Raw genomic sequence first — 112,913 nt, 5'->3', positions numbered from 1 at the left:
GTAATACGTATATTTCCAAATGAAAAATCAGCAATAAGATTAATAGGAGCTATATTAATTGATATAAATGAAGAGTGGATATCTACTCAAAGAAGCTATATTAAATTTTAGATAATCATCATTTGCCTTAAAAGATTAACACAATTTGTAAAATAAAAGAAAGTGAAATTTCTTATAAAATAGTCGACTATATTTACACTAATTATAACGAAGATTTAAACTCTAAAGATGTATCAAATAAATTCGGCATAAATGCAATAGAACTAAATTACCATTTAAAATATTTAGTAGAGAAAAACTTTGAATGCTTTTTAAATTATGTCAGAATTACAAAATCTGTTAAACTACTTTTACACACAGAAGATACAATCTCACAAATAGCCTATCAAGTTGGATATAACTCTATAAGAACATTTAACAGAAATTTCAAAAAATTTTATAACACAAACCCCGCAAAATTTAGGACACAAGTTCAAATACAAAAAAATAAACACTGTTATATAGAAAATTATATAGCAGTGTTTTTATATTTAATCTAAAAATATTGATAGTAATCTAGTCATTTAACGTCTTTTTAAATTCTTCCTTAATTTTAGCTACAATTTTCGGATTATCTAAAAGTCTACCGATAAATTCTAATATGATAATTGCTCCTTTATCAATAATATCTTCTGATTCTTTTGATTTCACAAAGTCTGCAACTCTTTTAGTGTGGAATGGAATTTCTTCTTCAGATATTGAAATATATGGATGAAATGCAGGTGCTCTATAACTAATGCTACCGATATCAGAAGAACCATCTGCAAAATCCATCTCTTCGTATTCCAAATTATTATCTTCCATTATTTCTTTTATTAAATTTGTCCCAGTTTGATTATAAACCATATCTCTAAATGTGTATCCAAAAGTTTCAAGTTTATATTCCGTCTGAGTTGCCTTTGCACATCCATCTAAAATATCTTTTACCCAAGGCATGATTTCATCTTTTACTTCTGAATAGTTTCTTGCTCTAAATGCATACTTTGCTTTGGCAAATTCAGGAATCATACCAGGAGCTGATCCACCATTTAATACTATACCCTCGACAATTGCACCAGGTTTTAGTGATTTTCTCATCATGTCAAAAGCATGTATAGATAGCATAAGTCCATCAAGTGCAGAGCGTCCTTGCCAAGGCGAACCAGCACAATGAGCGGGCTTTCCTTTAAAGCTTATCTCATATGTGTCAAGTGCCAAAAATTTTCCATTTGGTTTGTTTTTACCCGATGTCAAGTGAACCATTATTACTGCATCATATTTGTCAAATACACACATGTCTGCCATAGGACTTTTTAATCCTTCATCTTCTTCTCCTGGAGTCCCAATTATGTCTACATTTGCGTCAATTAATTCTTCATTTTCTTTAAGTGCAAGAGCCGACAATATTGAAATTGCAGCACTTGAAGAGTGACCGCAAGCATGGCCGATATCTGGCAATGCATCGTATTCTACAAGTATTGCAAAATTATATTTTGCATTTTCTTTTTTTATTACATTGCCAAAAAAAGCTGTCTCAAAATTACAAAAATTTAGCGTAGTATTTATTCCATAATTATTTAAAATTTCTACAATTTTTCTGGAAGAATTGAATTCTTTTTCCGAAATTTCAGGGTTTTCTGCCAAATAATAATTTAAATTATAGGCTTCTTCTTTAAATTTGGACATTGACTCTATTAATTTTTCTACTGCCATAATAACTCTCCTTTACAATACCTTAGCTAAAAAGTTCTTAGTCCTTTCATTTTGAGGATTCCCAAAAACTTCTTCAGGAGTACCTGATTCCACAACCATTCCCGAATCCATAAAAAGAATTCTGTCACCAACTTCTCTAGCAAAACCCATCTCATGAGTTACTACAACCATAGTCATTCCATCTCTTGCTAAATCTTTCATTATGTCCAACACTTCGCCAACCATCTCTGGGTCAAGTGCCGATGTAGGTTCGTCAAATAACATAACTTCTGGATTCATTGCAAGTGCTCTTGCAATTGCAATTCTCTGTTTTTGTCCTCCTGATAATGAGCTTGGATAGTCTTCTTTTTTATCTGGTAATCCTACTCTATTTAAAAGTTTAATGGCTTTTTCTTCCGCATCTGACTTTGACATTTTCTTTACCAAAATTGGTGCTAGAGTGATATTATCAATAATATTTAAATTATTAAATAAATTAAATGATTGAAAAACCATTCCCATATTTTCACGAATATTGTTAATATTTATTTTTTTGTCAGTTATTTCTTTTTCATCCACGAATATTTTTCCTGATGTTGGGCGTTCAAGCAAATTTAAACAACGTAAAAATGTAGATTTCCCACTTCCACTTGGTCCAATAATAACGACAACTTCGCCATCTTTTATTTCTTCATTTATTCCTTTTAATACTTCTAAATTATCAAAAGATTTTTTGAGGTTTTCCACTTTAATCATTTGCCAGTCTCCTTTCAAGCACACCCATTGCTTGTGATAATGAAAATGTCATTATAAAATAAATTATTGCTGCATATACAAAAGGTCTAGTGGATTCGTATATGCCCGATGATATGCTCTTACCTGCATACATTAACTCTGCCACACCAACTGTATATGTTATTGATGACTCTTTAATTAGCGTGATAAATTCATTTACAAGTGCTGGCAATATATTTTTAATAGCCTGTGGCATGATTACTTTTTTCATCGCAAGTTTATGATTTAAGCCAAGTGATCTTGCTGCTTCCATCTGCCCTTTGTCTACTGAATTAATTCCCGACCTAATAATTTCTGCTACATATGCAGCTGAGTTTAAAGAAATAGATAATGCACATAATAGCATTGGTTCTTTGAGTAGACTCAAATTGTCGGGTATAATTTGCTTCAATCCAAAATATACAATCATTATCTGAACGAGCATCGGCGTACCTCTAACAATTTCAATATATGCTCCCGAAATAATATTTAAAAATTTACTCTTGGATAATTTCATAAGTGCAAGAATAATACCAAGAGTAAGCCCAAGAATAACTCCAACTATTGAAAGCTCTATTGTTGTGAGTGCCCCTCTTAAATATGACGGAAGATATTTACTTAAAAAATCTAGCTGATTAGTTATAAAATTCATAATGTCTCCTTATCTTCTCTAAAAAAAATTCCCCACATATTTGTAGGGAATATTTAATTACTTTCCAGCTTCTTTGTTGGATAATTCAATATACTCATCAAGCCATTTATTAATTGTGCCTGAATCTTTTAATTCTTTGACGATTTTTGAGATTGCCTTTGTTAAATCGTCATTACCTTTTTTAGTCGCTACTGATTGACCTGGTTCTTTTTCTATACCTAAATCTGTAACAATAGCAAGTCCATCAGCAATATTTGCAAATTGCTTTGCAGGTATTTCAGATAAAAATGCCACATCAATTGATTTGTTTTTAAGTTGTTCTATAAGAACATTATTTAAATCAAAACCTTTAACATTATATTTAAATTTTTCTTCTGCTATTTTTTGTTGAATTGTACCAAGCTGTGTACCAATAATTTTGCCGTCCAAATCATCAAATGATTTATATTTATCTTTATTTTCTTCTAGGACTAAAAGTACTTGCTCTCCATCGAGATATGGTTCAGAAAAATCGACTTGTTTTTTTCTTTCTTCATCGGCAGCCATTCCTGCGATAACAAAGTCTACATCCCCTGCTTTTAATGAAGCAATAAGCCCTTCAAAGGCCATATTTTTTATTTCAAGTTCTACACCAAGTGTGTTGGCCACCTCTTTAGCTATTGCTATATCTACTCCTTGATACTCTTCTTTACCATTTTGGAACGAAATCCATTCCATAGGTGGAAAATCTGCCGAAGTACCAAGGACTATTTTACCCTTTTCTTTTATGGCTTTAACCTTTTCGCCTTCTTCGATATCAATTTTTATATTATCTGTATTTTCAGATGTTTCTTCATTTTCCTTATTTTCTGCTACCTCTGTATTTGCAGTATTGTTCGCCTCAGTCGCCTCTTTTTTATTATCCGTTATTTGACAAGCGACAAGTGTCAAACCCAAAAATAAAACTAATAATACATTCAAAAACTTCTTCATCATTTTTTACCTCCCATTGTTTATAAATTATAACTACCTAAACTAATGGGGTCATCTCATATTGCTGGAAAAGTTTGATGTGAAATCAATTTTATTCCATATGCTCTTTAGATTATCATTGATATCCAAGATTAAGGCCTCCTTTGAATAATTTTAAAAACAATTATAACCCAAATAAAATTTAATTTCAATCTTATTTGGGTTAATTTTTTATATTATAGTTGTAAATTAAAGTATTTTTATACCTCTAATCACATACAAAATATTAAATTGTTACTAAAATTCCAATAAATCTGCTGCTGGGAAATCTTGCACAACTTCTACTGGTTTTTCTACAGGCTTCGGTTCTTCTTTTTTAATTCTTGAATATTGGTATACTCCCCAATTTTCAAGTTCATTATCTGTACCTAACCAAACCGGAGCTCCAACTTTCATAGTAGGAAACACATAGTTTTCTATATCATAATTATACATTCTGATGCATCCATTAGAATAATAACCTCCAATTTGATGAGGTTTAATATTTCCATGAATACCATATCCACTTAAACCCGAAATTTTCAGCCCCATCCATCTTTCTCCTAATGGATTGTTTGGATCGTCAGAAGCTACTGGTGTATATTTTCCACCCATTCCACCCCACGCAGGATTTTTGTGTTTATTTACTATAGTTGCCTTTGCACTTGGAGTTGGCGTTAAATTTGTTCCAAGTGTAACAGGATATTTTCCTATTGATTGTCCGCCTCTATATACTGTCAAAATTCTTCTCGATTTATTAACTGTTATCCACACATCACTTGTTGGTGGTTTTACAATCATATCACGCACTTCATAATTTGGAGTATAAAGGGCAGTTTTTGTCTTTTGATCTAAAGCACCAGTCACAGGAAGATTCATTTGAGCCTGCCATTTTTTTAATTCGCTGACTCTTGCAGCGCCGCTCTTGTCCATAAAATTATTCTTTTGCATAAAACCTTCTGCAAAAACATAAGTTGGCAAGAATAAAAATATAGCAAGAGCCAATATTATAAACTTATTTTTCACATTACACCTCTAGTTTATCTTTCAAAAATTTACCTGTATATGATTTTTTACATTTTACAATTTCTTCAGGTGTGCCAGTAGTTATTATTTCTCCACCACCATCGCCACCTTCAGGTCCTAAATCTATTATATAATCTGCACATTTGATTACATCGAGATTGTGTTCAATTGTAATCACAGTATTACCTCTATCTACCAATTCATCTAAAACTTTTATTAATTTATTGATATCCTCTGCATGTAGACCTGTAGTGGGTTCATCTAAAATATATAAAGTCTTACCTGTAGCTCTCTTGGAAAGTTCAGAAGCAAGTTTAATCCTCTGTGCTTCTCCGCCTGATAACTCAGTTGATGATTGCCCAAGCTTAATATAAGAAAGTCCAACATCCCTTAGGGTTTCTAATTTCCTCAAAACTCTTTCATGATTTTGGAAAAAGTCAATGGCCTCATCAACAGTCATGTTTAGAACATCACTTATATTTTTACCTTTATATTTTACATCTAGAGTTTCTCTATTATACCTTTTACCTTTACACACTTCACATGGGACATAAACATCTGGCAAAAAGTGCATCTCTACTTTTAATATTCCATCTCCCTTACAAGCTTCACACCTGCCACCTTTGACATTAAAAGAAAATCTGCCCTTTTTATACCCTCTCATCTTAGCTTCATTGGTATTTGCAAATATATCTCTTATTATATCAAATGCTCCCGTATATGTCGCGGGATTTGAGCGAGGTGTCCTTCCAATTGGAGATTGGTCTATATCTACAATTTTATCAATAAATTCGGTTCCGATTACCTCATCATGTTTGCCTGGTTTTACCTTTGACTTGTTAATTTTTTGTGCCAAAGTTTTATATAAAATTTCATTTATAAGAGATGACTTCCCTGAACCAGATACACCAGTCACACAGACAAATTGACCAAGAGGAAATTCGACATCTATATTTTTTAAATTATTCTCTTTTGCTCCAATAATTTTAATCAATTCTCCTCTTAAAGGTCGTCTCTTTTTAGGAACTTCAATTTTCTTTCTGCCACTAAGGTATGCACCAGTTATAGACTCTGCAACCTCCATTATATCTTCAGCACTGCCTTGAGCAACAATTCTGCCTCCTCCAACTCCTGCAAGAGGTCCAATATCTACTATCTCATCTGCTGCAAACATTGTGTCCTCATCATGCTCAACTACAATTAAAGTATTACCTATATCTGTCAAGTCTCTTAGAGATTTTAATAATTTTTCATTATCTCTCTGATGCAGACCAATGCTCGGTTCATCTAGTACATAAATTACACCTACAAGTTGTGAACCAATTTGAGTAGCTAGTCTAATTCTTTGAGCTTCTCCACCTGAAAGAGTACCTGCCATCCTAGAAAGTGTAAGATAGTCTAGCCCTACATTTACTAAAAATTCAAGTCTCGATTTTATTTCTTTAACTAGTTCTTTTGCAATTATTTTTTCACTCTTCGAAAGCTCTAGATTTTCAAAAAATTCAAGTGATTTATCAATAGAAAGTTGTTGAAGTTCAAATATATTTAGTCCACCAACTTTGACTGCAAGTGAAGTTTCTTTTAATCTGGCACCATGACATTTAGGACATGGTACCTCTTCCATAAACTCATCTATTTTATCTAGCATTCTATCAGAGTTTGACTCAGAGTATCTCCTCTTAAGATTTTTAGAAATACCTTCAAATCCACCCGAATATCTTTTTCTTCCAGAAAAATATGAATCATAATAAAAAGATAGGTTTCCATCATAACCATCAAATATAGCATCCAAAAATTCTTTAGGAGCATTTTTAATTGGCTCCTTGGTACTAAAATTCATCTTGCTGGCAATATGAGAAATTATTTCATAATAATAAGTTCCTTTTGAAGTAGAATAACTTGCAATAGCACCTTCATCAATGGATAATTCTTTATTTGGAATTACCAAATCTCTAGAAACTTCCTTAGAAAATCCAAGACCATTACATTCATCACACGCACCCAAAGGCGAGTTAAATGAAAAAGATCTCGGAGTCACTTCTTCTATGATTATATTACAGTGAGGACAAGCAAGTTTTGTAGAAAAAACTAAATCTTCGCCATCAATTACATTTATTTTTGCAATCCCATCACCCATAGTAGTAGCTATTTCCAAAGAATCCGCAAGTCTAGAACTTATGCCATCTTTTATTATTATTCTGTCCACCACAATATCAATATCATGATACTTATTTTTTTCTAATTCAATCTCGTCTTCAATATTATGCATTTCGCCGTCGACAAATATTCGAAGAAATCCTTCCTTTTTTATTTTTTCAAATACTTTTTTATGTTGTCCTTTCCTGTGTCTGACAATCGGAGATAAGATTTGAATTCTAGTTCTATCCTTCAACTTCAACACTTCATCTACCATTTGGTCAATTGTATATGAAGAAATTTCCTCTCCACATTCTGGGCAAAAAACATGACCCACTCTTGCATATAGAAGTCTCAAATAATCATATATTTCTGTAACTGTACCTACAGTTGAGCGTGGGTTTTTGGACGTAGTCTTTTGGTCAATAGAAATTGAGGGACTCATCCCCTCAATATAATCTACCTCCGGTTTATCCATCTGTCCCAAAAATTGTCTCGCATAAGATGAAAGTGATTCAACATATCTTCTTTGCCCTTCAGCATAAATCGTATCAAAAGCCAAAGATGACTTGCCTGAGCCTGAAAGACCAGTGAAAACTACAAATTTATTTCTCGGAATTTTAAGGTCCACATTTTTTAAATTGTGGGCCCTAGCACCTTTTACAATTATTTCGTCGTTCAAATTATCACCTATACTATCGCTTCTTTTTTCTTCTCTTTAAGTTCATTTATTTTATCTCTAATTTCTGCAGCTTTTTCGAAATCAAGTTCCTCTGCAGCTCTATACATTTCTGGTTTTAGAGCATCAATCATAGCAGAAATTTCTTCTTTTGTAAATTCATTTTCATTAACTTCAAAATCAACATCTTCTTCTGCCGCAATCGAAGTATTGATTACATCACGAATTTCTTTTTTAATAGTTTTTGGAACAATATTATTTTCCTTGTTATACTCATCTTGAATTTCACGTCTACGACGAGTCTCATCAATGGTCACCTGCATAGATTTTGTTATAACATCAGCATACATTATAACTTTTCCCTTGGAATTTCTAGCAGCACGGCCAGCAGTCTGAATTAACGAAGTTTCAGATCTCAAAAACCCTTCTTTGTCTGCATCTAAAATACAAACTCGTGAAACTTCAGGTAAATCTAGTCCCTCTCTCAATAAGTTTATCCCTACTAGAACATCTACCACACCAAGACGCAAATCCCTAATTATCTGCATTCTTTCGAGAGTATCAACATCAGAATGCATATAAGTTACCTTGTAACCAATATCCTTTAAATATCTCGTAAGATCTTCTGCCATTTTCTTGGTCAAAGTCGTGATAAGAACTCTTTCTTTTCTACTGATAATCTCGTCAATTTCATTTAAAATATCATCAATTTGATTTTTAATCGGTCTTACTTCAATAATAGGATCAAGTAGACCTGTAGGTCTAATTAATTGTTCCACTTGCTGCTCAGTATGTTCTAATTCATAAGGCCCTGGAGTCGCCGAAACGTAGACATTTTGATTCATCATACTCTCAAATTCATTAAACCTCAAAGGTCTATTATCGAGAGCTGATGGAAGCCTAAAACCATATTCTACTAGAGTTTCTTTCCTAGACCTATCACCATTAAACATTCCTCTAATTTGAGGAATAGTTTGATGAGATTCATCTATAATTGTCAAAAAGTCTTTTGGAAAATAGTCAATTAGAGTATACGGACGGGAACCAGGATCTCTACCCGATAAATGCCTAGAATAATTCTCTATACCAGAACAAAATCCCATTTCACTTAGCATCTCAAGATCATATCTAGTCCTTTGCTCAAGTCTTTGTGCCTCTAAAAGTTTCTCCTGATCTCTTAAAATTTTAAGTCTTTCTTCAAGCTCTTCTTCAATTGTTACAATTGCCCTTTTGACCTTGGCCTCAGAAGTAGCAAAGTGAGAAGCTGGTGTAATAAAAGCATGATTTAAGTAACTGACAACTTCCCCAGTAAGAGCATTAACTTCCGATATCCTATCAATTTCATCACCAAAAAATTCAACTCTAATTGAGTTTTCAGAAGAAGAAGCAGGAAAAATATCTAAAATATCCCCACGTACTCTAAAAGTACCACGGGAAAAATCAAAATCATTTCTCACATACTGTATACTGACAAGCTTTGACATAATCTCATTTCTATCACGTATCATACCAGGACGCAAAGATATCGCCAAACTTTCATAATCAATAGGATCTCCCAAACCATAGATACACGAAACAGAGGCAACTATTATAACATCTCTTCGCTCAAACAAAGACATAGTCGCAGAGTGTCTCAATTTATCAATTTCATCATTAATAGATGAGTCCTTTTCAATAAAAGTATCCGTACCTGGAACATAAGCCTCAGGTTGATAATAATCATAATAAGAAACGAAATATTCTACAGCATTTTCTGGGAAAAATTCCCTAAGTTCTGAGCATAACTGATAAGCCAATGTCTTATTATGAGCGATAACAAGAGTTGGCTTTTGGACTTTTTCTATAACATTTGCCATAGTAAAAGTTTTACCCGAACCAGTAACACCTAAAAGATTTTGGTGTTTATAACCTTTTTTAATACCTTCAGCAAGTTTTTCAATTGCTTGAGGTTGATCCCCAGTAGGTTTATATTCAGAATGAATCTTAAATTCCATTAAATCACCTTTTTAAGATAAATAAACTATAGCGTTAAATAAAGTATATTTATTCAATACTCTTTTGTAAATAAAATTACTAATCAAATAGGAATTAATATATACCCAACTTTAATGATAACAAACCTTTGTTCAGTTGTAAAATTTTTATACAGTTTTCTCTATTATTTTTTCTGACTAACATTTAATCAAATAATAGACAAATATATTTACTAATTAATATACATCAAATTAGATTGATTTTTATATGTTTTTACCATTATTATATATTTTTTTAAAATAGATTTATGATAACTAAATTAAAAAATAATTCACTCTGTCTAATCGTCAAAGTGAATTATTTTGATTGAAATATTAAGTTTTATTCTGCTTTATTTCCAGCATTTTCTTTTAATATTTGTAATGCTTTTTGTAATTGTGTGTCTGTATCTTGATATTCTATTCCAATTCCTTTTACATCTTTCGGTATCTCTACTTTATAGTCAGGTTCTATGCCCAATTTATGAATTGATTTACCTGATGGTGTAAAGTATTCTGCGGTTGTGAGTTTTATTCCGTCTCCACCAGGCAATTTGCTAACTGTCTGAACAATTCCTTTACCAAAAGTTTTTTGTCCAACTATTGGTGCTCTTTTTAAATCTTTAATGGCACCTGATAATATTTCTGATGCTGATGCTGATCCTTCGTTTACTAACACTACCATATTTATATTATTATATTTTGAATCAAGTTTATATTCTTCTACTATTTCGTCTTTATTATTCTTCAATGTTACAAAAGTTGATTCTGGTAGAATTGCATCACCTATTTGTACTGCTCCATCTATTACTCCTCCAGGATTGCCTCGCAGGTCTAAAATTATGCCTTTCACATTTTCTGAAGTGAGTTTATTTAATGCAGTTTCAAAATCTTTTCCTGTTTCTTCGTCAAACATTATAATACCTATATATCCATATTCTCCAATTTTATCTGAGATTATGGAATCCATTTTAACTTCTTCTCTTTTTACTTTTATTTCTTTTGTTTCGTTGGTATCTTTTTTTAGGATTAGAAGGTTTACTTCTGTTCCTACTTTTCCACGTATTGCTTTGGATGCTTCATTTATTTTTTCGGAACTAAAGTCCTCGCCATCTATTTTTAAAATTTTATCTCCTGCTTCTAGTCCCGCTCGTTCTGCTGGCGAACCTTTTAAAGGCGATATTACTGTTACTGTACCATCTTCTGCAGGCGAGATTAACACGCCAATTCCGTGGAATCTACCACTTGTTTGTTCGTTCAAACTATTTAATTCTTCTTTAGTTAAATACTGTGAATATGGATCATTTAATCCTGCTACAAGTCCTTTTAATTTGCCTGTTTCAAAGTCTTCATCTTTTATATTTTTGTTATATAAAAAATTTTCTCTGACATATTTTTCGAGAAAAACCATCTTTGTATAGTTAGTCCCAGAACCCAATAATGTTTGTACTGTCAAAAATCTTGTAATTAAAGCAGTTGTAATTACAACTAATACAACTGCCAAAATTTTAAATAATTTATTCTTTTTCATTATATATATCCTAATGGATTTACTGTTGAACCATTTACTCTCACTTCAAAATGTAAATGCGGTCCTGTAGAAAGTCCAGTTGAACCTATAAAGCAAACTACATCTCCAGCTGATACTTGTTGTCCTGCGGATACATTAAAAGCTGAATTGTGTGCATAGACTGTGACTGTATCTCCATGGTCAATCATCACTACATTTCCATATCCGCTCATGCAAGTAGCCATTATTACTACACCTGATTTTGCTGCGACTACAGGTGTTCCTGTTGGCGCTGGTATGTCAACTCCTGAATGGAATTTCCTATAACCAAGTATTGGATGAGTCCTATATCCATATGGTGAGGATATTCCATAATATCCTGGAACTGGCCAAGTATAATTTGCTCCGCTTCTTGGTGCTGAATCTACGCTTACATTAGTTCTTTTAGGCATGGAGCGAGCGAGTTCTTTTTGTTTTTGAGTTTGAATTTCTTTTTGAAGTCTTGCAATTTCTTTATCTAGGTTTGCCCAACTTGCTTCAGCTTTTTCATACTCTTTGCTATAAAGGTCTATATTAGATTCTAATTCCTTCATATAGGCATTTTTTGCTTCAACTGCTGCTTCATAACTAGCTTTTTCACTTTCTAGCGAGATTCTATTTGTCTCTACTTTGGCTCTATCTTCTTTTAAGCTGCGTTCCACTTCTTCAATTGTTTTTATTTGCTGTTTTATATATTCTATAAGTTCTCTATCAGCTTCTGCAATCGAGGAAACAACTTGGTTATTTCTAAGTAATTCTTCAATATCTCTTGAATTTAAAATAACTTGAAGGTATTCAACATTGCCTTTTTTGTACATTTCACGAATTCTTAAACGAAACATATCTATGTTTTCTTGTAAATTTAATTTTGCTTCGTTAAGTTTTTGTTCGTTATTGGCAATGTCAACATTTAAGCGATCAATTTCTTTTTCTAATTTTCCAATTTTTGCAGATGTTCCAGCTATTTTGCCATCAAGGGTATCTATTTCTCCAGTCACTGCTTTTTTTTCAGTTTCAGCTCTATTGATATTTTGTTTTTGAGCATTCATTTGAGTATTAAGTTCACTTCGCTCATTCATTTTTTTATTTTTCTCTGCACTCAGTTCTTTGGAACTTTGTGCCAAAGTTGCCGTTGGTATTGACATAGCTAGAGCTAGTGCTAATGCCAATACCCTCTTATTACTGTTCACGAATATCACCTACACATTTAAAAATTTCTTAGTAGAAAATAGACTTCCGAAAAATCCAATTCCTACCCCTATACATAAAAAGATAATAAAAATATCTTCTCTAATTATATTAATTGAAATTAAATCAACATTTGTAATATTAAATAATTGCGGATTAAGTCTCTCATATAATACATCATACAATTTTAAAGTCAAGAATCCAGCTAATAAAGCTCCAACTATTCCAAATATTACACCCTCCAAAAGAAAAGGCCCTCTTATATATGAATTAGTAGCCCCAACATATTTCATGATATTAATTTCATTTTTTCTATTTGACACAGCTATTTTAATAGTATTATGAATTATTAAAATTGAAACTAAAACTAAAATTAGAACCACACCTGCACCTACATATTTGACTCCATTTTGTATTTTCATCATTTGAGTTACAAAATCATAATAGTAGTTGTGATCTTCTATAAAGCTTAGTTTAGAATATTTGTCTTCAATTTCTTTTCCATAAGACAGTTCGTTCATCTCTACAGTTATTGAATCTGGTAGAGGATTGCCGCCAGGTATATTCTCCAAAAGTGTGGCGTCTTCTCCCAAACCTTTTTTAAAGTCTTCCAAAGCTTCATCTCTAGAAACATAACTCACTCTTTTTACTTTTTCATTCTGTGATAGCTCTTCAATAAAACCATTGACATCAGCAGCAGGTGCATCATCTTTTAAGAAAAATACAACTTTATCTAACTTTTCACCTGTTTGATATACAATAGTGTTTAGATTTACAATCATGAGCATTACAACGCCAAATAAAGTCAGCATTGCTGCTATAGAAATAGTAGAAGTTAAAGACATTGTTCTATTTCTCCAAAGGCCTGCACAAGCTTCTTTGAAAATATTAAAGAGTTGTCTAATAATTTTCATAATAATATCCACCCTCTTTAACATCACTGACTATATGTCCGTCTTTTAGAGCTACAACTCGCTTGTTAAATTTATCTACAATATTGGCAGCATGTGTTGCCATAATAACTGTCGTGCCTTCATCATTTATATTCTTAAGTGCCTGCATTATTTCCCATGCTGTATTTTCGTCTAAATTACCAGTGGGCTCGTCACACACAACGCATGGAGCTTTGTTTACAATTGCTCTAGCAATAGATACTCTTTGAGATTCTCCTCCTGAAATTTCATTTGGATAGCATTTCATTTTATCAGCTAAATTCACAAGTTCAAGAGCTTCTTTTACATCTCTTTTTATTGTTCTTTTAGACTCACCTAAAATTTCTAAAGCATATGCCACATTTTCGTATACAGTTTTGCGTGGCAGAAGTCGAAAATCTTGAAATACAACTGAAATATTTCTTCTCAACTTGGGTATCATATATTTAGATATTTTGGTAATGTCATCTCCTTCAATAAGAATCTTACCGCGAGTGACTTTTTCTTCTCTAATTAAAAGTTTAATCATAGAAGATTTGCCTGCCCCAGAGGACCCTACCAAAAATACGAAATCCCCTCTTGGAATTTCAAGATTTATATTTGAAATAGCCATGACACCATTACCATATTCTTTAAATACATTTTCAAATTTTATCATTTCTCTTACCTTTCTAAACATTCATACTTATTATATTACAAAATGGTAACAATTGTACAGTAGATTTGATAAATTTCACAGAATTATCTCATTAATTATAACTAAATAATATTTTTTCAAAATTTTTTAAAAAATATTTTACATTTAGCTCATGTTAATGTATAATCTTGAAGTAAAAAAGTAATTTATATTCATTAGGAGGAAATATGCAAAGATATGTTGGAACTGTCGCACGTGGAATACGTACACCGATAGTTAAAAGTGGAGATAACCTAGTTGATATAGTCGTAGATTCTATTGCAAAAGCTGTAGAGAGCGAAAATATTAATATGCGAGATAGGGATGTTGTAGCAGTTACTGAATCTTTAGTTGCAAGAGCTCAAAACAATTACGTTGAAATCGATCAAATTGCAAAAGATATCAATAATAAATTCGAAAACGAAATTGGAATTGTATTTCCAATACTAAGCCGTAATAGATTTTCAACAATACTTAGAGGTATCGCAAAAAGTGGCAAGAAAATTCATATTTTGTTTTCTTACCCTTCCGATGAAGTAGGCAATTCACTGATGGATCCTAATCTACTTTACGAGACAGGTATTAATCCCTTCACTGATGTGTTAGAGGAAGAAGACTATAGAAAAACATTTGGTGAAGTCGTTAAACACCAATTCACTGGAATTGATTATGTAAAATTATATAAAGACATTTGCAAAGGAAATGCAGATATTCATTTTTCGAACGATCCAAAAACTATTTTAAAATACACAGATGAAATCCTTGTATGTTCAACTCACACAAGATTTGCAATCAAAAGATTATTAAAAGATCAAGGAGCAAAAACTGTTCTCGGTCTTGACGATATATTGAATGAGTCAATTGACGGTAGCGGTTATAACGAAGAATATGGGCTATTGGGCTCAAACTTTGCTTCAGAAACGAGACTTAAACTCTTCCCAAGAGATGGTAAAACTTTTGTAGATAAAGTACAACAAAAACTTATCGATAAATACAATAAACAAATAGAAGTTATGATTTATGGTGATGGAGCATTTAAAGATCCAGTTGGGCAAATTTGGGAACTTGCTGACCCCGTAGTGTCCCCTGCCCATACAGAAGGACTTGCCGGTACACCAAGCGAAATTAAAATAAAATATATAGCAGATAATGACCTTAAGGATTTAGATTCAGAAGCAGCTACAGCTGCCATGAAAGAAAGAATCTCTCACAAAGAACTTGATTTAGTGGGCAAAGATGAAACTCTAGGTACAACGCCAAGAAAAATCACTGATTTATTAGGCTCACTTTGTGACCTTACAAGTGGTTCAGGCGATAAAGGAACTCCGGTAGTTCTAATACAAGGCTACTTTGACAACTTCGCAACAGAATATTAATTTAAACTAAAATTACGCAGCTTTTGCTGCGTTTTTTGTTACCACAATGTAATTTGAATTAGAGACAAACAATGGTTTAAAATAAAAGAGAAAGGAGAGCAAATGAAAAAATTATTAATATTAAGTTCGTTAGCTATTTTAACATTACTTGTTTCATGTAAACAGAGCAACAAAACGATTTTAGAAGAAGAAACTAATAATCTAGTTGAATCTTCAGATATAGAGATGAGCAATATAAGCTCAGCTAAAAGCCGTAAAGAAGTTGACCAAACCCTTAAAAAGTATATAAATTCTGAAAATGTAGAAAATTTTATTTCATATGTAAAAGATTATAATGAAACAATTGAAAATAAATCATTGAATGCAGAATTTCAAAAGAATATTGAACCTAACTATGATTTGAAAAATATAGATGAACTCTGGGCTTCCAAAAAAGGTGATTTCATAGGCACTAATTGCCGCATAAACACTTATTTAATATTGAAAGATGATATTAAAATTAAAAACAAAATTCCTTACGATGACTCATTACTTTTTCTAGATAAAAATTCCATAAACTCCGCTAAAATATTTAATAAAACAGAAGAAGATAATTTTTATAGATTATTTTCAAAAGTTAATACACAACCAACTAAAGAATATCAAATTCATGCTAAGAATATGGAAGAGCACTTATCAAATTTTAAATTTAACAAGAATGTAGATATGGTATCTGTAGTAATACATGATAATTTAGACGATGATTGTCTATTTATTGGCCATGTAGGAGTTCTAGTTTCTCAAGGCTCTAAGTACCTTTGGGTAGAAAAATTATCTTTTCAAGAGCCGTACCAAGCTATAAAATTTAGCACAAAGGATGAATGCTACAACTATCTTTATGATAAATATAAAATATACACAGACGAAACAACGTCTAATCCATTTATTATGAATAATAATAAATTAGTAAAATTAGATGCCTATGAAAACAAATAAAATACATTCAACTTGCTTTTCTAGCTCTACAAGTAGTATAAATAATATAGGGGGTAATTTTTTGAAATTAAATAAATTGTTAATTAAAATATTAATAGTTCTAGTGCTTGCCATCTCTATAATCGCTTGTAACAAAAAATCATCGTACCGTGAAATACCTCCAGGCAATGGAATCATTGGTGGTGCTGATGGTCCAACTAATATTTATGTCAAGACTGATATATAAAAATATAATTTTTAATTAAGTCAATAAAGACGGGGCTTCTTTGCCCCTTAAAATTTTAAAACTTATTTACTTTCACTTAAAACTACTCTAGCAGCTGCCAATGCATTTTCGTAATTGGCCTCATCTTCATCTGTTGCATTTTTGTATTCTTTTGATTTTCTGACTTTATCAGCCCTATCTACTTCTTCTTGAAGCATTACTAGATCTTTAAACCCAAGATTTTTTCTAGCTTCTTTAAGCACAAACAAAGAAATATTTAAATCTTCAGTAGTAGGATTTTCTTGTTCTAGAAGAGATTTAGAATCAGAAAGTGCTTTTACATATTCTGAAGAAAGTTCAATTTTAGCATTTTTGAATTCAGAAGATTCTTTTACTTTTGACTCTTTTGCAACTTCTTCTTCCAAAGATTTCTTGTAATTTGGTTTAATATCCATGTTCTCTCTAGCTTCTTTTAAGTTTATAACTGCATTTTTAATTTGTTCTTCATTAGATTTAGCATAATTTAAAATCAATTTTGAAGCAGCTAATGCATTGTCATAATCAGCGCTTTTTTGGATTTGTGCATTGTTGTATATATCAGATTTTAACACTTCTTCGCTATATTTTATTTCATTTTTTAGAGCTGTTTTATAATCTTTTGTAATTTTAGTCTCAATTTCTCTTAAAGAAAAAAGAGCATATTGCAATTGTTGAGAAGTTGTTCTTTCATCATTCAATAAAACTTTAGCTGCAGCTAGTGCACTCTCATATTCCGAACTCAATTTCGCATCAGCATTTTCATAGTCTTTCGAACCTCTAATAAAAGACTCTCTCTTAATTTCTTCTTTCACAAGTTCTTTATAATTTGTAGTAAGTTGAGACTCCGCTTCTATCATAGAATATAGAGCATTGACAATTTGTTCATCAGTAAATTTTTTCTCACTTTTATCTTTATATACTTCAACTATTTTTTCAATCTTGCTATTTTCTGTATTTGAATTTGCAAAAACTCCTGTCATAGGTACAGATAGCATTAAAGCGGCTAGTGATATTCCAATTATTTTGTTGTTAGTTTTCATAATGACCTCCCTATATTTTGTTAATATAATTATATCTAATCTTTATGTTGAGAACTTGTATAAAAGTTTACAATAAAGTTAAAAACGATTGCATTTTGATTAAAATAGTTACAAAACTATACTCATAAAGTGTCTTGCATGTCGTGGAGAGAATATTTCCCCTCCCATTTCATCCTGAGCGAAAGAAATCTGTAAGATTTCTGAAGTCGAAGGATCTGCATGTAGTGGAGAGAGTCTGTAAGGGTGAAATAAAAAATGTAGTGATATAAGCATAAGAAAAGACGTCTATTTATATCTACAGAGCGGCTACTACACAGGCAGATTCCTCACTCTTCGAGTACACGGCGACTTTCCAAACCCTTCGGGTTTTCCGCTCGGAATGACAGTTGCAGGTGTTGTCGTTGCCCTTTCAACTGTCATCTCGACTAAAAAGCTTAGCGAACGCATAAAGATTCTTGCATATATTGGAGAAAATTTGTAAATATGAAATATAAAAAGAACCTCAAGTTTTAATTTGAGATTCTTTCTAATTTAATCATATAAATGGCAAGCTACAAAATGACCTGGATTTATTTCTCTTAATTCAGGTTCAATTTGTCTGCATTTTTCCATACATTTTTCGCATCTTGATTGGAATTTGCAACCAACTGGTAAATCAATTGGTGACGGTATTTCTCCCTTTAGTGGAGTCCTATTTTTAATTCCTGCATCTGGATCTGGTATTGGAATTACAGAAATGAGTGCTTGAGTATAAGGATGGAGAGGATTTTCATATATATTTTCCTTATCTGCAAGTTCTACTATTGATCCTAAATACATTACTCCGATTCTATCAGATATGTGTTTAACCATTGATAAATCATGAGAAATAAACAGATAAGTCAACCCAAGTTCTTTTTGCAATTTTATCAGTAGGTTTACTACTTGTGCTTGAATTGATACATCAAGGGCAGATATTGGTTCGTCACACACTATAAATTCAGGTTCTACAGCGAGTGCTCTGGCAATTCCTATACGTTGTCTTTGTCCACCTGACAATTCTCTAGGAAATCTAGCTCCATGTTCTGCATTAAGCCCTACCATTTGAAGTAATTCCGATACCCTATTATGAATTTCAGACTCCTTCATTTTTGGGAAATGGACTCTCATTCCTTCTGCTATTATATCTCCTATTGTCATACGAGGGTCTAGTGATGAATAAGGATCTTGAAATATTATCTGTGCTTTTTTCTTAAATTCTTTGATGTCTTTTCTACTTTTAATTTCTGATACTTCTACTCCGTCATAATAAACTTTTCCACCTGTTTTTTGATGTAGGCCTATAATAGTTCTTCCGCAAGTTGTTTTACCACAACCACTTTCTCCAACTAAACCTAGAGTTTCTGTTCTATATATATCAAAAGTTACATCATCAACTGCTGTTAGTTTTTTATTTCTGCCAATGTTAAACTTTTTTTGGAGTTTATCAACTTTAACTAAAACTTCTTTATTTTCCATTTTCTCACTCTCCTACTTCAAGGTCGGCACTTTTTGCATATGGATGATTTCTCCAGCAATATGATCTATGTGTGTCTGAAATCATAGTTTTGTCAGGTTTTTGTTTTCTACAAATTTCCATAGCATATTGACATCTGTCTACAAAAGGACAACCTTTAATTTCAAGAAGCAAGTCTGGAGGTGTACCTCCTAAAGAGTAAAGCTCTTGCTTTGATTCAGTGTCAAGTCTTGGCACAGATTTTAATAGTGCTTCTGTGTATGGATGGTTTGGATTTTTGAATATTTCTCTAACACTACCTTCTTCCATTACCTCGCCTGCATACATTATTAAAATTCTATCAGCAAAGTCTGCGACTACACCTAAATCATGTGTTACTAATACTATTGCAGTATTTCTCTTTTCTTTAAGCTCTGATAACAATTCCAAAATTTGTGCTTGAACTGTCACGTCAAGTGCAGTTGTAGGTTCGTCTGCCAATAAAATTTTTGGATGACAAGCAAGTGCTATCGCTATCATTACACGTTGTCTAAGCCCACCTGAGAGTTCAAAAGGATATTGATTAACTCTCTCTCTTGGATTTGGAATATTTACAAGCTCCAATAATCTTATAGCTTCTTCTTGAGCTTCTTTTTTATTCATATTTGTGTGCATGAGAAGTGATTCTGTTATTTGTTTGCCTACCTTAGTTGTAGGATTTAGAGAAGTCATTGGATCTTGGAATATCATAGACACATCTGATCCTCTATAATCTTTAAGCCTTTCCTTTTTCATCGCCAAAACATCTTCTCCATTAAAATAAATTTTAGACTCTTTTTTTATTTCAGATGCTTGTTTTGGCAAAATTCTCAAAATGGCTTTTGAGCATACAGTTTTACCGCAACCACTTTCACCAACTAATGCTATAGTTTCGCGTTCTTTTAAATTAAAAGAAACACCTCTTACTGCTTTTACTTCTCCAAGATAAGTGTGAAAAGATACATGGAGATTTTCTACTTCTAAAACTTTATTTTCAGTATCAATACTATTCATTACTACCTCCATTAATCTCTCAAACTAGGATCAAGTGCGTCTCTAAGACCATCACCTATTAAAGTGAAACACAACATTGTAAGTGCTATCATAAAACCAGGGAAAAATAGCTGATAAGGATAGAACAAAAATTTAGTTTGTGCAGCTGCTGCCATTGCACCCCAAGAAGTATTTGGAGGTTGTACTCCAAGTCCTAGATAACTCAAAAATGCCTCACTAAAAATATAACCTGGTATATCAAATGAAATTGATACAAGTATTACATTTAGCGTATTTGGCAACAAATGTTTTAAAATAATATCTTTATTAGCTACTCCAAGAGCTTTTGCTGCAAGTACAAAATCTTGCTCCTTTAAAGATAGAATTTGTCCTCTAACAAGCCTAGCAAGTCCACACCATCCTGTTATTGTCATGGCAAGTATCAGAGGTGCATAACCTGTATCTTTTATCGCAAGTCTTATGATGATTACAAGAAGTAGGTAAGGTATAGAATATAAAATTTCTACTATTCTCATCATTATTGTGTCCACTCTTCCACCAAAATACCCCGAAATGGCACCATAAATTCCACCTATTACAGTTCCTATTACAGCACCAACAACTCCAATTACTATAGATACACGTCCACCTTTCCAAAGTCTTGTAAAGATGTCACGACCTATATCATCAGTACCAAACCAAAATTCTGCATTGGGTTTAGTATTACTTGCTCCAACAACTTGATCAAAACCATAGCTATTTATATAAGGTCCAACTATCACAAGAAGTGTAATAATCCCCAATAAAGTTAGCGAGAATAAAGCAAGTTTATTTTTCTTAAATCTTCTCCACGCGTCAGACCAATAAGTAACTACTGGACGTCCTATAAATTCGGAATCTTTTTGATCATTTGAAATTTTTCTAAAGTCATCTCTATTTAATGTATAATTTGTATTTTCCATATCATTACTCCGTAAATTTAATTCGTGGATCTACTAATCCGTATATAATGTCTACTACAAGTTGAATAACTAAAAACAAGAAAGCATAAAAAATTGTATTGCCAATAATCATTGGATAATCTCTATTTTGTATAGAACTTACAAAATAAAAACCAAGTCCAGGAATACTAAACATATTCTCGATAATAAATGAACCTATAAAAATTCCAACAACTTGTGGTCCTATTATTGTAATAACTGGCAAAATTGCGTTTCTTAACACATGTTTTCTTATGATATTAAATCTAGAAACGCCTTTAGCTTGTGCTGTAAGAATATAATCTTGATTTAAAACTTCTAGTACATTACTTCTCATGTATCTTGCATATGTAGCTATTGATCCAAAACACATTGCAACCGATGGGATAACTGTATTTTTAAAACTGCCTCCAGCCCAACCTGAAGTTGGAAACCATCTCAATTTAGCAGCGAAAAAATATTGCAATAGTGCACCCATTATAAATACCGGAATAGTAATACCAAGTATTGCCACAACTCGAATTATACTATCTGGTAATTTAGAACGATTAAGAGCAGCAACAATACCTAAAATAAGACCAATAGTTAGCCCTATTAACATAGCCTGACCACCGATTCTACCTGATACCGGTGCAGTTTCTTTTATTGTTGTAGTTACTTCTCTACCTGGATATTTATAAGATGAACCTAAATCATGATTTACAATTGCATTTTTTAAGAATATTTTGTATTGTTCAGAAGTAGGTTTATCCAAACCATACTTTTTCTTATAATTTTCTCTTGTTTGTTCAGGCAGTGTCCTACCCATTGCAGTAAGTGGATCCCCTTGGATGCTATGCATCATATAAAAAGTCATAGTAGTAATTATAAATAAAGTAATTACCATATATACCAATCTCTTGCCAATATATCTAAACACTTCAATCCTCTCCTTCTAGTGTAATATGGGGGCACTGGGCCCCCTTATATTTAATTTATTTAGTTTCTACCTGAAGTGTAAACATATCTTAAACCTGTAGTATCAAGTTCTGATATTGGAAGGCCTTTAAGATAGTCATATCTAAATTTGTGATGTGTTACATTTGCTATTGGAATAACAGGTGACGCATCAATTAAGATTTTTTCTGCTTGACCATATTTTTCAGCAGCTTCTTTTAAATCAGTTGTTTGAGAAGCTTCTTTAACTAATTTATCATATTCAGGATCAGACCAGTTTGTAACAATTACATCTGCATCTGAAATGAACATACTAAGCATTGCATATGGATCGTCATAATCTGTAGACCATGCAGAATAAGAAATTTGGAATTCTCCATTGTCCATTGCATTAGAAAGAACTGGCCATTCAAGAGTAACAATATCAACATTTACACCTAAAGCTTCTTTAAGATTAGCTTGAATATATTCATTAGTAGCTTTTAAGTCAGATGTATTTGAAACTTTATACTCTAAAGTCACTTTTGTTGGATCAGGATCCATTCCAAGTTCTTTTAATCCTTCGATAAATAATGCCTTAGGATCATCTATAGATTCAATTAAATCATTAAGAGGTTTAATACCAATTTGTTCAGCATATGGCTTTTTGCCCAAGTTAATTGTTGGAGGTACCCAACCTGTACAGTCAGTATTAACACCTGAATAAACTTGTTTATTAAGTCCATCTCTGTCAAGTGCAGCTTGAATTGCTTGACGAATTTTTTGATTTGACATTAATTTGTCTTCAGTATTGATAGTCATAAAATCAAGAGTTGGTCTTACAAATGGATACCAATGCGTTCCTTCTTTGTTGTCAAGCTTATCAGTCCATTCTTTTATAGAAGTCGACATTGAATCTATTTCACCAACATCAAAAGCGTTTCCAGATGTATTAATATCATTTATAATTCTATAATTGATTTTTTCAAGTTTTATATTGTCTTTATTCCAATAAGTATCATTTTTTACTAAGTTTACTTCAGAATTATGAGTCCAATCAGTAACTTTGAAAGGTCCACAACTTAAAATACCATCTGTACTAGAACCAAAAGTATCTCCGTATTGTTCAACCATATCTTTACGTTGTGGATACATTACTCTATAAGGAACTATCTTGATGAAATATTCAGCAGGATTTTCTAAAGTGATTTCTAGAGTTTTATCATCAACAGCTTTTACTCCAAGTTCATCAACAGCCATTTCTCCACTATTTACACCTTTAAAATTTTTAATTGGTTCTAATAAGAATGAAGCTTGTGCAGCAGTGTCAGGATCAGCCGCTCTTTTAATTCCATATTCATAGTCCCCAGCAGTTACAGGTTGTCCATCTTCCCATTCAAAATCTCTTAGGTGGAAAGTATAAACTAAACCATCTTCTGATACATCATAACTTTCAGCACCAGCAGGTTCAATTTCAAGTTTATTTTCTTCAACTTCGTGAATTTGAACAAGTGGTTCATATACATTTTCGATTATATATTTACCATAAGAATCTTGTCCAACTTGAGCATCTAATGTAACTGGTTCTGCAGTAATGTGACCCATATAATATTGGTCTTTGTCAAGTTCAGCCTCTCCAGCTTCAGCTGTCGGTTTAGCATTCTCAGTTGTTTTGTCTTCACCCTTGCCACATGCCGTAAAAGCAAATAAGCATAAAAGTAAAGTTAGCAATAACGTTCTTTTTTTCATAATAATTCCTCCTATCATCAGCAAAGGAAAACATTTGTAGAAAGCATGTTAAATTGCACATAACAAACTCGATAATTCCAAACAAATGCCCTTCACAAAATTGCTATTAACTAGATTATATCAAAATTGTATAGAAATTAAAAGACAGTCTCACCATAAAAAAACTAAACGTTTTATATTTCATGAAATTATTTTCATCAGTATAGTTTTTAATCAATAACGATTGAAAATTTAGCCAAGTAGATGAACGATAACTTGGGGCTTTAGCACAATATCAAAGATTTAAATATAGTAAAAATTACATAATATAATAATAAAATATTTATAAAGTTTTTTATTATTTATTAATAAAGTTTACAATTTTTTTAAAATTTGCTTCTGTTTACTATAAATTCAGGTTTTCATAATATGTAATATTGTTCAATTATGTTTGATTTTTATGCTAAATTAATCGTTGCTAATTCAGTAAATTATTTTTTAAATACATTTCTATAATTTTTTGAAAAATTTTATTAACTATTATTTTATAAATTTCTTTAAAAACATTTTATATGGGAATGCAAATGTTTTTTATTTAATAAGTTTGTCGCGGTTACATTTAAAGTGTTGTCAAATTCATTAACCAATCAAATTCTTAATGAACTATATATTTTTTATATAACTCTAGAATAAATTTTCTAATTATTGTTACAGAAATACTACTATACAGGAAGATTCCTCACTCTTCGAGTACACGGCGACTTTCGCCTTGCTCGCTCGGAATGACAGTAGTAGGAGTTGTCGTTGCCCTTTCTAGTGTCATCTCGACCAAGAAGCGTCAGCGAACGCATAAAGAGTCTACAATTAGTGGAGAGAATATTTCCCCTCCCATGTCATCCTGAGCGAAAGAAATCTGTCAAGATTTCTGTAGTCGAAGGATCTGCATGCCGCGGAGAGAATCTGTAAAGTTTAAAATAAAAAAAGTGGTGAAAAAGTTCAAGAAAAAACTTCCATTTATATCTACAGAACGACTCCTCTACAGGCAGATTCCTCGACTACAAACCCTTCGGGTTTTCCGCTCGGAATGAAAGTAGTAAGAGTTGTCGTTGTCCTTTTCTATGTCATCTCGACTAAAAATGCGTTGCAAACGCATAAGAAGTCTTATCTGTGGTTGGATAATCTATTGAGTTTTATTGAAATAAATATTCGTACACGTCTCTTAAATTCATTTATAATCAAAATTAGAGTTATTAAAAATAAAAAACTTCACACATAACTCAATTCTTTGAGCTATACATGAAGTCTAATTATCTTTAAATTTTAAGATATTAATCGTAAAGATGACATGCAACAAAATGTCCTGGAGATATTTCTTCAAGTTTTGGTGTAACTTCTTTACATATTTCCATACACTTTGAACATCTGCCTGCAAATCTGCAGCCTTCTTTTGGATTTATTGGCGAAGGTACATCGCCTTCTAGGAATATTCTCTCTCTTTCATATCCATATTTTGGTATTGGTATGGCTGACAGTAGTGCTTGTGTATAAGGATGAAGTGGATTTACAAATATTGATTTGTAATCTGTAAGTTCAACTATTTTACCTAAGTACATTACTGCAATTCTATCACTTATATGCCTTACTACAGATAAATCATGAGATATAAATAAATATGTCAAATCAAATTCATCTTGAATTCTGTCCATCAAATTTAATACTTGAGCCTGTATTGATACATCTAGTGCTGAAACTGGCTCATCCATTACTATAAATTCAGGTTTTAGTATTAATGCACGTGCTATTCCTATTCTTTGTCTTCTACCGCCATCAAGCTCGTGTGGATACGAATCTGCTAATCTGTCTTCAAGTCCTACTGTATCCATCATATGATATACTCTATCTTCAAGTTCATGTCCTTTTATATTGTCTCCATTTACTCTTAGAGGCTCTGCAATTAAATCAAAGGTACTCATTCTTGGATTTAGCGATGAGTAAGGGTCTTGAAATACTATTTGCATCTGTTGACGAAGCTTTTTCATTTCTTGTCTCGATTTGTAATCGAGGATAGATTTGCCATTTAATATTATATCACCATCTGTCGGTTCATGAAGTCTTATTATTGCTCTTCCCACAGTAGATTTTCCACATCCTGACTCTCCAACAAGTCCCAATGTCTCTCCCTTTTTAATATCAAAAGATACATCATCAACTGCATGAAGTGTTCCTGATTTGGTATCAAAATATTTTTTTACATTTTTTACTGATATTAGCACATCATTTTGCATTGTTTTTCACCTCACCTACATCATTATAAAGATGACACGCCACAAAGTGATTTGCTGCCACTTCTCTCATTACTGGGAACTCAGTCTTACATATTTCCATGCACTTTTTACATCTAGGATGGAATCTGCATCCTTGTGGTAAATTTGAAGGATCAGGTGTGGCTCCTGGTATGACTGTGAGCCTTTCGACATCTTCATCTAAAGATGGAATTGAATCAAATAGCCCCACTGTATAAGGATGTAGTGGATTTTGATATATATCTTCTACTCTAGAGTCTTCTATTATTGTACCTGCATAAATCACACAAACTTTGTCGCATGTTTCTGCAACTACACCCAAGTCATGGGTTATTAAAATCATTGAAGTATTATATTTTTCTTTTAGCTCTTTCATTAACTCCAATACTTGTGCTTGAATTGTAACATCAAGAGCTGTTGTGGGTTCATCTGCTATTATAAGTTCAGGATTACATGCAAGTGCCATTGCAATGACAACTCTTTGTTTCATCCCTCCAGAAAATTGGTGTGGATAATCATTTATTCTCTCAGGTCTAATACCAACTAGGCTAAGCATTTCTTTAGTTTTAGCATCTAATTCATCTTTAGTTACATTTTGGTGAAGTTCTATTACTTCTTTTATTTGATCTCCAACTGTCATTATTGGATTAAGTGAAGTCATTGGATCTTGGAAAATCATTGAGACTTTGTCTCCTCTGATATTAAACATATCCTTTTCTTTAACTTCAAATAGATTTAAACCATTGAGATAGATTTCTCCACTTCTTATATATCCAGGCGGAGATTGGATAAGCTTCATAATAGCTTTTGCAGTTGTAGTTTTTCCTGCACCAGTTTCTCCAACAAACCCAACTGTTTCTCTAACTCCTACTTTCATATTCAAATGGTTAACCGCTTCTACTTTACCGGAGTCTGTAATATATTCAACAGTTAAATCTTTTATTGTCAATAAATTATCCATATACTACTACCTCCTTATCGTTTAAGTTTAGGGTCAAGAGCATCTCTTAGACCATCACCAAGCACATTGAGTGCAAAAATCGTAATTACAATTGCAAAACCAGGAAAAATTGTCATATGAGGGTAATCTCTTATATAACTTCTACCACCTGAAAGCATTGCTCCCCATTCAGGAGTTGGTGGCTCAAGTCCTAGACCAATAAATGAAAGCCCAGCAGCATTTAATATTGCATATGCTACTCCAAGTGTTGCCTGAACAATAATTGGTGCAAGACAATTTGGTATTATATGCTTAAAAATTATTCTAGCATTTGATGATCCTGCAGCTTTAGCTGCTTCAATGTATTCCATATCTCTAATAGATAATACCGAAGATCTTACTATTCTTGCATATCCTGGTATTGCTGCTATACCTACAGCAATCATTAGATTAGCAAGTCCTGGTCCAAGGGCAGCAAGTATTGCAATAGCTAAAAGCGTATCAGGAATAGATTGTAATATATCAATAAATCTCATCAATATATTGTCAACTTTTCCTCCAAAATAACCAGTAACTGCACCTATTGTAGTTCCTACAACTAATGCGATACCTACAGAAATAAAACCAACTTTCAATGAAATTCTAGAGCCGTAAACAAGTCTTGAAAATATATCGCGTCCTAGTTCATCAGTACCAAAAATATGTTCACTAGATGGTTTGGAAAATTGATTAGCTAAATCCTGTTGTGCAAAACCTTTAGGAGCAATTACATCTGCAAATATTGCAACCAAAAACAAGAACAAAATAATAGCAAGCCCTACCATAGCAAGTTTATTTCTTCTCATTCTAATCCAAACATCTTTTGCGTTTCTAAAACGACCTCTTTTTTTATGTTCGCCTTTTAAAGTTGGGTCAGTAATTTTTACCTCTCCAGCAGGGATTTCTTCTACTTCAGGTTTTTCCTTTGTATTAAAACTTTTCATATCCATAATCCCTCCTTAAACATATTTAGTCTTGATTCTTGGATCAACGAAAGTATAAACAAGGTCTACTATCAAGTTAACTATAGAGAAAGTAATAGCCACGAATAGCACACATCCAAGTACCATTGGAGTATCTCTCATTTTTATAGAGTCAACCATTAATCTTCCAATTCCAGGAATTGAAAATATAACTTCTGTCATTAATGCACCAGCCATAAGTTGACCAAAAGAAAGACCAATAACAGTAATTACTGGTATCAAAGCATTTTTAAGTGCATGATGTAAAATTACAACTTTTTCTCTTTGTCCTTTTGCTCTTGCAGTATTTATGAAATCTTGTCTTATTATTTCAAGCATTGACGATCTCGTCATTCTAGTAATAACAGCCACTTGTTGAAGTCCCAATGCCAAACAAGGAAGCACCATATGTGACGGAGTTGAAAATCCGGAAGACGGCAACCAACCAAGTTTAACTGAAAAGAACATAATAAGTAACAGACCAAGCCAAAAAACTGGCATTGATAAACCAATAAGTGCGAATACCATTGTCACATTATCAAAAATTGAATATTGTTTTACTGCCGATATGATACCAATGGGTATTCCAATAATCACCGCCAATAAAATTGAGAAAAATGCAAGCTTTACAGTAGCAGGAGCTCTACTGAAAATTTCTTTTACAACTGGGTTTCTAGTGATATAAGATTGACCCAAATCTCCTTTTGTAACTATATTTTTAATATATCTGCCATATTGAACAAAGAAAGGATCATTTAGTCCCATATCTTCTCGCAATTCTTGAACAGCTTGTTCAGATGCATTAGGACCTAATGCATTTCTTGCAGGATCCCCTGGAGTCAGAAACAATAGTCCGAAAACTATAAAACTAACTCCTAGCATGATAGGTATTAAAAATAAAAATCTTTTTAAAACATATTTTGCCATATAACCACCTTTAAAATATCAAGCAGTTGCAAGGCAACTCCCCCTACAACCGCTCATATAAAAATTATTTTGCTTCAGCTTCGCCTTTAACTATATCTTTTAATGGATACCAACCCATAGCGTTCATTGGGAATCCAGATATATCAGCTCTCGCACCAACAAGTTTTTCTTCATAATAACTTGGAATCCAATACCATTCATCCATTATAATTTTTTGGATGTCAGCATATGCTTGTTTTCTTTCTTCACCTTCAGGTAGAAGTCTAGCTTTATCAAGTAGAGCATCTAGTTCAGGATTTTCAACAAAAGTATAGTTGCCGCCAGGTCCAACTTGTGAAGAATGGAAGTTTGGATATAACATACCATCTGCATCTGGGGCATCTGCTGTCCAACCTAATTGGAATAAATCAGAATTAGCACTTTCAAGTTTTTTCAAATAAGCAGACCATTCAAGAACTTCAATGTTCATTGTAATATTACATTCAGCAAGTTGTTCTTTCATTGCAGTTGCAATATCAATTCTTTCCTTTTTGTCAGAAGTAGCCATTGAAATTTCAATTCCATCAGGATATCCTGCTTCAGCTAGAAGAGCTTTTGCCTTTTCAACATCCCTTGCAGGAAGTGGGAAAGCCTCAGGAATACCATAATTAATTGTACTTGGCATAGGTCCTGTTGCAGTTTCACCCACGCCCATCCATACAGCCTGGATAATTTGATCTAAATCAATACCATATCTAATTGCTTGTCTAACTTTTAAATTGTTAAGAGGTTCTTTAGAAACATTTATACCAATATAGTGAGTTCCTAAAGAGAAGTCTCTAAATAATTGCAACTCATCATTTTCATCAATCTTCTTTAAATCTGTTGGAATAATATCATAAGCTATATCAACTCCACCACTTTCAAGTTCGATTGTCCTATTAGTACCTTCAGGTATAATTCTGAAAATAATAGTATTCATATTACCAGGTTCGCCCCAATAATCTTCGTTCTTTTCAAGCTTGATATTGTCAGCTTTTGCCCAAGAAACGAATTTATATGGACCAGTTCCAACTGGATTCATTTGATAGTCACTTCCACCTTCAGTAACAGCTTTTTCATTTTGAATGAAAGCTCCAGGGTGACAAAGGTTGTGTAAAATTGGAGTGTATGGAGCAAGAAGTTTAAATTCAACAGAATTGCCGTCAACCACTTTTACAGAATCTTTATCAATGACATTAAATAAGTGTTTGATGTTTGGAGAATCAATACATCTTTTTAATGAAAATACAACATCTTCAGGAGTAAGTTCTTCTCCATTGTGAAACTTTACACCTTCTCTGATTTTAAAACGATAAGTAACATCATCAACTTGTTCATAACTTTCAGCAAGAACAGGCACAATTTCGTTATTGTTATCGTGAGTTATAAGACCTTCGTAAATTTGGAAACTTACGTTACTTGAATAAGTATCGTTAGTTTGAGTAGGGTCAAGAGAAACAGCATCAGATACCATAGCAATAGTTAAAGTATCATCAGCGCCGCTCCCTTTACCACCACAAGCTGTTAGTACAAAAGAAAGCACTAAAGCCATGATAATAAGTGTTCTTTTTTTCAAAATAAATCCTCCTATCTTTGTCTCGTGAAAACATTTGTAATAATAATTGTGACATTTACTACAAAATAAAATTTTAAAATAAAAAATTTAAAACACGAAACATTTATTTCTATTGATTATATCAAAACATAGATAAAATTAAAAGAGAGTAGTACATCAGAAACGCTCAATAACCGATAAAATCATGAAATTATTTTCATGTATATAGCACTTTATCAATAATAAAAAATAAAAAGTATAATTTTAAACGATAACTTGGGACTTTAACGTGATATCAGAGATTCCTATATAGTTAAATATATATGAATGAATTTAAAAATATTTTTGGAAATTTTTTAATATTTTTTATAAAATTTCTAAATTAAATGAATTTAAGTAATAGAACATATCAGAAGAATTATCTATTTATTCCTACAGAACTACTCTTTCACAGGTAGATTCTTCGACTCACTACACTTACTCAAAATGACATTTGACGAGATTTGCTTTTTATTTAGGCCCAATTTCTTTATAGTCTTTCAATAAACCACATTTTATAAATAAAAAAATGATGTTGCAGAGTAGAATCATCTATTCTGCAACATCACCCTTTTATTTACATTTAAACTTGTTCTTCCTTTTTCTTCTTTTTGCTCTTTACTTTTTTAAGCCTGAAGAAATCTTCTCTTTCTTTTTCTGCCAATATATCATCAATTTCACGTATTATTCTTTTATGTTTTGGTATTTGTATTTTATCCAGAGCATTTGCTCTCTTAGATGTTTTTTTTATTTCATTGGCTAATCTAAATACTGATGTTTCTATTTCTGCTAATTTATAAATCAAGGGAAGTATTTCTTCCATATTAATATTTGCCCTGTCAAAGTCCGAGTTAGATTTATGCAGTGAATAATCTACAATAGGTTTTCTTTCTTTATATTTGATTTCAGGAAGCTCTAGTCCCATTACTGAACGTGATAATATTTTATAATCTTCTTCTTTTGCTTTCGACTCAGAAATTTCTCTTACTGAAATTGCACCCATAGATATTGTCGCTTCTACAAGACTTTTATAAGATTCTTGAAATTTGTCTTCAATTTCATCTTGTAAATTCTTGGCATTTTTGTTTAAATCCATCATTTCTTTTATTAGGACTGTTCTTTTTTTGTCTAATAAATCATATCCTTTTTCTGCAAGTTCAAGGGCATTTTTAGATGCTATTAGATTTGCTTTTGTAGGAATAACTTTTTTAGCCATTATTCTTCACCTAAATATTTTTGTTTTAATTTTGGATCAATTCTATCAATCATTGTGCTTGGTAAAATTTTAAGCAATTCCCAACCTAAATTAAGTGTATCTTCTATACTTCTGTTTTCATTTTGTTCTTGAGTCAAAAACTTTTTCTCAAATTCTTCGCCAAATTGAAGTAATAATTTGTCATCATCAGAGATGTCATCTTCACCTATTATCTGTGCCAAGGCTCTAGTTTCTTGAACTTTGGAATAAGATGCAAATAGCTGCGATGATAAGTCTGGATGATCTTCTCTTGTATATCCTTCTCCAATTCCATCTTTCATGAGTCTTGATAGTGAAGGCAGGACATCAATTGGCGGATAAACTCCTTTTGATGATAAATCACGTGATACTACTATTTGCCCTTCAGTTATATAGCCTGTTAAGTCTGGTATGGGGTGAGTTATATCGTCATTTGGCATTGTCAAAATAGGAATTAATGTAACAGATCCATCTATTCCTTTAATCATACCTGCTCTTTCATAAAGTGCTGCTAAATCAGAATATAAATGTCCGGGGTATCCCTTTCTTGATGGCACTTCTTCTCTAGAAGATGATACTTCACGCAGTGCTTCGGCATATGCTGTGATATCAGTCATTATTACTAGCACATGTTTGTTTTCATGATATGCTAAATATTCTGCAGCCGTGAGTGCACATTTAGGTGCAATTAACCTTTCCATGATTGGGTCATCGGCAAAATTAATATACATGGCAACTTTGTCAATTACACCAGAATTTTTAAATGATTCCCTAAAGAAGTCTGCTTCGTCATGTTTTACACCAATTGCTGCAAATACTATTGCAAAGTTATCTCCATTTGTATCGGAAATTTTGGCTTGTCTTACTATTTGAGCGGCTACTTCATTATGAGGCAATCCAGAACCAGAAAAAATCGGAAGTTTTTGGCCTCTAATTAATGTCATCAATGCATCAATTGATGATATTCCAGTTTGTATAAAATTTCTCGGATACTCTCTAGAGGCTGGATTAATAGGTCTTCCATTTACATTATAAACTTCTTTAGAATAAATAGCTCCACCTTTGTCTATGGGACTTCCTGTCCCATTAAAAACTCTTCCTAGTATATCTTTTGAAAGAGGAATCTCGAAAGGATGTGCTGAAAATTCGACTTTTCTATTTCTAGTTGACACACCTAAATTATTTCCAAAGACTTGAACTACTGCTTTATCTTCGTCAATTTTTATTACTTGACCAAGCTCTTCTTGTTTTTCGTCATTTGATTTTATTTTTACAACTTCTCCAAAACTCACTTTATGAAGATTTGAAAGTTCAATGAGTGAGCCTTCGATTCTATCTAATGTCAAATATTCTTTTTTCATAAAGCACCTCAATCCTCATAACTTGAAATTAAATGAATATAAAAATCATTGATTTCGTTATTCAAACTTACAAATTTTTTCATGTTGTCGTTTTCGATATTGTATTTCATATTGATTACTTTGGCATATAATTCATTATTTCTTATTTTTGAAATTGGAATTTTTAATTTTAATGCTTCTTTTCCTCTTTCATATAAATGATCTATTGTTTTTAACATTTCGAATTGTTTTTCTAATGGTACAAAAGTATCTATTTCATTAAAAGCATTTTGTTGCAAGAATCCTACTTTTATAACTCTACATATTTCCAAAATCAATCTTTCATGGTCAGGTAACACATCTTCACCAACTAGCATCACAATCTCGTTTAGTTTTGATTCCTGATGTAGTAAATCTAAATATTTACTTCTCAATGCCGGCAAATCTCCATCAAGTCGCATATCGTAATAGTTTTTTAAAAGTGGTATATAACCTGAATATGAATTTATCCAATTTATAGCAGGATAGTGCCTAGAATACGCTAGTTCTTTGTCAAGTGCTAAAAATACATTGACAAATCGTTTTGTATTTTCTGTAACCGGTTCAGAAAAATCTCCTCCAGCTGGCGATACAGCCCCAATTAAAGTTACAGATCCTTCTTCCCCAGATAGTGATTTAACATAACCAGCTCTTTCATAAAATCCAGCAATTCTAGAAGGTAAATATGCAGGATAACCTTCTTCAGCAGGCATTTCTTCCAAACGTCCTGAAATTTCTCTTAAAGCTTCTGCCCATCTAGATGTTGAATCTCCCATTAATGCCACGTCATAGCCCATGTCTCTAAAGTATTCAGCCATAGTGACACCAGTATAAATGGATGCTTCACGAGCTGCTACTGGCATATTAGATGTGTTTGCAATCAAAATTGTCCTATCCATAAGCGGCTTGCCTGTGTTTGGGTCAATAAGTTTAGGAAAATCTTCCAAAACTTCTGTCATCTCATTGCCACGTTCTCCACAACCAATATATATTATGATATCTGCATCACAGTATTTAGCAATTTGATGTTGAGTCATTGTTTTTCCTGTACCAAATCCTCCTGGTATAGCCGTTGTTCCACCTTTAGCTATTGGAAAAAATACGTCAAACACCCTTTGTCCCGTTACAAGTAGTCTATCAATTGGCAATCTTTCATTTACAGGCCTTGGAATTCTAACAGGCCAATTATGATACATTTTTAGTTCATTAATCTTTCCATTTTCATCCCTCAATTTTAAGAGCACAGTTTCAATATTATATTTACCATCATCAACTTTTTCAATTACTTCACCATTGACATCGGGTGGAACTATTAGCTTGTGAGTGATGACTGGCGTTTCAGGAACAGTACCAAAAATTTCGCCAGCATTTAGTTTATCTCCAACTTTTACTGTAAATGTAACATCCCAAAGTTTTTCTTCATCCAAAGATATAAGTCCTATACCTTCCGGCATAAAAGAACCGTGAGTTTCTTTGATTTTCTCAAGAGGTCTTTGTATACCATCAAAAATATTAGCAATCATTCCTGGCCCAAGTTTTACGGAAAGTGGTGCTCCTGTAGGTATTATTTCTTCATCTCTTTTTAATCCCTCGGTCTCTTCATAAACTTGAATAGTACCTAAATCACCATCTATAGATATAACCTCTCCAATGAGCTTTTTCTCTCCAACAAGTACCATTTCTCTAATTTTTAAATCAGACATATTCTTGCCAATTACAACAGGTCCATCTACTGATTTTATACTTGTATTAGCCATTAATATCACCTGTCTCTCTCAACTTATTGTGAAGCATTGCCCCTATTTCATATTTCATATCTTCGACACGATTTTTAAGAGATAGGTCAATATTATAATTTCTGTTAATATCAGATATTATAAAGCCTCCTATGTGATAATCATATAATTCACCTACGATGAGCTCTACCTTTTTTTCATCTGCCACATTTTGTAATGCTTCTACAAGTCTTGGATTTTCATCATTTTTTATAAATAAATATATCGTTTCTTCTTCAATTTCATCTAATATCTGTTCAAAACTATTTTTCTCAAGATTTACATATTCATCAGTTTTAGTGAAGTCTTCTAATTTTTTTAGAAGAGATGTCAAAAGTTTGTCGAGTAGTTTCTCATCTTCTTGAAGAGCCAAAACTCTCTTTTCTTCATTTGCTTTAGCTATCTGTTCATATCCTTGTTTTTCAGCTAATGCAACTCTTCTTTTAATATAATTTTCTCTATCATTTTCTAAAACTTTAATTTTATCTTGAAGAATTTTTTCTGCCTTTTCTTGTTCTTCTTCAATGAGTGCGTCACATTCTTCTTTTTTCTTTAAAAAGACAATTTTGTTAAAAATAGATATTTTATTTTCAAGTAAAATCATTTAATCACCTAGATTGCCTTAATCCCAACAGATTCTTTTACATATTTCAATATAAAGTCATCTTCCATCTTTCCCCCTAGTTCAGGAATAGTGACAACTAGAGGAGTTTTTTGGTTTAATTTAACTTCTATAACTTCATCTTTTATTTTTTCAAAAGAAGACGCAGTTAAGATAATAATGCCAATTTGAGAATCTCTTTTATATTTATCAAAATTCTTCAAAAGCTCTTTTCTATCTTTACAATATACACCCTCAACTCCTGCAAGCCTAAGTCCATTTATTATGTCACTATCTTTTGTCAAAAGAATTGACTTCATTATAATCTACCTAAAATCATAATTGAGATAATTAAACCATAAATAGCAATACCTTCAGCAAGACCTAAATATATCATGGATTTACCTAAAATATTAGGATCTTCAGATACTGCACCAATAGCTGCAGAACCAACATTAGAAACGGCCACACCTGCACCAAGAGAAGCAAGACCTGTTGAAAGACCAGCTGCTAAAAAACCAAGTCCGTTCCCACTAGTAGCACTTCCCGCTGCATTTGCCATTTGAGGCACTAGAGTAATTAATCCAAAAACAAAAGTCGGTGCAAATATAAATAAATTAAGTTTCATCAAAGCACGAGCAAATTTTCTATTTTTATCTGTACCTTTATAAATAAAATAAAAACCTGTAACTATCATCGAAAATACTGTTAAAATCGCAAAAATAATAATTTTCTCCATCTCAATTCCTCCTAATAAATACTATCAGCTTCAAATAAGTTTCCATCACCAGAATAATACTTGCTAAACATTTCATAATATTCAAGTCTAAGTGATTGAATAAACACAATTAAACCTTCAAGTCCAATAATTATAATATTTCCTATAATCAAAACAATTATATTGCCACCAGTAGAACCCAACATTTCACCCAAAGTCTTAAATGCCAAGAAAAGTCCTACGTGGTTTATCGCAAATGCCCCAACTCTTATAAATGAAATAATGCCACTCATTGTTGATAAAAGAGCCTCTAGAAGTCCAAAAGAAGATTCGATATAATAATCCCCAGCACTTCCTTTAATTTTCTTTTTAAATACCATAGATAAAATCGGCCTTTTAAATAGCATGAGTATCAAAGATATTGCTAATACTCCAAGTGAAATACTCATACTTATTGGAGCAGAACTGCCCATTATATTTAGCCCAATATTTATCATTGAAATAAATATTAAGACTCCCAAAAAGCCTTCTTTCCCAAAAAAAGCTTCTTCATATTCTTTATTTTTTATATTGTTGTAAATTCCCACAATATAAGAAATAGACGATAAAATAACACCAAAAAATATCGCAATAACTAAAGTTTGGTTTATATTCTCAAAAGGTCTAAACCATAAAGCTGGTATTAGGCCTTCACTTCCGAACACAGATCCATACATCAGTCCAAAAAACATTGACGATAATCCCATCCTAATTAGAAGACCACCAAAATCTTTGTTTTTCTTTTTTGACAATAAAATTCCGGCAATCGCAAAAATTGCCCCTTGTCCAAGATCGCCAAACATGGAACCAAATAATATCATATAAGTTATTCCAAAAAGTACTGTTGGATCAAACTCATTGTAATTGGGAGTTCCATACATATTAATTAATAGTTCAAATGGCTTAAAAAAATTTGAATTTTTAAGCTTTGTTGGCGTAGACCTCTTGTCTTCGTCAGCATCTCTAGAATCTATATCAAGCTTTTCATATTTAGAAAGCTTATTTTCAAGAGTTTTTATGTCTCTTTCTCCAACCCATCCAGAAGCGTAAAAATAGTGATTTGACCTCAACATATATTTTTTTGCATTTTCGATTTCTTCAAAAGCTAACATATGAGCTAGAGTTTGATAGAGTTCATCACTGCGAGAATTTAGAATATTCTGCTTGTACTCATCATATTCCCAAATACTTCTGCGTAAATTTTCTTCCTCTTCGGACATGTTTTCGAACATATCTTCTGCAGTACCTATTACATTATCTCCCAAAATATCTACATCATTGAAGTTTAAACTCTTCAAAACTCTGTCTATATCTTTTTCAACTTCCTTAGGATAAATTGCCAAGAAAAGTTCTCTATCATCTATTGTTCCAGTATGATAAATTAATGCCAAGATATTGCCATAATTCTTTTTAAGCCTAAATCTAGCATCTTTATCTAAAAATCCAAATCTTGCATTAAAATATTCAAGTTCTGAAATATCTCTCAAATCAATATCAACATTTTTAAACAAATTATAATTTTCTTTTAGTGTTTCTATGAGCTTAATTTTTTTCTTCATCTCATAATATTCAGATATTTTGGTCTTAAAAGTATCATAAAAAGAGTTAATATCTTCATTTAAATTAATATTTTTAAAATACTTATCATCAATTTTTTTAATGTCGAAGAATTTCATAATTTCTTCGGCTTTTTTTACTTCTTGAAAATGCTCTTCATCTTCTTTGAATGGAGCAATATAGTTGAGCTCAATATTTCTCTCAACATTTTCTTCTTTATCAAGACTAAAGACAAACTCATTATTCTTTATAGTAACCTCGGACGAGATAAATTGCATCACACCCATATTTAAAATATCAAGTATAACAGAGTCCATATCCTCTAGACGACCCATTATATTGACAAGTTTCATTTTCTCAATAGCCAAGTTGTTCACTTCCCTTTGCACTATTTATTAAGTGACTTAATTTATCGCTAGATGACAAATTAAATCTAGTACTCTCAAGCAATATTTCAACATCTTTTATCTCTTTTTCTAATAAAATTAAAAATGCCATTAATTTTCCTATACCTCTTGATTTAGCAAATACTTTTTTAGCATTTAATATTTCAAACCTTTCAGCACGTTTAAACATATCAGACCCATTTTTGCCTTCAAATAAAAAAGAATATTTAGTCTTATTAATTTCAGATACAAAATCATCTTCCCTTAAATAAGTAAGACTCAAAAGCTTCTCAGAATTATAACTTCCACCAAAAATGGTGAAATTAAATATTTCTTCTGGTAAAAGATTAAAATATTTCTTTGCTCTATAAATCCAAATAATATTAAGAATATCAATTTTTATACCAAATGTATCCAAAAATTCTTCTCTATCAATTTTAGAAAAAGATTTAGAAATATCAACTAACTTTTGATAGTAATATTTATCCAAATTCATCTCCATATAAAATAAAGTAGAATCATCATCAGAAATATAGTTTTTCAAAATATCATAATAGTCACTACCTCGTAAATTGTTCACAAATTCACTTAACGAATTATTCTTAAAATCAATAGCTTTACCTTTAATCACAAGATTTTCAACAGTTGGAGTTTTACCTATTTTTATGGCTCGCAAAATATACTTTATATTTCTAATTTCACTTTCCAATAAATAACCCTTTAAAAAATCTCTGTACTTAGAAGACAAAAAATGTTCCATTCTTTTAACTTCCCTAATTTGATACTCAAGCAAGTAGCTCTCAGCTTCGTAAATATCTGATAAAATATCTAAATCTTGAAATTTATTCTCTTTTAAATAGGATAAATTTTCTTTCAAAGTATTCATCTTAGACAAATTATAGAAATCATTGTAATCCAAAAAGTTCGAATAAACTTTCGGCAGTTTAGCATTTAAAGCGATTAAATTACCTTGCATTTTTACCTACCAATAGCTCGAAAGCTTCATCAAGGAGTTCAGCCTCGTGGTTTTTGTAAAACTGTTCAATGCCTTTTAGTTTATTTTCATTCTGTTTCCTTAAATTACTAACTTTTTCATTAAATTCGTCAATAACAGCTTGAGATTTCTCTTGACCTATTTTTTTTGCATGTTCAATAGACTCATTTTCCATATCAGTTAACTTCTCTCTCAAATCTGACCTAATTTTTTCAATTTGTCTATCAGTTTGTTCGACAAGTTCTTTGGTTTTTTTATCTATTGCCAATATACTATCAATACCATCTTTCAAATACATCCCCACCTTTATAAAAAATTCCTTGTGCATTAATTATTATATTACTTTTTTATGTATAATCAAGTAATTATCAAGCTCACAAAAAATTTCACCTTCTTATCACATTTTATATGGTGAAATTACAAAAAATATATTTAAAATTTAAATATAAGTTTTTACCAATATATTAGTATATCTTGAATTTACAGTATTTATATTTAGAGAAATTTTATCACTATAGATTTAATAAATACATTCCATAAAAATTTAATAAATATTTAAAAATTAATACTCCCCTATTTACCACTATACCCATTTTCTAGAAATTAACAGTTATTTCCCAAAAGCAGCATAATTTGATACAATAAATGATATTATAATAATAAAAATATCATAATTTCTTTAAGTGAAATACTTTCCACTTTATGGTATACTTTTCTCAGAAGGTGAAACAATGATTCGAAGTTTAATTAAAGCAGCAAATGTTCTAGAAGCATTAAAAGAGAGTGAGCATGAATTGACAATTGCAGAAATTTCTGAAATTGTCGATATACCCCCTAGCACTGCACACAGAATTTTATCAACATTAATTGAAGTTGGATATGCAGAAAAAGACGACAGAACACATTTATATTCACTAGGGGCAGGACTCATTCCCCTAGGCATAAAGGCATCATCATATATTGATCCACAATCAATTTCTAAAGATGTACTTAAAAACTTATCAGATAAAACAAGCGAAGATTCTTTCCTTATAATAAAATCTGGAGATAAAGGATTAGTAATATCTAAAGCAGAAGGCAATCACTCATTAAAAATTGTAGAAAACTTTGGTCTTGAAATAGATTTGCACAAAGGAGCAATTCGAAAAGCGATACTTGCATTCCAAAGCGATGACTATATAGATTATTATTTAAGTAAAAATCTAGAAGATTATTTAGAAGGTGATGTAGATAAGGAAAAATTAAAAGAGGATTTGAGGGAAATTCGCCAAAATCGCTTTTCAATATCAGATTCAGAATATATAACTGAAGCTATAGGAATGGGTGCACCAGTATTTAATTTTAAGAATGAATTAGTTGGTGCGGTGGGTATCGTTGTTCCTAAAGACAGAGTGGATAGATATTCAGAGTCAAAATATGTGCAAGCAGTTAAGAATTGTGGGGTTGAATTTTCAAAGAGTTTAGGATATTCAAAATATTAATAGTTTAGTTGCAAGACTTTAGTTTTGCGACTTTTTTTATTTTTAAAAAAATTCCTATTTATTTATACAGAATTACTCCTAAAGAGGCAGATTCCTCGATTACAGAAAATTCGTAAGAATTTTCTTTCACTCGAAATGACAGTTGGGGGGATTTTAAGTGTTTTCAACTGTCATCTCGACTAAGTGAGTGCAAACGAACGCATAAAGAGTCTTGCATGTGATGGAGAGAATATTTCCCCTCCCATGTCATCCTGAGCGAAAGAAATCTGCCAAGATTTCTGAAGTCGAAGGAGCTGCATGTGGTGGAGAGAATTTGTAATGGTAAAATAGAAAAATAGTAAAGAAGCGTAAGAAAAGACTTTTATTTATTTATACAAAAATGCCAGAGAATTAACTTTCTCCGGCTTCATTATAAATAATTATTTGAAATAAATTAAAATGCTGAATTTCTCAACACTTCTTCTCCATATCCACCTGCTTGTGGTAATGGCATATTTGTAGAATTAGGTGCTCTGAAAATTCTTATTGGTCTTATACCAACTTCTTTTGCTGCCAATACATCATCGTCACTATCTCCATAATGTATTGATACATTGTGTTTTTTAATATAATAAGATTTATCATATTTAAAACCATCTCTTGGAGTATCTGCAGTGTAATCAATTGGATTTACTTTTTCCATATTGAAATAATTCTTTAGATTTTCAGAAGTCTTGTCTAAATATCCTTCGCTATACATACTACCTCTAGTTCTACCTGTTATAAAGAAGATATTATCTCCTCTTTCCATATGCATTTTTATTAGTTCTTTTGTAGAAACTTTAGGTATAGAATGTGCATCTCCTTCTAGTGCTACATAATCCCAAAATTTTTGATCTTTTAGAAAATCAAATTTTCCTGGTGTCAGCACAGTCTTTCCGTATTGAAAATACTGACTAGAAAAAAGTAGAGTATCGTCAATATCAAAACTTACATTGATGGGTCCTACATCTTTTAGCGAATTTTTGATGTCATCTATAGAAACATATCTGACAAAAGCAGCATCACTTTGCACAGTAACTCCTGGCTGTGTATACTTTACCTTAGGTCCTGCAGCAAGTGCAGACATTGGACTTGATAGAGTAACTGCCAATGCTAAAACTGTACTAAACTTCATAATTTTATTTTTTAAATTCATAATTTCACCTCCAAAAACAATATATCACCAGTTAATTATTATGTAAACTATTTTTTACAATTATATTTATTATTTCTTATACTCACCATTATAAAAAAATAGTTTTATAATCTACAATGCAAAAGACCGACTTCAAAATGAAGTCAGTCTTTTTGATTTTTTATTAATTTTTTACTCATTTCCAAATGTCAACATCAGAGTTTCCGGGTGCTTTTTCACTCTTGTGAGTATTTGATGCATCTAGAATATTATAATATGCCCAGTGACTGTCATCTACATCGTTAAATGTTTTTAGTCCACTTATATTGACATTGTTTAGAGAATCTTTTGTTGTCACTCTATTAAACACAGAGTTTAATATTGTAACTGATTCTGCTCTTGTTATATTTGAATTTGGTTTGAAACTTCCGTCTGGATAACCTTTAATATTTTTATTCCCATAAAGTTTATCTACGGCATCTTTAGCCCAATGTTCTTTTGTGTCAGCAAAAGTTGAGTTTTTAGTTGTTCCATCTTTTATATATCCAGAAATCATTTGAGCAAACTCCGCTCTTGTAATCTTTTGATCTGGTTTAAATGTTCCATCAGAGTAACCAGAAATTAAACCTTTATTGACTACAAAGTTTATAGCCTCAGAATACCATCCATCGTTGGCATCACTAAATTTAGTAGTTTTGCTTGTACCAAAATTTGTTCCTCCATTTATTAGAGTAGCAAACATTTGAGCAGCCTCTGCTCTTGTTACATTGGCACTTGGTTTAAAACTTCCATCTGGATATCCAACTATATATCCAAGTTGTGTTTGTGATGCTTTTTTTCTAACTACAAAATCTATTTTTGATACCTTGCCATCTTTATCTTTAGATTCAATAGTAAGTTTTTCACCTGCAACTAAAGCTCTATTTAAATATACAGTAAAGTCTCCAGTTCTTGCTGCATCAATAGTACCAAGCTCTTTATCTGCTGAGAATACTGTTACTGTTTCTCCACCTTTTGTTGTACCTTTAAGCAGTTTTTCACCTTCGTTTGCTTCAGTTACTTTTAAGTCTTTATTTACAACATTTGTATCTTTTTCTACATAAAAACTTAAATCATCTAAATCTCTGTCATAAATTCTTTCATTTAATCTAGTTGAGAAATATCCATCTTTGTCAGTCCTTGTTGAACCTACAAGGCGTGATCCTAGATAAATTTTGATATTTTCAAAAGGATAATTTTTTACATATCCTGATAGTGTGTCTCCTGAAAGTCTAAGGTTGGTTGCATCAATTGATTTTCCATTTTTATCACTTACATCAATTCTTTGACTCTCACCTTTTACTCCATCTTTTTCAGCATAAACATATGCTATTTTGTCAGTATATAGACGAACGTCAAAAGAAAATTCTCCATTACTTCTTGATGTTCCCAGCCTTTTAGTGTCTCTTCCATCATCAAGATAAATAGTTGCATTAGGTTCAGTTGTACCTGATACATTTCTGCCGTCATATTTTAGATTTCTTATTCTCAAGTCACTTTTTGAAGTATTCCAACCTTCTGTCTTAAAGTATATAGAATAAGTTTTAGTAGATTTATCTGCAAATTCAACTGTAATTCTTCTTGTTCCAGATTCTCTATCAAATCTCTCATCACCATAAATTATTTTAGCTCCATCTGGAAGATTTAGATAATCACTTGGTCTTCTGCCTTCACTTACTTCAATAGTACTTGAAGGTGCTTCCCAAGTATCATTGGTTTGAGTACTGACTGCATTACTATTAGAATCTTTATTTTCTGAACTATTTGTAGTTTGAGAGTCAGTATCAGTCGCATTGGTTGTATTAGATGTTGTTGATTGGTCTGACGGTGATTCTGTTGCAGTTACTGCACTTTCTTCATCATTTGCATTAGCAAAAGTTGCCACTGGAGTTGAAGTTGCCAACACTCCTGCTAGCATCATCGCTAAATATTTTTTCGAATATAGTTTCATAATTTATACTCCTCCTAAAACTAAGTTCATCATTAAACTCAAAACTCACATTAGCCAACTACTTAGCTAATTATTATGTATAGTACCCTCCTTTTGTGAAAATAACGTGAAAATTTATAGGAATTAATCAATCTTAACATTTGTGTAATATTTTCTTAACAATTATAAAATAAAAAAATCTGAAAATATCATAATATTAATTACAATATTTTCAGACTTATTTGAATAATATTTAAAACTATTAAAAACTATTATTATCTAAATTAACACTTATAAAATCAGAATTACTTTGGTTAATATTGTGATCAATTACTATTATTGTGGAATTTAACTCTTCTAAATATTTTAAAAGTTTCACTCTGATATTTAAATCTAAATCATTCATCGGCTCATCTAAAAGGTATAAATCTGCTTCTTTATAAAGTGTCCTAATTAAGCAAATTTTTCTAGATTCTCCACCAGATAAATTATTATTTTCATAAGATATATAATGATCTAAATCATATTTAAAATCAAAAATCTCTTTTAAATTATTTATTGAATAAATATCACTTGGTTTAATATTATCATCAAATAATGTGATATTTTCTAGAACCGTTCCATTGAATAAATATTTTTCTTGAGGAATATATTTTATTTTATCAGTAGATAGCTCCACACTCCCTTCATATCTATTAATAAGACCTATAATTATTTTAAATAAGGTACTCTTACCCGAACCATTTTTGCCTTTCAAAATATATTTTAAATTCTTTTTAACTTTTAGATTTAAACCATTAAATAAAGGTTTTTTATCTATTGAGTATATTAAATGTTTAATTTCAATAATATTCGAATTAACTCTAAATTTCTTTCTAACCTTACTATTAAATAAATTTAATTGAATCTCTTCTAATTTATCAAAATATACCCTTGCTCCTCTTATTTCTAATAATTCGTCAACGAGGTTCATACTGTACTGAGCAATATATTCGCAATATAATTGTGCAGCTGCAAATTCTCCAATTGTAATTATTCCTTTATATGAAAATATTAATCCAAAAATAAAAGCCAAAAGCATTTGAATGTATAAAGAAGATCCCGATACAATTTGAATCAGAGACTGGTACTTATCCAAATTATAATTTGACTCTTGCATATTTTCTAAAGACTTAAAATAAATATTTTCTATATTTTTATTATCTCTATAATTAATTAATTCTGCCGCACAAAAAAGTTGGTCACTTGTTGATAAGTACTTACCTCTTTTTATAGATAAGTCTTTATTATAAAATTTTAAGTTTTTTCCTACATATCTTGGAATCATAAATACTAAAATTAAGCTACCCATGATAACTATAGCCATTCTTACTGAAATACTAATTAAAATAAAAGTACTTATTATTAGCATCACAATACTATTAACAAAATAAATCAAATTTTCATAATATGCTCTATAGATTTCATTGACATCATTTACTAAGAAAGACGTTTCTTTATCTTCATCTTTTTTATTGGGTGAATAATCTTTTTTAAAAATCCCAAAAAAGCATCACGCCTAATGTTTGAACAAATGATTTTTTTGAATTTTGCCTTTACTATCTTATTAAAATAATATGTAAGATCCATTAGTATAACGCTAATAACTAAGACAATACATATAATAAATACTTTATTCATAGTCAAAGAATTAAAATTATCAATAGAGTAACTGATTAAATATGGATAAAACGTCTTAAAGACCACTGTTAATAGTGCTATAATATTTGAAATTATAAACTCTTTTATACCAAATTTAAGATATTATATACTAATATCTTTTTTTAATTTTTCCATCCTTTAAAATACTCCCTTGCTGTAAAATATTAATTAATCCGTGTATTTCTTGAGATAATAAATATTCCCGACAAATGTCTTTGCTATTGAAATAATTATCATATTTACATCCCCCATTACACATTGTTAAATATTTACACGAAAAACAATTTTCTCTATGGGAATTTTCTATAATTTTAATATTTTTTTTAAAAAACAAATTAGGATCTTTTTTAAAATCTTGAAATGTCGATAACAAAAATTTATTATTGCCTACAGCACTAACACATTTATATATAGAAATGTCAGATGAAATAATAAAAGATTTCTCAGTAGAATTTAAGCATTGGCAGGAGTAAAATGGAGATGTAATTGTACCCCCATTTTTTAAAATATATTCCATAATACTATAATATTCACTTACATTAAATTCATTATTAATTAACCCAAAAGATTTTTTAGAATTAATAGGTTTACATACTTTTCCTACATTAAAGCTAATTTTATAAAAATAATCATAAAAATTATTCTTCAAATATTTAAACAAATCTTGGTAAAAATTTTTATTGTCCTCATCTATAATAGTGTTTATAACTATATCCGCAGAAGTATCCGAACACAACGTTCTTAACCCTTCAATTGTTTTTTTAAATGAAGATTTCAAATGCATCGGTCTTCGATGGTTATGTATTTCTTCAGGTCCATCTAAGGTAATTCTTACTTCTGATACATTGTATTCATTAATGTAATCTGTTACTTGTTTATCAATTAGTGTTCCATTCGTTGTAATAGAAAAATCAATAACTTTATCAAAAAAAGTATCAGTTAAATACTCAGAAATTTGTTTGATATAATTAATATTTAATAATGGTTCACCTCCAAATAATACAAAATCAAGCACATCAAAATCATCATAATACAAATTTATAAAGTCTTTATAGAATAATAACCTTTCCATATAATTTTTACTTTGACTTGATTCAATACCATTTTCAAAACAATATGTACAATTTAAATTACAGTTGAAACTGTAAATATCATAGATTGATAAAATTCTGTTATATTTAATCCTATCTGAATAATATCTCGAATAAGCATAGGATGTAGTATCATTTGTAAAAACTTCCATTTCTTTTAATTCATTTATCTGGCCAGGAGTTAGATTATTAATAAATTCATTTTCATTTAGACCATATGTATTGTACTCCATCATAGCAAAAGAATGTGGATTAAAAAGAAAAATTTTATTATTAATTTTTTTTATAAAACAATTATTTTTGTAAAGCATATTTATAGAGGAGATAGAATCTCCTCTACCTCATTATCTTTGTCAATGTGTAATACATCTTTCTCTTTGTTCTTTCAACTTCTTTGACAGTTTAATTGTTATAATACTTTTATTGATTAGTTTCATAAAATCCCCCTTTTAAATTATAACTTTTAAATTTAATCTATCCTATCTTCCCTATTTTCATAATATATATATATATATATATATTAACTCGATAAGTCAATACTTATTTATTAGATTAAACTAAAATAAATAATTTATTTTTTGGAAACAGTCAAAGCACCTGCTATAGCGTCAACCTCTATAACATCATCATCTACAATATTCCCTTTTATTATCATTTTAGAAAGGTCTGTTTCTAAACTGTGACCAATAAATCTTTTTACAGGTCTTGCTCCATATTGTGCATTAAATGAAGATTGAAGTATAAAGTCTAGTGCAGATTCTGTAATCTCAATTTTAATATTTCTATCTTGAAGCTTTTCTTCAACTTCTTTGACACTTTGTTTGATAATTTCATAGATTTCTTTTTTGCCAAGTGGTTTAAATAGAACTGTCTCATCAACTCTATTTAAAAATTCTGGTCTGAACTTTGATCTTAAATCTGCAAGCACTGCTTCACGTGCAGATTCAAGTATATCACCATTTTCATTGATGCCATCTATCAAATAATGCGAACCAATATTTGAAGTCATAATAATAACTGTATTTTTAAAATCAACTGTCCTACCTTGATTGTCCGTCAAACGACCATCATCAAGAACTTGAAGTAAAATATTAAATACATCTCCATGAGCCTTTTCGATTTCATCAAATAATATTACACTGTAAGGCTTTCTTCTAACTGCTTCTGTCAACTGACCGCCTTCATCATAACCTACATATCCTGGAGGAGAACCTACAAGTCTTGAAACAGAGTGTTTTTCCATATACTCGGACATATCAATTCTTATCATATTTCTCTCATCATCGAAAAGTGCTTCAGTAAGAGCCTTTGCAGTTTCAGTTTTACCAACTCCTGTTGGCCCCAAAAATATAAATGAACCTATCGGTTTGTTTTTATCCTTAAGTCCAGCTCTGGCCCTTATTACTGCATCCGAAACTACTTCTATAGCTTCATCTTGCCCTATAACTCTCTTGTGGAGAATGTCTTCAAGACTTAAAAGTTTATCTCTTTCACTTTCATTTAACTTTTCAACTGGTATTCCAGTCCAGCGACTTACTACATGAGCAATTTCATCTTCAGTAACTTCTTCTTTGACCATTGAAGACTCATCTTTTACACCTGCTTCCTTCGCTGCCAGTTCTTCTTGCAATTTAGGAAGAATTCCATATTTAAGTTCAGAAAGTTTTTCAAGATTATAATTTCTTTCAGCTTCTTCTATTTGATGATTTACATCTTCAATTTGCTCTTTGATGTCTTTTAAAGAGTCTAGACCCTTTTTTTCAGTTTCCCATTTTGATTTTAATCTATCAAATTCGGCTTTTTCTTCAGATAATTCTTGACCTAGTTTTTCAAGTCTATCTTTACTTGCTTTATCAGTTTCTTTTTTTAGTGCTTCATTTTCAATTTCAAGTTGCAAAATTTTTCTTCTTACTTCGTCAATTTCAGTAGGCATAGAATCAATTTCTGTTCTAAGCATAGCACAGCTTTCATCCATCAAGTCGATTGCTTTATCTGGCAAAAATCTATCAGATATATATCTATCAGAAAGAGTGGCCGCCGCAATTACTGCAGAGTCAGAAATTCTAATTCCGTGATAAATTTCGTATTTACCTTTTAGTCCACGAAGAATTGCTATAGTATCCTCTACAGTTGGTTCATTTACTAACACTTTTTGAAATCTTCTTTCTAATGCAGGGTCTTTTTCGATATACTTTCTATATTCATCTAAAGTTGTTGCACCAATAGCATGAAGCTCGCCACGAGCAAGCATGGGTTTTAATAAGTTTGAAGCATCCATTGCTCCATCGGTCTTGCCTGCACCAACTATATTGTGAATTTCATCTATAAATAGTATAATGTCGCCTTCTGATTTTTTGATTTCATTTAAAACCGCTTTTAGTCTCTCTTCAAATTCGCCTCTGTATTTAGCACCAGCAACTAAAGCACCCATATCAAGGGAGAATACAGTTTTATTTTTAAGACCTTCAGGCACATCCTCAGAAACAATTCTCTGTGCAAGTCCACCAGCGATTGCAGTTTTACCAACCCCAGGAGGTCCTATAAGCACTGGATTGTTTTTAGTTCTTCTTGACAAAATCCTGATTACATTTCGCACTTCTTCGTCACGACCAATTACAGGATCGAGTTTACCATCTCTGGCTAGTTCTGTTAAATCTTCGCCATATTTTTTAAGTGCATCATATGTTCCTTCTGGATTATCTGTTGTTACATGTTGATTCCCACGTATTTTTTGCAATGCAGCTAAAAAAGAATCCATATCTATATTAAATCTATTAAATACTGATGATGAATCTGTTCCTTTAGTTGAGATGATACCTAAATATATATGTTCAACAGAAAGATAATCATCACCAAGTTTTTCTTTAAATTCTTCAGCTTTTTGAAAAACTTTCCTATAAGACTCGTCAGCATATACTTGTGAGCCAGATTGTTTAGGTAGTCTTTCAATAACTTTTAATACATCAGCTTTAATCATCTCTGGATTTTTATCCATATAGGTTAAAACCCTTGGTATAAGCCCTTCGTTGTCATTTAAAAGTGCATAATTTATGTGGATTTCTTTAACCTCTGGGTTACCGTACTCTTTGGCAGCATTATATGCACCTTGCACTGCCTCTAGTGATTTTTGAGTAAATTTTTCAAAATTCATATTAACACCTCTTTAATTTGAGCTTTCAAGCTCCTTATAAAGTTCAATTTGTTTTTCGCTTAATTTAGTAGGATTTACAATATTAAATTTAATATATAAATCACCCACATTATTTTTCAAATCTTTAAAACCTCTTGAAGCAAGTCTCATCTTGTTGCCACCAACAAAATTTTGTGGAATTTTAAGCTTTAACTTGCCATCAAGAGCATCCACAGTTTTTGTGCCACCAAGTACCGCAGTCCAAGGATAGATATTTTCAGTAATTTCAATATCGAGTCCGTCAAGAGTCATATTTTTTTCATCTCTAATATTAATCTTAAACATAATATCTCCAGGTAATCCATATTTTTGACCTTTAACTCTTATCTTCTTACCACGAGTGATGCCACTAGGTATTTTTACATCGATATCAAAAACTTCGCTTCCATAACTTAAACTGACATTTTTCTCTGTACCCGAATAGGCTTCTTTAATAGAAATTGTAAGCTCGGATTCAAATTTACTTTTATTTTGACGTGACTTTGTTCTGCCACCTGTTCCAGAAAAACCACCGAAGATATCATCAATATTAAATCCTCCGCCTCCCCTTCTCGAAGAACCAAATATAGTTTCAAAAAAGTCAGAAAAATCTGTGCCGCTTCCTCCTGTCGAGTAAGTATAACCGTACTGAGAAGGATCAAAGTCGTATCCTGCACTAAAATCATAATTAGAACCAAAAGTATCATATTTTTTTCTTTTGTCTTTATCAGAGAGGACTTCATATGCTTCGGAAATTTCCTTGAATTTTTCGCTCGCTGCATCATCACCTTTATTTAAATCAGGATGATATTTTTTAGCGAGTTTTCTATAGGCACTCTTAATCTCCTTTTCTTCGGCGTCTTTTTTCACGCCCAAGATTTCGTAATAATCTTTATATTTCAAACAACTTCCTCCTCACGATTATTTTAATCAAAGTTTAAATCTTCTTTGACATTCTTTGACTATCATTATTATACATTATGTTTAGCACTCTTGCAAGTCTTCTGCTAATAATTTATGAAATAAATTTAAATTCTATCTAAAACAATGATACCTCATTTTAAAAAATATATTCTTAGAAAATAAAATAAATATTTTTTTAATTTTTTACAATTTTTTTATCATAATTTGATAATATATTGATAAAAAGGCTTAACAAAGCGAAAACTTGAGAAAAAATTTTATTTTATAAAAACTTGTTTTTATTGTTTTATTATGCTAAAATAGTAACAGATTATTTAATACACTTTTTTTAATTAATTTCCTTTTGTAAAACCGGGTCGAGCGACTCGGTTTTTCTATTGTAAACTTTTACTCAAGCAAAAAACCTGGTTGAAATACTTCAATCAGGTTTATAAATATAATTAGTAAAATTTTAAAAATTATAAATTAAGAAATAGTAAATGCGAATATTAATTAGTACATCCACGTCAATGCTATTTTATAAGTCAACGTGAAAGCTATTTTATAAGTCAACGTGAATGCTATTTTATAAGTCTATACCTATCTCTTTCCAGAACTTTTCTAAATGCTGCCATATTATATACTTTAGAAACTAATAGTATAGAAATTAGTTTATCTGCATAGTCTGTAATTAATTGTATTATAAAAACTATCACAAAATCGCTCAAATCAAGTATTGCTCTCAAAAACTGAACAATATAGCTAGATCCAGCAGTCGTTACTGTGCCAAATAAATAAGTTGCAATAAATGCAGAGGATATTGCTGCAGGAACTGACATTATTAAAGTTCGATATAATTTTTTGTAGGAGTTTTTCTCTTTTAATGACTTTACATACCCTGCTATAAAACCTACTATCAATTGAGTTGGCATAAAATAAAGTGCTATCGGATCTCCAATTGTGTTTACAAATGCTGTTAATACTCCTGTAATCAAACCAAAAATGGGTCCAAAGGCAAAGCCCGCCATTATCGTTCCAATAGAATCTAGATAAACAGGAAGCTTTAAAATAAGTGCTATCCATGAGCCAACAAGGTTAATTGCTATACACATAGCTAATATTGTAATTTTTCTAGAATTTACTTTCATAATAATGCCTCCAATAATTCACAATCGACCTCTTTTTGAGTAATTATTTCTAAAAATTCTTTCCATACCGAATTTAATTTTATATCAGTATATAAAATAATATTTGTTTCTTTCTTGAGAAAATCTTTCTCATCTACCATTAGCATGCCACGTGCTGGTCCATCTAATATTACATCTGCGTGATATTTATTTTTAGTAAATAGTTCTGGATATTTTTCTGCCATTATAACAAGAGGATCATTAATTACAGAACCAATAATATTTTCATAAGAATAATGAAAATCCATATAAAAGTTAGTAATATCTTGTATGAAATTTGCAATTTTTGAATTCATCCTTTTCATAAGTGCAATAATATTTGGAGTGAGCACAAATTTTCTTGTGACATCTAAAGGCACGATTTCAATAGGATTTGGTGCATTTTGAATGACATAATCTGCCGCATCAGAATCAACATAATAGTTAAATTCAGCAACAGGACTCATATTACCGAAGGATTTAAAATTTCCTCCCATAGATATTATTCTTGCATTTTCAAAAGCTGTTTTGTCCTTTTTCATTGCTCTGGCTATGTTCGTTAAAGGCCCCAATGCAAAAATAGTTACCTCGTCTTCTTTTAAACTATCAAGAATAAAGTCAACTGCATTATCATTTACATCAATTTTGTCGTATTCAAGATAAGTTTCTCCTAGTCCATCTTCACCATGAGTATCTTCTGCATTAATTAAATCTTTTACAAGTGGGGTTGGAATTGATTTGTAGATATTAAAATCTTTTTCTAAAAATTTGGAAAGCCTGAGTACATTTTTTACACATTTATCAATACATACATTGCCTGAAACCAATGTAATACCTAAAATATCATAATCTTTAACTGCACTAGCAAGCATTATTGCAATAGAATCATCTATGCCTGGATCGGCATCTATTATAATTTTTTTCATAAAAAAACCTCCATTGAATTTGGAGAACTGATTAGTTTTTTATACTTGGAGTTCTCGAACAAGTAATAATAATTATATAGTATTTTTTCTCATTAGACAAGATAAGTCATATTTTGTATAATGAAGTTAAATAAACAATAAGGTGGTAAATATGAAAAAATTTTTAAAAATAATGATGGCACTATCAATTTTTGTGATGCTAACTGCTTGTTCAAAAAAATCAGAAAATAATAATAAAAATAAAGATACAGAAAACACAACTACAGTAGAAGCCGCAGAACTTCAAGATGTGAGTATAGATAAATTCGATTTTCAAACTCTTGATATTATAGATGGTGAAATGATAAAATCCGAAGAATTTTATGCTGAGAAACCTCTAACTTTTATCAATATCTGGGGAACATTTTGTTCACCATGTATAGAAGAAATGCCAGAACTTGAAAAATTAAATCAAAAATATAAAGATAAAATGAACTTCTTAGGCGTTGTAAGTGATACAAACGCAACTATGAGTACCAATGTAGAAGAGGCAATTCAAATATTAGATAAATCAGGAGTTACTTATACAAATATAATGCCAAATCCTACAATGGAAGATACCATGAATAAAATTTCAGTTATTCCCACTACTCTAATAGTAAAAAGTGACGGAACAGTACTTGGTGGCTTTGTTGGTGCCATGAGTTATGAACAGTGGGACAATGCTGTATCTAAAGTATTAGAAGAAAATAAATAATTTATAATATAAAGGTAGCTTTCACAAGCTATCTTTTTGTTTACATAAAAAACTTTTAAAAATAATGAACCTTTTACTCGTCTGTATACTCTTATATATAGATGCATCATATGAAAGGGGGATACAATGGACAATCATGAAATAGTAGAAGGGATAAAGGCCGGCGACAAAAATTCCTTTGATACACTTTACAATGAATATTATCTCATATTGTACCGAACAGCCTATCTCATATTAGGACATAAGCATGACGCTGAAGATGTATTGCAAGAAACTTTCGTGACAATTTATACAAAAATAGATACTTTAAAAGACGAAACAAAGCTTAAATCTTGGATTTTCTCAATATTAAAAAATTCTTGCTACAAAAAATACAAAAATAAAAAAAGAGAATTTCCAGATGAACACATATTATTTAAAGTAGACACTAAAACATACGAAAACTCAGAAGACAACTTTCTTCTTAAGAGCGAAATTCATGAATGTTTGATGAAACTAAAACCGAAGCACAGAGAAGTTTTAGTACTATACTATTTTGATGATTTGACAATAAAAGAAATGGCAACGGTTTGCAATACATTTCAAGGAACTATAAAATCCAGATTAAACAAAGCACGCAAAGAATTGAAAAAAGAATTGGAAAAAGTTGATGAAACATTTTTGACCCGAAGGGAGGGTATTTATGAAAAACAAATGGAGCCCCGAGTATGAGAAAAAAATAAAAGATGAATTAAAACAAAGTGTCGAAAATACTTTTCCCTCTGAGTATCTTAAAAATAAAATTGACTTAGAAATTTCAAACATAGAAAAACCAAAAGGAGAATTCAAAATGAAAAAAAGAAAATTAGCAATTATAGCAGTAGCTGCGGCATTATTAAGTGTTGGAGTATTTGCCGTTGGTAGGATTACAGGAACAGTAGGTTCATCTACATCATACTACAATTACACAGCCTATGAAGATGTAGAAAAAGCAGAAGAGAAAGCAGGATTTGACGCTATCATTCCAGAAGAATTAAAAGGCGGATATGAATTTGACGGTATTTATATGGTTGATGTAGCTGATTTAGACGATGAACACAATGAATTTAATAAAAGAAAAACAATCGATGTAAATTACAAAAATGAAAATGACAGTAAAATTAGTTTAACAGCTGATAAAGTGCCTGAAACTTCTTTTAAAATTGAAGAAGAAGAGCATCAAGAAATACGAACTATCGATGACACTAAATATTATTACACGCAATTAGAGAGCTTATTCTTAGCAAGCGAAGATGAGATGACACCTGAAGAAAAAGAAAGAAATGAAAATGATCCATTCTTTAATGTAGGAATTGGCGGAGAAGGAACAGAAAGAGAAACAAGTATATCCAATCACCTAAGCTTTGAATATGACGGAGTAGTATATATGCTAATGGCTGACGAAAATATGGATAAAGAATTATTGTTTGAAATTGGGCAAGAAATATTAGAACAAAAATAATTAACAACTAAACTATACTCATAAAAAAAGCCTCGATATAATGTCGAGGTTTTTTAATATAAATATAAAACATAACTTTTTTCAGAAATACAGTTCTTGGTGTTGTTGTGGTCCTTCACAATTGTCATCTTGAATAAAAAGCGTTGCGAACGCATTAAGAGCCTTGCTTATGGTGAGGAGAATTTCTTTAGGGGAATAAGAAAGCGTAATTAAAAGGATAACAAAAAACTTCTATTTATTCTTACAGAACTACTCCTTCACAGGCAGATTCCTCACTCTTCGAGTACACCAGCGACTTTCCAACCCCTGCGGGTTTTCCGCTCGGAATGACAGTTAAATAATTTTCTTTATATTATATTTTATTTCTTAATACTCATTCTTTAGAAATCTAATAACTATAAGCTATTTGTCACTCCCCATGTCATCTCGACTAAAAAGCGTTGCAAAAGCATTAAGAGCTCTATCTGTGGTAGGGAGAATCGTAAACATGATATAGAAAAGGTAGTAAAATAATAATAAAAGACTTCTATTTATTATTTAACTTTTACTTATTTTACAGACTCTTAATTCCTACTACTCATTTTTTTATATCTTTCTATATTTGAATCATTTAAAAATTCATAAGCTGCATTAATTTCTTGGAACTTTTCTTTTGCTCCTGGTTCTTTATTTAAATCAGGGTGATACTTCTTTGCCATCTTTCTATAGGCGAGTTTAACTTCATATTTATCGGCACTATAATTAACTCCCAATACATCGCAATATTTTTCATATTGCTCTTTAAATCCAAAGCCCATATTTGCACTCTGATTTGAATACCCGCTATAATTTCCAGCATTATATCCACCAAAGTTTCCATTGTTATTCCCAAAGAATTCTTCAAAATCTTCAAAATTATCGAAAGTTGTCCAAGTAAATCCACCAAAATCTCTAAATCGTCTATTAAATTCCTCTTCTTGTGCTTTTCTGCGTTCTTCTTCTCTTTTTAATCTTTCTCGCTCTTTTTGCTCCCAATATGCTCTACTATAGCCAGATATATTCTCAAAATGATTTTCTTTTCCATATAAATAATGTTCTGCTCTATCGTAGAAAAATTCAGTTACAGTATAATGTGCGTATTCAAGAAATGACACAGAAACCGAACCCAGTACTGGCACGACAAGTGCCAAAATAATTATTGGAAAAATCCAACTTCTGCCTATAGCAATCCATGATAGCGGATTTAACAAAATAAAAATTACTAGACATCCACCCATAGAAAGCACTACTAAGAAAAATCTTCGAAGTGCAGAAAATAAATCAACAAAAATATTTACTATTACAATTAATAGAGTCAATAATAGGTCCAAAAATTTCCCTATACTTTTATAAAAATATCCTTTAATTTTATTCATTTTTCATCCTTTTTTTATAATCTTCTAAAAATTTATTATCTTCTATTACAAGTCCATATTCGTTTGCCATAAATTCTAGATGATGTGTAAATTCATGCAATAATACTTGCTCCAGTTTTTCTTTTAATTCTTCTCTTGGCAAAAATTTATACATCTTCATAATTGAACCATAATATATTGTTATCATATTTCCAAGTACCGATTTTTGATACTCACCCAATATTATTAGAGAATCTCCCACTGACTCGTCATGATATTTGACATCTTCAGACAAGATTATACCTCCATTTAAATTATTGTAGGCATATTCTGGAATCTCTTCACATATTTCTTCAAGCAATTCTTCAACTTCATCAATTCTATCTATGTAAATATCTTCGAAAGACATAGTATCACCACTTAATATAAATAAAAAACTCTATATCTAGCTATAAAAATTATTCAACTATTCCAAGTTATAATATACATAGAAATAAGTATTAATATAAATTTTAATTCTAGATTTATAGAGTTAGTTTATCATAATTGATTAGATTTTTCACTTCTAAATTTTTTATATATATTGTGCCAATTTTTCTCCTGGTACTGAGTTTAGTAATTTGATTGTGTATTCATCTTTTGGATTTTCAAATATTTCTTCACTAACCCCATATTCAACCATTTTTCCATTATACATAACCAGTAATTCATCTGAAATATGGCGAACCACAGACAAGTCGTGTGATATAAAAATAATACCAAGTCCTAAATTATCTTGTAATTCTTCAAGAAGATTAATTATCTGAGCTTGTATTGATACATCTAGTGCAGAAGTTGGTTCATCTGCTACAATAATTTTAGGATCTACTGCAAGTGCTCTTGCTATAGAAATTCTCTGTCTTTGGCCTCCAGAAAATTCGTGAGGATACCTCTGCATTTGTGACTTTGAAAGTCCACAAATATCCATAGTATCTTCTACTTTTTTATAAATTTTTTTCTTATCTTTTTCTCCCAATAGATTTCTAATCCCAGAAGCGATAATATCTTTGCATTTTTTTCGGGGATTGAGCGACGAATATGGATCTTGAAATATCATTTGAATATCACGTCTTACACTTTTTAGTTCTTTTTTATTTGCTTTTAATATATCTATACCATTGTATATAATTTCACCACTCGCATCAGGATAAAGTCCCATTATACATCTTGCCAAAGTAGATTTTCCAGACCCACTCTCCCCCACTATTCCAAGTGTTTTAGATTTGGCGAGTTTAAATGATATCTCATCTACTGCTTTAAAAGGTTCTTGACCTTTTCTATCAAAAAATTTCGAAACATCTTTTGCTTCTAAAATAATTTCATTCATCATATCACCCATATAAGAAACAGCTCACTTTATGCCCATTTATATCTATCTCTTGTGGCTCTTTTTCTTTACATTTACACATTACTTCTTCACATCTATCATTAAAGTAACAGTTTTCTTTTAAATTGATTAAATTAGGTACTGATCCTTCTATCGATTGAAGTTTTTCTTTCTTCTTATGAATAGACGGTATAGCACGCAATAAACCTTTAGTATAAGGATGTAGTGGATTTTTGAATAGTTCTTCTGCTTCTGCTCTTTCTACAACTTTCCCACAATACATAACATTGACAAAATCTGCTATATCAGATACTACTGCCAAATCATGAGTAATTATCATAATAGAAGTATCAAAGTCATCTTTTAATTTGTTTATTAATTCCAATACATCTTTTTGAATAGTTACATCCAGTGCTGTAGTTGGTTCGTCTGCAATAAGAAGCTTAGGCGATGATGAGAGTGCCATAGCTATCATTATTCTTTGTCTCATCCCTCCACTTAGTTCATGTGGATATACATTATATATTTCCTCTGCTCTAGGTATCTCTACTCTTTCTATCATTTCAATAGATTTCATTTTTGCAGTTTTTTTGTCCGCCTTGAAATGCTCTCTAAAGACTTCAGACATCTGATATCCAATTTTAAGTGCAGGATTTAAAGAAGTCATTGGTTCTTGAAAAATCATAGAAATATCATTTCCTCTAATCTTTCTTAGCTCTTTTTTATTTAATTCTAATAGATTTTTACCATCAAAAATAATTTCACCTGAAATTTCAGCCAAGCTTTGTTTATCCAAAAGACCCATAATAGCCAGCGAAGTTACAGATTTGCCCGACCCACTTTCTCCTACAATGGCAGATGTCTTTCTTTTAGGAATATCAATATTTACTCCATTTACCGCTTTTACAATTCCCTGCGACGATTTAAAAAACACTTTTAAATTTTTTATTTCAAGTACCATATTACCTCCTATATTTTGGATCAAATGCATCGCGAAGAGCATCTCCCACAATATTTAAAACAAGTATAGTAAGAGCAATAGCAAGCCCTGGAAATAATGTCAGATGTGGATAATTTCTTATATACGCACGCCCTTCAGATAACATTTGCCCCCATTCTGCCTCAGGTGGCATGATACCCATTCCTATAAATGATAATGATGCCGCAGAAAGAATAGCTGTCCCCACGCCTATAGTGGCCTGTACAATTATAGGTGCAAAAGAATTTGGCAAAATTTCAGAAAATATTAATTTAAAATCATTGACTCCCGATAGTTTTGCCGATTCAATATACTCTAAATTTTTGACAGATAAAACTTGACTCCTCACAATCCTAGCATATGATGGTATAGAAGCTAGAGAGACTGCCAATATTAAATTTTTCATTCCATTTCCTAGTACAGCAGCTATTGCAATAGCCAGTACCAGTTGAGGAATAGATAATATTGTGTCCATTACTCTCATCACAATTGCATCAAAAGGCCCTTCATAAAAACCAGCAAAAGCTCCAATTAAAACTCCTATAACTGTAGAAATTAATACAGATAAAAATCCAATTTTTAAAGATACGCTAGCACCTCTCAATATTCTGGAAAAAATATCCCGACCAAAATTATCTGTACCCATTAAATGCACTGAATTTGGAGTCTGAAACCTATCTTTTGGAATTTGCTTAGCAAAATTATAAGGTGCAATAATATCAGAAAAAATTGCAGCTATAATAATCACAACTAGAATAATTAGAGCAATTACAGCAATTTTATTCCTGCTATAGTATTTAAAAAAATCTTTTAATCTTCTTTTCATATTTCACCTACTTGCTTGCAACCTTTATTCGAGGATTAAAAATTCCGTACAAAATATCCACCAAAATTGAAATCAGAGAATACATTATTGCAATTAACATTATGCCACCTAAAATCATTGGATAATCACGAGTTTTAATAGAATCCACCATGAGTCTTCCGATTCCAGGAATGGAAAAAATTGTTTCTGTCAAAATGCTTCCTCCTAAAAGACCACCAGCTTGAAGCCCAATAGTTGTAATTACTGGAATTAATGCATTTTTAAGTGCATGTATTAAGATAACAACTTTTTCACTTAGACCTTTGGCAAAAGCCGTCCTTATATAATCTTTATCCAAAACATCAAGCATCGCAGAACGTGTCATTCTCATAATGACGGCCGAAGACTGAAAACCCAATGCTATCCATGGAAGTATCATATGTTTAATTGACGAGAATCCAGAAGCTGGCAAAACTTTGAGTTTAGTAGAAAATAGAATAATTAGCAATAATCCAGACCAAAAAATAGGCATGGCAAGTCCAATCATTCCTACTCCTGTTATCAAAGAATCGATTACAGTATTCTTTTTAACCGCAGCGATTACACCAAATACTATACCAAAAATTATAGCAATTAAAAGTGCTCCCCAAGCTAATTTCAAAGTATTAGGAAAGGCAGCCACTAAAGAATGGGTCACTGATCTGCCAGTTTGATAAGATGTGCCAAGGTCAAAATCAAATATAAGATTTTTAAGATATCGCCCGTACTGCATCAAAAAAGGATCATTTAGGCCTAGATTTTGTCTAATTGCTTCGACAGCATCTTTTGACGCCTCAGGACCAGCCACAGCCAGAGCAGCATCTCCAGGAGATAGATATAAAAGTGAGAACACAATAAAACTCACACCTATAAGTGTGGGTATCAAAATTAGTATTCTCTTTGATATATATTTAAACATATTTCCTCCAGTAATAAATAATTTAAATTAAATAATAGTTGTTAAAAATATAAATACCCATTTTCTTCAATTTAAAAAAATATAAAATATTGCCTCCACAAGAAAACTCCCTAATACTAAATTATATTACGATTTTAATTTAAATACTATTTGATAGTTATTAGATAAATACTTATTATAATTTACTTTTACACTATTTATAAATCAGAATCATAATAATAAAAAATTCACCAGCTATGTGGTGAATTTTTTATTATTATTTATTTTTCTTTTATGGTTATATCTTTTAACTCTTGTGGATATTTTGGCAAGATATCTAGCCCGTCAATATTTTTATTTCCTGCAACTATAGTTTCACCATAACAAATATATAGCCATGGCATATCTCTATTAATTAGTTCTTGTGCTTGTTTGTAAATTTCTGCTCTCTGTGCATCATCTGTAGTAGAGATTCCTTTTTGTATCAATGCATCAAGTTCTTCTGTACTATAATACATATAATTTGGACCATGTCCTTTATTAGAAGAATGGAACGGTTGTAGTAGCTCATAATGTGGATCTACTATTGAAGGATTCCAGCTCATAATAAACATATCATGTTCAGATGCTTGAAGTGCATCAATAAATGCTCCCCATTCCAATCTCTCTACGTCAAGACCAATACCGTATTCACTAAGTTGATCTTGCATCATAGTTGCCACATTGACTCTTTGGGTATTGTCAGAAGTATATATAGAGAGTTTAGATCCTTCACCTAAACCCGCTTCAGCAAAAAGGTTTTTTGCTTTTTCACTATCTACTTTGTTTGGTTCAATACTATCTGCAATAGAAAATTTGAAGTTTGGATTTATAGCACTTGTAGCCAATTTTCCGCTGTTCATATAAACAGTTTCAAAAATAGAGTTTATATCAATAGCATTAATCATCGCTTCTCTAGCAGCTTTATTGCTGAAAGGCTCTTTCGACATATTAAAACCAATAAAATGAACAGAATTATCTAATTTTTTAAATAATTGTAATTCTTCATTTTCTTCTATTTGTGCAACATCATTAGGGTCTACTTTATAGGCTAAATCAACTCCACCACTTTCCAGTTCAATCACCCTTTGAGATGCTTCAGGAATAACTTTCATTTCGATTCCAGAAATCTTAGGATTGTCTCCCCAATAATTTTCATTTCTTGAAAAAGTAGCATGATCATTTTGAACCCATTCATCTAAAACAAATGGACCTGTACCCATCAGTTCAGTATTTGGATCTGCTCCACCTTCAATAAATTTTTGTGACAATATTGAAACTGCCGGATGAGAAAGTGAATTTAAAAATGCAGCATCAGGTTCAGACAATTTAAACTTTAAAGTTAAATCGTCTACTTTTTCATATGACTCAGGTATAATTTTGCCATAAAAAGATTTAAATTTTTCGGTGCCAGCAGCTCTTTTTAGAGTAAAAATAACATCCTCAACAGTTAGAGGATCACCATTTGAAAATTTAACCCCTTCTCTTAGTTTAATAACAAAAGTAGTGGGATCAGGATTTTCAACAGACTCAGCAAGTGAATTGACTATCTCTCCATTAGCATTTCTCTTAACCAAAGTATCATAAACTTGAATAATTATATTTTCAGCATAATCATCATTAATAGTAGCCGTATCAAGAGTAGTTGTATCCTCAGAAACAGCCACCTTTAGTACAGGATCTTCGCCAGATTTTGTTCCATCATTTGAACATGCAGTAAGAAATGCTAAAACTAACACTAAAAATAATAGTGCTTTCTTCTTCATTTACATCTTCCTTTCAATTCTTTCAATATCGGATCCTAAGCTTTTAAACTTATCTTCAATTTTTTCATAACCTCTATCAATGTGATAAATGTCTGATATTTCAGTTTCACCTTCACTGACAAGGGCAGCCAAGATTAAAGCAGCACCAGCCCTTAAATCTGTAGCTCGAACCTTAGATCCATATAATTTACTTCTACCCGTAATCAGTGCTTCTCTATCTATAACTTTGATATTGGCACCCATCTTCTTTAACTCTTCAGCATGCATAAATCTATTTTCAAATACTGTCTCAATCACAGAAGATTGACCCTCAGCTTGAGTCAACAAAGCCATAAATTGAGCCTGCAAATCCGTTGGAAAGCCAGGATGAGGAAGTGTTTTTATTTCTATAGGTTTAAGTTTGCCATTTCCAATAACTCGCACTGCACTGCCGTCTGTAGAAATACTCACACCTGCTTCTTCAAGCTTTGCAATAACTGGTTTTAAATGTGAAGTAATCACATTGTCAATTAAAATATCTCCTCCTGTGATAGCCGCAGCTACCATAAAAGTACCCGCTTCTATTCTATCTGGAATAATTTGATGAGTACAGCCAGTTAGCTTTTCAACTCCTCTAATTCTAATAGTTGAAGTGCCTGCTCCAGTGACCTTAGCACCCATTTTATTTAGGAAATTTGCCAAGTCAACAATCTCTGGTTCCATGGCACAGTTTTCTAAAGTAGTTTCACCTTTTGCCAACACAGCCGCCATCATAATATTTTCAGTAGCCCCAACAGAAGGAAAGTCCAAATATATTCTTTCGCCCACAAGCTCATCAGCTTCAGCTTTAATTTCGCCATGTGTCATAGTGATTTCTGCCCCAAGAGCATTAAAGCCCTTTAAATGTAAATCAATAGGCCTCGTACCAATATTACATCCACCTGGTAGTGAATTATAAGCTTTAGATAATCTCGCTAAAAGTGGTCCCATAACTAAAAAAGAAGCTCGCATCTTGCTCATAAGCTCATAATCAGTTTCATATGAATTAAGCCCGCTAGGGTCAATAATTAGTGTGTTTTTGTCTTTCTCTATCTTTAAACCTAAACCACGTAAAACTTCAGTGATAATTTCAACATCCTTAAGCTCAGGCACGTCTTCAAGCACAATCTTTTCCGTTCCTAGAATTGTAGCTGCAAGTATAGGAAGTGCTGCATTCTTAGCACCTGAAATTCTTACACTGCCTTTAAGTGGTCCATTTGGTCTAACTAAAATCTTTTCCAAAAGGAATACCTCCCAATTAATAATACCTTTATTATATCATAGAGAATATATTTATATAAAGGTCTCTTTGAGTGTGTATACAAAATACAAACATTATTTAACTTATATACCCATAAAACATATTTATATACATTCAATTATTACATACCTCGATGTAAACATTGTTATTTAGTAAAAATATTTTGAAATAAAAAACTATTAGTAAAAGTATTTTTAAAAACTTGAAAAAACGTTTATTCTTCCCAGTATTTCAAGCTTTCCTTTATAATTTTTTTTGGATATGCTATAATGATAGAGAAGGTAATAATTATTATAGCAGGGAGGATACATATGGAAAAACCATGGGAATTTGACGATTTTATATTTGATGGAGATGTTCTAAAAGGCATGACAAGAAAGGGTAAAGACAAAATCAAAGAAAACGGATACTTTGATATGGTAGTACCTACTGAAGGCCCAGATGGAACAAAAATTAGAGTTATCGGGGATCAATGTTTTTACAGAAGAAAATTAAATACTGTAGTTATTCCTGAAACAGTTGAAGAAATTGGTTACAATGCTTTCGGAGTTAATAACTTAACTGAAGTTATTATTCCAGATGCTGTAAAGAAAATTGACGCTTTCGGATTTTACAGAAATAAACTTACTGATGTTAAGTTTCCTGAAAATCTTGAATTCATTGGCGACAATGGATTTTCATTAAACGAACTTGGAGAAGTTAATATTCCAGATACAGTTGAATCAATAGGAGTTTCTGCTTTCTACAAAAACAACTTATCTGAAGTAAAATTACCAGAAAATCTAAAAAGACTTGACATGTTTGCATTTAGAAAAAATAATCTTTCTAATGTAGAACTTCCAAAAGGAATCGAAAAATTTGACGATAGAGCTTTTGAAGAAAATGTTGAAGTAAAAAGAGACTAATCATTAAAACTGCTATTCTTAAAGAGTAGCAGTTTTTTGTTGCAAAAAATAAATGCTTAAATTTCCAAGTCATACTGAGTCAGTGTGCGTATGCAAACGCATAAAGAGTCAGCATGTGAGAAAGAATTTCTCCCCTCTCTTGTCTTCCTGAGTGAAAGAAAACTGACAAGCTTTCTGAAGTCGAAGGATCTGCATGTGGTGGAGAGAATTTGTAACGATGAAATATAAATAATCATACTATAATTCTCAAAAACACCAAATGCAAAAAGTCCAAAGTATTTAACTTTGGTGAAGATATTTCCTTTCAGTTAAAACAAATGTATTATTCGATAAACTATAAAATATTACTCTTATTTCTAATATAAACCCAAAAAATCCTCAACTACTTTTGTAATTGAGGATTTTTATTTTATAAATTAAATTTCTTTAACTTAAATTCTATTTAATTCAACAATTTCTCTGAATGTTTCAAGTTGAGTTTTTACTTGTCCAAAATCAGTCATTTGTTGGTCGTAACCCATTTTGATTAATGGGATACCTGCTTCTTCATAAGCTTTTTTAAGTGATGGATATTCCATTTCTTCTGTATCATTAAATGTCATCATGAATAATAGACATCCGTCAGCATCATTGTCTTTTGCAAGGTCAACTACATATTTTGGTCTCTTCCAAATATCTGGGTCGTAAAGAATTGGGTCTTCGTCCATTCTTGCAAATTGATCTGCTAGAGCCATGTATGGATCTTCTATTGATGTATCTACATCAACTTTAAGTCCTCTTGATTCATGAGCAACGTCATCAGCTACTACACAAATGTTGAAATCGTCAAGAACTTGAAGTAATCCTGGGTTATCAGTGATAATACCAGAAGTTACTACTCTCGGTCCTTTGCATTCTTCTTTTGGCATTTCTTTTAATGCGTCAATTAATTCTTTAAGCATTTTAGAATGTTCATCTTTCATCATGAAATAAGATGCTTTTAATACATTTGATCTATCTGATGCTTTTATTGTTTGTGAATAATCTCCACACATTTTGATAAATTCTCTTTTAAGAGCTCTATTTTCGTTATAAACTTCAAAAGCTTCTTTAAGTTTTTCATCAGTTATTTCTACGTCACAGATTTCTTCAAGTCTTTCTGCTGCTTGTTTGAAGATTCTTGCATTGTAAGTTTTACCAAAATCTTCTTTTCTGTGTTGAGCGTGGTTTAAGAATACCATCGGAATTTCTCTACCTACAGAAACTTTATAGTTTTGAGAAAGTGGTCTTAATGTATCATCAAGTGTTGTTAGCATAGAAGCACTAAGTCCATCAAGTGAACCATCAAGTCCCATTTCTAAGCATCTTAATGCTAGTGAATAGTAAAATGTTGGGAAATAGTTTTTAGCTTTATCTATTGGACCTTGTCCACCCCAAACTCCATATGGGAACATTCCACCAGCATAAATAATTTCTTCAGGAGCATAGTATGGAAATACTCCAACTGCTTTTACTCCTTTTTCAAGTTGTTTATCTAGTTGTTCTCTAGGATTATCTGCTATATGTTTAAATTCTTGTAATAAATTTTTTATATCAGTCATATTGCACCTCAATTAAATAGTAGTTTTAGACCAGTCAGTTTCTTTTGTGTTGTCGAAATTAGTGTAAACTTCTTCACCTTTAGCTACTCTATCAGCTTTTCTTTCGTTCATAATTTCAACTAAACCTTGAACTCTAGTTTTGTATTGTTCTTGTGAGAAGTTTCTTTCGTCTGCTTGGTCACCATCAAAGTGAACTACTGGTATATCAAGGTCTTCTCTCCATCTTCTTTCGATTTCAGGCATTGCTCCTGACCATGGTTTACATGATCTGTTGTAGTTAACAAGTGCTCCAGAAACTCCATTTTCTTTAGCCATTGTTTCTCTCCATTCAACACCATCTTCGATACATACTGAACATGGAGCTTTACAGTAAGCTGCTGCCATTTCTCTAACTGTTGAATATCTAAATCCAAATGCTGGTGCATAAACTACTGCTGTTACGTTAACACCATTTTGTTTTAGTGGTTCAAACAAGTTTCTAAGTCCTGGCCAGCAAGGAATTCCTTCAAATAAAATTCTGTGTTCTTCTGGATATTCCCAAGTTGATGTACCTTCTCTTACTGATTGTTCATATTCTTCTGCTAGAAGTTCAAATCCTTCTGCTGCATCAATTTCACATCTTGCTGCTACAATGTCAGCCATGTGGTTAAATAGGTCAAATCCAGAAAGTGGAGATGGTTTGTAAGCCATATATGAACAAGCTTTTAGCCAAGCTGCTGCTGTTCTATTAGCAATGTCACATGCTTCTTGGAATTTAGATTCATCAAATTTCTTTCCAGTTAACTCTTCTAGTTGGTGAATTGCATATTCAAATTGTCCCATTAAGTAATCAACTTTTTCTTCTGGAACATCAACTGTGTTTTGGAAAGGAATGTCAACCATAATCATTGGAATGTCGTGCATTCTTGCAATGTTTTCGTACCATTTAGTCATCATGTTACAGATGTTGTTACAGCAAAGTACGAAATCTGGTTGAGGCATCTTTCTTGAGTCAGTAGGTTCCCCTGCTGCATATGCAAGTGAAATTCTCGCATAACCGCATATGTCATTGTCATATCCCATATCTTCAGCTGCTTGACAAAGTCTAAGTCCATCTTTTTTCGCTGCAGTTGTAGCTGCGTGGTTTTCAGGATAAACAGCGTGTAGGTCAAAAGCCTTAGCAAGTTCAATTGGGAACTTAGAAGATGACCATCCAACTAATTCTCCTCTGTGTTTTGCATCCCAAGCTGCACCATATACTCTATCTACTACATTTCTTAGAGCTTGAGCAGCAGGAATATTTCCTTCAATCGGTCTTGGTTTTTTACCAGGTATTTTTTGTATTCTTTCAGCCATACTTTCCCTCCTAAAGTATTAATTAAGCATTAGCCTTTTCTTTCTTAGCAATCAATTGTTGTTTTTGATATGCAAATAATGCTGCACCGAGTGCACCATTTAATTGACAATATGGTGAAGTGTGTATTTTATGCCCTGTATTTTCTTCAAGAGCTCTAACCATACCCTCATTAAGGGCAACCCCACCTGTAAAAATAATGTCATCGTTAAGCCCAACTCTTTTGGCAAGAGAACCAACTCTTGACGCAATAGAATTGTGAATTCCCTTAACAATATCTTCTATTTTAGATCCACTTGCAAGTTGTGAAATAACTTCAGATTCAGCAAAAACTGTGCAAGTAGATGAAATGCTTACATCTTTTGTGGATTTAGCATCTAAATCTTGAAGTTGTGAAATATCAACTTCTAAAACCCTCGCTATTACGTCTAGAAATCTACCTGTACCTGCGGCACATTTATCATTCATGACGAAATTTTCAAGCATACCATTGTCTCCAATTTTTAGAGCCTTAGCATCTTGACCACCAATATCAATAATAGTCTTTACATTTGGAAATAAGAAATAAGCTCCTTTAGCGTGACAAGATAATTCTGACATTTGAGCATCAGCTTCCTTTAGTGAATTTCTACCATATCCTGTTGCCATGACATATGATATATCTTCTCTATTTAAGCCAGAATTTTTTAAGGTCTCACCAATTGTTCTAGATGGTCCACTTGTACCAGCGCCAACATCTACAACAGAAGTGGAAACAATCTCTTTTCCATCTTTTAAGATTATACTTTTTGAAGCAGTCGAACCAATATCGACACCCATAGTATAAACGGCTTCTGCCATAAAATCCCCTCTTTATTTTAAAAAAATATTACATTAATCTTACTTAATTTTATTGTACTATGAATTAAATGTTTTGTCAAAAAGAGAATCCGTGTAATCAAGAAATTTCAACGGTTTAAGGGTTTTTATAAATTACTAATCATAAGTTTTTGTATATATAATTTTCTTTAAGTAAAATTTATTTAAATACATAAAAATATTGGATAATCTCAAGAGAGATTATCCAATAAATCTTTTTATTTATTTAATATTATTTAGATTATCATAATCTCTAATAACTCTTGGTAAAAGCATTTGATGAACTGGACAAATTGCTTCTGGATCTTGATAGCAAGATTCTGCAAATGCAATTATATAATTTCTCCAAAGATCCATATTTACTACTTCATCAACTAAACCATATTTAGCACAAGAGAATGGTTTTGATTTTTCAACATAATCTTGGATAAGTTCATTCATTTTATCAATTGTAGGTTGAAGATCTTTGCCAGCCTTTTTGTCTTTAGCAAGCCTTCTAGAGTACATCGCATTGGCAGCTGTTTCACCATGCATTACGTTGATTTCAGTAGCTGCTGAACCAAGTGAAAATGCGTTAGTGTCGTTACCTTGTGGTCCACCAAGTACGTAGTGAGCTGCTGCTGTACCCTTTCTCATAGTGATTTCCATTTGTGGAAGATCAGAATTTTGAATTGAGTAAATTAGTGATTGACCAAGTCCTAAAAGTTCCGCTCTTTCAGCGTCATCTCCTACATCGATACCTGTAGTATCTTGTAGCCAAACTATAGGTAATTTGTCTCTAGCACAAAGAGTAACAAATTCGTTCATTTTGATAAGACCTTGTCTATAAAGCTTACCACCAATACCAACATGTTTGTCGCCATAGTATTCAGGATAATTCATTAATAGTCCTTGTACGTTAGCTACAACACCAACAAGAAGACCATTAACTTTTGCAAGTCCTGTTACCATTTCTGGACCATATCCTTTTTTATATTCCATAAATTCAGAACCGTCAAAAAGTCTAGCGATAATTTCATAAATATCATAAACTTTTTTAGTGTTTTTTGGAAGAATTGAATAAATTTCTTCTGCATTATATAGTGGCATTTTTGGATCGTCTACTCTAAAGAAAGTTCTGTCATATTTAGGAAGCATAGAAAGATATTTTCTAATTCCTTCAAGTACACCATCTTCTTCAGTGTAAACTTCTCTCATGAAACCAGTTTGTGCAAAGTGAACTCCCACTGATCCTGGAGGAGTTGTTTTCTTAGCACTAGCACTAGCATCTGCTATTTGGTTTGCACTCTCCATGTCGATATATCCTTTAGGACTCATACCGCCAAGAATACCAGCTCCACCAACAGCCATATTTCCGTCTTTGTGAGCTATTAGGATTGTTGGAGAAATTGAGTGATATCCACCACCTGCCGGGTTAGTTCCATAAATTCCGACGATAACAGGAACTCCTAGTTGGTTAAGTCTTGAGTTTCTGTAGAATGGAGTACCGCCTCCACGTCTATTTGGATATACCTTTTCTTGTTCGTCAAGTTTAACACCTGAACAGTTAAGAATATATACTAGAGGTATTCTTAGACGTTCTGCAGTGTCAGAAGCTCTTAACAAGTCATCTGCTTGACCTGGAATCCAAGCACCAGCTAGCTTTTTGTTGTCACTTGCAACAATATAAACCCATCTATCATCAACTTTAGCAAGTCCTTTGATGATACCAGTTGAGCCATGATTATTTTCTCCTGGATTGTAAATTGTGTTTAAAGGACACCAAGTTCCCTCATCTATAAGTTCTGCAATTCTTTGAAGTGCAGTCATTTCTCCACGTGCATTTACTTTTTCGTCGGGTTTCCCTGCCGCTAGAGCTTTTTCTGCAGCTTCCTTTATTTCTTCTTCTACTTTTCTAAGTTCATTATAATTTGCTTCGTCCTTAGCCTTTAAAGGACTTCCAATTGTCTTCATATTTTGGAAATATGAAGCTAGTGAATATTGACCCATAAATCTCTCCTTCTATTATTCTGTAGGCCTTTTAATGAAAGCTTCGCCCGGATCTATTTCTTCTCTTATTAGTTTAATAACGTCTTCGTCAGGTTCTTCAAGAACAACTGCACGGCTTACATCAATGTCAAATCCAGTGTTTTCAATAACGTCTTCAGGTGATGAAGATGGATAATATCCAGCAAGATACATTCTCTTAGTTTCTTCATCAAATTTTAAAATACCTTTATCAGTTACAACCATTTGAGGTCCAACATTTTCAGGAATACCAACTCTAGTTCTTCCACCAGGACCGTCTATCCAACCTGGAGAAGTTACGTAGTCGATTTTGTCCATGAATCTTCTTTTTTCATGTTGCATCATGATAATAGTATTTACATAAGTTGCAATACCATTTGCTCCACCTGAACCAGTAAATCTAGTTTTTGGGTTGTGGTAGTCACCAATTACAGTAGAGTTAACATTACCATATGGGTCAATTTGAGCTCCACCGATGAAAGCAATCATTCTTTTTTTGTCATGTTTCCATTCATTAGCTTGGAAACCAACATAAGTTGCGTTTGTCCAGTGAACTCCACAGTGTGCCATAAATCTGTTGTCACCAACTGATCTAGGTACTTCTATTGGGTCACAGTCCATTAACCCTGATTCCACTATCAAATAGCAATTAGGTGCATAAACTGCTTTAGCAAGTGATGCCCCAATTAGAGGAAGACCAGTACCAACAATTGCAATTTGACCATCTTTAATTTGTCTTGCAATAGTTACAGCTTGCATTTCTTTATTTGTATAATTATCATATCTAGCCATTATTTATCTTCTCCTTCCTTCTTTAGTACGTCTGTTGCGTATCCAAATCCAGGAACGTTGTTAAGTCCGATTAATCTAGTTGCTCCTAGTTTATTTAGGTATTCATCATAATCTTTCATTGCATAAACCCATTCATCTAAGAATGCATCAAAATCTTCTTGTGTTTTTGAAACCACATTATACATTTTGTAGAAATCTGCATCATAGTCATAGTAGTCATAACATTGTGATGGGTGTGCACCATATGGAACGTGAACAACTGCATCAACACAGAATCCAGGAATTTTGTTATCAGCTGCATCAAAGTTTTTGATATATTCATCACTTACAAGTTCTTCGCAAGTAACAATAACTTTTCTAGCTGCAATAGCGATATCAACATCGTGGAAAGTATTTCCAAGAATTCTAGTAGTTCCATCTGGAGAAGCCATTTGAACATGGATAATAGCTGTATCAATTTCAGGTACTGGTGCAGCTACAAGTTTTTCTCCTTCTTTGAAAGGATTTTCTACATATATAAATTTGTCATTTGGTAGCTTGTCAATTTTAGCTCTTTCTTCTTTAGAAATACCCCATTCATCTACAAGAGAAGAACCCATCATAAGTCTACATGGTAGGTATGGAAGTCCAAGAGCTGCTGCGTGAATTCTTTGCATTTCAACGTCTTGAGAATAGTCCTCCATTAGAAGTTCTCCATTTTCAATTGCCGCTCTAAATCTTCTAGATACATTAGTATATCCTGAGTTAGCAGTATAGCAATTTATGTATGCTTTTACTCTGCCAGCTCCTATTAATGTATCCCAGTCTCCACCTGCTGGTCCTGCTTCAACTATAAAATCTTTTTGACCTTGACGTAGAATTTCATTAACTGCTGCGTAAGGTTTTCTGTTTGTTGTAAATCCTCCTAGAGATATTACATCGCCATCTTCAACATATTTAGCTATGGCGTCTTTAAGTTCCATTACTTTACTCAAGTTAAAACCTCCTTAATTACATATAGATAACTTGATATTTATTAATTTTCCGCCCCCGAGGGAGCGGAAGCATTCTAACCGAATAATATTAAGAATACACCAGCTGCTACAGCTGATCCAATAACTCCCGCTACATTTGGTCCCATTGCGTGCATCAATAAGAAGTTTGTAGGATTATATTTTCTACCTTCAACTTGAGAAACACGAGCTGCCATAGGAACGGCAGAAACTCCTGCAGAACCAATAAGTGGATTAATCTTTCCACCAGTAGCTACATATAAAATCTTTCCAAATATAACTCCTGCTGCAGTAGCAAAAGCAAATGCCATAAGTCCAAGACCTATGATTTTAATAGTACTCATTGCAAGGAATGTAGTACCGTCTGCAGTCGCTCCAACTGTAACACCAAGCATGATAGTTACAATATTCATTAGAGCATTTTGAGCTGTATCTGATAATCTATTAACTACTCCAGATTCCTTAAATAGGTTACCAAGCATTAACATACCAAGAAGTGGTGCAACGTCTGGTAGAAGTAGTGCTGTGAATAAAACTACAACTATAGGGAAAATAATTTTCTCTAACTTAGAAACTTTTCTAAGTGATGTCATAACTGTAGTTCTTTCTTTTTCTGTTGTCAAAGCTTTCATTATAGGCGGTTGTATCATTGGAATAAGCGCCATATACGAATAAGCTGCAACTGCGATTGGTGCCAATAGTTCAGGCGCCAATTGAGATGTTGTAAATATTGCTGTAGGTCCATCAGCTCCACCAATAATACCGATAGAAGCCGCTTGTGGACCAGAAAATCCTAGGGCAATTGCTGTAACAAAGGCAAAATAAATACCAATTTGTGCAGCAGAACCAAGGATTAGTGAAATTGGATTAGCAATAAGCGGTCCAAAGTCAGTCATTGTTCCAACGCCCATGAAAATTAAACATGGGAATAAATTTGATTTAACTCCATTATACATGATAGCCAAAACCCCTGAACTTTGCCAAGGTTCTAAAACATCCATAAGTCCTGTGCTTGGTAAGTTTCTAAGAAGCATACCAAATGCTATAGGAAGTAGTAATAGTGGCTCATATTCTTTTTTAATTGCAAAGTATAGCAGTATAAAGGAGATTACAAACATTACAACGTTTTGCCATTGAAGTGCTGCAAAACCTGACTCACTGAGAATGCCCTGTAATGTTTCTATTAACATAATTGTCGTCCTCCTATATTACTTAATGCTTGCAAGTACTGCATCAGTGTCTACTGTTTCACCAGCTTTTACATTAAAGTTGATAGTACCTGCACATGGTGCTGAGATTTCGTTTTCCATTTTCATAGCTTCAAGAATTAGAACAGTATCTCCTTCTGAAACTTGTGCTCCGTCGTTAACAGCTAGTTTAAGTACTGTACCTGGCATTGGTGCAACTACATCTCCTGCTCCTCCTGCTGGTGCCGCTGGTGCTGCAGGCGCTGCTTGTGGAGCTGGTGCTGCAGGTGCTGGTGCAGCTGCTTGAACAGGTGCTTGAGGTTGTGCTTGTGCTTGTGGTGTTAATTGACCTGGTTGAAGAGATGAAAGGCCTCCATCAATTTTTTCAACTTCAACTTCAAAAACTTTTCCATCTACTTTTACTTGATATTTCATTAATTTCTCCTTTTCCAAATAAATAATAAATAATAGATTTGTAAATCACAAAATTATTTAACTTCTGTGATTGAGACGATTTTAAAACCGTCGATTTTAGATCTTCTTTCCATGCTTATAGCACCAATAATCGCCGCTAAAGTTTGTGGATCAACTTCATTATTTACCTTAGCTTGTGCTCTTGGTGCTGGACTACTACTTTGACTTGCTGGTTTGGCAACAACATTTTCTTTTCCATGAGACACAGAACCTTCAATAGACCCTACTACCGCGGAAATGATTTTTATCGCTATTAAAAGAGCAATAAGTGCCAAAAAAACAACTACGATTCCTGTTAGAGATACTCCTAAAGCTTCGCTTACAGTGAGATATTTATCTCCAATCATTATTACACCTCCAAATGCAGTTTTCGTATAATGGAATATATTCCAACTTTTAAAAACATTATAACAAAGACTTTCCCTCTATTCAACGGAGAACGCATTATGTAAATTTTTAAAATTAAGAATCTTTCCCTACACAAGTTATTATACATGATAGATTATGAATTTTAAAGTTTTCTTAAAGCGAGTAAAAAGTCTAAATTTGCGTTTTGATTGCTTTTTTTGTATTTAAATTACAATTGTTAAAAATTTCTTAAACTTTTATAAAATTATTCAGAAATAGATTATTTTTGTAGAAAATTTTTGACTAAATGAAAAAGATTTCTTTCAATTTTTATTTATAAAAATACAAAAAACATAAAATCTTTTTACATTAAATTAAAACTAGTAATTGTCGAAGATTAGTATAAAGTCCTTATATTATACTTTTATAACAGCTTGATTTTTTTTAACAATTAATAAACAATATTAATATCTAGACTTTTGTATTAATGATTTTAAAATACAATTTTTAATATTTTTATATACATTATATTTTTAAATAAAATAAAGCTCAATTTAACTAGAAATATATTAATTGAGCTTTATTATTTCTATCTAAATATAACTTTTTTTCACAAAATTAATAACAGTTATATTAGATTTATCTAAATCTAAGAATGTTATTATTATATTCTTGTTGCCAAAATCTTCATTATGGTAAACTAAGTTACCGCGCCTATAGATGTAAACTTTTATACTATCTTTTTTAAATGAATTTAAATACTTCTTCATTTCCTTACAATATTTGATGTCCTTATAGATACTACTCTTTTTAAATTCTTGAAAATTCATAAACTTATCACTATCTAACTTATCCAAGTCGATATCAAGAAAATTATATTCATCAATAACATAATTTTTACCCTGTAGTGTTGTGAATTCTTCATGAAATGTTTTTTTTATATCATGAATGCCTAACCTATTTAGCATATTTGTTTGGTATATTTCATCGGTTCTAATATCGTTCATATAGAAAACAAAATTTAATAGCAGCAAGAATATAATTAATGCAGTAAACTTTATTTTATTTCTCACTATAATATGGTAGTTGCTCTTTGAATGTATTTTGACCATTTTGATACCAATATTTCAAATGTTCAATTGCCTCATGAGCTTTCGCACTCGCTGCTAAATCAGAGTTAAAGCCTTGATGTGGTTGCACATAAAAATTTGATGCCCTATTTTGCGCCTTATCAATAATTTCATATGCTGCTTTTAAATTTTCTGTATCAAGTTTTCTGTCTTCAGTCAAACACTCTGTTAAAACTGATTCTCTACTAAATACATCCAAACCCAATCCAATTATTAATCCCTCTTTATATAATTTTAAAAGAATGGATTCTGGTGCTATTTCTCCTCTAGTTACATTTATAAATACTATTTTGTTGTTAGCTTTTCGAAGATAATCTTCATTAAAATAATTTTCATTATAAAATTTAGAATTTTTATTTTTTGTAAAATTCATTGCATTAATAATTACATCAGAATTTTTAATGGCCATTTCTTTATCTACAAACTTAAAATTCTTGTATTTATTGTCATTTTTGAGTTCTTCCTGTCTAATATCAACTGCTTGAACTGTGAAACCTATTTTTTCTAAAATTTCGTATATTCTTGATCCTATTTTCCCAACCCCAAATACTGTCGCGACCCTATTATTATTAATTTCAATAAATGAATCTGTTTTATTTCTTTCAAATGTCTGTGCGTTATAAGTATATTCATTGAGATTACCTAAAGTTGTAAAAACAAATTTGATAGCCGTTTGAGCTACTGCATCTACACAATATTCCCTGAGAGATGCAATATTTACATATTCCTGTATATTTTCTAGATGATCATAACCAGCACTTCTAGTAATTATACTTTTTCTCGGTTCTGATGAAATATATTCTTCAGGTATAATTGAATGAGTTTTTATAGTAATAATATTTGGCAAAATTTCATCATTATCTTTTAAATAATCTTGTAAAGTGAGCGGGGTAAATAGTGATTTAAAATCATTTGGAAGTACCCCCTTAGATATTAAAGAATTAGTTTCTTCTATTAAATAATCTCTTTCTTTACCTAGCACTTCAAAATGCATTACATCGAATGTCATATTATTACCCCCTTAATTCTTTTGATTACCTTGCATTTTTCCAGGTGTCCACCACTTAAATACAAGCGCGAGTATTGTAAGTACTAAAAATCCAGCTATTATAACAATAGTTGTATAAAGAGGATACCTACCTCCCATACTTATGAATAATGGTGGTAAAACCTGGAGCACAATTGCAACAGGTCTATTCATTAAATCTGTTATACCTGTATCTTCTAATCCTCTAGATTTTTGATCAGGATCTACAACTCTATTTAATAAAACTCCCGTTGCTACTACACCATTTGATCTGCCAAAGTTCATAATTCCTCTTTCAAACCAATCTCGTGAAGATGCGTACTTACTAACTCTTAAAAACCACAATACATTTATAATAAAACCAATTAAAAACGTTATCGCAAGTGGGGCAAGATTTGCTTGGATTACTCCCAAATTCAAGGATGAAACAGCTGAAATAACAAGTAAATCTGTGGCTGAACCACTTATTCTTTGCATAGTTGGTCTATCAATATATTGACTAGTATTTGTTGATTTTAGAATACCTTGAATTACATAACCAAAAACTAGAGCCAAAACAAAAACTGGAATTGACAACCAATTTATTTTACTTTGTATAAATTTTGATGTTATTCTTCCTAAATAAGCTGCAACAAGAGCTAATGATAAGTGAAAAATAAGGGGATCCAAAGACATATTAGATATAGTAATTTTTCCTGAATATTTTTGTTTATCTATTGGAATTAAACCTTTTTTAATTTCTTCAGGCAAATCCTTAGGAGAACTTACATAGTTAGTGTAATTTTTCCTAGTTCCCCAATTAATTAGAAACATACCCACGATAATTCCACCAACAAGTCCTACTGTTGCTGATGTATTTCCTAAATCGAAAAATTCAGAATAACCATAATCTTTGAACATTTCTCCAACTGCCGCAGCTGTACCGTGCCCACCATAAAATCCTGTTGCCAAGACTAAACCAAATGAATCATGTAAATCCCAAAATTTATTTAAAATTCCTAGGGATAAAATCATTCCGACAGCATACTGTAAAATTAAAATTCCAGTATTTTGATAAAAAAATCCTCCAACTCCTTTAATATCTTCCTTCGTTAAGCTTTTATCTCCAATTGGAGTACAAGCAAATACAATAGCAATTAATACCCCTGCATAAGAGGATAATTGATTAGAAAAAGGTAAAATGCCAAAACCACTTGGTCCTAAAGCTAAACCTATAAAACCTCCTATCAAAGATGCTGGCATAAGCAAACTTTGAAATACTTTAACTTTCGCTCTCAAAAATTGACCAATTATCATCAAAAAACCTAGTAGAGCTGTGTCTTTTAATAAATCCCATAATGTAAATTCCATAATTACTCCTTTATGAAATATCCGGATATATTAATATTTTATCTTTAACAAGATAATGTAATAGAATTCTATAATTTAATTATAGTGTGTCGTTTCGGTACTGTCAAGGTAATTATTAGATATTTGTGTCTATTCGGTTCATTTCGATTGTTTTTAATGTTTTTATGCTACTATAATAAATAATATTAATAACATGGTGATAGAATGTCTTTTGGTACCAATATTAGGAACTTAAGAATTAAAAATAAATTAACTCAAAAAGAGCTTGCTGATAAACTAAATTTATCAAGACCTACAATAGGTAGATATGAAACAGATGAAAGATTTCCAGACAAGGATGTTATTATAAAACTTGCGGATATATTCAATATTTCATTAGATACATTGTTTGATAGAAATTTTAAGGATAAGTTAATTCAAGAAGAAGAAATTATTTATCAACATGACCTCATTAATAAAATAATAAAAAAATACAATATACCTAAAGAATATTTAAAAGACGAAGATTTCATTAAAGATATAGCTGACTTTGGTGTCAAAGCAGCTTTAAGAATTAAAAATTTAAGATAATAAAAACTCTCTATATAACCTAAAAAAATAAAGTTATAAAGAGAGTTTTTTTAATAATATTTAAATAAAGCTATAATTTATTCAAAAGTAATTTAGAATAAATAATTTTAAAAATTAACAGTTCCCAAAATATTAATGTAAATAGTATTTTAATTTTATTTCATTTAGTGGGATTCCAATGATCTTTATGCAACTCAAAAAATTTTGCCTCTAATTCTATAAATGGTCCTAAAGTTTCAAAATCTTTCTGTCCACTTGCAAACACAACTCTACTTGGCAAATTAAGTGTCGGATTTCTAAGATCATCGCCTGTATATTTTTTAAGTTCTGATTCTCTTGCTATATAAACATGTCTGCCTAAATTACCCCAATACATTGCACCAGTACACATAGCACAAGAGTCGGCACAATTATATAGAGTGAAGTTTTTCATTTCTTCTTTAGTATATATCTGTGATGCTTTCCTCATTAATAGAGCTTCAGCATGTGCTGTACAATCTCCACCTAAAGTTACTTCCTCATTACCTTGTTCTAATAAGATATTCCCTTCTTCATCTGCCAAAAGACATCCAAAAGGATAATTCCCAGCATCTTTAGCTTCTTTACAAATTTCTAGAACACGATACAATCACTTAACTTCATGTTCTTTTAAATCGGATAATTTATATTCTTCTTTTTCCTCATATTCTACTGTAAAAGTTTTTTTCATTTTTTATTTCCTCTCATTATATTTATTGTTGTCATCTTCTTCTTATTGCAGTTATTGGAATTATATCAGTATTAACATATTCTCTAGTGAATATTCTAGGATTCTCCATTAAATCATATTCTATACCTCTAATTAAGAGATAATTAGTAGATAATAAGTGTGGGGCTATCTTAATATATTTAGTAATATCCTCACTATTAATTGCATGAAACTGTATACTACCAGCTGAAAGTTCTATTGCGTAATTATCATAAAGATATTTGAATATAGATCCGGGATATAGAGAAATTTTATGTAAATCTCTTTTAAAAAATATTTCTAAAAAATCTATACATATTGCAGCTACAATCTTATTCGCATAGTAAATTCTTGAAGTAAGTACCATCGAATCAAAATCATACAGTCCAGTTGTTTTTACGAATTGAGGAGTTTTTACCAGTTTGGTTTCTAATGTATTTACAGAAATATCATATCCTTGTTCTTGTATTATCTGTGAATATGTCTTCATCCGAAAAAGATCCACTTTCATATCTTCAAAATTTGGACTAATAAAAGTTCCCTTTCCTTGTTTTCTAATTATTTTACCTTCACGCTCTAGATCAGCTAAAGCACTACGAAGTGTGACTCTGCTAATATTATATTTTTTTGCTAATTCACGCTCTGGAGGTAACTTTTCAGCACCAAAATTTTTAATATTTTTTATTTCTGTTAATATATAATTTCTTGCTTTATTACGTAAGTTCATTTTAACACTCTATTTACGGCTGCCATTTAGAAAAACCAATTATAGATAAAATAATACTAATACAAAGTAATAATGTCCCTGCTCTCATACCAAATGTAGAAGTAGATAAACAACTCATAAAAGAACCAATACCCATAATAATAATTCCAATTATAGAAATTGTCCTATACTTTTTGATTAATTCTTTTTCGTTCATAAGATACTCCTTTTTACAAAAACTTTAGCTATTAAAGTATATAACAAAAATCCAGCAATAATACCATTTAATGCCGGTAGACCAAATATTCCATTCATAGCACTTCCGCCTTTTGCGACTCCTTCTAGAAGTTTTACTATAACCAATGCTATTGCCCAGCTTATCCAAGGAGTAAAGTCCCATTCTTTAATTTCCTCACTATCTAAGTCAGGATATTCACCTTTATTAATAATATAATAGTTAGATAATATTATTCCGGCCAACGGAGGCACAATTACCCCTAATAAATTTAGGAATTTAAATAACATGTCTATATTATATGGACGAGTTAGACATAACAAACCAGAAATTACTAATACAATAGCTATGATTTTTTTCCTATCTGTTCTAAAACTATTTGCTAGATTTAGAGATGACGAATACAAATTAGCCGCATTTGTAGTAAAAATATTTGTTGTCATGAGTATCAAGCTCGGAACGACTAAACCTAATTTTAAAAGCACAGCAGTTAAATCACTGTCTTCCATTCCAATACCTGCAATTGCTCCACATAATATTAATAAGCTATTCCCGCCTAGTAGACCGACACAAGCACTTAACATAGCTTCTTTTCTGTTCTTAGCAAATCTCATTGTATCTGCTATACAAGTAGCGGTAGATAAAATCCAAGTCCCAATTACAATTGTAACTCCATTAACTACTGACATAGAATCTTTAGGCACACAATTAATTATAGTATCCCATCCAGCAATCATACCAGATTTTATAGCCGTACCTATTGAAAGAAAAATAATTGCTGGAATAGCCACATAACCTAAAATTGTAATAGCTTTAATTCCCGAAAAAGCGAATATCCCCATAACAATGGCACTTAAAAATAATATAACAAGTTCTCCCGCCCCTTCTATATTGAGAACACTCGCTATAAAATTCCCATATGTAGCAGCTTGTATTGTGTACCAACCAATATTGACTATTGGCACAAATAATGTTGCAATTTTTGAACCTTTATTTCCAAAAGTATATCGTGTAATTAAAGCAAAACTAAGCCCAGTTTTGCTAGCCATGTTCGCTATGGCAATAGCTATGACACTCAAAAAAATATTCCCAATAGCTATGGCAAAAATAATTTCACTAAAAGAAAGACCACTAGCTAATCCACCACCAGTCATCATACTTGTTATTACAAATACAAATCCAAGCCAAACTATAGTGATACTCCAAAAACTCTTTCTTGCATCTAAAGGTACTGCAGATTTTTCAAAATCCATATCCACAATTTTTTCAAAGTCTTGATTTACATTCGCTTTCATACTCTCCTCCTTAAGATATTAAGATAAATTATATTGGTATTACCAATCATTTGATAATACTGTAGCAAATTACATTTCAAAATACAATATTTTTTATGTGATTTTTTAAACATTTATTGAATTTTATTTTAATTATTATTGATGAAACTTATACTATGGATAAATTTTTAAAACTTTAAAAAATTGAGAATAACAATAAAAAAATATAAGGATTAATATTATGTAAAAATAATAGGGAAGAACAAAACATAATATTACATAAATTATTGTATATAAGCTGCTTATTAAAAATATCGATAAAAACCTATTTTTACAGATTTACATCAATTTTTAATTTAAATATTTGAATAATTTCATCATTAAAATTATATAAAATTACTACACCATATACAGATTATTTAACCATTTGCGTACAAAGAGGACTGTTCATTTAAGTTTTCTTAATCAAGATAACTATAAGTGTGAGAAACAAACGAAATTTTGAATACCCTCTGACAATTAAGTGAATATCAATGATTTGAATATTTATATAATATCTATTTAAAAATAGATTCATTATAATTAAATAAAAAATAAAATTCAGAACCTTTCTTGTCCGCTAGACCAAGTTAAGTTCCAAATTTTATTTTAATATCCTTGTATCAATGTGAATTTACTTTCTGTTCTTAACAAATTTTGTTTTAAACAGGTTTCATTATTGGTTATATTTTTATATAGGCGGCTAAATTAGCCCTATAGTTTATATTTCGTTTTTAAAATCTAGTTAATTTTAAACAAATTTCACATAAATTATACTTTTGTAAAAGTCGTTGGTTTTAATTTGTTCTCTATAAATCCAAGTAATAAATCTGCAAGCACTGCCATAAGTGCTGTTGGTATTGCACCCGCTATTATTATAGGACCTCCATTGGCTACTGTAATTCCTCTTGTTATTATATCACCAAGTCCTCCGGCTCCAATAAATGTTCCAACTGCAGTTACTCCAATTGCAACAACTAATGCATTTCTAATTCCACCCATTATTATTGATACTGCAAGGGGAAATTCTACTTTTTTCATTATTTGAATTCTCGTCATACCCATCCCCATTGCTGCATCAACTAGGGCTGGCGAAACAGAATTTATCCCTGAAACTGTATTTTTTAATATTGGAAGTATTGAATACAAAAATACCGAAAATATTACAGTATTTGGTCCGGTTCCAAGTGCAAACATAAGTATTGCTAACATTGCAAGTGAAGGTATAGTCTGCATTATATTTGCAATACCAATTATTATATTTGAAAGTTTTCCTCTTCTCGCTATAAAAAACCCCAGTGGTATTGATATTATAGCAGCAAATAGGACTCCGTATATTGATATTAAGAAATGTCTGATAAACTGGGAGAATACATAATTTCCATTTTGTGAATAATACAAAAATACATCGCTCATTATCTTTCCTCCTTTAAGACATCGTCAAAAATTCTATATTTTTCTTCTACTTCTGTTCCTTCAAAATAATTATTTTCTTCTAAAAAATCTTTGGCAACTTGTGCTGGTTCTACTAAATCTTCGTCTGAACGTCTATTTAATTGCTGCATAGTTTTGGTCGAAATTTTGCCAGCAAGCGTTAAAAGAATTTCATTTACTTCTGGATGAGTTTTGGCTATTGCAGCAGTCGCTACAGGTGAACAATCATAAGGCGGGAATAATTTCATGTCATCTTCTAATAATACTAAATCGTAAGATGCAATCTTGCCATCAGTTGAATATCCTAAAACTACATCCATTTCTTTAGTGGCAAGAGCTGTATAGACTAGCCCTATTTGCATTGGATATATATCTTTAAATTTGAATCCATATAGCTCTTGAAAGGCCTTGTAGCCGTCTCCCTCTCTTGTCATCCATGCAGTATCTACACCTACTTTTAGTTCATCTTTTAATTTACCCAGATCAGATACTTTAGAGAGTTGATGTTTTTCTGCAAATTCTTTAGTGACCATGAATGCATATGTGTTTTCGAAGCCAAATGATGGATACCATAGTCTATCCCAACGTTTATAATATTCATCTTGGACTACTTTCATAGCTTCCTGCGGATCTTTAATTGGCTCCATCCCAAGTTCTCCAGTTAATGCTGTACCCGTATACATTCCTCCCGCTATATTAACATCGCCTCTTAGCATTGCAATATGATTTAAAATTGAGGATGAAAGATTTGGTATCATATCGACTTTCAAATCTGTATTGTGTTTAATCATCTGAGCGACTATCTCGCCTAGTATTAATCTCTCTGTATTTGAACCTGAAGCTATTACAATATCATTTTTAGCGTCAGCACCAATACCTGGCAAAGTACAAGATGTGGCCAATGTGATAAATGATAATAATATTATTAAAATACTTCTTTTTATTTTCATCATGCCACCTCGCTAGTCTTATTAGGTGTTAATCTATGCTCTAATTTTCCAAGTGCAAAATCCATTAATATAGCTATCAAAGTAACTGGTATTGTCCCCCAAACAACCATTGGCATTATTGCATTATCCAATCCATTAAATATATAATCACCAAGTCCACCTGCTCCTATATATGAAGCAAGAGTTGCCCAAGCAAGAACATATACTGCCGATAATCTTATACCACTCATTATGACAGGCATAGCCATTGGAATCTGAACTTTTGATAGAATTTGCCCACTAGTCATTCCCATACCTTTAGCTGCATCCATTAAGTTATTGTCAACACCATCAATACCTAAATACGTATTTCTCATAATTGGTAATAGAGAATATATAAATAGAGCAACTATTGCAGTCTTAACACCTACTCCAAATAGAGGTATCATTAGTGCCAACAACGCAAAAGAAGGCACAGTTTGTAAAATAGAGGCTACAATCATTACAATTTTTGCAGCAACTTTTGATCTCGTTAAAAGTATTCCCACTGGCACTGCAACTACTATACCCAGTATTAGTGATATTGCTGAAATATATAAATGTTCAAAACATTTTTGCAAAAGTTCAGCATTATTTTGAACCAAAAAATCAATCATTTTTCTCACCTGACTTTTTATAATCAGATTTATTTTTTCCTATTTTTGATGAAACTTCACCTGAGGCTTGATGCATAAGTTCAGATAAATTATCTTGTTCAAAGACTTCTTCTTCCTCTATATCTCCATCAGTACCCCACAAGTTAGTATAAATTGTATCTACAACTGTGGCACGTGTCACAAGTCCTACTAAGTGATTTTCTCTATCTACTACTGGCAGATTTTTCGTGTCCAAATTATAAATATCCCTAATAGCATTCATGACGATAGTATCTTCTTCAATTGCATATGCTTTTATCAATACTTCATCTAAAGATTTAATATTCTTACCATATTTTTGAATGTCAAACATTCCAACTTGTCCCAACAGATGATTATCTTTATCTACGACAAATATAGTGTCTACTCTTTTCTTTCTCATCATTGCAAGTGCATCATAAGTTGATCTGTCGCTTGTGAGTGAAACTGGATTTTTGAGCATAATCTTATCTACTGTTTCATAGGAAGTCTTTGCTTCATTTAATTTTTCCTCACCAAGCATACCTTTAACATAATCATTGGCAGGATTTTTCAAAATATTTTCTGGGGTATCAAATTGTACCACTTCACCTTTGCCCATAATTACAATTCTATCTGCAAGGTTTAGAGCTTCGTCCATGTCATGCGAAACAAATACTATAGTTTTACCCATTTCACGTTGAAGTCTTTTAACAAGCTTTTGCAGTGCATCTCTTGTTATTGGGTCTAATGCTCCAAATGGCTCATCCATTAAAATAATATCTTGATCGGCTGCCAATGCCCTTATTACTCCAATTCTCTGCTGTTGTCCACCTGACAACTCAGATGGGTATTTATCTAAGTAAGAAACAGGTAAATCTACTTTTTTTATAAGATTTTCTGCAATCGGTCTCAGCTTATCTTCGTCCCATTTTAAAAGTCTAGGCACAAGAACAATATTGTCGTATACAGACATATGTGGTAAAAGTCCAATTTGTTGGATGACATAACCTATCTGTCTACGAAGGTCAACTGGATCCATATCTTTAATATTGACACCATTAATTAAGATTTCTCCAGAACTTATATCGTTCATTCTATTTATCATTCTCATACATGTAGTCTTTCCCGAACCACTTGCTCCAATAAAACATATAAATTCTCCATCTTTGAACTTTAAATTTATATCTTTAGCCGCAACCTGATTTCCAGGATAGACTTTACTCACATTTTTAAATTCTATCAAGTCAATTAACTCCTTTCATCACTAGCCTTATATTAGTATAGCAAAAAAACAGATATATTTTCAATTAATGGCGAGTTTATGGGATCTACGCAAAAATAATCTAAGTTTTAAAATAGTTCCCAATATAATAAAAGCTTATAAAAGCTTAATCTAATACTTTTTATACCCATTGTTTACTATACTGTAGAAGTTTTTCATATTAAATAATTTATAATCAAATTATCTAATATAGAAATTTTTATAGACTCAGTACTAGTTACAAACTCTATCAATTCAATTTCCAATAAACTAGAGATGGCAATTTCGTTAAAATCTGTTTAAAATAAAATTCTTTTTTACTAGAATTTACTTTACAATTTATAAAGTAAATTAAAAATAATATTAAAAACATCACCTGCCTAAAGGTCAAGAACGATTAAATTTTTTTAATCGAGGTATGATAAGTCTACTTTTAAAAAAATACTAGTATCAGTTAAAATATGAAAAAATGCACGGTCTTATATTTATAAAACCATGCATCTATAATTATTTAAATTTTATAAAATTATAATCTTGAGAACATTTGGTCAGCCCACCACTCGTCTCTGTAAACTTCGTATTGTCCTCTTAGTTGTCCTAATTGGAAATCTTCCCAAAATGCTAATTCATCATATAATTTTTTTGCTTCTTCAATTTGAGATTTTTCAGCAGCTTTTTTATAAAATTTGATTGATTGATTTTTTATGTCAATCCCAATAGAGAACACATTTAGAGCAAGTCTTACTTTATTAGGATCAACCTTACCCCAGTCATATTCTTCTCTAGTTGTAAGTGCTTCTTTTATTTTATCACCAAGTGAAACTTTTTCATCTTCAGATATTACATTTTTAAGTCCCTCTAAATAGGATACATGTTCATCCGATTGATGTGAAAGAGATTTAAATGTTTCTGCTGCCATATCCCCTTCAAGCATTTCTGCTGCTTTATCATAATATTTGATAGATTCTTCTTCAACGCTTAATGCTTCTTGTACTATAGACATCTCACTTGCAAAGATTTTTTCGTCATCCTCTTCAGAATATTTTTTAATATTTTTGAGATAATCAATATTACCAATATCTGTGCCTGAAAGTTCAATATTTGCTTGTCTTTGTCTTGAGTAATCAGATTTAACTTCAGTATTTGTTTTATCAAGTTCTATATGACAAACTCCACCTACACATCCTGCTGCTTTAACAGCATCAATTCCAGTGGCTAATGCTCTTTCATTAATTGGAAGTAATTTTTTCTTCGAATCGCCATAAACTTTCGTAAATGCTTTTACTACTGATTCTAATTTTACAAGTTCTGTAGCTGCCAAAAATGCTCCAAGCATAATCATGTTAGCAACTTTAGGATTACCTACTTCATTTGCCAAATCTGAGACTGGTATCGTAAATATATTTATGTCATCTCTTTTTGGTTCAATATTACATAGTGATGAGTTGATAAATAAATTTCCACCCGGTTCAACATTTGGTTCAAATTTTTCCAATGAAGGTCCATTCATCACGATTACATCTGTAGCTTGTGAAATTACAGGTGAACCAACTGGATCAGATGAAACTACTATAGAACAGTTTGCTGAACCTCCACGCATTTCTGGACCATAACTAGGCAGCCATGATACATGTTTTCCTTCAAGCATACCAGCATAAATTATTAATTGGCCCATAGCCATTATACCTTGTCCACCAAATCCAGCGGCAATAATATTTCTAGTAGTCATTATTTATCCCTCCTTAAATTTCCAAGTGGGTAGTAAGGAATCATATTATCTCTTAACCATCCTAGTGCATCTGCAGGAGGTAGACCCCAGTTTGTAGGACATGTTGATAAAACTTCTACTATTCCAAATCCTTTTCCGCTTATTTGAAGTTCAAAACATTCTTTGATTGCTTTTTTTGCTTTTCTAATATTTGCAGGAGAGTCAACAGATACTCTTTCAACAAATTTTGCTCCGTCTATTGTTGCAAGTAATTCGCTCATTTTTATTGGTTTCCCTGACCAGTCCTCATCTCTTCCATATGGAGAAGTCGTAGTTACTTGTCCAAGTAAAGTTGTTGGAGCCATTTGTCCACCAGTCATACCATAAATTGCATTATTTACGAAAATAGTTGAAATATTTTCTCCTCTGTGAGCAGCTTGAACTATTTCAGCTGTTCCAATTGATGCTAAGTCTCCATCTCCTTGATATGTGAAAACAAATTTATCCGGGTGAACTCTTTTAATTCCTGTTGCCACTGCAGGAGCTCTACCATGAGCTGCTTCGTGCATATCACAATTAAAATATTTATATGCTAGTACAGAACAACCAACTGGTGCAACTCCAATTGTATCGTCAAGAACTCCTAACTCCACTAAACATTCTGCTACAAGTTTGTGGATAACTCCATGTGTACAGCCTGGACAATAGTGAGTTTCTTGTCTAGTTAGGCCCTCTGAATATTTATAAAGTACTTTTTCATTAGTATTTTCCATTATTTAAGACCTCCTAAAATTTTAAGTGCAGCATCTTTTATTTCTTCAACTGTTGGTATAACTCCACCTTGTCTGCCGAAGAAATGGATTTTTTGTCTTCCTTCTACTGCGATTTTAGCATCGTCTGTCATTTGTCCTTGATTCATTTCACAAACAAGAACATCTTTGCAATCTGGATTTATATCTTTAAATACATCATATGGATAAGGCCAACAAGTGATTGGTCTTATTAAACCAACTTTGTATCCATCTTTTCTCAAAGACTCAATTGCTGTTTTTGCAATTCTTGCAGTTGTTCCATAAGCGTTTATTACTAACTGTGCATCTTCAATGTTTTCCACTTCAACTCTAACTTCATTTTCGCAAATTTCTGCATATTTTGCCATCAATTTTTTATTATGTGCTTCTAAATCTTCCGCTGATAAATAAATTGAATTGATAATATTTCTTTCTCCAGGATGATTTCCTTTACCATTTGTTGCCCAATCTTTAACCGGAATAGCACCTTTTTTAGCTAATGAAAAATCAACTGGTTCCATCATTTGACCCAATACACCATCACTCATAAGTACAACTGGATTTCTATATTTATCTGCAAGGTCAAAACCAAGTATTACCAAATCAACTAATTCTTGAACAGAAGATGGAGCAAGTGTTATTGTTCTATAATCACCATTTCCACCTCCTCTAGTAGATTGAAAATAATCTGTTTGAGATGGTTGAATTGAACCAAGACCTGGTCCACCTCTCATCATATTAACTATTACACAAGGAAGTTCTGCACCAGCCATATATGATATACCTTCTTGCATAAGTGCAACCCCCGGTGAAGATGATGATGTCATAACTCTTGCACCTGCACCTGCTGCTCCATAAAGCATATTTATTGCAGCAACTTCTGATTCCGCTTGTAAGAAGCATCCGTCAACCTTAGGTAGTTCTCTTGCTAAATATTCTGGAACTTCTGATTGAGGAGTTATAGGATAACCGAAAAAATGTTTACAGCCCGCTTCAATAGCTGCTGCCCCTACTGCTTCGTTACCTTTCATAAGTACTTTTGCCATATTTACACCCCTTAAGAAATTTTAAAAACTGATATAACTGAGTCTGGACAAGTAATTGCACAATTTTGACAAGCTATGCAATCTTCTGGTCTTGCCGCATGAGCTGGAGAATAGCCCTTAACATTTATAACATCTTTATTGATTTCAATTACATCTTTTGGACATACAGTAACACATAGTCCACAACCCTTACATCTTGATTCTTCGAATTCAATTCTTCCTTTAGCCATTTTATACCTCCTATAACATCCAATCTTTTCTAAAATACAAATCTATTGGAAAAATTTCTGCACCTATGTCTTTACTCCTCACCTCTTTTTCTATATCTCTAAGGCAGACAGCATAAACATATGGGAGATTTAATTTCTCTGAGACTTCCCTAGCTAGCTCATCACCATATAAAATATCGTCTACACTAGTATTTTTTAGCATATGAGTTGTATTGATAATTCCGGTAATTTTTGTTTGAGAATGACCTTCCATTTGTCCGATAAATTCCCTGACAGATTTATAGTCTTTGGTTTCTGGTCTATTTCTATTGATAACAAAATAGTGATCATAACCAGTTTTACTTAAAATTTCCCTATACCTCCCTAAGGAAAGAGAACCTTTAGGGTTACCCCCAACATCTAAGACCGCCATATAGTCTTCATTTTGCAAAGGTTTTAGGATTGCAGGATCAATTGCAGGTATATCCAAAGAATTGCCTCTGGGAATATTTGAAGAGAATGATTCTATCCCTTTTTCAGCAAGAAAATCCATCTGCTCTCTAATTCTAAAATATGTGTTAATAATATCTAAATCAACAGCTGCCACTTTATCAAAAAATTGACGCAAATATAGAGCATAATTTATCGAAAATTCAGTCTTTCCACTGCCAAAATGGCCGGTAATTATTTTTATCCTGTTTCCAGTTTCTACTTCGGCGTACATTTCTACCTCCTATCAATAACTCTAAATAATATTATACACTAATATATTTAAATTGAAAACACATGCAACCTAGAATACATATATTAATAAATGAATATAAGTACAAGTTACAAAACTAAATAGATTTATAAAATTTAGTATATTTCTAAATTTAAAGGTTTCAATTTGAATTTAAAGCCTCTCTTTTTGACTTTTATAAATACAATATTAAACGAAAATATATTATACAAATAGAAAACATTTACAAATATCAACAAACTATATTAAATTTCTTTTTAAAAAACAAAAATAAATTTGACTAATAGATTTAAAAGATATATATTAATATTAGCAATCTAATTGATTGAGTGCTAATTATTTTGGAAGGTGATTAAATGGAAACTAAAAAATTTAATGCTCAAACTGAAAGATTAATGGATTTAATGATAAATTCAATATATACAAATAAAGAAATATTCCTTAGAGAGTTAATTTCAAATGCAAGTGACTCCATGGATAAAATGTATTACATTGCATTAAATGACGATGATATCAAATTTGAACATGACGATTATTATATAAGAATAATACCTAATAAAGATGATAGAACCTTGACAATAGAAGACAATGGAATTGGAATGGCAGAGGACGAGTTAATTGACAATTTAGGTACAATTGCTAAATCCGGCTCAGAAGAATTTAAGAAAGCTAACAAAAAATCTGAAGAGTATGAAATCATAGGCCAATTTGGAGTTGGTTTTTATTCAGCCTTTATGGTGGCAGATAAAATTGAAGTTCTATCAAAATCTTACAAAGAAGATTCTGCACATCTTTGGACTTCAAAAGGAGCTAGTGGATATACAATAGAAGATGCAGAAAAAGAAAGCCACGGTACATCTATCAAATTATATTTAAGAGAAAATACAGATGATTATGAATATGATGAATTTTTAGAAGAATATCGAATTCGTGACCTCGTTTCACATTATTCAAACTACATTAGATATCCAATTAAAATGAATGTAGAAAAGCAAAGACCAACTGAAGATGCAACTGCAGAAGATCCAAAATTTGAAACTTACAGAGAAGACGATATACTAAACTCAACTGTTCCAATGTGGAGAAAAAATAAAAACGAGCTTACTGATGAAGACTACAATTTATTTTTTAAACAAAGACATTTTGGATTCGATGACCCAATTTCACATTTGCATATAAATGTAGAAGGATTGATAGCTTTTAAATCTATACTTTTTATTCCTTCAAAAAGACCTTATGACTTTTTCAATATAGAAAATAAAAGAGGATTAGAATTATATTCAAATGGCGTTCTTATAATGGAAAATTGTGAAGATTTACTACCACCATATCTTTCTTTTGTAAAAGGAGTTGTCGATTCAGAAGATATTTCATTAAATATATCTCGTGAAATGCTTCAAAAAACTAGAGAACTCGAACTAATAAAGAAGAACATAGAAAAGAAAGTTTTAGAAAAACTAACTCGATTATTAAAAGAAGACAGACAAAAATATAAAGAGTTCTTCAAGAATTTTGGTGTATTACTAAAATCTGGTGCATATGATAATTACGGACAAAATGCCGATAAATTAAAAGACTTATTTATATTCCCATCAACTAAAAGAGAAAGCACAACACTTAGAGAATATGTAGAAATATTAAAACCAGAACAAGAATATATTTACTATGTGAGTGGAAGCTCAGTAGATTCTGTAACCGAACTACCACAAATAAAATCATTCATAGATAAAGATTATGAAGTCTTAGTGTTTACAGACCCAATTGATGAATTTGTGATAAAAGTACTTGGAGAATACGACGGCAAGAAGTTTAAATCCATTTCCGAAACTTCAACTGATAATAGCGAAGAAAGTGCAACTGACACTGAAATAATAAAAGACATGTTAGAAATATTAAAAGATGAAGTCGTAGAAATAAGAGAAAATCCTAGCCTTAAAAATGACGCATCCTACTTGTCTAGTCGTGGTGAAATTTCAATAGAAATGGAAAAGACACTTAAAAATATGCCTGGAAATCAAAACTTCAAAGCAGAAAAAGTATTAGAAATAAATCCTAATCATCCAGCCTTTGAAAAATTAGAAAAATATAAATCAGAAGACGAAGACTTATTTAAAACTTACACTAATCTATTATATAACCAAGCAAGATTAATGGCAGGACTCACTATTGAAGACCCAATATCTTTTGCAAGGGATATATCAAAACTTATGTAAAAAAGATTATAAATAGTTAATTAATTATAAATAACAAAAAAGTAGTACGCCGAATGAATCAGTTTGGCATACTACTTTTTTTATTTTATTAATTTTTTCCTAATTACGCCTTTAGGATCTTTTACAAGAAGTATTACTGTCCAAATTACAAGTCCAAGCGCTACTACCGAAAGTCCTAAATAAAAATCATTTAACATATCTAAAGGATTGGGTGTGAAAAATTCTTCCCCAAGTTCTATATATTCGAAAATAGCATCAATAAACCACATAAGTGATGCTCCCCAATACATAAAACAAAGTGTGGATATTTTCATCTCATCTCTTTTCTCACTTTTGTACCATATTGCTGTAGATATTACAGCGGCAAAGACTGTCGTTAATAAGGTCATATGCTGGCATTCTCCTTATTTATCGAAGAATCAATTTGTCTATTTTCAATGCTATTTGAAATAAATACCATGAGTATCCATACTAATGTGACAATGACAGCCATAAGCACACCTACACTACTCATTTCTTTTAACATTTCTTTTGTTTCTCCATTTGAAACTGCAGTCAAAAATGGAAAAAATGGAACTACTTCTCCATGCCATATATGCTCAAAAGCAAGTAGCGCAGAACCTCCCCAAAGTAATTTATTTAACCAACCGAGTTTTGTAGAAAATTTAATTCCAATATCTTTTGCTCCATCTTCTTTTTTCTCAACTGCTTTTTTTATTGCAGTTGTCACCACTGCTTCTGTCGCAGGAACTATAAAACATCCCATATTATGTACCTCCTAATTATTGCATAAAAAAAAGTATACTCTTCCTCATTCTGAGAAATTATATACCTCCATGTGTATAAATTAAAATTTAAAAATTAAAAATTAAAAATAATGCTTCAGCACTTTTATTTGACTTCATGTCAATTTATTTTTATTTTACTCTCCTATAAAAAATATGTCAATGATATAAATAATTTATAATCATTTTCTATTTAATATTATTTTCTTTTAGTAGATTTTATATTAGCTATATTATTTACTCATATTCTAATTTTAACTAGATATAAGAATAAAAAAAGGATGGAAATCCACCCTTTCATATTATTCATATTGCAAATTTAAAAATTTGGTAAATTCTTTTTTAAACATCAACTCTATAGTTCCCGTAGGTCCATTTCTGTGTTTTGCTATTATTACCTCACCTATATTTGGCTTTTCGGTTTCTTCTTTAGTATAGTACTCATCTCTGAATAAAAACATTACAATATCAGCGTCTTGCTCTATTGCTCCTGATTCTCTTAAGTCAGATAGTATTGGTTTATGATCGGTTCTTAGTTCAGGTGCACGTGAAAGCTGCGACAATGCTATTACAGGTACATTTAATTCCTTTGCGATTGCTTTTAAGCTTCGTGAAATAGCAGAAATTTCTTGTTGTCTAGACTCAGATTTTGAACTCATTTGCATGAGTTGCAAATAATCTATAACTATTAAATCTAACCCTTTTTCAACTTTCATCCTTCGACATTTAGCTTTTAATTCAAGTGGTGATATACCTGCTGTGTCATCAATTTCCATTTTTAGATTGGATATTATTGGCATAGCATTGATTATTTTTGTCCATTCATCTTCGTTTAAATCCCCACTTATAACTTTTTGTAAATCGACATGAGCAGTCGAAGATATTATTCTTTGAAATAATTGATTTTTACTCATTTCAAGTGAAAATACTGCAACTGATGCTTCTCCTCTGAGTGCTGCATTAGTTGCTATATTTACCATGAGTGCAGTTTTACCCATTGAGGGACGTGCTGCTAATAGTATTAAGTCAGATTTTTGCAGCCCCGAAATTTTGCGGTCTAAATCAGTAAATCCTGTGGTAAGTCCTGTTAGTGCATTTGGATTTTGTGCTTTTTTCTCTAGTTCTGTAAAAGAATCTAGAGCAATTTCACGAATATTGACAAGCCCGTTTTGTGTATTGTCCTGAGTTATATCAAAGATAGATTTTTCGGCTGTTTCTATTAGAGGATCTACTTCTGCATCTGGTGCATATGCTGCTGAAATTATTTTATCCGACGCTCCAATTAAATCTCTAAGTATACCCTTTTCTTTTATTATTTTACAATAAGATTTTATATTAGAAATTGCAGTGACAGTGGAAGATAATTCTGCTAGATAAGTTATACCTCCTACTTCTTCGAGGGACTCGGTTTTTTTAAGTTCTTCTGCTATTGTTATTACATCGGCAGGTTCATTTCTGTTGTAGATATTTAAAATAGCATCATAAATCTTTCTGTGAGAATCTTGATAAAAATCACTTAATTTTATTAATTCAATTGAACTCGTGATTGCTTCCTTGGAGAGCATCATGGCTCCAAGAGCAGATTGTTCTGCCTCTAAGTTATGAGGTGGCAGATGCATATTTGTGCTATCAGCGAGATTTAGATCTTCCATTATTATCACTTAACTTTCTAATATAATTTATTAAGATTATGATTGTGGTCTTACATTTAATTTTAAAGTAGCTACAACATCTGGATATAATTTTATACTGATATTTTTGATTCCAGCTTCTTTTATATTTTCGTCTAATTCTATTTTTTTCTTGTCTACTTCAATTTTGTGTTCTTGTTTTAAAGCTTTTGCTATATCTATTGAAGTAATAGCTCCAAAAAGTCTGCCGCCTTCTCCAGCTTTTGCCATAACCGTTAAAGTTTCTGCCTCTATCTTCTTCTTTAACTCCAAAGCTTTTTGTCTATTTTCTTTTTCTATTTTTTCTTCTTCTTTTTTATTTTCTTCCCAAGCCTTCATGTTTTCTTCTGTCGCTTCAATTGCAATGCCTCTTGGCAACAAGAAATTACGTGCATATCCTGTTTTAGCTTGTACTATGCTTCCTTTTTTACCTAAATTTTTGTCATCTTTTATTAATATAACTTTCATTTATTCCTCTCTTTCATTTTCTTGTAAATATTCTTCGATTGCTTCAATTAGTACTTTCTCAGCTTCTTCTAAATCGGTAGTCTCAAGTTGGGCACCTGCCATATTTAAATGACCTCCGCCTCCAATTTTCTCCAATATTAATTGAACTGAAACTTCATTGCCTCTACTTCTACCAGAAATATGAGTTTTACCATCATTTATCGTCAACACAAATGATGCATCAATTCCATTTATATCCAATAATGCATCGGCAGCTTGAGCTGCAACTAATACTGAATTGTTAGCTTTTTTATCAAAAGTAGAAACCGCAATATTATCGTGAATTATTTTGGTGTTATGAATAACTTCTGCTCGGTACAAAAGTGTGTCAAAGTCATCTTGGAATAATGCCTTAACTTTAATCATATCAGCCCCTGCTCTTCTGAGTGTAGAAGCTGCTTCAAAAGTCCTAACTCCTGTTTGGAATGAGAAGTTCTTTGTGTCCACCACTATCCCACTCATGAGAGCATCCGCCTCAAAGTGAGTTAAATTTAAATCCTCTGACATATATGTTAACATCTCTGTGATAAGCTCACAAGTTGATGACGCATATGGCTCAACATATGTTAAAACTGGATTTTCAACAAATTCTTTGCCTCGTCTGTGGTGATCTATTACAACAATTTGTGCCGTTTTATCTAAAAGCTCAGGACATTCTGTAAATGTTGGTTTGTGATTGTCCACAAGTATAATTAGCGATGAATGTTTAATACTAGATAGCGCTGTCTCTTTAGAAATTATTTTTTTATAAAGTTCAGGCTCCTCTTCTTTCATTCTGGCAATTAAATTATCAATAGAAGGATTAGATTTTTCTAATACAATAAAACCTTCTTTGCCTATATTTATTGTAGCACGCAAACAACCAATGGATGCACCAATTGCGTCCATGTCAGGATTTTTGTGACCCATTATATAGACTGTTTCACTTCTGTCAATTAATTGTTTAAGTGCAATACCAAGAACTCTCGACTTAACTTTATTTCTCTTTTCCACAGCCTTAGATTTACCACCAAAGAATTCATAATTATCTTCAATTTTAACTACAGCTTGGTCTCCCCCACGCCCTAGTGCAAGATCTAGTGATGAGTCTGCTTCAATATAAGATTCTCTCAAATTAAGCCCATAAGAAGATACGCCAATTGAAAGAGTTATAGGTATTGAGTTACCTCTATTTAACTCCCTCAAATCATCAAGTATATCAAATCTTTTTAATTTGATAGAATTTAAAGATTTAAAATTCATTATAACAAGATATAAATCTTCGTCTGCCTTTCTAACAAGAGAATCATATTCTTCAAAATAATTTCTAATAGTAGAGTCTATTTCTGCAATTAAAAGTGGTCTTACTTGTGCAGGTGCCGAGTCCATGGCATCTGCAAAATTATCAACTTCAATTTTTGCAACAATTGGATATTCATCTTCATATTTTTCTTTTAAATTTTCATATGCAGAATTATCTACAAAATATAATAATATATTTGTACTATCTCCATCGCCAACCACATTGGCATAAACATCAAAAGTTCTGCTACCAACTTCTACCAAAAATGTATTAGCACCAGTCCTATTTAATATATTTTCCATCTCAATATCAGAAATTAAATTTTCAAAATCCTCATCCATAACATCAATATTGGAAAATAGATTAGAAAAAGGTGTATTATACCAAATTATTTTACCCTTATCATCTGTCACAACAAGGGGAAAAGGCATGTTGAAAATTACTTTTTTTGTCAAAGAGTCAAATCTCTCATTTAGACTCTCAATATATTGAAGTGTCTTTTTATTTTTATTTTCTATTTTTTTATCTGTAACAAACAAAACATATAGCATTGCAATAATAGCTATCACACCAGCAATAGGTTTAACTATTAATAGCGCTATAATTATAGCCGTTGAAAAAATAAAATATATAGAAAACTCATTAATTTTAAATTTATTTTTCATAATCTTAGTTCCTTAATTTTCTGAAATTAAAAATATAATCAAAAGCTCCAATAACTGCAACAAAAATTTGTAAAAATGAAAAAGTTATACAAAACATTACAAAAACACCTTGCATAAATCTTTTTACACCAAATCTTGTCAAATTAAATTTCACAACTCCAAGGCCTGTAGCAAATAAAAAGAATCCTATTATATTAACTAAATTTATATTAAATACTTCTGCCAAAGCCCCAAGATTGTCTTTGAAAATATATACACCTATTGCTGTAATTAATGATAATATAACAATATTTTGTGGTATTCTCAAAAATTCCAAAGAAGATGGTTGCGTTATAAATTTCCCCTTTGTTATCAAAGTTCGCCCCACCATTGTATAAGTTATATAACTTAGAATTAATGATGCGATTATCAAAATAGACGGCAAACTTTGTAAAAAGCTCCTATACATATATTGAAAATTCTGTTCTAAGCTAGATATTTCAGTTAAACTTAAATTTGTTTTCGTTGCTATTTCTTTATAGAAATTAGCTATATTAAGATAGGTGTCATTTGAATTTAATACTTCTGCATTTATTCCAAAAGCATACATCAATACTAAAATTGACGTAAAAAAAGTAAATGCAGTAACTATTATAGTTTGTGCAACTGATTTATTAGTTATAATCATGTAGTAGAACATGAGTATTAATGGAGCGAAAATAGTAAAAATCACAAGACCATATATTGCTCCAAACCCTAGACTTACCACACCTACAACAAGTGCAAGTGTGCCCATAACTTTTAATATACCTTCTTTTATCGACTCCACAATAAACATTGATGGAAATAAAATATATATGAATGGAAAAATTGCACCTATTATAGAGATAAAAATAGAGCGCAAAAATAATTTTACAAGACTTAAATAGTCAGTCTTCTTTTCCAATTAATCAACTCCTAACAAGTTAATTTTACCACAATGCGGCTATTTTATAAAGAAAGTTACGCAAATACATACACATGTCTGTATATACTAATTTTTGCAAATATCTATTATAAAATAATACAAGGCAAAGACAAATAATTTCTTCTTAATAAAATAAAAAACACACCGAAAATATTTCAATGTGCTTTATTATTAATATCATTTAAATTGTTGTTTGCTTTTTTACCATCAGAATTTAAATGATTAGAGTCTCTCTTTATACTTTCACGTCTTTCTTTATCTTCAAGATACTTTTGACGTTTTTCTTCGCTCATATTATCCAAATCTACATCTTCTGTGTAATTGTCACGCATCTGTTCAAAATCATCAATATATTTTTGAGCAGATACCTTATCAACCTTATAGTAATCAATTTTATTTCTAGTATAAGTAACTCCACCTAAAGATGCCATACTTATATCACTTTTATCCAGAGTAGTTCCATAATATGCCAAAAATGCCAATTCACCATAACTCATATCAGTTTCAATATGCCTATTTGCAATAGAAATTAATTTTGGCAATTTTAAAATCATTGATGGAGACTGCATCTTTTCGAATACTTTCATGATAAATGCTTGTTGTGCTTTTATTCTATCCAAATCCTGATCTTCATAGATTTTACGTATCCTCAAATATTTGACAGAATCCTCACCATTTAATAAATGTAAGCCCTCTTTGAAATCAATCTCTAAAGGTGGTATTGTAGAAGGGTCCGTATATTTATATTCCGGAGTATAAACTTCTATTCCACCGAGTGCATCCACAAGCTCTTTAACTGCATCATAATTTACTGTAATATAATGACTTATATCCACATCTAAAAAATCTTCAACAGTATCTACTTGCAAATCAATTCCACCTCTTGCATATGCGGCATTGATTTTATAATTATCATAACCCTTAATTTTTATATAAGTATCACGAGGTACAGACAAAAGTTGAACTTTATCTATCTTTGGATCTATCGACAAAATCATTATTGTATCAGCTCTTTGAGAATGATCAGTGTCATAAGTTACCTCACTTTGGTCTACTCCCAAAAGCATAATATGTACAATGTCTTTATCTTCATTAAATACTGAGACTTTTCTCGGTTCTGTATTATCGGTTTTGTTATCTTCGTTTTTATCGCCAATTAATTGAGCACCACGCGGAGAAAACATAAAAGTAAGTCCCAATGCTCCAAGTAAAAATACTACAGTGACAAAAACAAATATTCTATAAACATATTTCATAGAAACCTCCTTTAATAAGTCTATATAAAAAAGTCAAATTTTTCAATAGTTTTTCCAAATTTTAACACTCATTATATTTTGCAAATTAGAGGATGAATAAGTTTACATGAAATTGATAAAATAAAACATAACCATAAATAATATCTCTTAACATAAAAGAATATAGATATTCCATTAACTATTAGAATCAACAAAAGAATAAAATTTTTTCTTGCAAAATTATACAATAATTGTCACTTTCTCATTTAAAATTTTTATATTAATCTATATTTTAATTTTCTATAATTATGGGTTAATATATAGATATGAAAGTTTTATTAGACTCTGACGGTGCATCCGTAAGAGAGATTACTCAAAAAGTTTGCAAGAAATTTAATATACCTCTCTTCTTAGTTAAAAACTATACTCAGGATTTTGACATATTTTATGGAAATATTGTAAATGTTGATATTTCAAAAGAGGCTGCTGATTTATGGATAGTAAATCATGCTACAAGTAATGATTTAGTAATTACAAATGATAAGGGACTATCTTCAATGGCTCTTGCCAAAAAAGCTGTTGTTTTAGATTTTAGCGGAAAAATTATCAATAACAATAATATACTTGGGTATCTAGAGAATAGGCATATTTCTCGCATACTCAGAAAAGATGGGATTTATACTAAAATACCGAAAAGAAAAAAATCAGAAAATAACAAATTTGAACTTGAACTAACTAAAATTTTAAGGAGAATGAATATGTATAAGTTTTTTATTTCGAGTTTATGTCCTGATTGCCCACCTGCTATTGAATTAGTAAAAGAAAAGGGCATTGATGTTGAAACAATCGATATTACTTCTAGCATGAAAAATTTGAAAGAATTTTTAAATCATAGAGATAATTCAGATGCTTTTGATGAAATTGTAGAAAATAATATGGTGGGAGTTCCATGTCTTTACAAAGATGGCAGATATTTCTTCTTTGATTATGATATTGATGATTTTATAAATGCAGATTAATTTGATTTTGAATAAATTATAAAAATGAAGTTTAAGTACAACAAAAACTTCTCCGATTGTAATACTGGGCGAATGAGTTTAGTATAGAAATCTAAATTGGAGGAGTTTTTATATTTATTTAATTTGATATATATTTTTATTGTTTGAACACTTTTTTAAGCCTTTACAGATTCTCTCCAACACATGCAGATCCTTCGACTTCAGAAATCTTCTCAGATTTCTTTCGCTCAGGATGACTTGGGGCGGGGAAAGTATTTTTGACTTGATAAATTTCAAAAAAATACTTTTAAATAGTAGTAATATAGAAGCAAAAAAAACTTCTACACTCTGTCATTCCGAGCGAAAAACCCGAAGGGTTTGAAGTCGAGGAATCTGCCTGTATAGTAGCCGCTCTGTAAGAACAAATATAATACTTTTCTTATTATTCCTATCATTACCCTTTCTATTTCACCTAAACAAATTTTCCCACTACATGCAAGATTCTTTATGCGTTTGCAACGCTTCTTAGTCGAGATGACATTGGAAAGGGCAACGACAACGCCCACAACTGTCATTCCGAGTGAAAGAAAATTCGTAAGATTTTTTTGTAATCGCCGTGTACTCCAAGAGTGAGGAATCTACCTATAAAGGTATCCCTCTGAATAAATAAAAATTTTATTCTTAATTGATATAAAAAATATAATTTCTATCAATAAATAACTCTTCTTCACAAATTTAAAAACAGCGCAGAAAATTTTTACGCTGTTTTTTATATTATTTTATTTGTGATAAGGGTGATTATTCATTATTCTAAAGGCTCTATATATTTGTTCTATTAATATCACTCGCATGAGTTTGTGTGGAAAAGTCATTTTGGAAAAACTAAGCTTATAGTCTGCTTTTTTTAAAACTTCGCTCGATAGTCCAAGGCTTCCACCTATTATAAAATTAATATCACTGTAACCGAAAATCATCGCATCTTCTATTATATTAGAGAACTTAACTGAATCAATACTCTTGCCTTTTATATCAAGTGCTATGGTGTAGGAGTTATTTTTAATTTTAGATAATATTTTTTCTCCTTCTATATTCTTTACTTTCTCCATATCTTTGTCAGATAAGTTTTCTGGGCAAGGCTCGTCATTTATTTCAATGATTCTCAAATCTGCATAGTTAGAGAGCATCTTTTTGTACTCTGTTATAGCTTCTTTAAAATAATTTTCTTTAATCTTACCTACAGATATTATATTAATTTGCATTAAGCTAATTTTTGTGCTGCTTCTATTGCCGCATCGAAATTAACTTCGTTTGTTGCCTCTTCTACATACTCTGTATAAGCTACTTTGCCATCTTTATCGACAATTATTACTCCTCTTGCAAGAAGTGCTAATTCTTCTATCAAGAAACCATATTTTTCTCCAAACTCTTTGTATCTATAGTCTGAAATAATATCGGCATTATCAATTCCCTTTGCTGCACAAAATCTTTCTTGGGCAAAAGGAAGGTCAACTGTTACTGTGTAGATTACAACATCATCCGAAAGTTCAGTGGCTCTTTCATTAAAAGTTTGTGCTTGAATTGAACAAACTGAAGTATCAATTGAAGGTGCAACTGAATAAATTACAATTTTACCTTTTGTTTCTTTTGAATCAAACTCAGATAAATCTGTTTTAATTGCTTTAAATTCTGGAGCTACATCTCCAACTTTTACTTGAGATCCAACTAATGTTACTTCTTTTCCACCAAATTTTATTTTCATAATATCCTCCTAATTTTGTTTCGTTAACTATCACTACTATTTATATCCAGTTTACTTGTCATTATAACATTTCATTGCAATTAATTTGTTATATAGTACAATATAAATTGATTATTTAATATGGAAGTGAAAGATTTGAAATATAAAAATAAAGCAGTAGTTTTAGGCACAAATTATTATATAGGTCTTGGCGTGGTAAGAAGTCTTGGCATGAGTGGTGTTCATGTTGTTACGGTTGATTATGAAAAGCATCACTATGGTGTGAGTAAATATGTAAAAGAAAGATTGATTGGCCCTCATTACAAAAATGAGGAAAAGGAACTTGTCCAATTTTTGATTGATTATTCAAAAAAACAAGATTTCAAGCCTGTGTTATTTCCAACAGCGGATTTATATGTTGAATTTATGGAAAATAATTATGATGAGTTAAAAAAATATTACCTTTGGCCAAACGAAAGAAAAGGCTTATATAAAAATTTGATGGACAAAGAAAAGTTACTGGAATACACAAAAAAATATAATATTAGAACTCCCGAGATTTATCCTATTGATGAATACGAAGTTGACGAGTTAGTGAAAAAAGTCACACAAGAATTTGGCTACCCTTGTCTGGTAAAACCACGAGACTCTATGCCTTTTGTTAATGCTTATAGACAAAAAGCTTTTAAAGTGTTGACAGAAGATGAGCTTCGCGAAAAAATTAATCTTGTCAAAAAAGATAATCACAACTGCTTTATTCAAAGAATAATAAAAGGTCCTGAAAGCAATTGTTATTCTTTTGATGTCTATATGGACAAAAATTATGAACCTGTGAGTTTTATGACAACTTCTAAAATTAGACAATGGCCAATAAACTTTGGAGCAAGCACTTATGCTAAACAAGAATATATCCCTGAGCTTTACGATATGCTTGTGCCTTTATTTAAAGGTGAAAAATTTAGGGGTTTTGCAGAAGTTGAACTAAAAAGAGATGAAAATAGTGGTCTAATTTATTTAGTTGAAATAAATGTTAGATTTGTAAATTTTGTTTGGCTCCAACATGAAATGGGCATGAATACACCTCTTATGTATTTTAAGGATTCTCTTGGAATGGAAGTATCTGGACCTAAGATTACAGAGAATAAAGAGGTATATTGGAAATATTTATATGAAGATATATCTGCCATAAGAGCGTATCTAAAAACAGGTCAGTTGACTTGGGGCGATATTTTAAAAACTCATAGATTAAAAAAAGTTGCTTGTACATGGAATGCTAAAGATCCAGGCCCTGGATTTAGTTTTTTCAAATGGGCTATTGCACATAAATTATTTAAAAAGGATTAAAAAAACTGTCATCCTTTTTTGGGGTGACAGTTTCTTTTTATAACCAATACTCGTATTAGAGCTTATACATCTTATTTTAAATGATGTAGTCTTTTTACAAAATTATATATCCCCACCCTTCTATTTTAAATTTAAAAATACTAACTTCTTAGGATAAAGATTGATTAAACCCAATTACTAGGAAGGTGAATTATGAAAAACAGAATTATTTCTTTATTTTTGGTTTTTATTTTTATCTTCAACCTATCTGCTGGCGTTTTTGCTAAAGAGGCTGTAGATAACAAAAATAATATCGAAAATAAAATTACTAAATTATTAGAAAAAAATATTATAACGGGTTATCCTGACAAAAGTTTAGGGCTTAATAGAAATATAACTAGAGCAGAAATATTAAAAACTATTGTTGCAAGCCTTGGATTTCTTGAAGAGTCAAACAAGTTGAAAGGAAAAAATAAACCCTTTGTAGACGTTGATGAAAATCACTGGGCAAATGGAATAATCGCATGGGCAAAGAATTCAAGTTTAAAAAATGGCATTGGAATAATACATGGATATCCAGACGGCACTTTCAAACCTGAAAATAATATTACAGTTGCAGAACTCATTACAATTTTAGCGTTGGCAGCTAAAGATGATGTAAATCTTGAAGATATAAAAAATGCTAATTATCCTGACACTTATATTAATTGTGCCACTGAACTAAAAATTATAGGTCCTGAAAGTGGCATTAAAAATATAAATCTGGATGAAAAAGCAACTAGAAAATTGTCTTTTGAAATGGTATATAACTTTATGCAATCAAAAATTTGATAGAAAAAGATAATAAAGATACTGCTAGAAAAACGATAATTAAATCTACTCACAAAAGTAAAAATAGAAACGAAAATAATTGGTCTATGAGTTCAAAAATTAAACTAGAAAAAGATAAATTAATAAACACAATTGCAGATGCCAAAAGAAAAGCTATGCAAGATGATTTATTTACAAAAGATTCAATTGAAAATTTAAAATATTATATAAATTTAGCAGAAAACAATCTAGAAAAAGCTACAATACAAAAAGATATTGATGTTCCCTACAAAAAACTGGTATTAGCTATAAATAATTTGAAAATTAAAGACAATCTGTCAAATACTCCTAAATCAAGCACAAATGCATTAAAAGAAAAGATAAATATTGCAGAACTAAAAACTAAAGAAATTTCTAAATATACTCACGATTCTATAGAAAATTTAATAAAAGAAATAGAAAAAGCAAAGATATTGCTTGAAAAAAATGACATTACTAAAACTGAAGTAGAAGGCGCTATCAAAATGTTGGATTCTGCTATGAATAATTTAAAAACTGAAGATTTAAAAGATAAGCCATCTAGCGATGACGAAGAAGTAGTCGCTGATAAAATTGCCATTTTAATTTCAAAAGAAAAAGAATATTATATCGGCGATAGTGTATTTATAGAAGAAGAAACCGACTACAATTATTTTGATAATCCTTCTACAAATTCTATTCAAATTTTAGTTAATAATAAAACTCTTAAACAAGAAGATTTTTTAATAACTAAATCTGAACAATCAGAAAAATCATTTCTAATCGTTAAATCTAGCGTATTTGCTGAGGAAGGTAAATATTCTATAATAATAAAAGAAGATGGATTTATAGATTCAAAATTAGAAATTAATATAAAGAACCCGCCTGAAGAAATAAATCTAGATAATCTATTGAGTTTATTGGAAGAAACAACAAAGTATTCAAAAGACAATTATACAAAAGATAGTTTTGATGCTCTACAAAATGAAATTCTAAAGTCTAAAGCTTTAATTGAAAAATCTAAAGAAGATTTAAAACAAAAAGAAATTGACGAACAAGAAAATAACTTAAAATCTGCTATTGATAATTTAAAAGAGAAGGAAGATGACAATGATTTGAATATAAATCTATCTTTTAAATTTCAAAATCCAAATATAGCCTTTATGGCAAATGCTCCCATAATGTATAGAACAGATATAGCCGATGCTACCGTTTCAAATTATCCATCTAATCCCTACGGAAATGACAATTATAAGTGGGATAAATACAATATAGAAGCAAATTATATGACAAAGATTTCTGATAAAAAATCTATCGGCATAAGATTTGAACCCTTTGACTACGACTCTCACTTAAACGAGCATACTATTAAAATTAATGGAGAAAAAATAGACACAAAAGACCTTGATTTCATTAAATCTCCTACAGGTAAAATTAGTCCCGTAATTATTTTTAGACCAACTGATGTGTGGGATAATTATAAAGATATACCTTATTCTAGCGAAGAAATAAACTTAGAATTAAAAAGCGTAATAGATATCGAGATTTCATTAAATAAAAAAGAAAATATCGAGGATACAGGCAATGAAAATGATGAAGAATTAGATTCTCTTGACGATATATATGTCTATACAGATTTAAGTGGTAGAGGTTATAAGTCATATAAAGGAGAAATAGACCGCACAAAAAGCAAAACGCCAGTTTTCGGCGATTTTAGAGCTATAGAACTTTTTACAAAGAAGAATGGGGTAGTTGAAATTGACGATGATATAGATGTTTTTGACGAATTAGCAGCTATTAAAGGTTTCACTTATTTTACTATTGAAGATCCAGACCTAGACGAAGATGAATTACAAAATATAAAAAAATACACTAAAGATGAAATAAAAAATTTAGAAGTTAGTTCAGATTTATATAAAGAATTCATAACTCCAGGAGAGCCTACTGACTATGCAATAAAAGTAGTTGCACATTATGACAAAAGTGCAGAAAAAAATATTGGATTTGTAAAAAGTGTTTCTACAAATCAAGCATATAGTATGATAAAAAATAATTATTTTATATCAAATGAAAAACAAATAACAGTTGACAATTTAAAAGTATTTGATGTCAGAACAGATGGAGAATTTGACGAATCTAGACTCGCAGTTAAGGATTTATTGCACAAAAATTGGTTGTCACCTAAAGACGAATTTGAAAATTATTTAAGTAAATTAAATAAACAAGACACTTATCTTCTCTATTGCAGGACTCAATCTCGTTCCAAAGAAGCTGCAGAATTTATGCATTCAAAAGGTTTTAAAAAAATCTATTTTATGGACGGTGGCATTACCAAATGGTTAAATGAAGATAAAAAAGATTTTACATTTATACCCGAGAATCCTTTAGCTTTCTATTTAAATATAATTGGTGAAAAACCAGAAATAGCAAAAGGCGAAAATATAAAAGGAAAAGTTACCTTGACAAACACTAACACAAAAAAACAGGTATAAGAAAGCAAAATATAAGTATTAGTCTATTACAAGGAGAAAAAGTCATAGAAAATAAAAATATGACAACTGATGATAATGGTATAGTTGATTTTTCATTTGAAAATAATTTAGAAGAAGCTAATAGAGATAATATATTTAAATTAATATCGAGTGGAACAAATCCCGAGAATACGCAAGCCATAAATATGATAAAAGATAATTATGGCAAAAATATACTTCAATACAAAGTAAAAAATAAAAATGGTGAGGAAGTATCTTTGGGAAATTTAAATATTGACAATGAAAAACCTACTGTAGTTATTTTTTCGTATCCAATGTGTGGCGGATGCCAAGATATGATGAAATTTATGTCAAAGATAAATCACGATAAGTATAATTTAATAGAAGTTATAACTTCTGTTAATAACAATAACTTTAAAGAAAATGTAGAAAATACTGAAAAAATATTCAATAACTTAGGAGCAGAAAATCTCTTGGAGCATATAGTATATGACGGGGCGGACCTCATTTGGCAGACTAGACTTAATCTGAAAACTACACCTAATATCTTATTCTTAGATAAATACGGCAGACTAATAGGTGCAAGTGGAAAACTCACTCCTATAGAATTTAACGATTCAATGAAATTATACTGTGATGTCGATGATGCTGTTGAAGGAAAATCTCTAGGAGATATAGTATTAGAAGAAGGTATAGCCATGGCAAAGCCATTCAAAACAATATATGGACAAGATTTATCACAATTTGAACTTACAAATATGATGACAGGAAAAAAAGAAACACTTGAAAAAATTGTAGGCAAAGGAAATGACAAACCTATTTTAATTAGTTTAGGAACAAGTAGTTGCTCTAATTGTGTTAACTCTTGGAAAACTTTTCCCAACGAAGAGCTAGAAGATTTTACATTGATAGAAGGCTTAATAGATGATTATAGCGAAGAAAAAGCATCAGACCTTAAAAAACAATTAATAAGACAGCATTTCCAAACTGATGAAAATGACAAAAGACTTGAGCATTTTTATTACGATGCTTATTCCATTTTTTCACTACCAAACAAATTAGACTCATCAGTTATGTTTACAGGAACACCCGTTGGTATTATATTTGACAAAGACTTCAAAGTTAGAAATTATGTAGATTTTCCATCTTATACTGAAAAAACACGTGAGAAAATTAAAAGAGTGGCCGAAAGCGTCTATAAAGATTAATTTTATTAATAATAACCAAAAAATAATTACTAAACTTTATATAAAAATTAAAGAATTTGGGACTTCTATTTATTTTAAAGTCCCAAATTCTTTATTTATTAACAATATATAATTATTTTAATGAATCTACTCCAAATTCGTCATTTCCAAGGACAATATCTTCACCTTCAAGAATTTTATTCATTGTTCTTACAGCACACATTTCTCCACACATTGTACAAGAATCGTCAATTTCGGGAGTACTCATTTCACGATACTTTTTAGGCTTTACTGGATCAAGTGCAAGCTCAAACATTTTTTCCCAATCCAATTCTTGACGTGCTTTACTCATTTTATCATCCCAATCACTTGCATTTTCAATTTTTGCCATATCACCAGCATGAGCAGCTATTTTTGCAGCAATAATTCCTTCACGCACATCATTTTCATCAGGAAGCTTCAAATGTTCTGCAGGAGTTACATAACATAAAAAATCTGCTCCACTTGCTGCAGCAAGTGCTCCACCTATTGCCGATGTAATGTGATCATATCCTGGTGCTATATCGGTAACAAGTGGTCCCAAAACATAAAAAGGTGCTCCATGACAGAGTCTTTTTTCAAGCTCCACATTCATTCTTATCTGATTAATTGGTACATGTCCTGGACCTTCAATCATTACTTGAACATTTCTTTCCCAAGCTCTTTTTGTCAGTTCCCCTAATGTAATTAACTCAGCAATTTGTGAAGCATCAGTAGCATCATATGTCGAACCAGGTCTTAAAGAATCCCCAAGTGAAATTGTCACGTCATATTCTTCACAAATATCTAGAACCTCATCAAAATATTCATAAAAAGGATTTTCTCTATCATTCATATACATCCATCCAAATAATAGAGAACCTCCCCTACTTACAATATTAGTAAGTCTATTATTTCTTCTAAATATTTCGGCATTAGCTTTATTTATGCCAGCATGAATTGTGACAAAATCTACTCCATCTTCAGCATGAACCCTTAGAACTTCCAAAAATTCTTTAGCCTCAATATAAGTAAGCCCTTTTTCTAAAAAACCCACTGCATCATACATTGGAACAGTACCAATCATAGCTGTAGACATTCCAATCAACTTTCTACGAAACTCCATTGTCTTTCCATAGTTGGACAAATCCATTATGGCCTCTGCTTTCATATCAATTGCACTTTGAGCTTTTTTCAACTCTAAATCTATATCGTATGAATCTTTACTAATTCCCAAATTTACATTTATCTTTGTGCGAAGACCTTCCCCAATTCCTTCAGGAGAAATTGATTTGTGGTTTTTATTGCAAGGGATACACACTCGTCCTCTTGCTATTAAATCACGAAGTCTTTGTACTTCAATATTTTCTTTTTTAGCTACAATCTCCATCTCTTTGGTAATAATACCTTTTTTTGCAGCATCCATTTGTGTAGTGTAGTTCATATTTACCTCCAAAATAAAAAAACTCCCAAAAAGGGAGTAAACAATTTCTTTCCTACGCGGGCATTATCCCACAGGTTCAATGGTCAAACTCGAAGTTTTTCTCAGCAAATAGCTCCCATATAATTATCATTATACTTTTTTATGTTAATACAGTCAAATAATACTAATAATTAAAATACAAAATCACCAATTCAAAATTAAGATTTACATAATAAAAACTCATATAAAAAGATTTTAATTAAACAAAATTTCAAAACAAAACCCCGGCAGATTCATTATCTACCAGGGCAACCTATTTGATTATTTATTTAGAAATTTAGCTTTAATTTTTATTCTATTTCAATTTTTCTACTTTTTATTTCATCAGTTTTTTTTGGAATACTAATTTCCAAAACTCCACCATCTAATTTAGCAGAAAGATTTTCTTCATCGATATCTTTGAAATACATTCTTCTCATCATTTTTGAAGTTTTTCTTTCTTTGTGGATATAATTTCTTTCTTTATCCTCTTCATTAGTTTCTTCGTTCTTTTCAGCACAAATTGTCAATCTTCCATTTTCAAAATCAACATCAATTTCATCCTTTGAAAAGCCAGGAAGCTCAGCTTCTACTTTATAAGAGTCTTCGTTTTCAAGTACATCAACTTTAAAAGTTGAGGCTCTTAACGCTCTTTCCTGTGAATTGTCGTTGAAAAATGAATCAATCATGTCATAAAAATCCCCAAAATTTGGATCTCTCAATAAATTGTTTCCATATGGCCTAATACTCATTTAAAAACTCTCCTTTTATAATTATTTAGCAGCCATCTAACTCTATTGCTAACTATGCATATAGTATATATCTTTAGTCAAAGATTGTCAATCTTTTAAAAATAAAAATTTGACAATCTTTGACTAAATTTTTTTATAAATTAAAAAAGCTCTGTCACAAAATGACAAAGCTAATTTATAATTATTTTTTTCTTATTGTTCTGTATCCCATTCTTTATACTCACGACGTGCTTCTTCTTGTTCATCTGGAAGCACTTTTATTCCAGCTTTAATAATTCTTTTATCTGCAACTACAAGTTCTGTCAATATACATCCATTTACTTTTACTTGCAATTTTTCTTTTTCAGTTTCTTCTGGTATGAAGCCAAGCTTTTCAATTATTAATCCTGAAATTGTTTCATGATTATCTGAATATAGATATGTTCCAATCTTATCATTTATATCTTCAATATCCATAGAGCCATCAACTATAAATTCATTTTCAGATATTCTTTCTATTTGTGGAATTTCTTGGTCGTATTCATCTTCAATTTCTCCTACTATTTCTTCTACTATATCTTCAACGGTTACCATACCTGAAAAACCACCATATTCATCTATGAGAATTGCAACATAATTTTTGGTACTTTGCAATTCTTTTAATAATTGGTCAATTTTTTTAGTTTCAGGTACGAAATAAGGAGATTTTATACAATTGTCTAAATTAATTTTTTCATAATTATTTTTAGCATATTCCACAAAAATATCTTTTATATATACTGTTCCCAATATATTATCCGTATTCTGCCTATATACCGGCATACGCGAGTATCCTTCACGCAGTATTTCGTCAACAGTTTCTGTTGAAAAGGCATCGTAATCCACCATATATATTGATGTGCGTGGTGTCATAATTTCATAAGCAAGTTTATCGTCAAAATCCATTATATTTACAATCATTTCTTCTCCAGCTGAATTTATAACTCCCTGCTGCGTAGACACCTTGATATAGGATTTGAGTTCTTCTTCTGAAATTTTTTCTTCTACATCCTCAGAATATTTTCCCATAATTTTTAAAACAACAGCTGTTGAAAAAGAAAGTAATTTTACAAATGGATAAAATATCTTTGAAGCAATGGATATAGTTCTAGCAGAATTTAATGCTACATTTTCTGAGTTTTGAAGTGCTATTCTCTTAGGTACAAGTTCGCCAAAAACTAGTGTCAAGTACGATAAAAGTAATGTAACTAAAATAAATGAAATGGTGTGTCCGTAAATAATTCCATTATTCATTAGAAAAGCCCCAAATACTTTAGATATACTTGTAGCTGCTGAACCTGATGAGAAGAATCCTGCTAGAGTAATTGCAACCTGAATTGTCGACAAAAATCTAGTTTGATCTTGAGAGATTCCAAGCAGTGTTAGTGCCCTTTGATCTCCTTCTTCTGCAAGTTCTTTTATTTTGTTATTGTTTGCTGAAACCATTGCCATCTCTGCCGATGCAAAAAATGCATTAATTGATGTCAATATTACTATAAGTAAAAGTTTAAGCCATAAGGCCCCGCCGTCGTCCATTAATTTATTTTCCTCCGTTTTTTACAGTTATTAAACCCATTATAACAATTATTTATATTGATTGCCATATTTTTTAAACTCTTCTATTGTTTATATATTAACATAAGGCTTATTTTTCATAATTTATATAATAATTTACTACATTCTCAATTAAAAGAATATTTGTAATACTTCCCACACCTTTAGGGACTGGAGAAAAAGCTTTTATATATCCATCCACTGATTCTTCATTCAAATCTCCTACAAATTTTCCGTCTTTATTTTTCGAAGTGCCAATATCAATGACCGTTGCATTCTCATTAAAATAACTCTTATCTAAAAATTCCGGTTTACCTACTGCGGTAAAAATTATATCTGCATTTTTTGTGTGCTTTTTTAAATCTTGTGTGCCTATATGAGCAATTGTAACAGTGGCAAGTTCATTTAAAAGTATCATTGTTAGGGGTTTGCCTACAACATTTGAATGATTTATGACAAGTGTTTCTTTTCCCTTTAATTTATAATCATAAAATTTAAGTAGTTCAATACTCGCTTTTGGAGCAAGAGGAATAAAACCACTCACATCTCCAGCGTATACTTTTGCCGTATTTAAAGGATTTAAGCAATCTATATCTTTTTCTGGAGATATTTCTCTTGCAATATTATCTTCATTTATATTTTCTGGAAGTGGTTTAAATATTAAAATCCCACCTACTGATTTATCATCATTTAATTTTTTAATCTCTGAAATCAAATCTTCTTCACTGACATTTTCAAGTAAATGCTTATCAACCTCTACTCCCAATTTCTTTGCAGTACTATTTATCCCTTTTTCATAAGCTATAGTGCCCGCATCATCAGTAGTCCTTATTAATGCAATTTTAGGTACCACTTTTAAATTTTGTATTTTCTTTTTGATTTCTTCTATCTTATTATCAACATATTTATCAGAATATAAAATTTTTGTCATATTTAAATCCTTTCTATTGTTTTCGCTTTAATTCTCTAAATATAGTATATAAGAACTTTCCCTTTTACACAATTTATATTTAATCTATTTAAATATAAATGAGAAATAAATAATAATTAT

Annotated in this window: 102 protein-coding genes; 17 read left to right on the top strand and 85 right to left on the bottom strand. The window is 31.2% G+C overall.

The features are described from left to right. The coding region (locus ABID14_RS04360; RefSeq protein WP_354367513.1) for a transposase at nt 1–111 on the top strand (111 nt) is incomplete at its 5' end. 23 nt (nt 112–134) lie between these two features. Then, the gene (locus ABID14_RS04355; RefSeq protein WP_354367523.1) at nt 135–539 is read left to right on the top strand and encodes a helix-turn-helix domain-containing protein; all 405 of its coding nucleotides are present in this window, start codon (nt 135–137) and stop codon (nt 537–539) included. Nucleotides 540–555: 16 nt separating this feature from the next. Here ABID14_RS04355 and ABID14_RS04350 read toward each other — a convergent pair whose 3' ends face one another. From ABID14_RS04350 to ftsE, 11 genes are all read right to left on the bottom strand, one after another. Further along, nucleotides 556–1,731 carry a M20/M25/M40 family metallo-hydrolase gene (locus ABID14_RS04350; protein WP_354367511.1) on the bottom strand — a complete coding sequence of 392 codons (1,176 nt, stop codon included), beginning with the start codon at nt 1,729–1,731 and terminating at the stop codon, nt 556–558. 12 nt (nt 1,732–1,743) lie between these two features. Further along, the gene (locus ABID14_RS04345; RefSeq protein ID WP_354367509.1) at nt 1,744–2,466 is read right to left on the bottom strand and encodes an amino acid ABC transporter ATP-binding protein; all 723 of its coding nucleotides are present in this window, start codon (nt 2,464–2,466) and stop codon (nt 1,744–1,746) included. Further along, the gene (locus ABID14_RS04340; RefSeq protein WP_354367507.1) at nt 2,459–3,136 is read right to left on the bottom strand and encodes an amino acid ABC transporter permease; all 678 of its coding nucleotides are present in this window, start codon (nt 3,134–3,136) and stop codon (nt 2,459–2,461) included. Before ABID14_RS04340 ends, ABID14_RS04345 begins: the two co-directional genes overlap by 8 nt. Before the next feature lie 57 nt (nt 3,137–3,193). Beyond that, nucleotides 3,194–4,111 (bottom strand): transporter substrate-binding domain-containing protein, encoded by a 918-nt coding sequence (locus ABID14_RS04335; RefSeq protein ID WP_354367505.1) that lies wholly within the window; start codon nt 4,109–4,111, stop codon nt 3,194–3,196. A gap of 273 nt (nt 4,112–4,384) precedes the next feature. Continuing rightward, nucleotides 4,385–5,152, bottom strand: coding sequence for a L,D-transpeptidase (locus tag ABID14_RS04330; RefSeq protein ID WP_354367503.1), 768 nt, complete (start codon nt 5,150–5,152; stop codon nt 4,385–4,387). A gap of 1 nt (nt 5,153) precedes the next feature. Beyond that, complete coding sequence (uvrA, locus tag ABID14_RS04325; protein ID WP_354367501.1) at nt 5,154–7,970, bottom strand: excinuclease ABC subunit UvrA; 2,817 nt, start codon at nt 7,968–7,970, stop codon at nt 5,154–5,156. Nucleotides 7,971–7,978: 8 nt separating this feature from the next. After that, nucleotides 7,979–9,961, bottom strand: a complete 1,983-nt coding sequence (uvrB, locus tag ABID14_RS04320; protein ID WP_354367499.1) for an excinuclease ABC subunit UvrB — start codon at nt 9,959–9,961, stop codon at nt 7,979–7,981. 361 nt (nt 9,962–10,322) lie between these two features. Continuing rightward, on the bottom strand, nt 10,323–11,510 hold the full coding sequence (locus ABID14_RS04315) for a S41 family peptidase (RefSeq protein ID WP_354367497.1): 1,188 nt from the start codon (nt 11,508–11,510) through the stop codon (nt 10,323–10,325). Next, the gene (locus ABID14_RS04310) at nt 11,510–12,718 is read right to left on the bottom strand and encodes a murein hydrolase activator EnvC family protein (protein ID WP_354367495.1); all 1,209 of its coding nucleotides are present in this window, start codon (nt 12,716–12,718) and stop codon (nt 11,510–11,512) included. Before ABID14_RS04310 ends, ABID14_RS04315 begins: the two co-directional genes overlap by 1 nt. 9 nt (nt 12,719–12,727) lie before the next feature. Next, complete coding sequence (gene ftsX / locus ABID14_RS04305; RefSeq protein WP_354367493.1) at nt 12,728–13,630, bottom strand: permease-like cell division protein FtsX; 903 nt, start codon at nt 13,628–13,630, stop codon at nt 12,728–12,730. Continuing rightward, nucleotides 13,617–14,306, bottom strand: a complete 690-nt coding sequence (gene ftsE / locus ABID14_RS04300) for a cell division ATP-binding protein FtsE (protein ID WP_354367491.1) — start codon at nt 14,304–14,306, stop codon at nt 13,617–13,619. Before ftsE ends, ftsX begins: the two co-directional genes overlap by 14 nt. Nucleotides 14,307–14,512: 206 nt before the next feature. On the opposite strand from ftsE, the gene ABID14_RS04295 reads away from it, so the two are divergent. The 3 genes from ABID14_RS04295 (at nt 14,513) to ABID14_RS04285 (ending at nt 16,901) form a co-directional block, all read left to right on the top strand. Next, nucleotides 14,513–15,700, top strand: a complete 1,188-nt coding sequence (locus tag ABID14_RS04295) for a coenzyme F420-0:L-glutamate ligase (protein WP_354367489.1) — start codon at nt 14,513–14,515, stop codon at nt 15,698–15,700. 102 nt (nt 15,701–15,802) lie between these two features. After that, a complete protein-coding gene (locus tag ABID14_RS04290) occupies nt 15,803–16,675 on the top strand; it encodes a DUF4300 family protein (RefSeq protein WP_354367487.1) in 873 nt (290 codons plus the stop codon). 61 nt (nt 16,676–16,736) lie between these two features. After that, nucleotides 16,737–16,901 carry a hypothetical protein gene (locus ABID14_RS04285; RefSeq protein ID WP_354367485.1) on the top strand — a complete coding sequence of 55 codons (165 nt, stop codon included), beginning with the start codon at nt 16,737–16,739 and terminating at the stop codon, nt 16,899–16,901. Nucleotides 16,902–16,963: 62 nt separating this feature from the next. Here the strand turns inward: ABID14_RS04285 and ABID14_RS04280 are convergent, their stop codons facing one another. The 20 genes from ABID14_RS04280 to ABID14_RS04185 form a co-directional block, all read right to left on the bottom strand. After that, nucleotides 16,964–17,959 (bottom strand): hypothetical protein, encoded by a 996-nt coding sequence (locus tag ABID14_RS04280; RefSeq protein WP_354367483.1) that lies wholly within the window; start codon nt 17,957–17,959, stop codon nt 16,964–16,966. A 531-nt stretch (nt 17,960–18,490) separates the two neighbouring features. Beyond that, nucleotides 18,491–19,456, bottom strand: coding sequence for an ABC transporter ATP-binding protein (locus tag ABID14_RS04275; protein WP_354367481.1), 966 nt, complete (start codon nt 19,454–19,456; stop codon nt 18,491–18,493). 4 nt (nt 19,457–19,460) lie between these two features. After that, nucleotides 19,461–20,486 carry an ABC transporter ATP-binding protein gene (locus ABID14_RS04270; protein WP_354367480.1) on the bottom strand — a complete coding sequence of 342 codons (1,026 nt, stop codon included), beginning with the start codon at nt 20,484–20,486 and terminating at the stop codon, nt 19,461–19,463. 11 nt (nt 20,487–20,497) lie between these two features. Next, the gene (locus ABID14_RS04265; RefSeq protein ID WP_354367478.1) at nt 20,498–21,427 is read right to left on the bottom strand and encodes an ABC transporter permease; all 930 of its coding nucleotides are present in this window, start codon (nt 21,425–21,427) and stop codon (nt 20,498–20,500) included. A 4-nt stretch (nt 21,428–21,431) separates the two neighbouring features. Beyond that, the gene (locus ABID14_RS04260) at nt 21,432–22,364 is read right to left on the bottom strand and encodes an ABC transporter permease (RefSeq protein ID WP_354367476.1); all 933 of its coding nucleotides are present in this window, start codon (nt 22,362–22,364) and stop codon (nt 21,432–21,434) included. A 59-nt stretch (nt 22,365–22,423) separates the two neighbouring features. Beyond that, nucleotides 22,424–24,109: a peptide ABC transporter substrate-binding protein gene (locus tag ABID14_RS04255; protein ID WP_354367474.1), complete on the bottom strand. Its 1,686-nt coding sequence runs from the start codon at nt 24,107–24,109 to the stop codon at nt 22,424–22,426. A 1,307-nt stretch (nt 24,110–25,416) separates the two neighbouring features. Continuing rightward, nucleotides 25,417–26,373 (bottom strand): ABC transporter ATP-binding protein, encoded by a 957-nt coding sequence (locus ABID14_RS04250; RefSeq protein WP_354367472.1) that lies wholly within the window; start codon nt 26,371–26,373, stop codon nt 25,417–25,419. Then, complete coding sequence (locus ABID14_RS04245; RefSeq protein ID WP_354367470.1) at nt 26,363–27,352, bottom strand: ABC transporter ATP-binding protein; 990 nt, start codon at nt 27,350–27,352, stop codon at nt 26,363–26,365. Before ABID14_RS04245 ends, ABID14_RS04250 begins: the two co-directional genes overlap by 11 nt. A gap of 14 nt (nt 27,353–27,366) precedes the next feature. Next, entirely contained in the window at nt 27,367–28,320 is a 954-nt protein-coding gene (nikC, locus tag ABID14_RS04240) for a nickel transporter permease (RefSeq protein WP_354367468.1), read from the bottom strand. A gap of 9 nt (nt 28,321–28,329) precedes the next feature. Beyond that, nucleotides 28,330–29,259, bottom strand: a complete 930-nt coding sequence (gene nikB / locus ABID14_RS04235) for a nickel ABC transporter permease (protein WP_354367466.1) — start codon at nt 29,257–29,259, stop codon at nt 28,330–28,332. Nucleotides 29,260–29,323: 64 nt separating this feature from the next. Continuing rightward, nucleotides 29,324–30,856 (bottom strand): ABC transporter substrate-binding protein, encoded by a 1,533-nt coding sequence (locus ABID14_RS04230; RefSeq protein ID WP_354367464.1) that lies wholly within the window; start codon nt 30,854–30,856, stop codon nt 29,324–29,326. Nucleotides 30,857–31,457: 601 nt separating this feature from the next. Then, nucleotides 31,458–32,090 carry a V-type ATP synthase subunit D gene (locus ABID14_RS04225; protein WP_354367462.1) on the bottom strand — a complete coding sequence of 211 codons (633 nt, stop codon included), beginning with the start codon at nt 32,088–32,090 and terminating at the stop codon, nt 31,458–31,460. Then, on the bottom strand, nt 32,090–33,469 hold the full coding sequence (locus ABID14_RS04220) for a V-type ATP synthase subunit B (RefSeq protein WP_354367460.1): 1,380 nt from the start codon (nt 33,467–33,469) through the stop codon (nt 32,090–32,092). The genes ABID14_RS04225 and ABID14_RS04220 overlap by 1 nt, the downstream gene beginning before the upstream one ends. An 8-nt stretch (nt 33,470–33,477) precedes the next feature. Beyond that, nucleotides 33,478–35,244: a V-type ATP synthase subunit A gene (locus ABID14_RS04215; protein WP_354367458.1), complete on the bottom strand. Its 1,767-nt coding sequence runs from the start codon at nt 35,242–35,244 to the stop codon at nt 33,478–33,480. Then, the gene (locus ABID14_RS04210) at nt 35,237–35,866 is read right to left on the bottom strand and encodes a hypothetical protein (RefSeq protein WP_354367456.1); all 630 of its coding nucleotides are present in this window, start codon (nt 35,864–35,866) and stop codon (nt 35,237–35,239) included. The genes ABID14_RS04215 and ABID14_RS04210 overlap by 8 nt, the downstream gene beginning before the upstream one ends. 8 nt (nt 35,867–35,874) lie before the next feature. Then, complete coding sequence (locus tag ABID14_RS04205) at nt 35,875–36,183, bottom strand: V-type ATP synthase subunit F (protein ID WP_354367454.1); 309 nt, start codon at nt 36,181–36,183, stop codon at nt 35,875–35,877. Continuing rightward, the gene (locus ABID14_RS04200) at nt 36,183–36,602 is read right to left on the bottom strand and encodes an ATP synthase subunit C (RefSeq protein ID WP_354367452.1); all 420 of its coding nucleotides are present in this window, start codon (nt 36,600–36,602) and stop codon (nt 36,183–36,185) included. Before ABID14_RS04200 ends, ABID14_RS04205 begins: the two co-directional genes overlap by 1 nt. An 11-nt stretch (nt 36,603–36,613) precedes the next feature. Then, complete coding sequence (locus ABID14_RS04195) at nt 36,614–38,554, bottom strand: V-type ATP synthase subunit I (RefSeq protein WP_354367450.1); 1,941 nt, start codon at nt 38,552–38,554, stop codon at nt 36,614–36,616. Beyond that, a complete protein-coding gene (locus ABID14_RS04190; protein WP_354367448.1) occupies nt 38,535–39,539 on the bottom strand; it encodes a V-type ATPase subunit in 1,005 nt (334 codons plus the stop codon). The genes ABID14_RS04195 and ABID14_RS04190 overlap by 20 nt, the downstream gene beginning before the upstream one ends. After that, on the bottom strand, nt 39,529–39,849 hold the full coding sequence (locus ABID14_RS04185) for a hypothetical protein (protein WP_354367446.1): 321 nt from the start codon (nt 39,847–39,849) through the stop codon (nt 39,529–39,531). Before ABID14_RS04185 ends, ABID14_RS04190 begins: the two co-directional genes overlap by 11 nt. A gap of 439 nt (nt 39,850–40,288) precedes the next feature. Between ABID14_RS04185 and ABID14_RS04180 the strand changes: the two genes are divergently transcribed. Beyond that, entirely contained in the window at nt 40,289–41,038 is a 750-nt protein-coding gene (locus ABID14_RS04180; RefSeq protein WP_354367444.1) for an IclR family transcriptional regulator, read from the top strand. Nucleotides 41,039–41,471: 433 nt separating this feature from the next. Here the strand turns inward: ABID14_RS04180 and aphA are convergent, their stop codons facing one another. From aphA to ABID14_RS04140, 8 genes are all read right to left on the bottom strand, one after another. Continuing rightward, nucleotides 41,472–42,215 carry an acid phosphatase AphA gene (gene aphA / locus ABID14_RS04175; protein WP_354367442.1) on the bottom strand — a complete coding sequence of 248 codons (744 nt, stop codon included), beginning with the start codon at nt 42,213–42,215 and terminating at the stop codon, nt 41,472–41,474. A gap of 175 nt (nt 42,216–42,390) precedes the next feature. Beyond that, nucleotides 42,391–44,184: an S-layer homology domain-containing protein gene (locus ABID14_RS04170; protein WP_354367440.1), complete on the bottom strand. Its 1,794-nt coding sequence runs from the start codon at nt 44,182–44,184 to the stop codon at nt 42,391–42,393. 241 nt (nt 44,185–44,425) lie between these two features. After that, nucleotides 44,426–45,703, bottom strand: coding sequence for an ATP-binding cassette domain-containing protein (locus ABID14_RS04165; protein WP_354367521.1), 1,278 nt, complete (start codon nt 45,701–45,703; stop codon nt 44,426–44,428). Between the two features lie 270 nt (nt 45,704–45,973). Then, nucleotides 45,974–47,191 carry a radical SAM/SPASM domain-containing protein gene (locus tag ABID14_RS04160; protein WP_354367438.1) on the bottom strand — a complete coding sequence of 406 codons (1,218 nt, stop codon included), beginning with the start codon at nt 47,189–47,191 and terminating at the stop codon, nt 45,974–45,976. Nucleotides 47,192–47,526: 335 nt separating this feature from the next. After that, the gene (clpB, locus tag ABID14_RS04155; RefSeq protein WP_354367436.1) at nt 47,527–50,106 is read right to left on the bottom strand and encodes an ATP-dependent chaperone ClpB; all 2,580 of its coding nucleotides are present in this window, start codon (nt 50,104–50,106) and stop codon (nt 47,527–47,529) included. Between the two features lie 12 nt (nt 50,107–50,118). After that, nucleotides 50,119–51,027, bottom strand: coding sequence for a DnaJ C-terminal domain-containing protein (locus ABID14_RS04150; protein ID WP_354367434.1), 909 nt, complete (start codon nt 51,025–51,027; stop codon nt 50,119–50,121). 581 nt (nt 51,028–51,608) lie between these two features. Beyond that, complete coding sequence (locus ABID14_RS04145; RefSeq protein ID WP_354367432.1) at nt 51,609–52,175, bottom strand: ECF transporter S component; 567 nt, start codon at nt 52,173–52,175, stop codon at nt 51,609–51,611. After that, complete coding sequence (locus tag ABID14_RS04140) at nt 52,172–53,119, bottom strand: nucleoside hydrolase (RefSeq protein WP_354367430.1); 948 nt, start codon at nt 53,117–53,119, stop codon at nt 52,172–52,174. The genes ABID14_RS04145 and ABID14_RS04140 overlap by 4 nt, the downstream gene beginning before the upstream one ends. A gap of 151 nt (nt 53,120–53,270) precedes the next feature. Here ABID14_RS04140 and ABID14_RS04135 point away from each other — a divergent pair, with 151 nt between their 5' ends. The 3 genes from ABID14_RS04135 to ABID14_RS04125 all read left to right on the top strand — a co-directional run bounded on the left by ABID14_RS04135 (nt 53,271) and on the right by ABID14_RS04125 (nt 55,335). Then, on the top strand, nt 53,271–53,855 hold the full coding sequence (locus ABID14_RS04135) for a TlpA family protein disulfide reductase (protein ID WP_354367428.1): 585 nt from the start codon (nt 53,271–53,273) through the stop codon (nt 53,853–53,855). A gap of 126 nt (nt 53,856–53,981) precedes the next feature. Continuing rightward, nucleotides 53,982–54,566, top strand: coding sequence for an RNA polymerase sigma factor (locus tag ABID14_RS04130; protein WP_354367426.1), 585 nt, complete (start codon nt 53,982–53,984; stop codon nt 54,564–54,566). Further along, entirely contained in the window at nt 54,538–55,335 is a 798-nt protein-coding gene (locus ABID14_RS04125; protein ID WP_354367424.1) for a hypothetical protein, read from the top strand. Before ABID14_RS04130 ends, ABID14_RS04125 begins: the two co-directional genes overlap by 29 nt. A gap of 563 nt (nt 55,336–55,898) precedes the next feature. On the opposite strand, the gene ABID14_RS04120 is transcribed toward ABID14_RS04125, so the two are convergent. The 8 genes from ABID14_RS04120 to murA all read right to left on the bottom strand — a co-directional run bounded on the left by ABID14_RS04120 (nt 55,899) and on the right by murA (nt 63,860). Beyond that, a complete protein-coding gene (locus tag ABID14_RS04120; protein WP_354367422.1) occupies nt 55,899–56,729 on the bottom strand; it encodes a DnaJ domain-containing protein in 831 nt (276 codons plus the stop codon). Next, nucleotides 56,722–57,117, bottom strand: a complete 396-nt coding sequence (locus ABID14_RS04115; protein WP_354367420.1) for a metallopeptidase family protein — start codon at nt 57,115–57,117, stop codon at nt 56,722–56,724. The genes ABID14_RS04120 and ABID14_RS04115 overlap by 8 nt, the downstream gene beginning before the upstream one ends. Nucleotides 57,118–57,282: 165 nt before the next feature. Continuing rightward, nucleotides 57,283–58,077: an ATP-binding cassette domain-containing protein gene (locus ABID14_RS04110; RefSeq protein ID WP_435529945.1), complete on the bottom strand. Its 795-nt coding sequence runs from the start codon at nt 58,075–58,077 to the stop codon at nt 57,283–57,285. A gap of 1 nt (nt 58,078) precedes the next feature. Further along, nucleotides 58,079–59,035, bottom strand: a complete 957-nt coding sequence (locus ABID14_RS04105) for an ABC transporter ATP-binding protein (RefSeq protein ID WP_354367416.1) — start codon at nt 59,033–59,035, stop codon at nt 58,079–58,081. Between the two features lies 1 nt (nt 59,036). Continuing rightward, complete coding sequence (locus ABID14_RS04100; RefSeq protein WP_354367414.1) at nt 59,037–59,879, bottom strand: ABC transporter permease; 843 nt, start codon at nt 59,877–59,879, stop codon at nt 59,037–59,039. 7 nt (nt 59,880–59,886) lie between these two features. After that, nucleotides 59,887–60,816, bottom strand: coding sequence for an ABC transporter permease (locus ABID14_RS04095; RefSeq protein WP_354367412.1), 930 nt, complete (start codon nt 60,814–60,816; stop codon nt 59,887–59,889). 260 nt (nt 60,817–61,076) lie between these two features. After that, nucleotides 61,077–62,600 (bottom strand): ABC transporter substrate-binding protein, encoded by a 1,524-nt coding sequence (locus tag ABID14_RS04090; RefSeq protein ID WP_354367410.1) that lies wholly within the window; start codon nt 62,598–62,600, stop codon nt 61,077–61,079. Then, the gene (gene murA, locus ABID14_RS04085; RefSeq protein ID WP_354367408.1) at nt 62,601–63,860 is read right to left on the bottom strand and encodes a UDP-N-acetylglucosamine 1-carboxyvinyltransferase; all 1,260 of its coding nucleotides are present in this window, start codon (nt 63,858–63,860) and stop codon (nt 62,601–62,603) included. A 330-nt stretch (nt 63,861–64,190) separates the two neighbouring features. Between murA and ABID14_RS04080 the strand changes: the two genes are divergently transcribed. Then, entirely contained in the window at nt 64,191–64,784 is a 594-nt protein-coding gene (locus tag ABID14_RS04080; RefSeq protein ID WP_354367406.1) for a leucine-rich repeat domain-containing protein, read from the top strand. A 431-nt stretch (nt 64,785–65,215) separates the two neighbouring features. On the opposite strand, the gene ABID14_RS04075 is transcribed toward ABID14_RS04080, so the two are convergent. From ABID14_RS04075 to ABID14_RS04020, 12 genes are all read right to left on the bottom strand, one after another. Continuing rightward, nucleotides 65,216–66,364 carry a 2-hydroxyacyl-CoA dehydratase subunit D gene (locus tag ABID14_RS04075; protein ID WP_354367404.1) on the bottom strand — a complete coding sequence of 383 codons (1,149 nt, stop codon included), beginning with the start codon at nt 66,362–66,364 and terminating at the stop codon, nt 65,216–65,218. A gap of 12 nt (nt 66,365–66,376) precedes the next feature. After that, nucleotides 66,377–67,699 (bottom strand): 2-hydroxyacyl-CoA dehydratase subunit D, encoded by a 1,323-nt coding sequence (locus tag ABID14_RS04070; protein WP_354367402.1) that lies wholly within the window; start codon nt 67,697–67,699, stop codon nt 66,377–66,379. A 22-nt stretch (nt 67,700–67,721) separates the two neighbouring features. Beyond that, complete coding sequence (locus tag ABID14_RS04065) at nt 67,722–68,537, bottom strand: acyl-CoA dehydratase activase (RefSeq protein ID WP_354367400.1); 816 nt, start codon at nt 68,535–68,537, stop codon at nt 67,722–67,724. A 240-nt stretch (nt 68,538–68,777) separates the two neighbouring features. Continuing rightward, complete coding sequence (locus ABID14_RS04060) at nt 68,778–70,544, bottom strand: acyl-CoA carboxylase subunit beta (RefSeq protein WP_354367398.1); 1,767 nt, start codon at nt 70,542–70,544, stop codon at nt 68,778–68,780. A 15-nt stretch (nt 70,545–70,559) separates the two neighbouring features. Next, entirely contained in the window at nt 70,560–71,354 is a 795-nt protein-coding gene (gene gctB, locus ABID14_RS04055; RefSeq protein ID WP_354367396.1) for a glutaconate CoA-transferase subunit B, read from the bottom strand. Beyond that, the gene (gctA, locus tag ABID14_RS04050; RefSeq protein ID WP_354367394.1) at nt 71,354–72,328 is read right to left on the bottom strand and encodes a glutaconate CoA-transferase subunit A; all 975 of its coding nucleotides are present in this window, start codon (nt 72,326–72,328) and stop codon (nt 71,354–71,356) included. Before gctA ends, gctB begins: the two co-directional genes overlap by 1 nt. 74 nt (nt 72,329–72,402) lie before the next feature. Further along, nucleotides 72,403–73,536 carry a sodium ion-translocating decarboxylase subunit beta gene (locus ABID14_RS04045; protein WP_354367392.1) on the bottom strand — a complete coding sequence of 378 codons (1,134 nt, stop codon included), beginning with the start codon at nt 73,534–73,536 and terminating at the stop codon, nt 72,403–72,405. 18 nt (nt 73,537–73,554) lie between these two features. Then, nucleotides 73,555–73,968: a biotin/lipoyl-containing protein gene (locus ABID14_RS04040; protein ID WP_354367390.1), complete on the bottom strand. Its 414-nt coding sequence runs from the start codon at nt 73,966–73,968 to the stop codon at nt 73,555–73,557. Between the two features lie 53 nt (nt 73,969–74,021). Further along, complete coding sequence (locus tag ABID14_RS04035; protein WP_354367388.1) at nt 74,022–74,354, bottom strand: OadG family transporter subunit; 333 nt, start codon at nt 74,352–74,354, stop codon at nt 74,022–74,024. Nucleotides 74,355–74,948: 594 nt separating this feature from the next. Further along, nucleotides 74,949–75,362, bottom strand: a complete 414-nt coding sequence (locus ABID14_RS04030; RefSeq protein WP_354367386.1) for a hypothetical protein — start codon at nt 75,360–75,362, stop codon at nt 74,949–74,951. Between the two features lie 55 nt (nt 75,363–75,417). Further along, on the bottom strand, nt 75,418–76,494 hold the full coding sequence (locus tag ABID14_RS04025; RefSeq protein ID WP_354367384.1) for an NAD(P)-dependent oxidoreductase: 1,077 nt from the start codon (nt 76,492–76,494) through the stop codon (nt 75,418–75,420). Between the two features lie 12 nt (nt 76,495–76,506). Next, nucleotides 76,507–77,862: a sodium/glutamate symporter gene (locus tag ABID14_RS04020; protein ID WP_354367382.1), complete on the bottom strand. Its 1,356-nt coding sequence runs from the start codon at nt 77,860–77,862 to the stop codon at nt 76,507–76,509. Nucleotides 77,863–78,066: 204 nt separating this feature from the next. On the opposite strand from ABID14_RS04020, the gene ABID14_RS04015 reads away from it, so the two are divergent. Next, entirely contained in the window at nt 78,067–78,432 is a 366-nt protein-coding gene (locus ABID14_RS04015) for a helix-turn-helix domain-containing protein (RefSeq protein ID WP_354367380.1), read from the top strand. A 160-nt stretch (nt 78,433–78,592) separates the two neighbouring features. Here the strand turns inward: ABID14_RS04015 and ABID14_RS04010 are convergent, their stop codons facing one another. From ABID14_RS04010 to ABID14_RS03950, 13 genes are all read right to left on the bottom strand, one after another. Then, the gene (locus ABID14_RS04010) at nt 78,593–79,060 is read right to left on the bottom strand and encodes a nucleoside deaminase (RefSeq protein ID WP_354367378.1); all 468 of its coding nucleotides are present in this window, start codon (nt 79,058–79,060) and stop codon (nt 78,593–78,595) included. A 112-nt stretch (nt 79,061–79,172) separates the two neighbouring features. Continuing rightward, nucleotides 79,173–79,886: a GntR family transcriptional regulator gene (locus tag ABID14_RS04005; RefSeq protein WP_354367376.1), complete on the bottom strand. Its 714-nt coding sequence runs from the start codon at nt 79,884–79,886 to the stop codon at nt 79,173–79,175. 13 nt (nt 79,887–79,899) lie between these two features. Further along, nucleotides 79,900–80,082, bottom strand: coding sequence for a hypothetical protein (locus ABID14_RS04000; RefSeq protein WP_354367374.1), 183 nt, complete (start codon nt 80,080–80,082; stop codon nt 79,900–79,902). Beyond that, nucleotides 80,079–81,395 (bottom strand): cytosine permease, encoded by a 1,317-nt coding sequence (locus tag ABID14_RS03995; protein ID WP_354367372.1) that lies wholly within the window; start codon nt 81,393–81,395, stop codon nt 80,079–80,081. The genes ABID14_RS04000 and ABID14_RS03995 overlap by 4 nt, the downstream gene beginning before the upstream one ends. Nucleotides 81,396–82,184: 789 nt before the next feature. Next, nucleotides 82,185–82,829 carry an ABC transporter permease gene (locus ABID14_RS03990; RefSeq protein WP_354367370.1) on the bottom strand — a complete coding sequence of 215 codons (645 nt, stop codon included), beginning with the start codon at nt 82,827–82,829 and terminating at the stop codon, nt 82,185–82,187. After that, nucleotides 82,829–83,800, bottom strand: coding sequence for an osmoprotectant ABC transporter substrate-binding protein (locus ABID14_RS03985; protein ID WP_354367368.1), 972 nt, complete (start codon nt 83,798–83,800; stop codon nt 82,829–82,831). Before ABID14_RS03985 ends, ABID14_RS03990 begins: the two co-directional genes overlap by 1 nt. After that, nucleotides 83,797–84,432: an ABC transporter permease gene (locus ABID14_RS03980; protein WP_354367366.1), complete on the bottom strand. Its 636-nt coding sequence runs from the start codon at nt 84,430–84,432 to the stop codon at nt 83,797–83,799. Before ABID14_RS03980 ends, ABID14_RS03985 begins: the two co-directional genes overlap by 4 nt. Further along, nucleotides 84,425–85,675, bottom strand: a complete 1,251-nt coding sequence (locus ABID14_RS03975; RefSeq protein WP_354367364.1) for an ABC transporter ATP-binding protein — start codon at nt 85,673–85,675, stop codon at nt 84,425–84,427. Before ABID14_RS03975 ends, ABID14_RS03980 begins: the two co-directional genes overlap by 8 nt. Before the next feature lie 544 nt (nt 85,676–86,219). After that, nucleotides 86,220–87,422, bottom strand: coding sequence for a 2-oxoacid:acceptor oxidoreductase family protein (locus ABID14_RS03970; RefSeq protein WP_354367362.1), 1,203 nt, complete (start codon nt 87,420–87,422; stop codon nt 86,220–86,222). Then, complete coding sequence (locus tag ABID14_RS03965; RefSeq protein WP_354367360.1) at nt 87,422–88,174, bottom strand: thiamine pyrophosphate-dependent enzyme; 753 nt, start codon at nt 88,172–88,174, stop codon at nt 87,422–87,424. The genes ABID14_RS03970 and ABID14_RS03965 overlap by 1 nt, the downstream gene beginning before the upstream one ends. Further along, on the bottom strand, nt 88,174–89,238 hold the full coding sequence (locus ABID14_RS03960; protein WP_354367358.1) for a 3-methyl-2-oxobutanoate dehydrogenase subunit VorB: 1,065 nt from the start codon (nt 89,236–89,238) through the stop codon (nt 88,174–88,176). Before ABID14_RS03960 ends, ABID14_RS03965 begins: the two co-directional genes overlap by 1 nt. An 11-nt stretch (nt 89,239–89,249) precedes the next feature. Then, nucleotides 89,250–89,468: a 4Fe-4S binding protein gene (locus ABID14_RS03955; RefSeq protein ID WP_354367356.1), complete on the bottom strand. Its 219-nt coding sequence runs from the start codon at nt 89,466–89,468 to the stop codon at nt 89,250–89,252. Nucleotides 89,469–89,478: 10 nt separating this feature from the next. Continuing rightward, the gene (locus ABID14_RS03950; RefSeq protein ID WP_354367354.1) at nt 89,479–90,171 is read right to left on the bottom strand and encodes an ATP-binding protein; all 693 of its coding nucleotides are present in this window, start codon (nt 90,169–90,171) and stop codon (nt 89,479–89,481) included. Between the two features lie 374 nt (nt 90,172–90,545). Between ABID14_RS03950 and htpG the strand changes: the two genes are divergently transcribed. Then, nucleotides 90,546–92,402 carry a molecular chaperone HtpG gene (htpG, locus tag ABID14_RS03945; RefSeq protein WP_354367352.1) on the top strand — a complete coding sequence of 619 codons (1,857 nt, stop codon included), beginning with the start codon at nt 90,546–90,548 and terminating at the stop codon, nt 92,400–92,402. Between the two features lie 80 nt (nt 92,403–92,482). Here htpG and ABID14_RS03940 read toward each other — a convergent pair whose 3' ends face one another. The 7 genes from ABID14_RS03940 to ABID14_RS03910 form a co-directional block, all read right to left on the bottom strand. Beyond that, nucleotides 92,483–92,791, bottom strand: coding sequence for a hypothetical protein (locus ABID14_RS03940; RefSeq protein ID WP_354367350.1), 309 nt, complete (start codon nt 92,789–92,791; stop codon nt 92,483–92,485). Continuing rightward, entirely contained in the window at nt 92,788–93,168 is a 381-nt protein-coding gene (locus ABID14_RS03935; RefSeq protein WP_354367348.1) for a hypothetical protein, read from the bottom strand. Before ABID14_RS03935 ends, ABID14_RS03940 begins: the two co-directional genes overlap by 4 nt. A gap of 321 nt (nt 93,169–93,489) precedes the next feature. Further along, the gene (dnaB, locus tag ABID14_RS03930) at nt 93,490–94,839 is read right to left on the bottom strand and encodes a replicative DNA helicase (protein ID WP_354367346.1); all 1,350 of its coding nucleotides are present in this window, start codon (nt 94,837–94,839) and stop codon (nt 93,490–93,492) included. 36 nt (nt 94,840–94,875) lie between these two features. Next, the gene (rplI, locus tag ABID14_RS03925) at nt 94,876–95,325 is read right to left on the bottom strand and encodes a 50S ribosomal protein L9 (RefSeq protein WP_354367344.1); all 450 of its coding nucleotides are present in this window, start codon (nt 95,323–95,325) and stop codon (nt 94,876–94,878) included. Further along, nucleotides 95,326–97,311, bottom strand: a complete 1,986-nt coding sequence (locus ABID14_RS03920; protein ID WP_354367342.1) for a DHH family phosphoesterase — start codon at nt 97,309–97,311, stop codon at nt 95,326–95,328. It abuts the gene before it with no gap. Nucleotides 97,312–97,315: 4 nt separating this feature from the next. Continuing rightward, a complete protein-coding gene (locus tag ABID14_RS03915; RefSeq protein ID WP_354367340.1) occupies nt 97,316–98,236 on the bottom strand; it encodes a DUF2232 domain-containing protein in 921 nt (306 codons plus the stop codon). Nucleotides 98,237–98,412: 176 nt separating this feature from the next. Continuing rightward, nucleotides 98,413–99,513, bottom strand: a complete 1,101-nt coding sequence (locus ABID14_RS03910) for an LCP family protein (RefSeq protein ID WP_354367338.1) — start codon at nt 99,511–99,513, stop codon at nt 98,413–98,415. A gap of 305 nt (nt 99,514–99,818) precedes the next feature. Here ABID14_RS03910 and ABID14_RS03905 point away from each other — a divergent pair, with 305 nt between their 5' ends. Continuing rightward, entirely contained in the window at nt 99,819–100,511 is a 693-nt protein-coding gene (locus ABID14_RS03905; protein ID WP_354367336.1) for a DUF188 domain-containing protein, read from the top strand. Nucleotides 100,512–101,269: 758 nt separating this feature from the next. Here ABID14_RS03905 and rlmH read toward each other — a convergent pair. Beyond that, nucleotides 101,270–101,749, bottom strand: a complete 480-nt coding sequence (gene rlmH / locus ABID14_RS03900) for a 23S rRNA (pseudouridine(1915)-N(3))-methyltransferase RlmH (protein WP_354367334.1) — start codon at nt 101,747–101,749, stop codon at nt 101,270–101,272. After that, entirely contained in the window at nt 101,749–102,249 is a 501-nt protein-coding gene (gene tpx, locus ABID14_RS03895) for a thiol peroxidase (RefSeq protein WP_354367332.1), read from the bottom strand. Before tpx ends, rlmH begins: the two co-directional genes overlap by 1 nt. A gap of 126 nt (nt 102,250–102,375) precedes the next feature. On the opposite strand from tpx, the gene ABID14_RS03890 reads away from it, so the two are divergent. The 4 genes from ABID14_RS03890 to ABID14_RS03875 all read left to right on the top strand — a co-directional run bounded on the left by ABID14_RS03890 (nt 102,376) and on the right by ABID14_RS03875 (nt 108,079). Further along, entirely contained in the window at nt 102,376–103,572 is a 1,197-nt protein-coding gene (locus ABID14_RS03890) for a carboxylate--amine ligase (protein WP_354367519.1), read from the top strand. Between the two features lie 192 nt (nt 103,573–103,764). Continuing rightward, entirely contained in the window at nt 103,765–104,382 is a 618-nt protein-coding gene (locus ABID14_RS03885; RefSeq protein ID WP_354367330.1) for an S-layer homology domain-containing protein, read from the top strand. Then, nucleotides 104,379–106,871, top strand: coding sequence for a rhodanese-like domain-containing protein (locus ABID14_RS03880; RefSeq protein ID WP_354367328.1), 2,493 nt, complete (start codon nt 104,379–104,381; stop codon nt 106,869–106,871). Before ABID14_RS03885 ends, ABID14_RS03880 begins: the two co-directional genes overlap by 4 nt. Before the next feature lie 59 nt (nt 106,872–106,930). Beyond that, nucleotides 106,931–108,079 (top strand): TlpA family protein disulfide reductase, encoded by a 1,149-nt coding sequence (locus ABID14_RS03875; RefSeq protein WP_354367326.1) that lies wholly within the window; start codon nt 106,931–106,933, stop codon nt 108,077–108,079. 112 nt (nt 108,080–108,191) lie between these two features. On the opposite strand, the gene thiC is transcribed toward ABID14_RS03875, so the two are convergent. From thiC to ABID14_RS03855, 4 genes are all read right to left on the bottom strand, one after another. Beyond that, nucleotides 108,192–109,520, bottom strand: a complete 1,329-nt coding sequence (thiC, locus tag ABID14_RS03870) for a phosphomethylpyrimidine synthase ThiC (RefSeq protein ID WP_354367324.1) — start codon at nt 109,518–109,520, stop codon at nt 108,192–108,194. A 329-nt stretch (nt 109,521–109,849) separates the two neighbouring features. After that, nucleotides 109,850–110,290 carry an Hsp20/alpha crystallin family protein gene (locus ABID14_RS03865; protein WP_354367322.1) on the bottom strand — a complete coding sequence of 147 codons (441 nt, stop codon included), beginning with the start codon at nt 110,288–110,290 and terminating at the stop codon, nt 109,850–109,852. A 192-nt stretch (nt 110,291–110,482) separates the two neighbouring features. Further along, complete coding sequence (locus ABID14_RS03860; protein WP_354367320.1) at nt 110,483–111,844, bottom strand: hemolysin family protein; 1,362 nt, start codon at nt 111,842–111,844, stop codon at nt 110,483–110,485. A gap of 109 nt (nt 111,845–111,953) precedes the next feature. Continuing rightward, a complete protein-coding gene (locus ABID14_RS03855) occupies nt 111,954–112,793 on the bottom strand; it encodes a bifunctional 5,10-methylenetetrahydrofolate dehydrogenase/5,10-methenyltetrahydrofolate cyclohydrolase (RefSeq protein WP_354367318.1) in 840 nt (279 codons plus the stop codon). Nucleotides 112,794–112,913: the final 120 nt, after the last annotated feature.

This window comes from Peptoniphilus olsenii, from assembly GCF_040545475.1.
Lineage (GTDB): Bacteria > Bacillota > Clostridia > Tissierellales > Peptoniphilaceae > Peptoniphilus_A > Peptoniphilus_A olsenii.
This window is presented reverse-complemented; position numbering and strand designations above follow the sequence as displayed.

Coding starts and splice junctions, on each gene's coding strand:
- ABID14_RS04350 (WP_354367511.1), bottom strand. CDS start 1,731: ATGGCAGTAGAAAAATTAATAGAGTCAATGTCCAAATTTAAAGAAGAA.
- ABID14_RS04345 (WP_354367509.1), bottom strand. CDS start 2,466: ATGATTAAAGTGGAAAACCTCAAAAAATCTTTTGATAATTTAGAAGTA.
- ABID14_RS04340 (WP_354367507.1), bottom strand. CDS start 3,136: ATGAATTTTATAACTAATCAGCTAGATTTTTTAAGTAAATATCTTCCG.
- ABID14_RS04335 (WP_354367505.1), bottom strand. CDS start 4,111: ATGATGAAGAAGTTTTTGAATGTATTATTAGTTTTATTTTTGGGTTTG.
- uvrB (WP_354367499.1), bottom strand. CDS start 9,961: ATGGAATTTAAGATTCATTCTGAATATAAACCTACTGGGGATCAACCT.
- ABID14_RS04315 (WP_354367497.1), bottom strand. CDS start 11,510: ATGAAAAAGAATAAATTATTTAAAATTTTGGCAGTTGTATTAGTTGTA.
- ftsX (WP_354367493.1), bottom strand. CDS start 13,630: ATGAAAATTATTAGACAACTCTTTAATATTTTCAAAGAAGCTTGTGCA.
- ftsE (WP_354367491.1), bottom strand. CDS start 14,306: ATGATAAAATTTGAAAATGTATTTAAAGAATATGGTAATGGTGTCATG.
- ABID14_RS04295 (WP_354367489.1), top strand. CDS start 14,513: ATGCAAAGATATGTTGGAACTGTCGCACGTGGAATACGTACACCGATA.
- ABID14_RS04290 (WP_354367487.1), top strand. CDS start 15,803: ATGAAAAAATTATTAATATTAAGTTCGTTAGCTATTTTAACATTACTT.
- ABID14_RS04280 (WP_354367483.1), bottom strand. CDS start 17,959: ATGAAAACTAACAACAAAATAATTGGAATATCACTAGCCGCTTTAATG.
- ABID14_RS04275 (WP_354367481.1), bottom strand. CDS start 19,456: ATGGAAAATAAAGAAGTTTTAGTTAAAGTTGATAAACTCCAAAAAAAG.
- ABID14_RS04270 (WP_354367480.1), bottom strand. CDS start 20,486: ATGAATAGTATTGATACTGAAAATAAAGTTTTAGAAGTAGAAAATCTC.
- ABID14_RS04265 (WP_354367478.1), bottom strand. CDS start 21,427: ATGGAAAATACAAATTATACATTAAATAGAGATGACTTTAGAAAAATT.
- ABID14_RS04255 (WP_354367474.1), bottom strand. CDS start 24,109: ATGAAAAAAAGAACGTTATTGCTAACTTTACTTTTATGCTTATTTGCT.
- ABID14_RS04250 (WP_354367472.1), bottom strand. CDS start 26,373: ATGCAAAATGATGTGCTAATATCAGTAAAAAATGTAAAAAAATATTTT.
- ABID14_RS04245 (WP_354367470.1), bottom strand. CDS start 27,352: ATGGATAATTTATTGACAATAAAAGATTTAACTGTTGAATATATTACA.
- nikC (WP_354367468.1), bottom strand. CDS start 28,320: ATGGATATGAAAAGTTTTAATACAAAGGAAAAACCTGAAGTAGAAGAA.
- nikB (WP_354367466.1), bottom strand. CDS start 29,259: ATGGCAAAATATGTTTTAAAAAGATTTTTATTTTTAATACCTATCATG.
- ABID14_RS04225 (WP_354367462.1), bottom strand. CDS start 32,090: ATGGCTAAAAAAGTTATTCCTACAAAAGCAAATCTAATAGCATCTAAA.
- ABID14_RS04220 (WP_354367460.1), bottom strand. CDS start 33,469: ATGAAAAAAGAATATTTGACATTAGATAGAATCGAAGGCTCACTCATT.
- ABID14_RS04215 (WP_354367458.1), bottom strand. CDS start 35,244: ATGGCTAATACAAGTATAAAATCAGTAGATGGACCTGTTGTAATTGGC.
- ABID14_RS04210 (WP_354367456.1), bottom strand. CDS start 35,866: ATGATTTTACTTGAAAATAAAATATCTATTTTTAACAAAATTGTCTTT.
- ABID14_RS04205 (WP_354367454.1), bottom strand. CDS start 36,183: ATGAAGTCAATTCTTTTGACAAAAGATAGTGACATAATAAATGGACTT.
- ABID14_RS04200 (WP_354367452.1), bottom strand. CDS start 36,602: ATGGAGAAAATTATTATTTTTGCGATTTTAACAGTATTTTCGATGATA.
- ABID14_RS04190 (WP_354367448.1), bottom strand. CDS start 39,539: ATGCAAGGTAATTTAATCGCTTTAAATGCTAAACTGCCGAAAGTTTAT.
- ABID14_RS04180 (WP_354367444.1), top strand. CDS start 40,289: ATGATTCGAAGTTTAATTAAAGCAGCAAATGTTCTAGAAGCATTAAAA.
- aphA (WP_354367442.1), bottom strand. CDS start 42,215: ATGAATTTAAAAAATAAAATTATGAAGTTTAGTACAGTTTTAGCATTG.
- ABID14_RS04170 (WP_354367440.1), bottom strand. CDS start 44,184: ATGAAACTATATTCGAAAAAATATTTAGCGATGATGCTAGCAGGAGTG.
- ABID14_RS04160 (WP_354367438.1), bottom strand. CDS start 47,191: ATGATGGAGTACAATACATATGGTCTAAATGAAAATGAATTTATTAAT.
- clpB (WP_354367436.1), bottom strand. CDS start 50,106: ATGAATTTTGAAAAATTTACTCAAAAATCACTAGAGGCAGTGCAAGGT.
- ABID14_RS04145 (WP_354367432.1), bottom strand. CDS start 52,175: ATGAAAGTAAATTCTAGAAAAATTACAATATTAGCTATGTGTATAGCA.
- ABID14_RS04140 (WP_354367430.1), bottom strand. CDS start 53,119: ATGAAAAAAATTATAATAGATGCCGATCCAGGCATAGATGATTCTATT.
- ABID14_RS04135 (WP_354367428.1), top strand. CDS start 53,271: ATGAAAAAATTTTTAAAAATAATGATGGCACTATCAATTTTTGTGATG.
- ABID14_RS04130 (WP_354367426.1), top strand. CDS start 53,982: ATGGACAATCATGAAATAGTAGAAGGGATAAAGGCCGGCGACAAAAAT.
- ABID14_RS04125 (WP_354367424.1), top strand. CDS start 54,538: ATGAAAAACAAATGGAGCCCCGAGTATGAGAAAAAAATAAAAGATGAA.
- ABID14_RS04120 (WP_354367422.1), bottom strand. CDS start 56,729: ATGAATAAAATTAAAGGATATTTTTATAAAAGTATAGGGAAATTTTTG.
- ABID14_RS04115 (WP_354367420.1), bottom strand. CDS start 57,117: ATGTCTTTCGAAGATATTTACATAGATAGAATTGATGAAGTTGAAGAA.
- ABID14_RS04110 (WP_435529945.1), bottom strand. CDS start 58,077: ATGATGAATGAAATTATTTTAGAAGCAAAAGATGTTTCGAAATTTTTT.
- ABID14_RS04105 (WP_354367416.1), bottom strand. CDS start 59,035: ATGGTACTTGAAATAAAAAATTTAAAAGTGTTTTTTAAATCGTCGCAG.
- ABID14_RS04100 (WP_354367414.1), bottom strand. CDS start 59,879: ATGAAAAGAAGATTAAAAGATTTTTTTAAATACTATAGCAGGAATAAA.
- ABID14_RS04095 (WP_354367412.1), bottom strand. CDS start 60,816: ATGTTTAAATATATATCAAAGAGAATACTAATTTTGATACCCACACTT.
- ABID14_RS04090 (WP_354367410.1), bottom strand. CDS start 62,600: ATGAAGAAGAAAGCACTATTATTTTTAGTGTTAGTTTTAGCATTTCTT.
- ABID14_RS04080 (WP_354367406.1), top strand. CDS start 64,191: ATGGAAAAACCATGGGAATTTGACGATTTTATATTTGATGGAGATGTT.
- ABID14_RS04075 (WP_354367404.1), bottom strand. CDS start 66,364: ATGACTGATATAAAAAATTTATTACAAGAATTTAAACATATAGCAGAT.
- ABID14_RS04070 (WP_354367402.1), bottom strand. CDS start 67,699: ATGGCTGAAAGAATACAAAAAATACCTGGTAAAAAACCAAGACCGATT.
- ABID14_RS04065 (WP_354367400.1), bottom strand. CDS start 68,537: ATGGCAGAAGCCGTTTATACTATGGGTGTCGATATTGGTTCGACTGCT.
- ABID14_RS04060 (WP_354367398.1), bottom strand. CDS start 70,544: ATGGGTCAATATTCACTAGCTTCATATTTCCAAAATATGAAGACAATT.
- gctB (WP_354367396.1), bottom strand. CDS start 71,354: ATGGCTAGATATGATAATTATACAAATAAAGAAATGCAAGCTGTAACT.
- ABID14_RS04045 (WP_354367392.1), bottom strand. CDS start 73,536: ATGTTAATAGAAACATTACAGGGCATTCTCAGTGAGTCAGGTTTTGCA.
- ABID14_RS04040 (WP_354367390.1), bottom strand. CDS start 73,968: ATGAAATATCAAGTAAAAGTAGATGGAAAAGTTTTTGAAGTTGAAGTT.
- ABID14_RS04035 (WP_354367388.1), bottom strand. CDS start 74,354: ATGATTGGAGATAAATATCTCACTGTAAGCGAAGCTTTAGGAGTATCT.
- ABID14_RS04030 (WP_354367386.1), bottom strand. CDS start 75,362: ATGAACGATATTAGAACCGATGAAATATACCAAACAAATATGCTAAAT.
- ABID14_RS04025 (WP_354367384.1), bottom strand. CDS start 76,494: ATGACATTCGATGTAATGCATTTTGAAGTGCTAGGTAAAGAAAGAGAT.
- ABID14_RS04020 (WP_354367382.1), bottom strand. CDS start 77,862: ATGGAATTTACATTATGGGATTTATTAAAAGACACAGCTCTACTAGGT.
- ABID14_RS04015 (WP_354367380.1), top strand. CDS start 78,067: ATGTCTTTTGGTACCAATATTAGGAACTTAAGAATTAAAAATAAATTA.
- ABID14_RS04005 (WP_354367376.1), bottom strand. CDS start 79,886: ATGAACTTACGTAATAAAGCAAGAAATTATATATTAACAGAAATAAAA.
- ABID14_RS04000 (WP_354367374.1), bottom strand. CDS start 80,082: ATGAACGAAAAAGAATTAATCAAAAAGTATAGGACAATTTCTATAATT.
- ABID14_RS03995 (WP_354367372.1), bottom strand. CDS start 81,395: ATGAAAGCGAATGTAAATCAAGACTTTGAAAAAATTGTGGATATGGAT.
- ABID14_RS03990 (WP_354367370.1), bottom strand. CDS start 82,829: ATGAGCGATGTATTTTTGTATTATTCACAAAATGGAAATTATGTATTC.
- ABID14_RS03985 (WP_354367368.1), bottom strand. CDS start 83,800: ATGATGAAAATAAAAAGAAGTATTTTAATAATATTATTATCATTTATC.
- ABID14_RS03980 (WP_354367366.1), bottom strand. CDS start 84,432: ATGATTGATTTTTTGGTTCAAAATAATGCTGAACTTTTGCAAAAATGT.
- ABID14_RS03970 (WP_354367362.1), bottom strand. CDS start 87,422: ATGACTACTAGAAATATTATTGCCGCTGGATTTGGTGGACAAGGTATA.
- ABID14_RS03965 (WP_354367360.1), bottom strand. CDS start 88,174: ATGGAAAATACTAATGAAAAAGTACTTTATAAATATTCAGAGGGCCTA.
- ABID14_RS03960 (WP_354367358.1), bottom strand. CDS start 89,238: ATGGCAAAAGTACTTATGAAAGGTAACGAAGCAGTAGGGGCAGCAGCT.
- ABID14_RS03955 (WP_354367356.1), bottom strand. CDS start 89,468: ATGGCTAAAGGAAGAATTGAATTCGAAGAATCAAGATGTAAGGGTTGT.
- ABID14_RS03950 (WP_354367354.1), bottom strand. CDS start 90,171: ATGTACGCCGAAGTAGAAACTGGAAACAGGATAAAAATAATTACCGGC.
- htpG (WP_354367352.1), top strand. CDS start 90,546: ATGGAAACTAAAAAATTTAATGCTCAAACTGAAAGATTAATGGATTTA.
- ABID14_RS03940 (WP_354367350.1), bottom strand. CDS start 92,791: ATGACCTTATTAACGACAGTCTTTGCCGCTGTAATATCTACAGCAATA.
- ABID14_RS03935 (WP_354367348.1), bottom strand. CDS start 93,168: ATGGGATGTTTTATAGTTCCTGCGACAGAAGCAGTGGTGACAACTGCA.
- dnaB (WP_354367346.1), bottom strand. CDS start 94,839: ATGGAAGATCTAAATCTCGCTGATAGCACAAATATGCATCTGCCACCT.
- rplI (WP_354367344.1), bottom strand. CDS start 95,325: ATGAAAGTTATATTAATAAAAGATGACAAAAATTTAGGTAAAAAAGGA.
- ABID14_RS03920 (WP_354367342.1), bottom strand. CDS start 97,311: ATGAAAAATAAATTTAAAATTAATGAGTTTTCTATATATTTTATTTTT.
- ABID14_RS03910 (WP_354367338.1), bottom strand. CDS start 99,513: ATGAAATATGTTTATAGAATATTTGTTTTTGTCACTGTAGTATTTTTA.
- ABID14_RS03905 (WP_354367336.1), top strand. CDS start 99,819: ATGAAAGTTTTATTAGACTCTGACGGTGCATCCGTAAGAGAGATTACT.
- rlmH (WP_354367334.1), bottom strand. CDS start 101,749: ATGCAAATTAATATAATATCTGTAGGTAAGATTAAAGAAAATTATTTT.
- tpx (WP_354367332.1), bottom strand. CDS start 102,249: ATGAAAATAAAATTTGGTGGAAAAGAAGTAACATTAGTTGGATCTCAA.
- ABID14_RS03885 (WP_354367330.1), top strand. CDS start 103,765: ATGAAAAACAGAATTATTTCTTTATTTTTGGTTTTTATTTTTATCTTC.
- ABID14_RS03875 (WP_354367326.1), top strand. CDS start 106,931: ATGACAACTGATGATAATGGTATAGTTGATTTTTCATTTGAAAATAAT.
- thiC (WP_354367324.1), bottom strand. CDS start 109,520: ATGAACTACACTACACAAATGGATGCTGCAAAAAAAGGTATTATTACC.
- ABID14_RS03865 (WP_354367322.1), bottom strand. CDS start 110,290: ATGAGTATTAGGCCATATGGAAACAATTTATTGAGAGATCCAAATTTT.
- ABID14_RS03860 (WP_354367320.1), bottom strand. CDS start 111,844: ATGGACGACGGCGGGGCCTTATGGCTTAAACTTTTACTTATAGTAATA.
- ABID14_RS03855 (WP_354367318.1), bottom strand. CDS start 112,793: ATGACAAAAATTTTATATTCTGATAAATATGTTGATAATAAGATAGAA.